At 71.8% G+C, this 96,806-nt stretch carries 70 protein-coding genes and 1 tRNA gene (1 of these 71 running past the window's edge); 49 read left to right on the plus strand and 22 right to left on the minus strand.

Translation table 11 applies throughout. From position 1 onward, the window contains the following. Positions 1-214, plus strand: the end of a protein-coding gene (locus IT347_10560) for a PP2C family protein-serine/threonine phosphatase (protein MCC6350016.1). It extends 2,060 nt beyond the left edge of the window; 214 of the gene's 2,274 nt are visible here — the last part of the coding sequence; its start codon lies off the left edge, out of view; its stop codon occupies positions 212-214. 7 nt (positions 215-221) lie between these two features. On the opposite strand, the gene IT347_10565 is transcribed toward IT347_10560, so the two are convergent. From IT347_10565 to IT347_10575, 3 genes are all read right to left on the minus strand, one after another. Beyond that, entirely contained in the window at positions 222-1,376 is a 1,155-nt protein-coding gene (locus IT347_10565; protein ID MCC6350017.1) for a PQQ-dependent sugar dehydrogenase, read from the minus strand. Between the two features lie 112 nt (positions 1,377-1,488). Continuing rightward, positions 1,489-2,769: an isocitrate lyase gene (gene aceA, locus IT347_10570; protein ID MCC6350018.1), complete on the minus strand. Its 1,281-nt coding sequence runs from the start codon at positions 2,767-2,769 to the stop codon at positions 1,489-1,491. A gap of 52 nt (positions 2,770-2,821) precedes the next feature. Continuing rightward, positions 2,822-4,393 (minus strand): malate synthase A, encoded by a 1,572-nt coding sequence (locus IT347_10575; protein MCC6350019.1) that lies wholly within the window; start codon positions 4,391-4,393, stop codon positions 2,822-2,824. A gap of 187 nt (positions 4,394-4,580) precedes the next feature. Between IT347_10575 and IT347_10580 the strand changes: the two genes are divergently transcribed. Both IT347_10580 and pip read left to right on the plus strand, forming a co-directional pair. Beyond that, positions 4,581-5,618 carry a DUF2891 domain-containing protein gene (locus IT347_10580; GenBank protein MCC6350020.1) on the plus strand — a complete coding sequence of 346 codons (1,038 nt, stop codon included), beginning with the start codon at positions 4,581-4,583 and terminating at the stop codon, positions 5,616-5,618. Between the two features lie 97 nt (positions 5,619-5,715). Beyond that, a complete protein-coding gene (gene pip / locus IT347_10585) occupies positions 5,716-6,687 on the plus strand; it encodes a prolyl aminopeptidase (protein MCC6350021.1) in 972 nt (323 codons plus the stop codon). 34 nt (positions 6,688-6,721) lie between these two features. Here pip and IT347_10590 read toward each other — a convergent pair whose 3' ends face one another. Then, positions 6,722-7,024, minus strand: a complete 303-nt coding sequence (locus IT347_10590; GenBank protein MCC6350022.1) for a 4a-hydroxytetrahydrobiopterin dehydratase — start codon at positions 7,022-7,024, stop codon at positions 6,722-6,724. Between the two features lie 450 nt (positions 7,025-7,474). Between IT347_10590 and IT347_10595 the strand changes: the two genes are divergently transcribed. Continuing rightward, on the plus strand, positions 7,475-8,083 hold the full coding sequence (locus tag IT347_10595; protein ID MCC6350023.1) for a porin family protein: 609 nt from the start codon (positions 7,475-7,477) through the stop codon (positions 8,081-8,083). Between the two features lie 69 nt (positions 8,084-8,152). Here the strand turns inward: IT347_10595 and IT347_10600 are convergent, their stop codons facing one another. After that, on the minus strand, positions 8,153-9,418 hold the full coding sequence (locus IT347_10600) for a M24 family metallopeptidase (protein MCC6350024.1): 1,266 nt from the start codon (positions 9,416-9,418) through the stop codon (positions 8,153-8,155). A 145-nt stretch (positions 9,419-9,563) separates the two neighbouring features. On the opposite strand from IT347_10600, the gene IT347_10605 reads away from it, so the two are divergent. Continuing rightward, positions 9,564-11,111, plus strand: a complete 1,548-nt coding sequence (locus IT347_10605) for an AbgT family transporter (protein MCC6350025.1) — start codon at positions 9,564-9,566, stop codon at positions 11,109-11,111. A gap of 54 nt (positions 11,112-11,165) precedes the next feature. Here IT347_10605 and IT347_10610 read toward each other — a convergent pair whose 3' ends face one another. Further along, a complete protein-coding gene (locus tag IT347_10610; GenBank protein ID MCC6350026.1) occupies positions 11,166-13,826 on the minus strand; it encodes an alpha-glucosidase C-terminal domain-containing protein in 2,661 nt (886 codons plus the stop codon). Positions 13,827-13,965: 139 nt separating this feature from the next. Between IT347_10610 and IT347_10615 the strand changes: the two genes are divergently transcribed. Next, entirely contained in the window at positions 13,966-16,269 is a 2,304-nt protein-coding gene (locus IT347_10615; GenBank protein MCC6350027.1) for an endonuclease, read from the plus strand. Positions 16,270-16,311: 42 nt separating this feature from the next. Here IT347_10615 and IT347_10620 read toward each other — a convergent pair whose 3' ends face one another. Genes IT347_10620 through IT347_10645 form a run of 6 tightly spaced genes read right to left on the minus strand, consistent with a single transcriptional unit; the run spans position 16,312 to position 22,140 of the window. Then, on the minus strand, positions 16,312-17,394 hold the full coding sequence (locus IT347_10620) for an ABC transporter permease (protein ID MCC6350028.1): 1,083 nt from the start codon (positions 17,392-17,394) through the stop codon (positions 16,312-16,314). Between the two features lie 29 nt (positions 17,395-17,423). After that, positions 17,424-18,602: an ABC transporter permease gene (locus tag IT347_10625; GenBank protein MCC6350029.1), complete on the minus strand. Its 1,179-nt coding sequence runs from the start codon at positions 18,600-18,602 to the stop codon at positions 17,424-17,426. Next, entirely contained in the window at positions 18,595-19,551 is a 957-nt protein-coding gene (locus IT347_10630; protein ID MCC6350030.1) for an ABC transporter ATP-binding protein, read from the minus strand. Before IT347_10630 ends, IT347_10625 begins: the two co-directional genes overlap by 8 nt. Then, positions 19,548-20,489: an ABC transporter ATP-binding protein gene (locus IT347_10635; GenBank protein ID MCC6350031.1), complete on the minus strand. Its 942-nt coding sequence runs from the start codon at positions 20,487-20,489 to the stop codon at positions 19,548-19,550. The genes IT347_10630 and IT347_10635 overlap by 4 nt, the downstream gene beginning before the upstream one ends. Beyond that, positions 20,486-21,484, minus strand: coding sequence for an HlyD family efflux transporter periplasmic adaptor subunit (locus IT347_10640; GenBank protein ID MCC6350032.1), 999 nt, complete (start codon positions 21,482-21,484; stop codon positions 20,486-20,488). Before IT347_10640 ends, IT347_10635 begins: the two co-directional genes overlap by 4 nt. After that, the gene (locus tag IT347_10645) at positions 21,481-22,140 is read right to left on the minus strand and encodes a TetR/AcrR family transcriptional regulator (protein ID MCC6350033.1); all 660 of its coding nucleotides are present in this window, start codon (positions 22,138-22,140) and stop codon (positions 21,481-21,483) included. Before IT347_10645 ends, IT347_10640 begins: the two co-directional genes overlap by 4 nt. A 358-nt stretch (positions 22,141-22,498) precedes the next feature. Here IT347_10645 and IT347_10650 point away from each other — a divergent pair, with 358 nt between their 5' ends. Further along, the gene (locus IT347_10650; GenBank protein ID MCC6350034.1) at positions 22,499-23,368 is read left to right on the plus strand and encodes an endonuclease/exonuclease/phosphatase family protein; all 870 of its coding nucleotides are present in this window, start codon (positions 22,499-22,501) and stop codon (positions 23,366-23,368) included. Between the two features lie 45 nt (positions 23,369-23,413). Next, complete coding sequence (locus tag IT347_10655; GenBank protein ID MCC6350035.1) at positions 23,414-24,250, plus strand: rhomboid family intramembrane serine protease; 837 nt, start codon at positions 23,414-23,416, stop codon at positions 24,248-24,250. Between the two features lie 63 nt (positions 24,251-24,313). Here the strand turns inward: IT347_10655 and IT347_10660 are convergent, their stop codons facing one another. Further along, complete coding sequence (locus IT347_10660; protein MCC6350036.1) at positions 24,314-25,141, minus strand: class I SAM-dependent methyltransferase; 828 nt, start codon at positions 25,139-25,141, stop codon at positions 24,314-24,316. 164 nt (positions 25,142-25,305) lie between these two features. Between IT347_10660 and IT347_10665 the strand changes: the two genes are divergently transcribed. Both IT347_10665 and IT347_10670 read left to right on the plus strand, forming a co-directional pair. Then, positions 25,306-26,313 carry an AraC family transcriptional regulator gene (locus tag IT347_10665; GenBank protein ID MCC6350037.1) on the plus strand — a complete coding sequence of 336 codons (1,008 nt, stop codon included), beginning with the start codon at positions 25,306-25,308 and terminating at the stop codon, positions 26,311-26,313. 320 nt (positions 26,314-26,633) lie between these two features. Beyond that, positions 26,634-27,215 (plus strand): hypothetical protein, encoded by a 582-nt coding sequence (locus IT347_10670; GenBank protein MCC6350038.1) that lies wholly within the window; start codon positions 26,634-26,636, stop codon positions 27,213-27,215. Between the two features lie 61 nt (positions 27,216-27,276). Here IT347_10670 and IT347_10675 read toward each other — a convergent pair whose 3' ends face one another. Next, positions 27,277-28,020, minus strand: coding sequence for a DUF480 domain-containing protein (locus IT347_10675; GenBank protein MCC6350039.1), 744 nt, complete (start codon positions 28,018-28,020; stop codon positions 27,277-27,279). 189 nt (positions 28,021-28,209) lie between these two features. Between IT347_10675 and IT347_10680 the strand changes: the two genes are divergently transcribed. From IT347_10680 to IT347_10690, 3 genes are read left to right on the plus strand one after another with little or no spacing between them, the layout of a single operon-like run. Continuing rightward, positions 28,210-29,487, plus strand: coding sequence for an efflux RND transporter periplasmic adaptor subunit (locus IT347_10680; protein ID MCC6350040.1), 1,278 nt, complete (start codon positions 28,210-28,212; stop codon positions 29,485-29,487). Between the two features lie 13 nt (positions 29,488-29,500). Further along, complete coding sequence (locus IT347_10685; GenBank protein MCC6350041.1) at positions 29,501-30,739, plus strand: ABC transporter permease; 1,239 nt, start codon at positions 29,501-29,503, stop codon at positions 30,737-30,739. 11 nt (positions 30,740-30,750) lie between these two features. Beyond that, on the plus strand, positions 30,751-31,998 hold the full coding sequence (locus tag IT347_10690) for an ABC transporter permease (protein ID MCC6350042.1): 1,248 nt from the start codon (positions 30,751-30,753) through the stop codon (positions 31,996-31,998). 230 nt (positions 31,999-32,228) lie between these two features. Here the strand turns inward: IT347_10690 and IT347_10695 are convergent, their stop codons facing one another. Both IT347_10695 and IT347_10700 read right to left on the minus strand, forming a co-directional pair. Continuing rightward, positions 32,229-32,705, minus strand: coding sequence for a peroxiredoxin (locus tag IT347_10695; GenBank protein ID MCC6350043.1), 477 nt, complete (start codon positions 32,703-32,705; stop codon positions 32,229-32,231). A 200-nt stretch (positions 32,706-32,905) separates the two neighbouring features. Further along, the gene (locus IT347_10700; protein ID MCC6350044.1) at positions 32,906-33,931 is read right to left on the minus strand and encodes an AraC family transcriptional regulator; all 1,026 of its coding nucleotides are present in this window, start codon (positions 33,929-33,931) and stop codon (positions 32,906-32,908) included. A gap of 167 nt (positions 33,932-34,098) precedes the next feature. Between IT347_10700 and IT347_10705 the strand changes: the two genes are divergently transcribed. From IT347_10705 to IT347_10720, 4 genes are all read left to right on the plus strand, one after another. Next, entirely contained in the window at positions 34,099-34,902 is an 804-nt protein-coding gene (locus IT347_10705; protein ID MCC6350045.1) for a hypothetical protein, read from the plus strand. Positions 34,903-35,167: 265 nt separating this feature from the next. Further along, a complete protein-coding gene (locus IT347_10710) occupies positions 35,168-36,730 on the plus strand; it encodes a hypothetical protein (GenBank protein ID MCC6350046.1) in 1,563 nt (520 codons plus the stop codon). A gap of 85 nt (positions 36,731-36,815) precedes the next feature. After that, positions 36,816-37,265 (plus strand): SET domain-containing protein, encoded by a 450-nt coding sequence (locus IT347_10715; protein ID MCC6350047.1) that lies wholly within the window; start codon positions 36,816-36,818, stop codon positions 37,263-37,265. 187 nt (positions 37,266-37,452) lie between these two features. Then, complete coding sequence (locus tag IT347_10720; protein ID MCC6350048.1) at positions 37,453-37,977, plus strand: SET domain-containing protein; 525 nt, start codon at positions 37,453-37,455, stop codon at positions 37,975-37,977. Positions 37,978-38,115: 138 nt separating this feature from the next. Here the strand turns inward: IT347_10720 and IT347_10725 are convergent, their stop codons facing one another. Beyond that, positions 38,116-38,460, minus strand: coding sequence for a cupin domain-containing protein (locus IT347_10725; protein MCC6350049.1), 345 nt, complete (start codon positions 38,458-38,460; stop codon positions 38,116-38,118). A gap of 292 nt (positions 38,461-38,752) precedes the next feature. On the opposite strand from IT347_10725, the gene IT347_10730 reads away from it, so the two are divergent. The 4 genes from IT347_10730 (at position 38,753) to IT347_10745 (ending at position 42,575) form a co-directional block, all read left to right on the plus strand. Then, positions 38,753-39,220, plus strand: a complete 468-nt coding sequence (locus IT347_10730; GenBank protein ID MCC6350050.1) for a hypothetical protein — start codon at positions 38,753-38,755, stop codon at positions 39,218-39,220. Between the two features lie 526 nt (positions 39,221-39,746). Beyond that, the gene (locus IT347_10735) at positions 39,747-40,523 is read left to right on the plus strand and encodes a hypothetical protein (protein MCC6350051.1); all 777 of its coding nucleotides are present in this window, start codon (positions 39,747-39,749) and stop codon (positions 40,521-40,523) included. Positions 40,524-40,789: 266 nt separating this feature from the next. After that, positions 40,790-41,620 (plus strand): hypothetical protein, encoded by an 831-nt coding sequence (locus IT347_10740; GenBank protein MCC6350052.1) that lies wholly within the window; start codon positions 40,790-40,792, stop codon positions 41,618-41,620. Further along, a complete protein-coding gene (locus IT347_10745; GenBank protein ID MCC6350053.1) occupies positions 41,604-42,575 on the plus strand; it encodes a nucleotidyl transferase AbiEii/AbiGii toxin family protein in 972 nt (323 codons plus the stop codon). The genes IT347_10740 and IT347_10745 overlap by 17 nt, the downstream gene beginning before the upstream one ends. A gap of 429 nt (positions 42,576-43,004) precedes the next feature. Here the strand turns inward: IT347_10745 and IT347_10750 are convergent, their stop codons facing one another. Next, positions 43,005-43,388: a hypothetical protein gene (locus IT347_10750; GenBank protein ID MCC6350054.1), complete on the minus strand. Its 384-nt coding sequence runs from the start codon at positions 43,386-43,388 to the stop codon at positions 43,005-43,007. 25 nt (positions 43,389-43,413) lie between these two features. On the opposite strand from IT347_10750, the gene IT347_10755 reads away from it, so the two are divergent. Beyond that, positions 43,414-43,800 carry a tyrosine-type recombinase/integrase gene (locus tag IT347_10755; GenBank protein ID MCC6350055.1) on the plus strand — a complete coding sequence of 129 codons (387 nt, stop codon included), beginning with the start codon at positions 43,414-43,416 and terminating at the stop codon, positions 43,798-43,800. A gap of 248 nt (positions 43,801-44,048) precedes the next feature. Here the strand turns inward: IT347_10755 and IT347_10760 are convergent. From IT347_10760 to pyrE, 3 genes are all read right to left on the minus strand, one after another. Continuing rightward, a tRNA-Glu gene (locus tag IT347_10760) sits at positions 44,049-44,124 on the minus strand. Between the two features lie 143 nt (positions 44,125-44,267). Further along, positions 44,268-46,340, minus strand: a complete 2,073-nt coding sequence (locus IT347_10765) for an AAA family ATPase (protein ID MCC6350056.1) — start codon at positions 46,338-46,340, stop codon at positions 44,268-44,270. A 160-nt stretch (positions 46,341-46,500) separates the two neighbouring features. Next, positions 46,501-47,055 (minus strand): orotate phosphoribosyltransferase, encoded by a 555-nt coding sequence (gene pyrE / locus IT347_10770; GenBank protein ID MCC6350057.1) that lies wholly within the window; start codon positions 47,053-47,055, stop codon positions 46,501-46,503. A gap of 203 nt (positions 47,056-47,258) precedes the next feature. Here pyrE and IT347_10775 point away from each other — a divergent pair, with 203 nt between their 5' ends. Continuing rightward, positions 47,259-50,927, plus strand: a complete 3,669-nt coding sequence (locus tag IT347_10775; GenBank protein ID MCC6350058.1) for a S8 family serine peptidase — start codon at positions 47,259-47,261, stop codon at positions 50,925-50,927. A gap of 29 nt (positions 50,928-50,956) precedes the next feature. Here IT347_10775 and IT347_10780 read toward each other — a convergent pair whose 3' ends face one another. Continuing rightward, on the minus strand, positions 50,957-51,418 hold the full coding sequence (locus IT347_10780) for a hypothetical protein (GenBank protein MCC6350059.1): 462 nt from the start codon (positions 51,416-51,418) through the stop codon (positions 50,957-50,959). A 220-nt stretch (positions 51,419-51,638) separates the two neighbouring features. Between IT347_10780 and IT347_10785 the strand changes: the two genes are divergently transcribed. The 26 genes from IT347_10785 to IT347_10910 all read left to right on the plus strand — a co-directional run. After that, a complete protein-coding gene (locus tag IT347_10785; GenBank protein MCC6350060.1) occupies positions 51,639-53,660 on the plus strand; it encodes a M23 family metallopeptidase in 2,022 nt (673 codons plus the stop codon). A gap of 3,384 nt (positions 53,661-57,044) precedes the next feature. Beyond that, positions 57,045-58,157 carry an acetyl-CoA carboxylase carboxyltransferase subunit alpha gene (locus IT347_10790; GenBank protein ID MCC6350061.1) on the plus strand — a complete coding sequence of 371 codons (1,113 nt, stop codon included), beginning with the start codon at positions 57,045-57,047 and terminating at the stop codon, positions 58,155-58,157. 157 nt (positions 58,158-58,314) lie between these two features. Then, positions 58,315-58,482 carry a Trm112 family protein gene (locus IT347_10795; GenBank protein MCC6350062.1) on the plus strand — a complete coding sequence of 56 codons (168 nt, stop codon included), beginning with the start codon at positions 58,315-58,317 and terminating at the stop codon, positions 58,480-58,482. 140 nt (positions 58,483-58,622) lie between these two features. Next, positions 58,623-62,840, plus strand: a complete 4,218-nt coding sequence (locus IT347_10800; protein ID MCC6350063.1) for a hypothetical protein — start codon at positions 58,623-58,625, stop codon at positions 62,838-62,840. A gap of 140 nt (positions 62,841-62,980) precedes the next feature. Then, entirely contained in the window at positions 62,981-63,931 is a 951-nt protein-coding gene (locus IT347_10805; protein MCC6350064.1) for a PorV/PorQ family protein, read from the plus strand. Between the two features lie 28 nt (positions 63,932-63,959). After that, positions 63,960-67,349 carry a hypothetical protein gene (locus IT347_10810; GenBank protein MCC6350065.1) on the plus strand — a complete coding sequence of 1,130 codons (3,390 nt, stop codon included), beginning with the start codon at positions 63,960-63,962 and terminating at the stop codon, positions 67,347-67,349. After that, positions 67,346-68,131, plus strand: a complete 786-nt coding sequence (locus IT347_10815) for a hypothetical protein (GenBank protein MCC6350066.1) — start codon at positions 67,346-67,348, stop codon at positions 68,129-68,131. Before IT347_10810 ends, IT347_10815 begins: the two co-directional genes overlap by 4 nt. Before the next feature lie 2 nt (positions 68,132-68,133). Then, complete coding sequence (locus IT347_10820) at positions 68,134-69,042, plus strand: hypothetical protein (GenBank protein ID MCC6350067.1); 909 nt, start codon at positions 68,134-68,136, stop codon at positions 69,040-69,042. A 17-nt stretch (positions 69,043-69,059) separates the two neighbouring features. Further along, entirely contained in the window at positions 69,060-70,145 is a 1,086-nt protein-coding gene (locus tag IT347_10825; protein ID MCC6350068.1) for an NHL repeat-containing protein, read from the plus strand. Between the two features lie 3 nt (positions 70,146-70,148). Further along, positions 70,149-73,487, plus strand: a complete 3,339-nt coding sequence (locus IT347_10830; protein ID MCC6350069.1) for a hypothetical protein — start codon at positions 70,149-70,151, stop codon at positions 73,485-73,487. After that, positions 73,488-75,191, plus strand: a complete 1,704-nt coding sequence (locus IT347_10835) for a BamA/TamA family outer membrane protein (protein ID MCC6350070.1) — start codon at positions 73,488-73,490, stop codon at positions 75,189-75,191. Positions 75,192-75,244: 53 nt separating this feature from the next. Continuing rightward, a complete protein-coding gene (locus tag IT347_10840) occupies positions 75,245-77,380 on the plus strand; it encodes an ATP-dependent DNA helicase (protein MCC6350071.1) in 2,136 nt (711 codons plus the stop codon). Then, on the plus strand, positions 77,299-78,894 hold the full coding sequence (gene hutH / locus IT347_10845; protein ID MCC6350072.1) for a histidine ammonia-lyase: 1,596 nt from the start codon (positions 77,299-77,301) through the stop codon (positions 78,892-78,894). Before IT347_10840 ends, hutH begins: the two co-directional genes overlap by 82 nt. After that, positions 78,891-80,564, plus strand: coding sequence for a urocanate hydratase (gene hutU, locus IT347_10850; protein MCC6350073.1), 1,674 nt, complete (start codon positions 78,891-78,893; stop codon positions 80,562-80,564). The genes hutH and hutU overlap by 4 nt, the downstream gene beginning before the upstream one ends. A gap of 4 nt (positions 80,565-80,568) precedes the next feature. Beyond that, positions 80,569-81,864, plus strand: a complete 1,296-nt coding sequence (locus IT347_10855; GenBank protein ID MCC6350074.1) for an imidazolonepropionase — start codon at positions 80,569-80,571, stop codon at positions 81,862-81,864. Between the two features lie 56 nt (positions 81,865-81,920). Then, the gene (gene ftcD, locus IT347_10860; protein ID MCC6350075.1) at positions 81,921-83,453 is read left to right on the plus strand and encodes a glutamate formimidoyltransferase; all 1,533 of its coding nucleotides are present in this window, start codon (positions 81,921-81,923) and stop codon (positions 83,451-83,453) included. A gap of 56 nt (positions 83,454-83,509) precedes the next feature. Continuing rightward, positions 83,510-85,891 carry a tetratricopeptide repeat protein gene (locus IT347_10865; GenBank protein MCC6350076.1) on the plus strand — a complete coding sequence of 794 codons (2,382 nt, stop codon included), beginning with the start codon at positions 83,510-83,512 and terminating at the stop codon, positions 85,889-85,891. Beyond that, positions 85,888-86,730, plus strand: a complete 843-nt coding sequence (locus IT347_10870; GenBank protein ID MCC6350077.1) for a PHP domain-containing protein — start codon at positions 85,888-85,890, stop codon at positions 86,728-86,730. Before IT347_10865 ends, IT347_10870 begins: the two co-directional genes overlap by 4 nt. Before the next feature lie 89 nt (positions 86,731-86,819). Continuing rightward, positions 86,820-88,568: a hypothetical protein gene (locus IT347_10875; GenBank protein MCC6350078.1), complete on the plus strand. Its 1,749-nt coding sequence runs from the start codon at positions 86,820-86,822 to the stop codon at positions 88,566-88,568. 69 nt (positions 88,569-88,637) lie between these two features. Continuing rightward, positions 88,638-89,051: a helix-hairpin-helix domain-containing protein gene (locus IT347_10880; GenBank protein ID MCC6350079.1), complete on the plus strand. Its 414-nt coding sequence runs from the start codon at positions 88,638-88,640 to the stop codon at positions 89,049-89,051. Positions 89,052-89,249: 198 nt separating this feature from the next. Continuing rightward, entirely contained in the window at positions 89,250-90,944 is a 1,695-nt protein-coding gene (gene pilB, locus IT347_10885) for a type IV-A pilus assembly ATPase PilB (GenBank protein ID MCC6350080.1), read from the plus strand. Between the two features lie 28 nt (positions 90,945-90,972). Next, entirely contained in the window at positions 90,973-92,055 is a 1,083-nt protein-coding gene (locus IT347_10890) for a type IV pilus twitching motility protein PilT (GenBank protein MCC6350081.1), read from the plus strand. A gap of 9 nt (positions 92,056-92,064) precedes the next feature. Next, positions 92,065-93,282, plus strand: coding sequence for a type II secretion system F family protein (locus IT347_10895; protein MCC6350082.1), 1,218 nt, complete (start codon positions 92,065-92,067; stop codon positions 93,280-93,282). A gap of 2 nt (positions 93,283-93,284) precedes the next feature. Further along, positions 93,285-94,967: a PAS domain S-box protein gene (locus IT347_10900; GenBank protein MCC6350083.1), complete on the plus strand. Its 1,683-nt coding sequence runs from the start codon at positions 93,285-93,287 to the stop codon at positions 94,965-94,967. 37 nt (positions 94,968-95,004) lie between these two features. Then, complete coding sequence (locus IT347_10905; protein ID MCC6350084.1) at positions 95,005-96,420, plus strand: sigma-54-dependent Fis family transcriptional regulator; 1,416 nt, start codon at positions 95,005-95,007, stop codon at positions 96,418-96,420. 249 nt (positions 96,421-96,669) lie between these two features. Continuing rightward, the coding region (locus tag IT347_10910; protein ID MCC6350085.1) for a prepilin-type N-terminal cleavage/methylation domain-containing protein at positions 96,670-96,806 on the plus strand (137 nt) is incomplete at its 3' end.

Here is a 96,806-nt window from a genome sequence, read left to right on the forward strand (position 1 = left end):
GTTCGGGGACGACCGCGTCGCCGAGCTGGCCGCCGGCGCGCCGCGCCACATGGCGGCTCGCGAGCTGGCGCAGCGCGTGCTCGCGGAGGTCGAGTCGTTCCTGGACGGCGTCGAGGCGCAGGACGACCGCACGCTGGTGGTGCTGCGCGTGCGCGAGCCGGCGGGCGAGGCGAAGCACGCCGGCTCGCCCGCCGAGGCGGTCGCCGCGGACTAGCGGGGCTTCAGCGCGCGGGGTCGAGCCGGTAAAGGCGCCCGTTCGAGCTGGTCAGGTAGAGCTCGCCGGCGGAGTCCTCGCCGAAGCTGGTCACGTTGCCGAGGTCGCCGACCCGCCATTGCCGCCGCTCCGTCGCGCGGGCGCCGTCCCAGCGGAACGAGCGCAGCCAGCCCGAGCAGTAGTCCGAGAAGAAGTACGTGCCCTGCAGGTGCCGGCCCAGCGCGCGGCCGCGATAGACGTAGCCGCCGGTCACGCTGCACCCCTCGCCGTGGCCGTACTCCACGACGGGATCGGTGAACCGGACGGCTTCGGCGCGAGACGATCCGTAGGGATGCAGGCCCTCGCGCAGGTTCCAGCCGTAGTCGAGACCGGGGGTGCGCGCGTCGGCCACGTCCACTTCCTCCCACTGGTTCTGGCCGACATCGGCGATGTACACGAGGTGGGAGCGGGGATCGAACGAGAACCGCCACGGATTGCGCACTCCCGAGGCCCAGATCTCGGGCCGGCCGTCGCGGCCGTCGGCGTACGGATTGTCGGGCGGGATCGCGTACGGGGCCGCGCGGTCCACGTCGAGGCGAAGCATCTTGCCGAGCAGCGCGCGCCGGTTCTGGCCGTTGCCGTGCGGGTCACCCCCGGAGCCGCCGTCGCCCATCCCGACCCACAGCATGCCGTCCGGCGCGAAGGCGATCATCCCGCCGTTGTGGTTCGCGAACGGCTGCTCGACCTGGAGCACCAGCCGCGCGCTGGCCGGATCGGCGCGGTCGGGATGGTCGCCCACGTGGAAGCGCTCGACGTGCGTGTCGCCATTGCGGTCGGTGAAGTTGACGAAGAAGAATCCGTTCTTCGCGTAGTCCGGATGAAAGGCGAGTCCGAGCAGCCCGCGTTCGCCGCCGGCCGAAATGCGGCCGGAAACATCGAGGAACGGGACGGGAAGCAGGCGTCCCGACTTCACGATCCGGATGCGGCCGGGTTGTTCGACCACGAACAGCCGCGGGTCGCCCGCGGGCGCGGTCAGGAACAGCGGCGCCTCGAGGCCCTGGGCGACGACGGTGGCGCGCAGGCCGTTCACGGCGGTCCAGGTCTCGGCCGAAGGCGGAGCGGCGCAGGCGCATGGAACGAGCGCGAAGGCGGTCAGGACGAGCAGCGTCGCAAGGCGGGGCATGGGCGGGAGCATAGCGGCGGTCCACACGGTCGCGCACCCCGCAAATGAACGCGTCGCGCGGGGTGTGGGCGTCGCGGCGGCGCGGGCGCGGACGCGCGGCGTCTGCGCGGCGCTAGAACTGCTGCTTCTCGGTGCTGCCGCCGAGCGCGGTGGTGGCGCTCCTGCCGCCGGAGATGACCTCCTGCAGCGCGTCGAACCAGCCGGTGCCGACGAACTTCTGGTGCGTCACGCCGCCGTAGCCCGCCTGCTTCTGGAGGTCGAACTCGCGGTTCTGCAGCTTCGCGTAGGCGGACATCGCCTCGTCGCGATAGCCGCTCGCCAGCTCGAACATGGACAGGTTGAGCGCGTGGAAGCCCGCGAGCGTGACGAACTGGAACGCGTAGCCCATCGCCCCCAGCTCGCGCTGGAACTTCGCGATCGTCGCCGCGTCGAGCTTTCCCGACCAGTTGAAGGACGGCGAGCAGTTGTAGGCGAGCAGCTTGCCGGGGTGCTCGCGGTGGATCCCCTCGGCGAACTCCCGCGCCTCGGCGAGGTCGGGCGTCGAGGTCTCGCACCACAGGACGTCGGCGACCTGCGCGTACGCGCGTCCGCGGGCGATGGCGGCGGGCAGGCCGCTGCGGAAGCGCCAGAAGCCCTCGACGGTGCGTTCGCGGATCAGGAACTCGTGATCGCGTTCGTCCACGTCCGACGTGATCAGCGTCGCGCTGTGCGCGTCGGTGCGCGCGACGAGCACCGTCGGAACGTCGAGCACGTCGGCCGCGAGCCGCGCGGCGCCCAGCTTCTGCACGAACTCGCGCGTCGGCACGAGCACCTTGCCGCCCAGGTGGCCGCACTTCTTGGCCGAGGCGAGCTGGTCCTCGAAATGGACGCCGGCCGCGCCGGCTTCGATCATCGCCTTCATCAGCTCGTAGGCGTTCAGGTCGCCGCCGAAACCGGCCTCGGCGTCGGCGACGATGGGCGCGAACCAGTGGGTGCCCGAGGGGTTGCCCTCGAGGTGCGCGATCTGGTCGGCGCGGCCGAGCGCCGCGTTGATCCGCCGCACGACGCTGGGCACCGAGTCCACCGGGTAAAGGCTCTGGTCCGGGTACATTTGCCCCGCGGTGTTCGCGTCGGCCGCGACCTGCCAGCCCGAGAGGTAAATGGCCTGCAGCCCGGCCGCGACCTGCTGGACGGCCATGTTGCCGGTGAGCGCGCCGAGCGCGCGCACGGGCGGCTGCCTGGACATCAGGCGCCAGAGACGCTCGGCGCCCGCGCGCGCCAGCGTGTGCTCGATGTGCAGCGAACCGCGCAGCCGGGCGACGTCGTCGGCGGTGTGGTTGCGGTGCACTCCCTGCCAGCGCGCCTCGCTGCTCCAGGAGGCGCGGATCTCGGCGGCGGCTCTCGGCTTGCTCATCGTCTTCTCCGTTGCGAAAAGGCGGCGACCGCCGGACGGGACGGACTCCGGCTCAGGCGGGGTCGAACCAGCCGTTGAGGATCATGGCTTCGCTGCGGCGGCGTGCTTCGCCCAGGGTTTCGGCCGTTCCGACGTCGCGCGCGAGGGGCAAGTCGGCGACCAGTTTCCCGAGCGCCTCGTCGAGGCAGCGCGCCAGCAGGGCTTCGTCGTGAACGACGGGCGCGCCGTCGGGGCCCGGAATCCGCACGACGTCCCGATGGCGCAGGCGCTGGGCGAGCATCAGCCGGTAAATGCGGTCGGTCGCGAGGTCCTCCATGTAGCCGTCCAGCAGGCTCGCGCCGTTGCCGTTCAGGACGCCGTTGCGATAGCGAATCACCGTGCGGGCAGCGGCCCGCGTGCCTTCCAGCGAGTGGCGCCCGACGCCCGCGGGGACGGGCCTCAGGTCCGGGTAGCGCTCCACGTCCGGCGGCCGGCGTTCGATCTGGTTCGGTCCCGGGAACTGCGCGACCGCGATGGCGTTCTGGTCGGGGTGGCCCGTCCATGCGCCGTCCATCAGGCACGCGGCCTCGTTCCGCTTGTCCTGCTCGAGCACCGCCAGCGCGCGCGCGTTGAGCTCCGCGTCCACGCGGCTCGGGTAGAGCGCGGTCATGCCGCCGATCGCGAGCGCCCCGCGACGGTGGCAGACGTCCACCAGCAGGTGCCGGAGCCGCTGGAAGAACGGCACGTCGTGCGGAATCGTGTTGCGGTCGGGCAGCACCCACGCCGGGTTCTCGAAGTTCCAGTGGATGAGGCTCGCCATGTAGTCCCAGCGCCCGAGGTTCAGCCCGACGATGTGCTCCCGCAGCTCGTGGAGGAACTCCTCCATCTGGTAGGCGAGCGGGTGGGACTCGACGAGCGCCATGCAGCGGAGGGTCGTACGCGGCCAGCCGCGCGCCTCGGCCACCATCTGGAACGCGTCGCGCCACCAGCCGGCCTCCTCGGCCGACTCGGATTTGGGGATGTAGATCGCGAGCGGATGGCGAAGCTTCTCGGGCGCCGCGTTCCAGGCGACGAGCGCGAGGTCGAACAGCGAGGCGCTCGCGACCGAACCGTCGGCGGTGACCCCGGCCTGCGAGAGGTGCAGGCCGCGGACGCGGTTCCAGATGGCGACGCCGCTCGGCTCGATGCCGACCGCCCGGCCGCGCCTGGCGTCGTCGTAGGTGAGCGTCCCTTCGAGGGCGGCGCGGATGTTGGCGATGCCGGTCATGAGATGGGACCAGTCGTTCGCCATGGAGTCCTCGAGATCGAGCATCACGCCCGGGGCTCCGGAGTTGAGCATCTTGACCACCAGCGCGGCGTCGTCGGCCGGTCCGGTCATCTGGTTGCGCTGGTCGGCGCACCAGGCGGGCAGCTCGATGCGCCACGGCCCGGTGGTCGCCTGCGAAGGCGGCAGGTGGTCGGGCAGAACGCCGCGGGTGTGCGCGGCGGCAAGGCGGTCGCGTCGCGCGGCGGCGAGCCGCTGCTGGCGCGGGCTGAGTTCGGCGTGCAGCCTGGCGAAGAACGCCGCGAAGCCCGCGGGCAGGTCCCGCTCGGCGCGGAATCCAGCGGGCGCGGTGTTCATGCGCGGGGCGCGCGAATCGGTCACGGGCGTCCTCGGGCGCACGCCGTGGGGCGAAGCCGGACGCCGCGCGCCGTGCGCACGCGCGGGCCGGTGGACAGGGGAGCGTCGTCCGCGCGCTGCCGATCGCGGACGCCGGCACCCTAGCGCACGGGCGCCGTCCGTCAACCGGGCCGGGATGCCGAATCGCGGGGATTCCACTAGCGTGGCCCGCATGACGCCCGATCTCGCGCGCCTGCCCGGCGCGACGCTCGCGCCTTTCGCGGGGATGATGCTCGAGGCCATCGTCCGCGAGTATCCCTATCATTCGCTCGTGCTGCTCGCCGGCGACGCGGATGTCGCGGCGCCGCGCGCGGCGACGCCCGCCTTCTCGACCTGCTTCGACTGGCATTCGGCCGTGCACACGCACTGGGGCCTCGCGCGCGCGCTGCGCGCCGCGCCCGCGGCGCCGTGGGCGACGCGCGCGCGAGCGGCGCTCGAGGCGAGCCTGACTCCGCGGCGCCTCGCGGTGGAGCATGCGTTCCTGACCGCCCCGGGGCGGGAGGGCTTCGAGCGGCCGTACGGACTCGCCTGGCTGCTGCAGTTGTGCGCCGAACTGCGCGCCTGGCCCGACGCCGACGCGCGCCGCTGGGCGGGCGCGCTCGCGGCGCTGGAGCATGTGGCCGCGTCCCGGCTGACGGCATGGGCGGAGAGGCTCCCCTGGCCGGTGCGTTCGGGCGAGCACTCGCAGAGCGCCTTCGCGCTCGGGCTCGCGCTGGACTGGTCGCGCGATGCGGGCGAACCGCGGGCACGCGCCCGTCTGGCGGAGCAGGTGGAGCGCCTCTACCTCGCGGATCACGACGCGCCGGTCGGCTGGGAGCCCTCGGGGCACGACTTTCTTTCGCCGCTGCTCGGCGAAGCGGATCTCCTGCGGCGGGTGCTCGCCCGCCAGGAGTTCGGCCGTTGGCTCGGCGCGTTCCTGCCCGCGAACGACCCGGCCGCGCTCGGGCGCTGGCTCGCTCCGGTGGCCTCGCCCGACCGCGCGGACGGCAAGTTCGCGCACCTGGACGGGCTCAACCTGACGCGCGCCTGGATGCTCGAGGGAATCGTCTCGGCACTGGACGGCGCGCATCCGCTCCACGGAGTGCTTCACGCGGCGGCCGGACGGCACCGCGAGGCCGGGCTCGCGGGCGCGCTCTCGCCGCACTGGGCGGGATCACACTGGCTCGGCAGTTTCGCGGTCTACCTGCTCACGCTGCGCGGGTTGGAGTGATGCGGGTCACGCCGGGGGCCGGACGCTTCGAGCGGGCTTCGAGTCCGCGGCCGGGGGTCCATGCGTGCCGGCGGCACACCACCGGTCGGGAGGAAGCATGAACGCACCGTTGAAGGATCCGGTCAGCTGGATGTATCCGCCTCTCGAGCCGCGCCTCACCGGACGGCTCAGGGTTTCGGACGTGCACGAGCTCTACTGGGAGGAAAGCGGGAACCCCGCGGGCAAACCGGTGGTGTTCCTGCACGGCGGTCCCGGCGGTGGTACGGACGCCCGGCAGCGGCGGTTCTTCCATCCGGGTCGCTACCGCATCGTGCTTTTCGATCAGCGCGGCTGCGGCCGGAGCACGCCGCACGCGAGCCTCGAAGGCAACACGACGTGGGATCTCGTCGCCGACATCGAACGACTGCGCGAACATCTCGGCATCCCGCGCTGGCAGGTCTTCGGCGGAAGCTGGGGATCGACGCTGGCGCTCGCGTACGCGCAGAAGCATCCCGATCGGGTCACCGAGCTGGTGCTGCGCGGGATCTTCCTGCTGCGCCGGAGGGAGATCGAGTGGTTCTACCAGCACGGCGCCTCGATCCTCTTTCCCGACGCGTGGGAACCGTACCGCGACCACATTCCCGAGGCCGAGCGGCACGATTTCCTGTCGGCCTATCATCGCCGGCTGCTCAGCGACGACCCGCCGACGCGGCTCGCGGCGGCGCGGCGCTGGAGCGTCTGGGAGGGGAGCACCTCGAAGCTGCTTCCGGATCCCGCGATGGCCGCGCACTACGACGAGGATGCGGTGGCGCTCGCCATGGCGCGCATCGAGTGCCACTACTTCGTGAACCGCGGCTTCCTCGACGCCGACGACCAGCTGCTGCGCGACGTCGGGCGGATCCGGCACGTTCCCGCGACGATCGTGCAGGGGCGCTACGACGTCGTCTGCCCGATCGACAGCGCCTGGGCGCTGCACCGCGCCTGGCCGGAAGCGGACTTCGTGATCTCGGCCGACAGCGGGCACAGCGCGTACGAGCCCGGCAACAGCCGGGCGCTGGTCGCCGCCACGGACCGTTACGCCGATCGGTGAAGTTCGCGAGCGGAACGGGCGGACCGTCCGCGGCTCAGGGCCTGGGCCAGCGGGACGCGAGCGCTTCCAGCTTGCGGGCCAGCTCGATGTCGCGCGCGCTGACGCCGCCGGCGTCGTGCGTCACGAGGCCGACCCGCACGGTGCCGTAGACGTTCGACCACTCGGGATGGTGATCCATCTCCTGGATGCGCAGCGCCGCCGCGGTCATGAACGCGAACGCCTCGACGAAGTCGCGGAAGCGATACTCACGCTCGATGCGCCCGGCTTCGAATCGCCACTGCGGCAGGCCGGCGAGTTCCTGTTCGATCTGCTCCGGCGTGAGCTTCGGGACCGGCATGGCACCTCCACGAGTGCTCGGGTTCGCGACCGCGGCGCGCGTTCGTGTGGCCAGCATAGCCGCGATGCCAACACGGCGCGGTTGCGGGCCTCGTTCGGCGTCGCGAATCGTCCGCGCCGCGGATCGCCGGGGCAGTCGGATCAGGAGGGAGTCCGACCGGACCGGGCGTTCGGAAGCGCCGCAAGCGAGGCGCACGGGAAGCTTCGCGCCCATGAAGGAAGTTCTCAGGCGAGACGGTCAGGCCGTTGCCGGAAGGCCGGTTGCTCGACGCCGCAACTTTCTTCGTGGCCACGGCTCGGATGCCCGTACTAGTTTCCCGCCGACGCGAAGGCGCGAAGGCGCACTCGCGCGCCCGCGGCGCACCGAGCGCCGTCGGGCCGAAAGCAGGGTTCAGGCCGCGAACCGGGGTGTGTCCCCCCGCCGCCGGCGGGCCCGTCACCAGGAGGCCGCATGCGATCCACGAAGTTCCCGCTCGTCGCCGCGCTGTCACTCGTCACGCTGCTGGCCGGCTCGTCGTATGCCGCCGGCTTCTCCGCCGGCATCGGCGCCGGCATCCACAAGTTCACGGGTGACGCCGGAGAAGGCATCAAGACGGGCATCGTCGTGCAGGCGTTCGGCGACTACATGATCAGCCCCATGTGGGCGGCCGGCGCCGACCTCGGCTACTCGACGAGCAAGCACGAGGACGACGGCAAGCTGGCCGAGGACGTCTACCCGGGCGGCGGGCTCACCGGCAAGATCTCGAGCAGCTTCAAGGTCACCTCCTTCGGCGCGCACGCGAAGTTCTTCCCGCCCATGACCGGCTCGCCCATCGCGCCGTATCTGGTCGCGGGCGTCGGGATGTACAACTGGAAGGGCGAATGGTCGGTCCCCGGCCAGTCCCAGGACGAGAGCGGCACCGACTTCGGCTTCCGCGGCGGCGCCGGCGCGAACTACTCGGTCAATCCGGTCTTCGGGATCAACGCCGAGGCCGATTTCCGCTCGATCATGACCGAGAACGAGTCCACGAACATGTTCTCGGTTCGCGCGGGGGTGGTCTTCAAGCTCGCGAGCAAGTGACCCGGCGGATGTGACGAAGCCCGGCGACGCCTCGCGCGCCGCCGGGCTTTCGCGTTTCGCGCGCCGGAGTCAGAGCGACTTGGGGACCGCCGAAGTGAGCACCTCCGGGGCGCCGTTCGTGACGTGAACGTTGTCCTCGATGCGGATGCCGCCAAAGTCGAGCAACCCGTCCACGCGCTCCCAGGCCACGCTGCGGGCGTGCTTCGCGCGGTGCGCCGGCGAGGTGAGCAGGGCGCGGATGAAGTAGACGCCGGGCTCGACCGTGATCACGTAGCCCGGCTGCAGCGGCAGGTCGGTGCGCAGCATCGACAGGCCGGGCCGCGTGCTGCGCGTGCGCCCGGGCAGGTAGCCGCTCGCGTCGCGCACCCCCAGACCGACCAGGTGCCCGAGGCCGTGCGGGTAAAAGAGCGCGTGCGCGTCCTGCTCGACCAGCCCTTCGGCGCTGCCGGTGAGGATTCCCAGCTTCGCGAGGCCTGCGGCGATGCCGAGCGCCGAGTTCAGGTGCAGCTCGCGCCACTCGACGCCGGCGCGGCAGGCGTCCACGAGCCGCACCTGGACCTCGAGCAGCATCTGGTAAAGGTCGCGCGCGAATCCGTCCCAGCCGCCGACGCGGTAGGTGCGCGTGATGTCGCACGCGTAGCGCTCCACTTCGGCGCCCGCGTCGATCAGCACGACATCGCCCTGCCGGGCGACGCGCGTGCCCGGTTCGAAGTGCAGCACCGCGGCGTTGGAACCGAAGCCGACGATGCTGCCGTACGCCGTACGGTCGCCGCCGGCGCGGAAGAACGCCGCCTCCATCTCGACCTGCACGGCCCGCTCGGTGACGCCTTCGCGGATCGTCGCGAGCGCGGCTTCGTAGCCGGCGGCCGTCGCCGTCGCCGCGCGCCGCAGGCGCGCCATCTCGACGTCGTCCTTGGGTCGGCGCGCGTGCGAGAGCGCGGCGCGCAGTTCGTCGCCGCGCGAGCCGCCCGCGCCGGCGCACGGCAGGGAAGCGCCGAGGTTCACGACCGGACGGCCGCGGCGCGCGGCCAGCCAGCCGGGAAGCTCGGAAAGCGGCGTTCCGGGCGTCTGCTCCTTGCCCTCCCACACGCGCTCGGCCTCGGTCACCGTGGGCACGAAGTCCACCCACCCGGAGCGCGGATCGAAGGCCGTCACGGCGCCGGCCGCCTCGTGGTCGGAAAGCCATACGAACTCCGCGTGGGCGAGGAAGGGATAGGTCTGGTCCTGGCCGCCGGGGATCGGCACGGGCTCGCCCGCGCCGACGAGGATCACTTCGTCCGTGAGCCCCCAGGCGGACGCCGCCCGTTCGCGTCGCTGCTCGAGATAGGTCGCCATGCCGGCAAGCTACACCCGCGGGAGCGGTGGGCGCACGCCGCCGGATACGGGCGTGGCCCGACTCGCGACGAACGCCACGCGAGGGGAGGGGGGCCGTGCGATTCCTGCTGAATCGCCGACGCCGCTGAAGTAGCTTCCGGCCTCCATGAACTCCGAGAGCGCCCCCGCCGCAGCGCCGCGCCGCCGGTTCTCGCCCCTCGACGCCATCGAGCGCATCGGGAACCGGCTGCCGCACCCCGCCACACTGTTCGTGCTGTTCGCGGTCGTGACGCTCCTCGCTTCGTGGCTTGCGGCGAAGCTCGGCGTGCAGGTGGCGAACCCCAAGGACGGCTCGGTCATCGCCGCGGTCAACCTGCTCGATCGCGAGGGCATCCGGCGCACGTTCGTGGACGCCGTGCGCAACTTCACCGGCTTCGCCCCGCTCGGAACGGTGCTCGTGGCGATGCTCGGGATCGGGATCGCCGAGGGCACGGGCCTCATCGGCGTCACGTTGCGCGCGCTGGTCCTGAGCGTGCCGCGCCGCTGGCTGACGCTGACCCTGATGTTCGCGGCGGTCAACGGGGCGATGGCGGCCGACGCCGGCATCATCGTCCTGCCGCCGATCGCGGCCATGCTGTTCGCGGCCTCGGGACGCCATCCGCTGGCGGGCATCGCCGCGGCCTTCGCCGGGGTGGCGGGCGGCTTCGGCGCCTGCGTGCTGCCGACGTCGCTGGACGTGCTGCTGTCGGGCTTCTCGCAGGCCGCCCTCGACGCCTCCCGGCTGCTGCCGGGCTACCACGTCCAGATTCTCGGCAACTGGTACTTCATGGCCGCGGCGTCGCCGCTGCTCGCGATCGTCGGCACCGTCATCACCGAAAAGCTGATCGAGCCGCGCCTGGGCCCGTGGCGCTCGGAGGCTCCGCAGGAACTGGCGGCGTTGTCCGGCGAGGAGCGGCGCGGCCTCGCCTTCGCGCTGGCGGCGCTCGCCGGCACCGCCGCGCTGGCGCTGGTGCTCACCCTGCCGGCGGGGGCGCCCCTGCGCGAAGCCGCCGGCGCCAGCACGATCGAGCGCATCCGGCCGTTCCTCGATTCGATGGTGGTCTGGGTGCTGCTGCTGTTCTTCGTTCCGGGGCTCGCCTACGGCATTGCGACGCGCCGGGTGCGCAACGACCACGACGTGGCGAAGATCACGACCGACACGATGGCCTCGATGGGCGCGTACATCGTGCTCGCCTTCGTCGCCGCGCAGTTCCTGAACTACTTCTCGCGTTCGAATCTCGGGGCGATCATCGCCGTGAACGGCGCGAACCTGCTCAAGGGGTTCGGACTCGAGGGCGCACCGCTCATCTTCGGGCTGGTCGCGCTGGCCGCGGGGATCAACCTGTTCCTCACGTCCTCGTCGGCGCTGTGGGGAATCATGGGACCGATCTTCGTGCCGATGTTCGTCCTGCTCGGCCTGACGCCCGAGGCGACGCAGGCGATCTATCGCATCGGCGAGTCGAGCACCAACATCGTCACCCCGCTGATGGTCTACATGCCGTTCATCCTGTCGTACATGAACCGCTACGACGAGAAGGCGGGCACGGGCACGGTCATCTCGCTGATGGTGCCGTACACGATCGCCTTCCTGATCGCCTGGACGCTGCTGATGCTGTGCTTCCACGCGTTCGGCTGGCCGATCGGGCCCGGCGTGGGAATCACGCTGCCCCGCTGACCCGTCGTGCGCGACGGGCCTGCGTGACCGGCCGTGGCGCGCGCAGGGGCGTCGTCAGCGCAGCCGGGCGATGCGCGCCACGGGACTCTCGCCGGGCAGCTGGATCCTCACGAAGAACAGCCCGGCGCCCGCGTCCCGGCCGGCGTCGTCTCGGCCATCCCAGCGGATCGCGTGCGCACCCGCATCGAGAAGGCGGGGTCCCAGCGCGCGCACGCGGCGGCCGCTCACGTCCAGCACGTCCACGCGCACCCGCGCGGAGTGCGGCAGCTCGAAGCGCAGCAGGGTCGAGTCGCGAAACGGGTTCGGCGCGGCGCTCACGCCGACGCGGGCGTCCGGCGGGCCGCCGGGAACGGAAAGCACCGTGCCGATCGTCGCGTATTGCGCTCCGGCGATCGCCTCGAGCGACAGCGGCGGCAGGCCGGGTGAGGCGGCGCCGGGTCCCAGCGGGGGCAGCACCTGGTTCGTGACGAAGCCGTTGGACCCGACGATGGCGGCCATCATCCGCAGCTCGGTGCCCGGACCGGCCAGCGCGAGGTCGGCCCACGGCACGATCGCTTCGAAGCCGAACGTCGCGCTCGCCGCCCCCTCGGCATCCGAGCCGCTGACGCCGGCCGTGTTGCTGTCGCAGAAGGCGGCCAGCATGCCGTTGGCGTTGTCGCCGCCCGCCAGTACCGGTGAGCCGCCGTTGACGAGGTTGTTGCCGACGTAACGGTGGCTCCCTCCGCCGCCGGCCTCGAGCGTGTAGCGGTCCACGTACTGCGTGCCCGAGTAGTGGTTGATCCACAGCATCACGTCCGGCTCGAAGCCGGCATCGAACCCCAGGCCGTCGAGATCGGAAGGCCCGTAGGGCGGTTTCGGGATCCACGCGCTCGCGAGCGGGTCCTGGCCGCCCGGGACGGTGTCGAAGAACAGCGCGAGCCCGGTGCCGGTGTGGTCAAGGTTGCCGGTGATTCCGACGGCGAGGCCGGTGGGCGTCGGCTTCGCGAACAGCTGGTCCAACTCGTTCTCGTTGTCGCCGGCTTCCGTCGCCGCCGTCTGCGTCGCCCGCAGGGCCGTGGCGCCGAAGTCCGCCGGAATCGCGCGCCCGTCCCACGGCGACGGCGGTGGCGGTGGGCCCGGCGTGAGGTTCGCGTTCAGGACCACCCAGCCGTACGCGGGGATCGTGAGCGGATAGGCGCCGAGGTTGGCGGAGGTGATCGGGGCCAGCCAGGCCCCGCTGGCGATGTCGCGCACGGGCGACGAGCCGCCGGGCAGCTCGAAGCCCGAGAGATCGAGCGTCATCGCCTGCGCCGAGCCGGCGAGGTTGATGGCGACGAGCAGCGTCTCGCCGCCGGTCTGGCGCACGAAGGACCACACGGCCTGGCTGGTGCTCGGGACCTCCGCGTAGCCCCCGCGCCGGAGGGCGACGTGATCCCGGCGCAGCGCGATCAGCCCCCGGTAGGTCTCGAGGAGTGAACCGGGGACGCCGGTCTGCTCCTGCACCGAGCGGCCGTCGTTGTCGCGCTCGGCGCGCGCGTTGTAGGCGCTCGAGTTGAGCACGAAGTAGTTCGACATCGGCGGGCCGGCGACGGCGTTCCATTTGAACGGTTCGCGGAACGGGATGTCCACGGCGTCCGTGCCCCAGTTGCCCTTGGACCCGCGCATGCCCAGCTCGTCGCCGTAGTAGATGCACGGCGGGAACGGCTGCGTCATGAGGATCGCGGCCGCCACCCGGTTGCGCCCCGCGACGTCGCCGGTGCTCGAGGCGAGCCGGTTCACGTCGTGGTTGCCGACCACGGCGACGTAGGTCCTGCCCGCCGGCAGCGAGGCGAGGGTGGCCCGCATCGAGGCGTAAAGGCCCGAGGCCGACTCGGACGAAAGCGCCGCGCGCGAGGCGAACATGAAGGGAATCGTGAACGCCGCGTCGTGCCCCGCCAGCAGTTCGCCGCCGTACGATCCCCAGTCGGCCTGCTCGATGACCGTGAAGGCCGACGGGTTCTTCGCCAGGAGCGAGTCCTTCCACTGCTGCCACCACGCGGTGGTGTAGCCCCAGCCCTCGTTCGCGAGCACGTGATCGAGTCGCCAGCCGTCGATGCCGTCGGCCGGATTGCCGTCGCCGTTCGGATCCATCCAGTGCTGGCACCAGCCGTCGATCAGCGCCGTGACCGCCGGGTTGTCGAGTCGCCACTTGATGAAGCCGACCGTCGAGCCGTTCCAGGTCGTGAACGAGCCCCCGTCGAAGGTCGAGTTGGAGCCGTTCGTGTAGGCGAGGTAGCCCGTGTACGGCGAGGCGGGGTTCAGGTGCGAGTCCTGGAAATACGTGCTGTTCTGCGACACGTGATAGGCGACGAAATCGAGCAGCACCTTGACGCTCTCGGCGTGCGCGGCCGAGACGAACGAGAGGAACTGCGGCTCGGTGCCGAACCACGGGTTGAGCAGGTTCGCCGGCATGTGCTGGTAGCCGTGGTAGGCGGGCGAAGCGAAGATCGGGTTCATCCACACCGCGGTCACGCCGAGCGACTTCAGGTACGGCAGGCTGGCGGTCATGCCGCCGAAGTCGCCGAAGCGCGAGGCGTCGTTGTCCGAATCGCGCCAGGCGATGGGCATGAACTGGTAGAAGACGTCGTCGCGGACGTCGCGCCCGGCGAGCGGCGCGGCGCCGGCCCTGTCGGGGCCGGCCGCGAGGGCCGGCAGCGCCGCGGCCAGCAGCAGGAACGCGAGGAATCGTGGTCGCATGGGGGAACCCGGGGAGCGGGTGGAGGCGGTGCCGCTCACGGCGGCGGAGCGCGACGATTGTACGTTGGGCGCCGGGCGGGAGCGAAGCCCGGCCGGTCGGGCCGCCGTGTCCGCGGACCGTCGCCGGCACGTTGCGGGCTTGTGCGATCGGGGCCGAGGGCCCACAATCTTCGGCCAACTCGAGAGTCCGCAGGCGGCGGACCCGTCCCCCGATTCGAGAAAGGAAGCCCCGGCCCTGCGTCCCACCCGTGCTCTTGCCCTCGCCGCGCTTTCCGCGCTCATTCTCGGCGCCGCGCCCGCGAAAGCGGACCTGATCCTTTCCGAACTGTGCGATCCCAAGGTCGGCTACCAGACCGACCGCTTCATCGAGATCTACAACACCGGCCCGGGGTCCATGGACCTGACCGGCTGGTCGGTCGTCGCCATCGCCAACGGCGTGGACGCCTGCACCTGGCCGCTCTCGGGAACGCTGCCCGCCGGGCAGGCCCGCGTCTGCGGGCACACTTCGACGTCCGTCCCGTTCGTCGTCAACTTCCAGAACCCGATCTGGAACACGTACACGTCGCAGGTCGGCGCCTACAACTGGAACGGCGGTTCGAACGACGGGGCGAAGCTGATTTCGCCGGGCAGCGTCGTCGTGGACCTGATCGGCAACCCCGGCGCGGTGTTCACCGACGGCCATCTCGTCCGCAACGCTTCGGTGACCACCGGTTCGCCGTCGTATGTCGCTTCGGAGTGGACCTACTCGGCCGTCAACCTGGCCACCGACGCGACACCGGGGACCCACAACGGATCCACGCCCCCGCCCGGCGGCCCGGTCATCTCGAACGTCGTGATCTTCCCCGCCTCGCCGGCCGCGAACGATCCCGTCAGCGTCAACGCCAGCGTCGTGGACACGAGCGGCGCGATCGCCTCGGTGACGCTCGACTGGGGACCTTCGGCCGGCTCGCTGACGAATCACATCGCGATGTCGCTGGTCGCGGACAGCACCTACGCGGGCGACTCGCCGATTCCCGGACAGGCGGCCGGCGCGACGGTCCACTACCGCGTCACGGCGGTCGGCGCGAGCGCGACCTCGCAGTCGCCGACCGCCAGCTACGCGATTCCCGGCGCCGGCGGCTCGCCGCCCGCGGTGCTGTCGGTGGGCGAGATGAGCGACTCGACCCTGCTCGTCATCTTCAGCGAGCCGGTCGAGGAGACGAGCGCCGAGGCCCCCGCGAACTACGTGGTGGACGGGCTCGTGGCCGTGAACGCCGCGCGCGACGGAGCGAACACCTCGTGGGTCACGATCACGGTGCGCAACCTGCCCGCCGGCTCGCGCACGCTGACCGTCAGCGGAGTCGCCGACCTCGGCGGCTCGACCGCCTTCGGCGCGACCTGCGCGTTCAACTACGTGGACGTGCGCATTCCGGCCGGCTACTACGACGGCATCGTCGGACTGAAGGGCTCGGCCCTGCGCTGGGCGCTGCACGAGCGGATCAAGAACCACACGGTGCGCAGCTACTCGTACGTGCTGACGGCGTTCGCGACGACCGACGTCAAGTGGAACGGCAAGATCTGGGACGTCTATTCCGACATTCCCGGCGGCACGCCCCCCTACGAATACGCCATCGGCCAGACGGGTCAGGGCGCGACCGAAGGGCTCGGGTACAACCGGGAGCACTCGTTCCCGCAGTCGTGGTTCGGCGGCGCCTCGCCCATGTACTCGGACATCTTCCACCTCTACCCGACGGACGCGAAGGTGAACGGCTATCGCGCCAACTACGCCTACGGCGCCGTCGCGGTGCCGACCACGACCTCGTGGAACGGCAGCAAGCTCGGACCGAGCGCCTCACCGGGCTTCACGGGAACCGTGTTCGAGCCGATCGACCCCTTCAAGGGCGACCTCGTCCGCAGCCAGTTCTACATGGCGACCCGCTACCTGGGCGAGGATGCCGGCTGGCCGGGCAGCGATTCGTTCGACGGCGCCGAGATGAAGCCGTGGGCGGTGGCCCAGTATCTCGACTGGGCCGCGAACGATCCGGTGAGCTGGAAGGAACGCATGCGCAACGGCGCGGTCTACGTCCTGCAGGGCAACCGCAATCCGTTCATCGATCATCCGGAGTTCGTCGCCGCGATCTGGGACTCGAACTCGGTGACCGGCGTGGAGCCGCCCGCCGGGCCGCTGGCCGTGCGTCTTTCACCCGCGTACCCGAATCCCGCACGGTCCGGAGCGAACCTGACGTTCGACCTGCCCGCGACGCAGGAAGCGAGCCTCGAGGTGTTCGACATTCAGGGACACCGCGTGACGACGCTCGCTTCGGGCCGTCTTGCCGCCGGTTCCCACGCGGTCGTCTGGTCGGGCCGCGACGACGCAGGGCGCACCGTGTCGAACGGCATTTACTTCGTACGCCTCAGCTCCGGCGGCCTCGCGCTGACGCGCCGGCTCACCTGGTTGAACTGACCGGGCGCCCGCGCGAAGTCCGCCGCCCCGCAGGGTCGCGGTTCAGGCGACCGTCTTGCGGAAGCGCGAGGCGGCGAGGGAGACGACGGCGCTTCCGAGCAGCGCCAGCGCCGCGAACGGCCGCCACAGCGCCTCGAAGCCGGCGGCTTTGAGGAACACCGCCCGCACGATTTCGAGGTAGTGGCGCAGCGGGTTCAGCCACGTCAGCCACTGAAAGCCCGCGGGCATGCTCGAGATCGGGAACATGAACCCCGACAGCAGCATCAGCGGCATGAAGAGCATGAAGGTCGAGAGGAAGGCCTCCTGCTGCGTGTTCGCGACGGTCGAGACCAGCAATCCGAGCCCGAGCGCCGACAGCAGGAACAGCATCGTCGCCAGCAGCAGGAGCAGGAAGTTCCCGGTGAAGGGCACGCGAAACCACAACAGCGCGATGCCCGTGATGAGCGCCATGTCGAGCAGGGCGACGCCGGCGAAAGGCAACGTCTTGCCGACGATCAGTTCCGCGGGCGTGATCGGGCTCACCATGAGCTGCTCGAGCGTGCCGATCTCCCGCTCGCGCACGACCGCCAGCGCGGTCAGCAGCAGGCACACCAGCAGCAGGATCGAGCCGAGGACGGCCGGAACGTTGAAGACCCGCGAGAGCAGCGCGGGGTTGTACCAGGCCCGCTCGCGAAGGTCCACCGGTGGCGGGCGCAGGGTCGGGGCCCGCGTGAGGCCATAGCGGCGCACGATCTGCTCGGCGTAGCCGAGCGCGACGGTGGCGATGTTCGAATTCGTTCCGTCCACCAGAAGCTGCACGGTCGCGCCGCCGGGGCGATTCAGGGCCGCGGCGAAGCCGGGCGAAACCTGGAGTCCGACCACCGCGCGGCCGTGGTCGAGCGCCGCCACCAGGTCTTCCGGACGGTCCGAGCGCCCGGCGACGCGGAAGTATCCGGACGAAGTCATGCTCTCGACCAGCGCGCGCGACGCTGCGGTGCGGTCGTGGTCCACCACGAACATGCGCGTGTCGCGCACGTCCGTCGAGACGGCGTAACCGAGGACCAGCACCTGCAGGATCGGCGCGACCAGCACCAGCCGCAGAAGCTTCGGATCGCCGCGCAGGGCGATCAGCTCCTTGCGCGCCAGCGCGAGCGCACGCTCGAACCCCGCGCGGTTCACCGCTGCAGTTCCTTGCGGAACGCGTGCACGGCGAGGCCGACGCCGGCGAGCGCGAACAGCAGCATGAACAGCGCCTGCGGCCACAGGACCGCGACGCCGACGCCCTTGAGGAACAGGCCCCGGGTGACGACCAGGAAGTAGCGGGCCGGAACGAGCAGGCTGACCGCCTGCAGAGGACGCGGCATGACGTCGATGGCGAACATGAACCCCGAGAGCAGGAACGCCGGCAGGAAGGTGACCGCCATGGCCGTCTGCGTCGCGAGCACCTGCGAGCGGGCCACCGCCGAGACGAACAGTCCCAGGCCGAGCGCCCCGATCAGGAACAGGAGCGAAAGCCCCAGCAGGAGCACGACGTCGCCACGAAACGGCACGCCGAACAGGGCCACGCCGAGGGTCGAGGTGACGACCAGGTCCACCATGCCGATGGCGACGTAGGGCAGGAGCTTGCCGCCCACGACCTCGAACCGCGAGACCGGCGTCGCCACCAACTGCTCCATCGTTCCCCGCTCCCATTCCCGGGCGATGGTCAGCGACGTCAGCATCGCGGCGATGATGGACATGATGACCGCGATCAGCCCGGGCACGATCATGTTCCGGCTCGCCAGCTCCTCGTTGTACCAGACGCGGCTGCGGACGCTGGCGGCGGGCGGCGTGGCCGCGCCGGGCAGCCCCTCGCGGCCGGCCCAGTTCTGCACGACGGCGCGCACGTAGCCGAGTGCGATGGTGGCGGTGTTGGCGTCGGAGCCGTCCACGATCACCTGCAGGGGGGAGGGCCGTGGGGCGCCGAGTCCGGCCGCGAAGCCGGGTGGCAGGACGACGGCGACGCGAGCGCGACCGCGCTCGAACTCGCCCGCGAGTTCGGTGGCGCTGGCGAGTCGGCCGACCTGTCGGAAGTATCCCGAGGACGTGAACGCGTCCACCAGCGCGCGGCTGCGGGCGGTCTGATCCTGGTCCACGACGACCATCGCGAGGTCGCGCACGTCCCACGTGATCGCGTAGCCGAACAGCACCAGCAGGGCCACCGGCATCGCGAACGCCAGCAGCAGGCTGCGCGGATCGCGGCGAAGCTGGAGCCACTCCTTGCGCGCGATCGCGCCGCATCGCGTGCGCGAGAAGCGGAAGGTCGCGCGGGCCGGCGCGGAAGCCGCGGCGGAAGCAGGAGCGCGCTCAGCCATCCACGACCCCGCCCGAGGCCTGGACGGCGGAGAGGAACACGTGCTCGAGCGTCGGTTCGATCCGGCGAAGCGAACCCCGCGGGACGCCGCGCGCCGCGAGGCGTTCCTGGATTCCGGGCAGGGCGTCCTCGCCGCTGAGCGTCAGGTGCACGGCGCGGCCGAACAGCCCGGCGGACCGCACCCCGGGCGCGCCCCGCAGGGCGGCGACGACCTCGGGGCCGTTCGTCACCCGCACCTCGACGACGGGTTCGCGCAGCCCGCGCCTGAGCTCCGCGGGCCGGCCGAGCGCGATGAGCCGGCCGCGATTCATGAGCGCGAGGCGGCCGCAATACTCGGCCTCCTGCATGTAGTGCGTGCTGACGAGCACCGTCGTTCCCGCGGCCGCGAGGTCCTGGATCAGATCCCAGAACGTGCGCCGGGAGATCGGATCCACGCCCGAGGTGGGCTCGTCGAGCAGCAGCATGAGCGGGCGATGGAGCACGGCGGTGCCGAGCGCGAGTCGCTGCTTCCAGCCCAGCGGAAGGTCCGACGTCCGCTGGTCGCGATGTCCGGCGAGGCCGGACATCGCCAGCACCCAGTCGCGACGCGCCGCGCGTTCCGCCCGGGGCACGCCGTTCAGGGCGGCGAAGAACTCGATGTTCTGGTCCACCGTCAGCTCGGCGTAGAGCGAGAACGACTGCGACATGTAGCCGACGTTGCGCTTGATCCGCTCGGTTCCGGTGAGCAGGTCGTGACCCGCGACGGTGCCGCGCCCGGCGCTGGGGCGAAGCAGCCCGCACAGCATGCGGATCGTCGTGGTCTTGCCGGCGCCGTTGGGTCCGAGGAAGCCGAAGATCTCGCCGCGATCCACCGACAGCGTGACGTCGTCCACGGCCCGGAACGCGCCGAAATCCCGGCGGAGGTGTTCGACCTCGACGAGAGGGGCGGCGGTGGCCGGGGCCGAACTCACGACGGTGTGCCCGAGACCTCGGCCCCGGCGACGCGGTCCAGGAAGACGTCCTCCAGCGTAGGCTCGATCGGACGGTGCTCGCTCACCTCGCAGCCGGCGGCGAGCAGCGCGGCCTGGACGCGCGCGGGCGCATCGCCGGCGGCCGTGACGTGCAGCCAGTCGCCGAACACCGCCGCCCGGCGCACGCCGGAAACGGCCTCGGCGGCCGCACGCGCGACCCGAAGGGGCTCGGCGCGGAAGCCGAACAGCCGTCCCGTCAGGGTCCTCTGCAGCGCTTCGGGGGCGTCCAGCGCCACGACGCGCCCGCGGTTCAGCAGCGCGAGGCGGTCGAAGCGCTCGGCCTCGTCCAGGTAGGCGGTGCTGACGACGGCGGTGACGCCGCGCGCGACCATTTCGTGGACGATCATCCACAGGTCGCGGCGCGAAACGGGATCCACGCCGAACGTGGGCTCGTCGAGCAGCAGCACGCGCGGTTCGTGCACCAGCGCGCAGGAAAGCCCCAGCTTCTGCTTCATGCCGCCGGAGAGCTGTCCCGCCAGGCGATTCGCGAACGGCTCCAGGTTGGAGAATCGCCACAGTCGTTCGAGCCGCGCGGCGCGCTCCGACGGCGGCACCTCGTAGAGGTCGGCGTAGAAGTCGAGGTTCTCGCGCACCGTGAGGTCGCCGTAGAGTCCGAAGCGCTGGGACATGTACGCGAGGTCGCGCTTCACGCGCTCGCTCTCGCGCGCGACGCTCGCCCCGAAGACGAGCGCGTCGCCGGCGCTCGGCGGCAGAACCCCCGCGAGCATGCGCAGCGTCGTCGTCTTGCCCGCGCCGTCGGGTCCGACGAGCCCGAACAACTCGCCCGGGCGGACGTCGAACGTCAGTTCGTCCACGGCGGTCAGTGCTCCGAACCGGCGCGCGAGGCCGCGGATCGAGATCGCGGCATCCCCCGTCACCGGGCCACTCCCTCGAGCGTCACGTCGGCCGGCATGCCGGGTTTGAGGTCGTGGGCGGGATCGCCGGTGATGCGGACCTTGACCGCGTACACCAGCTTCACGCGCTCCTCGCGTGTCTGGACCGTCCGGGGCGTGAACTCCGCTTCGGAAGCGATCGCGATCACGCGGCCCGCGTAGCGGCGGGCGCGGAACGAGTCGGAGGTGATGCGGGCCGGCTGCCCGAGGCGCACGGCGCCGATCCGGTCCTCGGGGACGTAGATGCGCACCCAGCGATCGTCGCGGTGCAGCAGCGTGACGACCGGAGCGCCGGCGGCCAGCACCTCGCCCGGCACGTGGTGACGGACGCTGATCGTGCCGGGAAACGGGGCGCGCACCTCCATCTGGGCGAGCGTCGCATCCAGCGCGCGCAGCGTCGCCCGAGCGGCCGCCAGCGAGGCGCGGGCGGCCGCGATCCTCTCGCGCCGTGGCCCGAGCTCCACGAGCCGGCGCTGCTCGTCGGCCTGCACCTTCGCGCTGCGCGCGAGTTCGAGCGCGGTCGTGGCACGGTCGAGGTCCTGCTGACTCACGACCAGCCGCTGGCGCAGCTCGCGCAGGCGACGCTCGTCCCGTTCGGCCTCCGCGAACCGGTCGGCCGCCGCCTGCGCGGCCGCGCGTGCGGTGGCGATCTCCTCGGGACGCGAGCCGCGCTCGAGCTCGCGCAACTGGGCGGTCGCGGCCGCCACCTGGGCCGCGGCCTGGTCGCGCCGCCCACGCGTCTCGGAGCGGTCCAGCCAGGCGATCGGCTCCTGCGCGGCGACCGTGTCTCCCTCGTTCACGCGCAGGCCCTCGAGCCGACCCGGCACGGTGAAGCCGAGCGCCGCGTCGGTCGCCTCGACGGTTCCCGTGGCGACCAGGGGCCCGGCGCCGCCGCGGCCACGCAGGATCGCGAACCCGATCGCCAGGAGGACGGCGAGCACGAGCAGCGCGGCCAGCCATGGTCCGCGGCGGGGGATCACGCGGATCGCCTTTGCGGCCGCGGGCGGCGCGCGGCGTGGCGGCGGGCGGCCGGCTTGCGCGGGGCCCGGATGCCGGCCAGATAGATGGACCACGCCCGGCGGACGGTGCCGGTGAGATCCGTGCGGCCGCCGGCCAGATGCCAGTGGACCCCGGCCGGCATGAACAGACCGAGGAAGACGAACGCCGCCGCCTCCGGATCGGCGTCCCGCCGCACGGCGCCCTGCCGCTGGCCCTCGCGCACGAGCCCGGTGATGGTGTCGCGAAAATGGTCGAGCGTCGCGAGCATCGTCGAGCGACGCCCGGCATGCTGCAGGACGAGATCGGAAAAGAGGAGCAGGGGGAAGCCGCGGTTCTCGAGCAGGAACGCGACGTGGCGCGTGAGCAGCGCTCCGAGCGCCGCGAGCGCGTCGGCCTTCGATTCGGCCGTCGCCCGCTCGAGATTGGCGCGCACGCCGGAGCCGAGGCGCGCGATCATGTGCTCGAGCATCGCGTCCTTGTCGGGGAAATGCCGGTACAGGGCCGAGGGCGCGACGCCGACGCGATGGGCCACCGAGGCGATGCTCAGCGCCCCCGTTCCCTGCTCGTGGACGATCCCGAGCGCCGCCCGGGCGATCTGGTCGCGTCGTTCCTCGCCGCTTCTGCGAACTCGCCTCATGTCTCCTCGCATGTGAACGATGGTTCACAATAGGGCGTGCGCGGGGTGGTGGGCAAGCTGCTTCCAGCGACGGTGGTCCGTCGAGCGTGGCGGCCCATCGGACCCGTCCGGAGGGAGGGGCTTGCGGTGAGGCCGATCCGCGAGCCGTGAAGCGTGGCATGTGAATCGCTCCTCACTTGCGGCGGCTTCGAGCGGGTCGGCCGCGGCCGCGGCCCGGCGGCGCGCCGGATGGATTCCGCGCGGACCGCCGGCCCGCCGCCGCCGGGGCGCACGCGTCGCGGGCGGGGAGCCATCCGGTAGGATGCGGCCTGCCGCGGCCGCGACCGGAGCCCCGGCCGGACCGGAGGAAAGGATGGCGATGAAACAACACCCGGCGGCGGGCCGCCTCGCGGCGCTGCTGTGCGCGGGCTGGACCGCCACATGGCCGGCTTCCCCGGCGGCCGCCCAGCCGCGCGCCTCGACCCCGCGGACGGACGACATCACCGTCGTGTCGCTCAACCTGTGGCACGACGCGCACGACTGGCCGGCGCGCCTGGCGCGCATCGTCGCAGGGCTGCGCGCGCTCGATCCGGACGTGATCTGCCTGCAGGAAGTCCTGCAGAACCCGGTCCTGCCCAATCAGGCCGCGACGATCGCCGACAGCCTGGGTTGCGCGTACCGGTTCGTTTCGGTGGACGGCGAGGAGCGGCCCAAGCGCTACGGGAACGCCATCCTCACGCGCCATCCGCTGCTCGCGGACGGAGGGAAGTTCCTGCTGCCGCTGAACGACTGGCGCGTCGTCGCGCACGTTCGCGTGGACGTGCGCGGGCGCGCGCTGGATGTGTACGACACGCACCTGCACCACACGCCTGAAGGCGGCGCAATCCGCGCCGAGCAGATCCGCGACCTGCTCGCCTACGTGGACTCGACGCGCGGCGACGGTCCCGCGGTGCTGGCGGGCGACTTCAACTGCGAGCTCGGCAGCCCCGAGATGCGGCCGCTCGAGCGCGACTGGCTCGACGCGTTCGCGGCGACCCACCCGCGGGTCCGGGGAGAGCAGGCCGCGACCATGAATCCGCGGTTCGATGGCGGCGCCGCGCGCGCCATAGACCACGTGTTCGTGCCGCGCCGTGGCCGGCTCGTGCCGCGCGAGGCCGAGATCCTGTTCCGCGACTGCGGCCCCGACAGTGTCTGGGCCTCGGACCATTATGGCGTGCTCGCGCGCCTCGGCTCCCCCGACTCGAGGTAGGGGCTCCGCTTGCGCCTCCGGGTGCCGGCCGCGCACCCTGCGTGAATGGAACACGACCCCTCCGAACCGGCGGACCTGCCGGCCGACGGCCGCGCCGACGACGACGAAGCGGCCGAGCTCGCCGCGCTCGGCTACGTCCCGCCGGACCCGAACGAAGAGCGCCCGGTGGACCTGTGGTCCGCCGTCGGCGGGGTCCGGCCGTGGGGCACGCTGCTGCTGCTCCTTTCGTGGGGCGTGATGTTCCTGCTGGTCGGTGCGCGCGGCGCACTGGCCGATCCGCGCGGCCTGCTCGCCTGGGGAGCGAACGCGACGATGCTGCCGTGGCGCGAGAACGCCTGGCGCCTGCTGGCCTCGACGTTCCTGCACGCGGGCGCGGCGCACGTGTTCTTCAACTCGATCAGCCTGCTCGTGGTCGGCCCGGCGGTCGAGCGAATCTTCACTCGCACCCGCTTCTGGAGCGTCTACGCCCTGGGAGGCGCCGTCGCCTCGTTCGCGAGCCTGCTGTGGCGGGACACGCGCGGAGGCGCGAGCCTCAGCGTCGGGGGCTCGGGCGCGATCTTCGCGCTCGGCGGCGCACTGCTGGTCGCGACGGTGAGGCTGCGCGCGCGCCTCGCGCCCACGCGTGCGCGGGCGCTGACGGCGGCGCTGCTCTTCCTGCTCGCGCCCGGTTTCGCCGCCGGCTACGCGAAGCCGGGAACCGACAACGTCGCGCACGCGGCGGGACTCGCCTGCGGGGCGCTGCTCGGGGTGCTGCTGCCGCTCGACCCGAGGCTGGGCGGCAGGCCGCCGGGAACGACCACGCGCGTCGCGGCGGTGGTTTCCCTGCTCGCGCTCCTGACTTCGCTCGCCCTGGGACTGGCCGGTGGCCTCACGGCGCGCTGAGGCCGGACGGACCTGCCGAGACGGGCGCGCCCCGCGAAGGGGCGCGCCCGTCGTTCCCTCCGGTCAGGCCCGCGTGATCACGACCTCGAGGTACTCGCCCGGCACGATCAGCGAAGCCGCGCCGCCGCGGTTGCGCCGCTGGAGCAGCTCGATGAGCGCGGCGTGAAGCGCCTTCTGCCCGGCCTCGTCCAGCGCGGCGAAAGCCTTGTGCACCGGTCCGTAGTAGCGGCGGAACTCGTCCACCCAGTGTTCGGCCGAGCGGTAGCGGAACACGTGGTGCCGGCGGTGCGCCCGCAGACCGGCCGCCTGCGGACCGAACAGCTCGACCAGGCGCGGTTCCGTGCCCCACGCGGCCGCCGGACGCAGGCCGGCCGGCGGCGGAACGAAACCGCCGACCAGCCGGAACAGCTCGCCGACGAACCCTTCCGGCGTCCAGTTCGCGAGCCCGATGCGCCCGCCGGGGCGCGTCACCCGCAGCATCCCGGCCGCGGCACGCTCCTGGTCCGGCGCGAACATGACCCCGAAGGTCGAGAGCACCACGTCGAACTCACCGTCGGCGAACGGCAGGTTCTCGACGTCGGCGACGCGCGTGCGCAGGGCCAGCCCGTCGGCCTCCGCGCGCTTCGCGCCCTGCGCGAGCAGTTCGGGCACGTAGTCGGTCGAGGTGACGTCGGCGTAGCGGCGCGCGGCCGCGAGGGAGGCGTTTCCGTTGCCGGCGGCGACGTCGAGCACGCGGTCGTTGGCGCTCAGGTCCACCGCCTCGCACAGCGACTCGCCGACGAGCGTGAGCTGGACGCCGATCCGGCCGTAGTCACCGGACGACCAGGTGATCTGCTGGCGGGACTTGATGGCTTCCAGCGGGGAAGCCGCGGATGAGACGTTCGCTGACATGGTGTGCTCCTCGTGGTTTGGAAGTGGGGTCATTCCCACGCGGAGCAGGATGCCGGTCGCAGGACCTTGACGCATTGCCCGGCGTCGGGAAGATATTGCCGACCGTCCGGGTGCGAGCGGGAGCGGGTCCGCGCGACGCCGGCCGGAGGCGCGGGGGAACGTCCATGAGCGGTGACACGCTGTCCGACCTGCTCCGCGCCGTGCGACTGCGGGGCGCGGTCTTCTACCACATCGAAGCGGACGAGCGCTGGGTCGCCGAGGCCCCGCCCGCGCGCGAGATCATCGCGGCGATCATGCCCGGCGCCGGGCACATGATCGAGTTCCACGGCATCGTGCGCGGCTCATGCTGGGCCGCGGTGCTCGGCGAGCCACCGGTGCGGCTGGAGGCCGGCGACGTGGTGCTCTTCCCGCAGGGCGAAGCGCACACGCTGTCGAGCGCGCCCGGCATGCGCGCCGGACAGATGGACCGCAGCCTGTTCTTTACGCCGCGGCCGCTGCAGCTGCCGTTCGGTCTGCGGGTGGACGACGCCGGCGTCGTGACGCCGAGGCGCGAGGAGGCCGCCTCGGGCGGCACCACGGTCGTGTGCGGCTTCCTCGGCTTCGACGCCCGGCCGTTCAATCCGCTACTCGCCTCGCTGCCGCGGGTGCTGCACGTGCCCGGCGCCGCCCTGGGGGACGCCTCGTGGATCGCGGGCTTCCTGCGCACGGCCGCCGACGAGTCGGGCCGGCGCCGCCCCGGGGGCGAGGCGGTGCTCGAGCGGATGAGCGAGATGATGTTCGTCGAGGTCCTGAGGCGCCACCTCGATGCGCTCCCATCGGAGCAGACCGGCTGGCTTGCCGGCCTGCGCGACCCCGCGGTCGGCCGGGCGCTGTCGTTGCTGCACTCGCGTCCCGCCGAGGCCTGGACGCTCGAGTCCCTCGGGGAGCAGGCCGGGCTCTCGCGCTCGAGCCTGCACGAACGATTCGTCCACTTCATCGGCCAGCCGCCGATGCAGTATCTGGCTCAGTGGCGCATGCAACTCGCCGCGGCACTTCTGCGGGACACCGATTCCAAGCTGATCGAGATCGCCCTCGAGGTCGGCTACGAGAACGAGGCGGCCTTCTCGCGCGCGTTCAAGCGCATGGCGGGGAGTTCGCCGGGCAGCTGGCGGCGCGCCCTGCGCTCGGGCTGAGGGTTCCGTCGCGGCGCGGCGACGACGCGGCCGCGCCGCCAACAGGGCGCGGGACGGCACGCGCCCGAAGCCCGGGGCGCGGAAATCAGCCGGAACAGGAACCCGCCGCCGGGCATTCCGCCGGCCGGGAAAAAGCCCTCCGTGGGGGTGCCGGCAAGCTCCCTGACGCGATCGGGAGGCGATTTTCGCCGAACCCGCATGTGCCCGCGCGGGATATCTGGCGTTCAAGGTGGTGTACGGCTAGTCTGCCGGCCAATTCCCCCGCTCGAACCCCCCGGCCGCGCTCCAGCGCCGGCCCGGTCCGTCCCCGGAGGTGCCGCATGAAACAAATCGCGACTCTCTTCCTCGTGTTGTGCGCTTCCGCGCTCCTTCCTGCCATGGCTTCCGCGGGGCAGAAGAACATCGGGCTCACGCGAATCTTCGGGACCGCGCACGTGGCTGCTTCCATCACCATTCCGCCCGAGTGGGGCGGGATCTGGGATGTGACGGATTCGACCTACGACTGCCTCGGCAACTTTCAGAGCGTGGACACCGAACCCGACACGCTCTGCCCGGGCACACAAGTGATTGGCGACGACGAGAATCCGGTGGTCTGGGACTGCTCGGGAACCGCGGACGCCAATTCCGTGAACGTGACCTGCACCGGAAGCAGCGAGCTGATGCCGGACTGCGTGGCGAACTACACGTACACGATCTCCGGCACGCGCTCGAGCGACTCCTACTTCGTGGTGACCACGATCTCGATCACCTATTCCGGCACCGCGAAGGGCTGCGACATGATTCCTCCCTATTGCTCACAGAACAATAGCCACGGCATTCGCACCGCGCCGACACCGGTCTCGTACTGCCAGACGCCGGTGCGTCCCGGGACGTGGGGAGAACTCAAGGTCCGCTACCGCTGACGGGGCGACGGGGCGGCCTGGCGCTCGATCGGCGCACCCGACGGCCGGCCGCCGGAGCCGCTCAGCGGGTGAACGAGCGGACCGCCGCCTCGATCTCGGCGACTTTCGCCCGCAGGCCGGTGACTTCGGCCCGCAGGGCGGCGACCTCGGCCGCGAGCGTGTCGGCCGACGTGACCGGCCCGCCGTCGGGCGTGGTTGCGGCGGCCGCGTGCGCGACGGGGTGGGCGGGCGCCGGGGCCGTGGAATCCGCGGCTCCTCCCGCGTAGCGCCCCCGCAGCTCCGCCAGTTCGTCCGGCGGGTAGAGGTTGTGGCTCACGATCTGCCCGCGCCCGGGCGGCGTGAGCTCGATCATGAGCCCGCGATCCAGCAGCGCCTGCGCGATGGGGCGCAGGGCCGCGAGATCCTCGATGGGTTCCATGCGCGCGGCCCGGCCCCGCAGCTCGCCCATGGCCTGCGCGCCGCGCAGCAGCAGTTCCGCCAGGACCGCCGCCTCGGCCCGGTCCACGCCCAGCCACTCGTAGGCGTGGTGCCGGTACTTGGACACCCGCCCCAGCCAGTCCATCTCGCTCACGGCCTTCAGCGTCCGCAGCCGGTCGAGTGCCTGTTCGACGGCCAGCTCGTCGTAGTCGGTCACGGGATCACGATTGTTCTTCTGGTTGCATCCGGCGACGATCGCGTTCACCGACATGGGGTAGCCGGCGGGCGTGGTCTTGGCCTTCTCGATCAGCACGCCGAGGACGCGGCGCTCGCGCGGGGCGAGCGGTGTCCATGCGGGCGCGGGCGGATTCGCTTCGGATGGCGGCATGGCGCCGCGAAGGTACCCGCGAAGCGGCCGGCGCGGAAGGGCGCGAGTGCGGCGCGCGGGCGCCCGGCGCCGGCGGAGCCCCCGAGCACACGGCCCGCGTAACTTTTGTGTCTCCGGCCACGTACTGCGGGCCGGCGCCGGCCGGCGCCGGCCATTGCGGTTCCACCCCGAGCCCGGAGCACGTGTCGAATGAAGAGGAAGAGCAGGCTTCTCTGGGGGGCCGCCGCCTTTGTCGCGGTGACGATCCTGGTCCTCGGCGTCGCGGCGAAGAGCCGCGGCCCGAAGGGACTCGAGGTCCAGACCGCGAAGGTGGAGCGGCGCGAGATCGTCCAGCGGGTCACCGCCACCGGCCGCATCCAGCCGAAGACCCAGGTCAAGATCAGCGCCGACGTGAGCGCGAAGATCAAGCGCCTGGGGGTCGTCGAGGGCCAGTGGGTGGACAAGGGCGCGTTTCTCGTCGAGCTCGACCGCGAGCGCTACCTGGCCGCCGTCGAGAGCGCCGAGGCGACGGTGCGCTCGGCGCAGGCGAACGCCACGCTGGTGCGCGAGAACCGGGACCGCGCGCAAAAGGAATTCGAGCGCTCGAAGGAACTCATGGCGCGTCAGCTCGAGTCCGAGTCCGACCACGACGCGCGGCGCACGGCGGCCCAGGTCGAGGAGGCGCGCTGGAAGTCGGCGCTCGAGCAGGTCGCCCAGGCCCGGGCCGCGCTCAAGCAGGCCCGCGACGATCTGTCCAAGACGACGATCTACGCGCCCATGGCCGGCACCGTGAGCGTCCTCAACAAGGAGGCCGGCGAGATCGCGCTCGGGTCGCAGTTCCAGGCGGACGTGATCCTCGTCATCGCCGATCTCTCGGAGATGGAAGCGCAGGTGGACGTGGACGAGAACGACATCGTCGCGATCCGCAAGGGGCAGGCGGCCGGGATCGAGGCCGACGCGCTGCTCTCGCAACCGCTGAAGGGCGCCGTCTCGGAGATCAGCAGCAGCGCCAACGCGACGGCCGAGGGCACGTCGGAGCAGAAGACGGATTTCGAGATCAAGATCGCGATCCAGGATCCGCCGCGGACGCTGCGCCCGGGGATGACCGCGACCGCCGAGATCGTGACGAACACGAACCCGAAGGCCCTGAGCGTGCCGATCCAGTGCGTCGCGTTGCGGACGGTGGACCAGCTGATGAAGAAGGGCGAGCGGCGCAAGGACGTCGAGTCGCGCTACAAGCCCGACAAGGACGGCTTCGTCCAGGTCGTCTTCTGCCTCGAGAACGGCAGGGCGGCGGCCCGGCAGGTGAGGACCGGAATCCAGAGCGAGGACCGCATCGAAGTCCTGGACGGCCTCAAGGAAGGCGAGGAGGTCGTGACCGGCAGCTATCGGGCGATCTCGAAGGATCTCGAAAACGGCGCCGTGGTGCGCGTCAACAACCAGAAGTCGCCCGACAAGTCCGACGCCGGCGACCCGGCGCGCGGCTAGCAACGACGCCGGAATGCCCTTCCCCGTCCTGCTTCGCGAGTCCTTCCGCATCGCGCTCGCCGCCCTCGCGGCCAACAAGGCGCGCGGAGCGCTCACGACGCTCGGGATCGTCATCGGGATCGTCGCGGTCGTCACGACGATGACCGCGGTCAACGGACTGCAGAACCGGTTCCGCGAGAGCTTCTCGGCGGTCGGCAGCGACGTCCTCTACGTGTCGCGCATGCCGTGGGTCGTGATGAACGACTTCTTCCTCTACCGCAACCGTCGGCCGATCGACCTGCGCGAGGCGCGCGCGCTCGAGACACGGCTGCGCGGGCGGGCCGCGGTGAGTTCCTCGATCTCCCGTCGCGCCGATGTCCGCTACGGCTCGCGCGCGCTCGAGGACGTGCTCGTGATCGGCACCACCGAGCGCCGGCAGCTGGTGTCCACGACCCGGCCGGAGAGCGGCCGGTTCCTGATGCCCTTCGACGTCGAGTACAAGCGGAACGTGTGCGTGATCGGCCGGGACGTGAGCGACGCGTTGTTCGCGGGGCTCGACCCGGTGAACCGCAAGCTGCGCATCGGCGCCCACGAGTTTCGCGTCATCGGGGTCATGGAGAAGCAGGGTGGCGGTTTCCTCGGCGGGCCCAACTTCGACCGGCAGGTCTACATCCCGATCACCTCCCACGTGCGCGTGTTCGGGGCGCGCCGCGGGCTGGTGGACGTCAACATCGCGGTCAAGGCGCCCCGCCAGGAGGAGATGGCCGACTTCGAGTACGAACTGATCGGCGAGATGCGGAAGGTTCGCGGGCTGCGGCCCGCCGAAGGGGACAACTTCTCGGTCAACAAGCTGGACAGCCTCGTCGGCACCTTCAACAACGTCATGGGCATCGTGCTGCTCGTCGGGCTGCTGGTCACGAGCCTGTCGCTGTTCGTGGGCGCGGTCGGGGTCATGAACATCATGCTCGTGTCGGTGACCGAGCGGACGCGCGAAATCGGCATCCGGCAGGCGATCGGCGCGACCCGGCTCAGCATCCTCACCCAGTTCCTGCTCGAGTCCGCCGCGATCTGCCTGCTCGGTGGCGCGGTCGGCATCGCGCTGGCCGCGGCGATCACCGCGGTGCTGAACGCCACGCTCATGCCGGCGAGCCTGTCGCTGCCGATCGTCGGCGTCGCGGTGCTCGTCTCGGTGCTGGTCGGAGTGGCCGCGGGCGTCGCTCCGGCCTGGCGCGGTGCGCGGCTCGATCCGGTCGAAGCGCTCCGCTACGAATAGGGGACGGCGCGATGAATCCGCGGGATCTGCTGGCCATGTCGCTCGGCGCGCTGTTCGCGAACAAGCTGCGCAGCCTGCTGACGCTTATCGGCATCGTCGTCGGCGTCGCTTCGATCATCGCCGTCATGACCGCGATCTCGCTGGTCCAGTCCGCGATGGAGCGCGAGATGAGCGTGCTCGGTGCGCAGACCTTCCAGGTCCAGAAGTGGCCCGCGGGAGGCTTCGTGACGGACGCCGAGCAGCGCCGCGCGATGCGCCGGCCACCGCTCACGCTCGCCGACGCCGACGCCATCCGCGGCAACGTGGCGGCGGTGGACCTGGTCGGCGCCGAACTCTGGGACTTCGGGTTCGCCGCCGAGTACCACGGCGAGCGGACCCACCCGAACCTGTCGTTGTGCGGCGGCACGCCCGAGTACTCGGCCAACAACAGTCACTTCGTCGGACAGGGCAGGAACCTGTCGCCGCTGGACGTGCGGAGCGGCGCCCGGGTCGTGGTGATCGGACCGGCGATCGCCCGGAAGCTGTTTCCGTTCGTGGACCCGATCGGGCGCGATCTGTTCGTGGACCGCCGGCCGTACCGCGTGATCGGCGTGTTCGACGAGAAGAAGTCGGCCTTCGGCGGCGGTTTCGACAGCTACCTGCTGATTCCGGTCAGCACGTTCCTGAACGTGTACGGGCTCGTGGACCGGCAGGGCACGGCGCGTTCGGTCAACATCACGGTGCGGGCGAAGAGCCCCGAACAGATGGACGACGCCATCGACCAGACGCGGCAGATCCTGCGCGCCCGCCGCGGCGTCCGGCCGGGCGAGCCCGACAACTTCGACTTCTACAACAGCGCCAGCCTGATCACCGAGTTCAACAAGATGAGCCTCGGGGTGAAGCTCGCGGGCTTCGTCATCGGCATCATCGCCCTGATCGTGGCGGGCATCGGCATCATGAACATCATGCTCGTGGCGGTCACCGAGCGGACGCGCGAGATCGGGCTGCGCAAGGCGCTCGGCGCGCGGCCCGCGGGCATCCGCGCGCAGTTCCTGCTCGAGGCGGTGCTGCTGTGCAATGCGGGCGGTGTCGTCGGGGTGCTCGCCGGGTTCGCTCTGGGCAACCTGGTCGCGCTGTTTGCCCGCTTCGACCCGCGCGTGCCGCTCGAGTGGGCGGTGATCGGCCTGCTGTTCTGCACCGCGGTCGGCGTGGTCTTCGGGCTCCTGCCGGCGGTGCGCGCTTCCCGTCTGGACCCGATCGAGGCGCTGCGGTACGAGTAGTTCATGCTGCGTCTCTCGCCCGACCTGCGGTCCGCGATCGGCGCGAGCGTCGTACCGCGGCCCTGCGCGTGCAGGAGCGCCACGGCCCGAAGGCCCCGCTCGCGACGAACGCCGCGGACCCGGGCCCGCGCCGCCTCTCGACGCGGCGGTTCCGCGAGCACCGATTCGCCCGCCTTGCAGCCGACGTCGTCGCGTCCGGGGAGGGCCGGCGTCTCCCGGGCCCGGCCGGCTCAGGAGCCGCGCACGAACGCGAGCACGTCCTCCACGTGGCCGCTGACGCTCACCCTGGGCCAGACGCGGGCGATGTGCCCGGTCTTGTCGATCACGAACGTGGTGCGCTCGATGTAGGTGAAGGACTTGCCGTCGCGTTCGCGCTGGCGCAGGACGCCGTAGGCGCGCGAGACCCGCCCGTCGGTGTCGGCGAGGAGCGGAAACGTCAGCTTCTCTTTGGCGCGGAAGCGGCGGTGCGAGGCGAGGTCGTCCATCGAGACGCCGAGCACGACGACCCCGGCGCGCTTGAGGTCGTCCCGGTGGTCGCGAAAATCACACGCCTCCTTGGTGCAGCCCGGCGTCTCGTCCTTCGGGTAGAAGTAGAGCACCACCGTCCGGCCCTTGAGCTTGTCCAGCTTCTGCGTGCCGCCCGCGGTCGAAGCGAGCGAGAAGTCGGGTGCGGCCTGTCCGACCTGCGGAAGCGCCGTGGAATCCATGGGCGCGGCGGCCGGCGCGGAGGACTGCGCGCGTGCCGGAGCAGGCGCGGCGGCGGCGGCGAGCGCGAACGTTGCGGCGAAGAGCAGGGTGGTGAGACGGGACATCGGATCCTCCCGGTCGTGGGACGACGGCGCGCGGCGACGGTGGGTGAGGGGACGGCCTTCGGATGCGGCGGTGGCGGGCGAGGCGCGCGCGGATTTCACGCTCCCGACCGCCGCGACTTTTCCCGGGCCCGGGAAGGGGTCTCGCCCGTCCAGCGTTTGAAAGCCCGATGAAACGTGCTCGGGTCCGCGAAGCCCAGCAGGTAGGCGATCTCGGCGATCGCGATGTCGGGCTGCTCGAGGTAGAGCTGTGCGGTGGCCCTTCTCACCTGGTCGGCGAGGGTGATGTACGAGCAGCCGAGCTCGCCCAGCCGCCGCTGCAGGCTTCGCGGGCTCATTCCCAGCTCCCGTGCGACGGCCTCGAGCGAGGCCCGGTCGCCGCGAAGGCGGGCGCCGATGGCCTGCCTCGTGCGCTCCACCAGCGCCGGGCCCCTCGGCAGGTCGCGCAGCAACCGGTCGGCGTGCTCGCTCAGCACCTGCAGCACGCCGGGATGGGCGTGGGCCGTCGGGGTGTCCCAGGCTGCGCGGCCGATCTCGATCCGGCAGCGCCGCGCCTCGAACTCGACCGTGCAGCCGAAGATTCGCCGGTGCTCGCGGGGGTCGGCGGGCGCCGGGTGGACGAACGTCACGCGGAGGAGCGGAACCGGCGCCTCGGTGGCCGCGCGCACGTGCAGGACGAAGGCGGCGAAGCAGTACTCGGCGAACGCGCGCGCGACCGGGCCGGCGCCGCCCTCCTCGACGATGTCGAGCGTGACCGGGTCGCCCGACTCGTCGATCGGCAGCCGGATGGCCGTGTTGATGAGGTGGAAATAACGCGCGGCGAAGCGGAACGCCTCGCCGACGGTGGCGGCGTTCGCGGCCATGAAGTCGATGACCTTGTAGGCGCCGAGCGGGCACGCCTCGGCGGCGTGCAGCGAGAGCACCGGATCGCGGGAGAGCTCGTAGGCCTTCTCCCACAGCCGGCCCACGACGGCCGCGTCGAGCCGGGCGTCCGGATCGTCCAGCTGCTCGCGGGGGACACCGGCGGCGCGCAGCAGTTCGGCCGCATCGAGGCCCAGCCCCTCGCAGGCGCCGACCATCGCGCGGCTCGAAACCGTGAGCACCGTTCCGGTTCGCGTCCACATGCGGGTGCAGGCTACCGCAGGCGAAGGCGATCTGGCGTGCAAAGCACGAACTCTGGCGTCCGCGGCCCGTCCCCGCCCCCGTGCCGCTCCGTAATCCGGCCAGGCACACGCGCGACGGGCGCGGGCCGCCGGGGCGCCGTCCCGGCCGCTGCGGAAGGAGGGACGTCATGAAGCGAGCGACGCTGTATCTGGCCGCCCTGCTGGGGCTCGTTCCCACGCTGGCACTGGCGCATGGCGAGAACGGTCATGCCGCGGATCCCAACCTGCACGTGGATCCGGGTCTGAAGGATTGCTCCGTGGACTTCGCGCCCGGGTTGACGCAGGTCGCGTTCCGGCGCTTCGCCCGGGAGTTCGGTTCGGCGTCGGCGTTCACGCTCATGGCGCCGCCGACGACGCTCGGCCGCGGGCACGTCGCGTTCGCCCTCGACGTCACCTCGTTCTCGGTCGAGGAAAAGGCGGACGCGTGGAACGACACGTTCTCGCACCCGGACGACCGTCACGAGCTCGGCTCGCGCAGGCAGTTTCCCAAGCTCCGCCTGCGCGCAGGGCTGTCCGACCGGGCGGACCTCGGCGTCTTCTACACGGCGAACCCCAACGCCAACTATGGCTGGTTCGGCATCGAAGGCCGCTACGCGCTGTGGCGGCAGGATGGGACGACGCCGGTGAGCGTGGTGGCGCGCGGCGCATGGACGAAGACGCTTTATGTGGACGACATAGACCTGCAGGCCGCCACCGGAGACCTCGAGGCGGGTCGGACGTTCTGGAACGTGTTCACGCCCTACGCCGGCGTCGGCACCACCGTCGTCGTGGTGCGCGAGACGACCGATTCGGTGGACCTGCATTCCGAGACGCTGCAGATCCCGCACGTCCTCGGGGGCGCCGAGCTGCGGTGGTGGCGCTTCTCGCTCGGCGGCGAAGTGCGCGCTTCGGCGCTCACGACCTTCGAAGTGCAGCTGGCGACGATCTTCTGATCGGATCCCGGCGGGGTCCGAAGCCCGTGGACACCGGCCCGCCCCGTCGCCCGCCTCGCGGCGGCGACCGGCGCGGGCCGCAGGTCGTGCGAAATGCCATGTGCGAGCGCGATGCGGTGCGAAATCCCGGACGCGACCGTGAAGTGTTTGTCACCCGGGCGGGATTGACACCGCACACGCGCCGGCGCTTGATACGCTTCGATGCGCGCCTCAGCCCGAGTTCCGGCGCCATCCTCCCATCCGACCGTCACCCGAAAGGTCGAGCTTGAAACCGTCCGGTCCGCTTCGCCCGCTCGCCGCGCTGGTCCTGATGTTCGTCGCTCTCGCCCCCGGACCCGCCTTCGCCCAGACGGATCCGCGGCCGAGCCCGCGCGACAACCACACGGCGATCTACGACCCGGTGCGCGACCGGATGATCGTGTTCGGCGGCTGGAACGGCGTCACGAACTTCGGCGACGCGTGGGCGCTGTCGCTCTCGGGCACGCCCACCTGGACGCCGCTCTCGCCGGCGGGCACGCCACCCGCGGGCCGCCGGTGGCACAGCGCCGTGTACGATTCGCTGCGCGACCGCATGCTGGTCTTTGGCGGCTTCACCGGCGATCTGTACGTCAACGACGTCTGGGCCCTGTCGCTCGCCGGCACTCCCGAGTGGACCGAACTGACCCCCACCGGAACGCCGCCGAGCCCGCGCTATCGCCAGAGCGCCATCTACGACCCGGTGCGCGATCGGCTGGTGATCTTCGGCGGCTGGTTCTCGGGCGACGGCTACAACGACGTCTGGGCCCTGTCGCTCGCGGGCACCCCGCAGTGGCAGGAACTCACGCCCGCCGGACCGCTGCCGAGCCCGCGCATCTCGCACAGCGCCATCTTCGATCCGATCCGCGACCGCATGCTCGTCTTTGGCGGCGTGGACGACAGCCTGCTGAACGAAACCTGGGCGCTGTCCATGGACAACCCGGCCTGGACGGAACTCTCGCCCGCGGGGGAGCGGCCCCTGCCGCGCTACATCCACAGCGCGGTCTACGACCCGGTGCGCGACCGCATGGTGATCTACGGCGGGTACGACGTCGCCCTTTACGGCGAGGACGCGTGGGCGCTCTCGCTCGCGGACTCCGGCTCCTGGAGCGAACTCGCGCCGGCCGGGTCGCTGCCTCCCGGCCGCCAGGGACACGGCGCGATTTACGATCCGCTTCGGGACCGCATGGTCGTCTTCGGCGGCTTCGGCGCCCCCGGCTTTCTCGACGACACCTGGTCGCTGTCGCTCGGCGACCCCACGGCGTGGACGCCGATGTTCCCCTCCGCGCTGCTGACGCTGACCGTGAACGCCGAGCACGGCACCGTGACGGAGGATCCGCTGCCGGCCGGGGGCGGGTTCGCCTACGGCACGGCCGTCCACCTGACCGCGGTCCCCGACGCCGGATACCACTTCGTGGACTTCAGCGGCGCGATCGCCGCGACGACCGACACCGCCACCGTGGTCCTGGTCAGCGACGAGACGGTGACCGCCAGCTTCGCGCCCACGCTCGCGGTGGACGGAAACGCGCTGCCGGCCGCGACGCTCCTGCAGCCGGCGCGACCGAATCCGTTCCACGGCACCGCGACGCTGGACTTCAGCCTCGTGCGTGGCGGGCCCGTGGACCTTTCGGTGTTCGCGGTGGATGGCCGGCACGTGCGCACGCTGGACCACGAGGCGCTGGCCGCCGGCGAGTACCGGGAGCGCTGGGACGGTCGCGACGACGACGGGAACCCGCTGGCTTCCGGCGTCTACTACGCGCGGCTCGAGACCGAGGACGGCCCGCTCACGCGGATCATCACCTACCTGCGGTGAGGCGGTCAGGGCCCGGAACGTGGTAGTGGTTGGCACCTCCCACGTCCCATTCGTTCCGGTCCCTTCGCCCGACCCGAGGTCGCCCGTGAAGAAGCGCCCGCCGCACGACGGCGTCTACGCCCGCATCGGCCCCTCGCGCGTTCACGGCGTCGGCGTCATCGCCATTCGCGATATTCCGGCCGGGACGCTCGTTTTTCGGGGTGAGAACGAGCGCGTCGCATGGGTCTCACGCGCGGCCGTGCGGCGCCTGCCGCCCGCGACGCGCGCCCTGTACGAGGACTTCGGCATGATCTGGGGCGGGCGCATCGGCGTGCCCCCGAGCCTCAACAACCTGTCCGTGGGCTGGTACGTGAACCATTCCACGCGGCCGAACGTCGAGGCCGGTGAGGACGCCCGCTTCCGCGCGCTTCGCCGGATTCGCAGGGGCGAGGAACTGACCGCCGACTACCGGACGTTCGTGGACGAGCCGCTGGCGTTTCGCGCCCGAGGAGCGCGGAGGAAGAAGCGCGCGCCAGCCGGCAGGCGCGAGACGTAGCCTTCGCCGCCTCGTCCGCCCGAAGCGGCGGCATTCGGTTCATGCTTCGAGTGGTCTCGCGCGCATTCTTTGCTTGATGTCGGGGCGCGTTGCCACGAAAGTGCGCGTGGTCGGCATCGTCCCGCGCGAGTCGACCCTCGGACGCGGGACTTCACGCAGGATGGATCCGCACGCACGGAGGCGTCCCTTGGCCGAGGCCTATCCGAAGCTGCTGTCGCTGCCGCGTCACGCCCACCCTTCCGCAACGCTGCTGCGCACCGGCGCCGATCTCGTCGGCATCCAGGTGCAGGATCGTCACCGCCGCCTCGTCGCCGTCGGCGACATCGCCCGCGGAACGCTCGTCTTCCGGCTCGAGGGCCGTGAAAGCCCGAAGCCGACGCGGTACTCCGTGCAGGTGGGCCCGGGGCTTCATCTCGACCCCGACTTCGGCAGGGACGAGTTCGAGATGGTGCAGAAGTACTTCTGGCGCTACCTGGACCACGCCTGCGAGCCGACCGTGCGGATCATCGGCCGCGACGTGATCGCGCTGCGCGACATCGCCGAGGACGAGGGCGTGACCTTTCACTACTGCACCACCGAGTACGACATGGCGACACCCTTCGACTGCCGGTGCGGGAGCGATCACTGCATGGGCAGGATCCGCGGCGCGTGTCACCTGACGCCGGTCCAGCGCCGCCGGCTGGCGAAGTGGATGGCCGACTACCTGAAGTAGTGGAGAAGGGCCGCGGCGACCCGCCGGGGTGAACCTCGGAGGGTCGCCGCGCGCTCGAGAGAGGGCGATCGTGAATGCGGCCGGAGTCCGTGCCCGGCGTGTGCCCGGCCCTGCTGCCCGAGGTTTGCGCCCCGCCGCTCAGGACTTCCGGACGATATCCACCGAAACCTCCACCGCCGTCTGCGTTCCCCGGTTCTCGAGCCAGTGCAGGGTGTTCCGGTCCTCGGGCCATCCTAGGCCCGGCCCATACTCGGTCGCGACGCCATTGCGGTGATCGGTGATCGTGCCCTGCAGGATGTAGACTGTGCCCGGCCTGCCCCTGTGGTCGTGAAGCGGGCCGAAGACCGCACCCGGCTCCATCGTGACCAGTCGCATTCGCAGCTCGCGGCCCTCCATGCCCTCGATCTCGGGGCCGAGGTCAATCGCCGCCAACAGCTTCACCGTGACGCCGCGGGAATCCGGCACCTTCCGCTCTTCGCTCATCGAGTTTCTCCCGTCGCAGGGCTGCCGCCCGCTGAAGTGCGCAGGTCGCGCGCGGCCGATCCGCGTGCTCACGACCTCGGCGTGCACGCTTCATGGACGCGGCGGCCGCGCGTTACGCGCCGCACGATAACCGGTGGCTGACGCGCTGTCAGGGCATCCACCGTTGCCCCCGGTGTCGGTTGCCCGCCCACCGCTGCCGTCCCCTTGCGTGCGCGCTCAAGCGCGGTCACGACGCGTTCGATAACCACCCCGCGAAGCCGGGCCCAGCCTGCCCGGTTCCCCAGGGGGTTTCATGCTCCGGTTCCTGCGGTTCCGCGTCCTGCTGGCCGTCGCCCTGATCCTGTTCGCGATGGCCGCCGTGCATCAGGCCATGCACACCACGCAAGGCGTGAAGGGTGCGCTCGAGGACGGGCCCCTCGCGTCGGCGGACTTCCGCGCCCCGATCGTGGACGTCGAGACCCTCCTGTTTTCGCCGGCTCCGCTCTCGATGGAAGATCGAACGCGGCTCGCCGGGGCGATCGACGCGATGCGCCGCGAGCTCGAGGCGCGCGGTGGGACGAATCTGGCGAAGTACAGCGCGCGCGAGCTCGGGACGCTGGCGGGCATGAGCCGCGGACTCGGCAGGCTCGAGGGCGACCCCCTCGATCGCGTCCGGCAGAACTGGATGCGCATCCGCTCGAACACCTTCGACGACGCGTGGTGGTACCGCTTCAGCGAATCCGACCCGCCCGTGCCGCGCGAGGAGCCTCCGACGAAGTAGCAGGCGAGGTGGAGCGAGCGCACGCGCAGGCCGAATCGCGAGGGGTGGAGCTGCGGGTGCGCGTTGATGCGACCGGGTGTGGCGTCCCCCACCGTACCTACTTGGAACCATCTGCGGGATTGGCTGCGCGAGATGGACGGCGTGCGGGCCGTATTGACGGGCGAAGCGGCCTGACGCGCGATCTGCGGGCGCGAGGGCGCGACGTGGACACTCCCACGCAAGCTTCGCACCAGCGCGAGCCGGGGTGGCGGGGGCGTCGAGCCGCCGCAGGCGGCTCCAGCGGGGCGGGGGGGCGCAGGCGCGTCGTCGCCCCTCGGACGCGGCTGTGCAGTGCCGCGGACCTCGTCTCCGCGTGGTTCGGCGGCTCTTGCGGTTATCCTGCGCGCGGACCCCGCCGATGCAGCTGGCTTGCGCGCCAGCATAGCTCCGCTGCAAGCGGCGGCGATTGTCGGAGGAACCGGCTGCCATGGCTCGACGTGTTGCGCACGAACGAGAAGACAGGGTGCTCTCGGAGTTATGCGACTGCTTGGCGCTCCGTGAGGGCGTCGCGGTGACCGTAACTGACCGGCCGGACAGGGCGCCTGGCGCGAATGGCGGCTGCGACGCCATCATCCAGCGTGGGGTGAGTTCGGAGGCGGTAGAGATCACGCGGCTCTATGCCGCTCCTCAGCACCCGCGCACCGTGAGGCTGCTGGAGCAGATCAGGCCCGTGATTGCCGCGAGGGTGGTCGCTGCGTATCCGAGTTCGATCGTCATGATCGGCGTCCCGGCCGAGGACTTCAAACCGGGATTGGACTGGCAGGCGCTCGCTCAGTCTGTTGCCGATGCCGCGATCGCTGCGCTGCGGGACCTCTCGCCGCGTGAGCAACTGCCCGTGACGGTTGCGGGCTTGCCGACTCAATCGCTTGTTCGGGTGCTCTTGCAGGGCGCGCCCGAGGGATTCTGCGCCGTGAATCCGGTTGTTTGGGGCCGGGACCCGGAAGACCTGACCGTCGACGACCTCTGCAGGGCATTGGCCGACAAGCGAGCGTCGATGCGTTGTTACCAGCAGGCGGGGCTGCGGACCATCCTGCTCTTGGATTGCGAGCACTTCCCTTGGCCGCCCCACGTGTCTGGGCTCTTCGGTCGCGCCATCGAGCTCGAGGATCCGAGCGCATTCGACGAGGTCTACGCTGTTCTCTCGGCCCACAGTCCATCGTTCGTTATCCCGCTCAAGTTGGGCTCGGTCGCCCCGGTCGGCCAGCCAGAACTTGGCGATTTCATCGGGCTCCGAGCTGCGGTCGCGCGGCTGCACCAGTACTAGCCACCCTCTGCGAGGGCACTCGGGCCGCTTGCACCTGTTCGCTTGAACTGGCCGTTCTCTGCCAGTTCAGGAGTTTGAGTGCGAGTCTGTCTATCGCATGGCCTCGCTACGACTCCATGCGTAAGGCAGCGAATCGCATGGCTTGCCCCGCCCCCGTCGGCCCCCGGCCAGCGTGTTGCTCGATCTGGGCGGCGATGTCGGTCCGGCCACCGAAACCCCCTTTTCAGTTGACGACAAACCGTCATCCGGGGCAAAGTTGGCCCCGTATGGCGACGAAACGTCAACAGGCACTCGGGGCCTACCTGGCCTTTCTGACTGCGAACCCGGTCTTCTCGCTCGACGATCTGGCGAAGGTCGCGGGTGGTCGGGACCCGCGCGCCAGGGCGCGCGAGCGCGTGAAGTACTACGCCGAGACGGGGCGCGTGCGCCGGCTTGCGCGGGAGCTGTATGCGGCGGTGCCGGCGGGGGCGCAGGCGGACAACTACGCACCTGACGCGTTTCTCGTGGCGGCAGCGCTGCGCGCGGACGCCGTCTTCAGCCACCACAGCGCGCTCGAGCTGCTGGGAGCCGCGCATAGCGACTGGAGCGTGTGCACGGCGTACACGGCGGGGACGCCCACGAGCGTGCGCTGGGGTTTGCACACCGCCCGCCTGCTGGCAGCGCCGGCGTCAGCCTTGGGTACGAAGTGGAGCACCCTCGGCGTGCGCAGCGTGCAGCGCGCGGGGCGGACGCTCCGTGTCACTGGCCCGGAGCGCACCCTCGTCGAAGGCTTCCGCCAGCTGCGGTGGGTCGGTGGGCTGGAGGAGCTCGCGGAGTCGGCGGGTGGTTTCGCTTCGCTGGATCTCAAGGTCCTGCGTGAGGTCCTCGCGGCCTACGACAAGCGCTCGCTCTGGGCCGCTGTCGGGTGGTTCCTCGAGCGCCACGCGAAGGCGTTCTACGTCACGCCGGGCGTGCTGGAGGAGTTCGAGAAGCACCGCCCCAAGGCCCGGCACTACCTGCCGCGCGGGAAGAGAGGCGGCGTATTCGTGCCGCGATGGAACCTCATGTTGCCGCCATCGCTGGTGGCCGAGGGCGGAGCCGGTGAACCTCTCGCGTGACGTGATCGTCGCCCTGGAGGCGGAGACCGGCTTCCGCGCGACGACCCTGGAGAAGGTGCTGCGCTTGGGCGAGGTGGCTGCAGGGATCGCCGAGCACCCCTTCCTCGGCCCGCGGCTCGTGCTCAAGGGCGGCACGGCAATCCAGCTCGCCCTCGGCTCGCCGCTGCGGCTCTCGGTGGATCTCGACTTCAACTACGTCGGCGAGCTGGACCGAGAGGCGATGCTGCGCGAGCGGCCGGACGTGGAGGCTGCGCTCGACCGCATCGCGCGCGCGCTCCGGTACGACGTATCCCACTCGGCCGACGAGCATGCCGGCAGGAAGTTCTATCTCGGTTACCGCTCTCACGCGGGGTCGCAAGACCGAATCGAGCTGGACGTCAACTACCAGATGCGGCTGCCCATCGTCACACCCGTCGAGCGCGAGCTTTGGCAACCGGGCAGCACGTCTCGACCGCCGATCCGCTGCGTGGGCGACGAGGAGCTCTGGGCGGGCAAGATCGCGGCGCTCCTGGACCGCACCATGCCGCGGGATCTGTTCGACGTCGCGCACCTCGCCGAGCGGTCGCCCCGGCTGATCGGCGACGAGCGATTCGGGAAGATCGTGGTGGCATGGTGCGGGATCCTGCCGCACCCGCTCCACAGCTACGGGTTGAATCGCGTGGACCGCGTGGACGACGCGACTATCAGCGAGCAGCTTGTGCCGATGCTCGCCGGAGGCTCTCAGCCATCGCGGCCAGATCTCGCGCAGCGGTGCCGCGAGGTGCTTGGGACGCTGCTCGCGCTGACCGGGTCTGAAACCGAGTACTGCGATCGCCTGCAGCGGGGAGAACTGAAGCCGGAGCTCGTGTTTGGAGACGGTGATCCACTGGCGGAGCGATTTCGCGGACACCCGGCACTGAAGTGGAAGGCAATCAATGCGGGTGAACACGCCCGCCGTCAACCCGGAGGCAACTGAGTCCATGCGATCCAAGTTGCCATGGTTGGAATGCTCCCGAGAAGTGCCAAACGCTGAGGTTTCCGACTGACTGGCGCAGGGCTACACGAGAACCCTCAACTGGAGGTGCCTTTTCATGAAGATCGCGTGTTTAAGCTGAAGGCGATTCGAATTCGAAGTCGAACTCAACGAGATGGATTTTCGACGAGCGCCCGTAATCGCCCTTACTTGCCCCGCCTGCGGGAAGTCGACAGCAGTTCAGCAGCGGTCAGGCGGTGGGATCGAGATCGCCCTCGACAAGCACCTTGAAAAGGAACGGGGCTGAGCGCTTCCCTGACCGCCGAGCCAAACAGTTGGTAGGAGGCCCTGCGAATGCCCTTCCTGGACGCTCATGATCCCCGACCGCTGAGCGGAACCTGCCAACGACTTTGAGACACTCGCTTCTTGAGTTTACTGAGCAGCGGCCATGCGTACGGCCGCGGACGTGGGATTCGGGCTCGCGAGGCGCTCGAGCTCCGGATCGGCCTTCACAGTTGGCCCAGGATCGCCGATCGTGACCTCGTTCGACTCCGGGGTCGGGATGATTTCGACGCCGAGGGCCGTCGCGCGCGCTGCCGGCGGGTTGATCCACACCGCGCGTGTCGTGAAGGGGTACATCCATGCCCGCCTCACGAAGGGTGCAGCGCCGGCAACCGTCAAGAACGAGGTGGGAGTGCTTGGCCGCGCCTTCACGTTGGCCTGCCGTTCGGGGCACATGCCGCACCGGCCGTACTTGCCGAGCCCGCGCGTCAGCAACGCCCGCACGGGCTTCTTCACCGACGCTGAGGTGCGCACGCTACCGTAGCACCTGCCCGAGTACATGCGGCCATTCGTCGAGGCGGCGTTCATCACCGGGTGGCGTCGCGGTGAGCTGCGCGGCTTACGCTGGACGCAAGTGGACTGGGAGGGCGGCACGATTCGTCTCGAGCGAGTGACCACGAAGTCTGGTGAGCCGCGGTCGTTTCCGTTTGCCGCGCACCCGCGACTGGCAGAGCTGCTGATCGAGCAGCGCGCAATGACATTGTCGTTCGAGCGAAAACACGAAACGGTCTGCCCGTTGGTCCTCCACCGCCCCGGTCATCAGGTCGCGTGGTACTACGAAGGCTGGCGCACCGGGTGCGAGAAGGCCGGCGTCCCAGGTCGACTGTTCCACGATCTGCGGCGTTCCGCTGTGCGCAAGCTCGTTCGAGCCGGCGCCTCCGAGTAGGTAGCCATGTCCATCACCGGCCACAAGACGCGCTCGGTGTTCGACCGCTACCACATCGTTTCGTCGAACGATCAGATCGAGGCGGTGAAGAAACTCGCGATCCTGCACGGTGCCGTTGTTGCAGAGCAGCGCAAAGTCGTCGCGATCAACGAAGTGCGCGCCACGAGAAGAGGGACAATACAGGGGACAATCGAGGGACAGTGGCCCTCGGAATCGTTCGCAAGTCCCTGCGACGCAATGGAGGCAGCTGGCGTCCCCAACGGGATTCGAACCCGTGTTACCGCCGTGAAAGGGCGGTGTCCTAGGCCTCTAGACGATGGGGACGCAGGCAGGGCTTGCGCGCGCGAAGGGCGCGGCTCCGTTGTCCGGCAGCGGCCGCGCAACATAGCCTCGCGCCGCGCGAACGGCAAGCTCACCGCGCGTCGCGCCTCCCGCGCCCGCCGCGCTCGCGCCGATCCGGCGCAGAGTCAGTTCGCGCGCGTCTTCGCGATCACCACGACGCGCGCTTCGCGCACGCCGGGCTGGCCGAGCACGCGATCGGCGGCGCGCTCGGCGCTGGGGGAGTCGCCGAAGTTGCCGAGCACGACGCGGAACATCGTCGCGCCGTCCGAGGTGTTGCGCACCACGCGACCGGACAGGCCGGTGAGGTCGGCGAGCCGGGCGCTCTCCTCGCCGGCGCGGCTCTCGTCGAGATAGTTGCCCACCGCGATGCCGTAGATGTTGGCCGCCTCGTGACGGGCCGCAGCCTCGGGCGTGACCGTTCGTGCGGACGCGGCGGTTGGTGACGCAGCGGCCGCCGGCGTTGGCGTCCGGGTCGTGCGTCCGGCGGGCGCGGCGCTCCTGGGGGCGGCGCCGATCGCGGCGGCACCGCTCGACGAGGCGGGCGTTTCCGTCGCGACGCGCGCCGAGCTGTCGGCGATCGCGGGGTCGGTGGCGGATGCCGCGTTTCCGGGCGCCTGCCCTCCGGTCGGCCCGCTCGCCAGTTGCGCGGCGTCGGACGCCGCGTGCGGTCGCGGCGAACCGCCCGGCAGCGGAAGGTTTATGAGCCCGAAGCGCTGCGTGAGGACCACGGCCATCAGCACGACGGCGATCGCGGCGATTCCGATCATCCACGGAACGGCGCCGCGGTAGCGCGATTCCTCGGCAAGTCCGGCGTCGAGTCCCGAGCGCAGGCTCGGCGGCGGCGCGGGAAAGCCGGGCCGTGGGGCCGGAGACTCGGCCGCCGCTGCCGGGTACGGCGGCACGGGAAGCCGAAGCGGCGGGGGTGGCGCTGCGGCGGAAGGGGATTGCAACGCCGATGCGGCGGCGGGCGGCGGAGCGGGCACGGGCGGCTCGAGGCCGCCTTCGCGTGCGCGCAGGCGGGCCTTCATCAGCTCGCTCGCGGGGGTGTTCCAGACCTGAAGGTCCTCGCGCAGCACCGGCTCGACCCGGTCCTCGGGCTTTTCGTGCGGCCCGGGCGACCAGGCGGGCGGCGCTTCCGCGTGCGGTGAAGGCGAGTGCGATTGCGGCGGTTTCGGCAAGGGGAAGGGTGCCGAAGGCGCTGCAGGCGGGGTTGCCGCCGCGCGCGAAACGGTCACGTTCGAAGGCGGCGCGTCCGCAACGTCGAAAGGTCCGACTTCGGCCTGCGGCGCGGTCGCGACGGGCGCTTCGGCCGCCGTGCCCGACGGCGCGCCGAGCGCGGCGGCCATCTCGGCGGCCGTGGGCAGTTTGGGCGCCTGCGGCGCGAGCACGCTGCTGAACTCGGCCTCCTGCCGGGCGGCGTTCACGTGCTCGCTCGTCACGCTCGAGGCGTTCTCGCTGAACGCGGTGATCATCGCCTGCGCGGCGATGGTGTTGATCTCGCGCGGAATGCCGTGCGTGACGCGGTAGACCTCGCGACAGGTCTCGGGGGGGAAGGTCGTCCAGGCGTTTCCGCCGGCGACCGAGATGCGGTGGTGGATGTAGCCGGCCGTCTCCTCGGGCGAGAGCGGGTTCAACCGGTAGTGCACGGTGATCCGCTGCCGGAGCTGGCGCAGCTCGGGGCGGCCGAGGCGCGCTTCGAGTTCGGGCTGGGCGACGAGGAAGATCTGCAGCAGCTTCTCGCCCTGCACCTCGAGGTTCGAGAGCAGGCGGATTTCCTCGAGCAGGTCGGTGGCCAGGTTCTGCGCCTCGTCGAGCAGCAGCACGGCGTGCTCGCCGCGCGCGCGCAGCGACAGCAGGTGACGTTCGAGCAGCGCGAGCATCTTGGGTTTGCTGACGTCGGCGGGCAGGGCGACGCCGAAGCGCAGGCAGATCTCCTCGAGCAGCTCCGAGCGGGTCAGCGCCGAGTTGGTGATGAGCGCGACGCTGACCTGCGCGCCCCATTCGGCGAGCGCGTCGTAAAGCGCCGTGGTCTTGCCGGTTCCGACCTCGCCGGTGATGAGCACGAACGGCTCGCGGTTCTCGATCCCGTAGCGCAGGTGCGCGCGCGCCTCCTGATGCTCCCGGCTGGGATACAGGAAGCGCATCTGGTGTCCCGCGGGGAACGGGTTTTCGCGCAGTCCGAAGTGCTTTTCGAACATCCGTCGCTCTCGTGAGTTGTCGGCCGGCCGGGTCGAGTCTGCCGCACGGGTTATCGGCGGCCCGTGCCGCGCGCTTGCGCAACCATTGGCGGCCCGCTGGGGACGGGCCGAACCGCAGGCTCCGGCGGGCCGGGGGCGACCGGCGCCGGAGCCCGAAAGATCATTTCTCGGCGGGCAGCAGCTCGCCGATCGTGAACAACGGCGTGAACGGGTAGCCGCGCTGCTGGAAGATCTGCGACGCTCCCTGCCCGCGGTCCACCACCGCGAGCACGCGGACGACCTCGGCCTTGTACGACTCGGCGGCTTCGGCGGCGATCAGCGCGCTCTCGCCGCTGGTGATGACGTCGTCGAGGATCGCGACGCGCTTGTGGCCCGCGAGGTTGCCCTCGACCTGCCCGCGCATGCCGTGGTCCTTGGACATCTTGCGCACCAGGAAGCCCTCGAGCGGACGGCCCATCTCGTGGCTCCACCACATGACGCCGGCGACCAGCGGGTCGGCCCCGAGCGTGAGCCCGCCGACGGCGGTCACCTCGTCGTTCTCGAGCTGCTCCCAGAAGAGTTTGGCGACGAGCTTGAGGCCCTCCGGGTGCAGGCTCGTCTTGCGGACGTCAATGTAGTAGTTCGACGTGGCCCCTGAGCTGAGGACGAACTCGCCGAAGCGCATCGAGCGTTCGAGCAGCATGCGGCGGAGCCGTTCGCGAATGTTCTCGGACATGATTTCCGTGGGTCAGGAGGTGGGGTTTCCGGTCGCGCCGGCCGCGCGGTGGCTCGAAGTCGGCGCGAGTGTGCGTGCGTCGCCGCGCGCCCGTCAAGCGGCCGGCCCCCGAATCGGCGCTCGCGCCCGATCGCCCGCGACCGGTACACTTTTCGGTGCCCGCGCCCGGCGGGGAAGCGCCCCGCGGGCGGAGCCCACCGACGATGCGCAAGACACCCGCCCTCCTTTATATGTGCCTGCTGGCGCTGCCGGCCGCGCCGGCGGCCGCCAGGCTCGGGCTGCCGGTCGTGAGCGCCGGCGCCGCCTCGCCGGGCGTGCCCAGCTACGCGGGCGACGTCGTCGAGCTGCGGCTCACGGCGGACGCGGCGCGCGCGGCGCACGCGCGCGCCGCGGGCCCGACGCGCGCGATCCAGTCCTTGCGCCTCGGCCTGGCGTCGGTGGACGCCGCGGCCGCCTCGCTCGGCGGCTGTATCTTCGAGCCGGAGTTCGCGGGCGAGACTCCGCCGGAGGATCCGGGCGAGACCGACTTCACCGCCTTCTGGCTCGTGCACCTGCCGGCGGGCGCTGGGCTCGAGGACGCGCTGGAGCGCTTCCGCGTCGCTTCGGGTGTCGCGCTCGCGCTGCCGGTCGCGACGGTGCCGGCGACCGCGCTGCCCGACGACTCCCTGTTCACGAGTCAGGCGTGGCTCTATCAGTCCGACGGACGCGGACACGACATCGGCGCGCCCGAGGCCTGGGACGTCGAGAGCGGCGACACGTCCATCGTGGTCGCGATCATTGACACGGGAGTGCTGCCCTACCATCCCGACCTCGGCGGCTCCGGGCCGGGCTACGGTCAGATGTGGATCAACTGGGCCGAGGCCGCGGGGCTTCCCGGCGTGGACGACGACGGCAACGGCTTCGTGGACGACTGGCGGGGCTGGGACTTCGTCTCGAAGGCGTTCACGGCCGCCGCCGCCGGCGAGGACCGGCAGGACGCCGACAACGACCCCAACGATTTCGCCGGCCACGGCACCGCGGTCGCGGGCATCGTCGGCGCGGCGGTGGACAACGCGCTCGGCATCGCGGGCGTCGCTCCGAAGGTGCGGCTCATGCCGCTGCGCATCGCCTGGCAGCCGGCGGGCTTCCCGCAGCCGGTGGCCGACGTGAGCATGACCTACGCGGCGCAGGCGATCCGCTACGCGACGCGCATGGGGGCAAGCGTCATCAACGCCTCGTGGGCGTCGGTGGACTCGGCGGGCAGCGGCTTCGGGGCGGCGGTCACGGCGGCGACGCGCGCCGGCATCGCGATCGCCAACGCCTCGGGCAACAACTTCTCGCCCGCCTACCTCGGACAGCGCGACGACGTCGTCTCGGTCGCGGCCACGGACTCGAACGACGTGGTGCAGACCTTCTCGGTCTTCGGCACGTGGGTGGACCTGTGCGCGCAGGGCACGGGGGTGATCTCGACGTTCGTGAACCGCGCCGCGGGCACCGACAGCGTGCTGTCGTACCGCCAGCCGGGCTATCGCGCGGCGCTGGGTGGCACGTCGTTCTCGGCGCCCCAGGTCGCGGGCACGATGGCGCTGCTGCAGGCGCAACGCCGGGCGCAGGGGTTCGATCCCTACACGCCGCAGGGGCTGCTCGCGCGCCTGCGCGAGACGGCGGACGACATCCGCGCGATCAATCCCGCGCGCGTCAACTACGGTGTCGGGCGGTTGAACGCCTACCGCGCGCTGACCGACCGGCCCATGACCTCCGCGGTGCGGACGCTGGCCCAGGCGGTCGGCGCCCCGGTCGTTCTGCGAGCCAACACCGGCGTCACGCGCGTCGTGTACGCCTTCACGAACCAGCAACTCGTCGCGTTCGACGGCGCGAGCGCAGACACGGCGTGGAGCGTCTCGCTCCCGGCCGCGCCGGTCGGGCAGATCGCGGCCGCGGATTTCCTCGATGGCGCGGGCCCGCGCGTCCTGGTCGGCACCACGGCCGGAACGGTGCTCGCCTACGACGAGAACGGACTGCCGATCCCGGGCGCGCCCGTCGGAACGCCGGGCGGAAGCCTCACGGCCGGTCTCGCCGCCGGCGACCTCGACGGCGACGGACGGCCGGAGGTGGTGGCGGGAACTCTCGGCGGGCGGATCGGTGCGTGGAATTCACTCGGCGGGATGCTGGACAACTTTCCGCTCGATCTCGGCGTGATCGGCTCGACGGCGATGGCGCTGGCGGATCTCGACGGTCAGCCGGGCAGGGAGATCGTCGTCTGGAGCGGTGACGGCGGCTTGCACGCGCTGCGCTTCGACGGCAACGAGGCCGCGGGCTGGCCCTGGGCGGGGCCCCTGCCCGGTCGCGCTCCGGTGGTCGCGCGCTTCGCCGGACCGGGGGCGGCGCCGACGGTGATCGCGGCTTCGGGCTCGTCCGTCACCGCGCTCGCCGCCGACGGCTCGGTGCGCTGGAGCCTGACGCTGCCCGCGAGCGTCACGGCCGATCCGGCCCTCGGCGATCTGGATGGCGATGGCCTCGACGAAATCGTCCTGCTCACCGGCGCGACGATCACGGTCCTCGACTCGAGCGGCGTCGCACTGCCCGCACGCGCGCCGCAGTCGGTGCCCGGCGCGCCGGCGGGCGTTCCGCTCGTGGGTCCGTTCCGCGCCGGACGCGGGGCCGGGATCGGCGCGCGGCTGCCGGGCGGCTACTACTGCTGGGACGACAGCGGCGCGGTCGTCGCCGGCTTCCCCAAGCCCGGTCTCGCCGGCGCGTTCGCCGCCCTGGCCGACCTGCGGGGCGACGGCGCCACGCGCATCGCCGCGGGCACCGGGCTCGGCGACTCGATTGTCTATGCCTTCGACGCGGGAGCTTCGAGCTGGACGGATTCGCTCGCCTACTGGCCGGCCGTTCGCGGCGACGACGCCCGCAGCGGCGCGCGCACGTTTCCGGTGGGCCCGCCGCTCTACGACCGCATCCGTCCTGCGCCCGCGACCGGCGTGGTCGCGGGCGCCGCCTCGTCCAGCAGCGCCTGGGTGCGCTGGATCTCGAGCGGCGACGACAGCCTCGCGGGCCGGGCGAGCGCGGTGCTGGTGCGCTGCGAGGACCAGTCCGGCGGTTTCGGCGTGGACGTGCCGCGATCCTCGGCGGCGCCGCCGGGGCAGCCCGACAGCCTGCTGGTGCCGCTGCTCGTCGAGGGCCACCTGTACGCCGCGAGCGTGTGGATCCTGGATGAGGCCGGCAACCGGAGCGCCGGCTCGCTCACCGACACGCTGCTCGTGCCGGGCGCCGCGCCGCAGGCGATCGCCGACCTGCGCATCGCCGGCTCGCGCGACAGCACCGTGAGGCTCGCCTGGACCGCGCCCGCCGACGACGGCCCCGCCGGCCGGCCCGATCACTACGACATCGCCGGCTCACCCGGGACGCTCGACGCGGCCTCCTTCGGCTCGGCGCCGGTGCAGGCGCAGCTCACGGCGACCGCGAACGCGGGCCAGCCGGAATCCCTGACGGTGACGGGGCTCACGCGCGGGCGGCGCTGGACGTTCGCGGTGCGCGGCGTGGACGCCACCGGCTCGAGCGGCCCGCTGTCCAACCTCGCGTCCGTCGTGCTGCGCGTGGGAGGGGCGATCGAGGGCCGCGGCGGCATCGCGATCGCGGCGCGGCCGGTGCCGGGGGCGCCGCCCATCACGCTCGACTGGCAGGGCGACGGCGCGGGCGGGGCGCAGCGGCTCGAACTGGTGGACCTCGGCGGACGCAGCGTGCGCCGCGTGCCGCTTGGCGGAGACCCCGGTGGCAGCTGGCAATGGAACGGCCGGGACGACGAGAATCGCGCCGTCCCGGCCGGTCTTTACTTCGCGCGCCTGACCTGCGGCTCGGGCCGGGCGCAGGCGCGCGTCGTGCTCGTCCGGTAGCGGTTCCCTCCGCCGCCGCGACGGCACCCTTACATGCCGCCCCGCTGGGTGCCGCGACCCGACGTGTTGCCGTCCCAGGCGTGCAGGTCGTAGGAGGAGCCGTTCGAGAACGCGCTCTGGTTGCCGGCTTCGTCAATCGCACGGACCCGGAACCACGCGACGCGCGCCTGGCGCGTCAGGGGAAGCGCGTAGCTGCCGGCCGCCGCGTCGGTCGAACCGAGCAGGACGCCGGTGCCGCCGAGCGAGGGGTCGGTCTCGTACTGCCAGATTTCGTAGCTCGCGACATCGGCCGACGAGCTGCCGTCCCAGTTCAGGTAGTCTCGCTCGCTGGCGGCGTCGTAGCTGCCCGCGACGTTGGACGGCGCGGCCGGCGGCGTCGTGTCGAGCGGGGTCGTGGGGGCGACGGATTCGGTGGACTTGCCGCAGCCCGCGAGGGCGAGGACGATGGCGCCCAGGAAGAGCGCGCTGGAAACGAGGCGAAGCGACTTCACGGAAACCTCCTGTAACCGGTGCGGCGGTGATGCAGGGGGATCGGGCCTCCGAGCGAAGACCCGGGATCAATTCCGAGCCGGGGAGACAGCAACGCCGGTGCCAGATGCAGGGAGGCGGAGCACCATGTTCAGGACTGACGTTCCCGCAATCGCTTCGCGCCCGGCGCCGGCTTGCGGCCCGCACGCGCGGCCGCGCGCGGCGTGCGCGATGCAATGGCGGATGCCCCGCGCTGTTGCGGCCTGCGCGCTGGCGCTGGCCTTCGCGGGCGCTCCGGCGCGGGCCGCTGCCTTCGCGTGGCCGGCGGCCCCGCCGGTCTTCGGGCCGGCGTTCGCGGTGCCGCCGCTCGACACGCTGGTCGTGACGGGTGGCTTCGGAGAAGTGCGCGCCAACCACTTCCATGCCGGGTGGGATTTCTCGACCGGCGGCCGCGTCGGCCGGCCGGTGCGGGCGCCCATCGCCGGCACGCTCGAGCGCGTGCGCTCGTCGGGAGTCGGCTACGGCCGGTCGCTGTACCTGCGCGCGAACGACGGACGGCTGCTCGTGTTCGGACACCTCGACGCGTTCCACCCGCCGCTCGGCGCGTACATGGACTCGGCGCAGCGCGCGGCCGGACGGTACGAGCAGGACTTGTGGCCGCCGCGCGACGGGTTCCGCTTCGCCGCCGGCGACACGCTGGCGTGGACGGGCGAGAGCGGCGCGGGGCCGCCGCACCTGCACGTCGAGATCCGCCACGACGATTTCGCCGTGCATCCGCTGCGCGGCGGGCTCGTGCCTCCGCGCGTGGGCGCGCCGCGCCTGGCCTGGCTCACGCTCGAGCCGCTCGATGGCGCCTCGCGCGTCGCGGGCGGCCTGATGCCGCGGACGATCGCGCTCGCGGGGGCGGCGGCGGAGACGCTGCAGGCCGAGGGCCGGCTGCGAGCCGTGGTGCGCTCGGTGAGCGGCGTGCCCGGAGCGCAGGACGCGCCCGCGTGGAGCACCGCGCTCGAGTGGAACGGCGAGACGGTCGAGGCGCGGCTCGACAGCATCTCGTGGGCGGGCGAGATGAGCGAGATCGACTTCCTGGTGGACCGCGGGCGCATCGCCGGCCGCCGCGGGCTGGTGCTGTGGGCGCCGCCCGGCTTTCGCCCGCGCTTCCTGCGCGCGAGCGTGCCCGATTCGCTCGCGGCCGGCGTGATCGAGGTTCATCGGGGCGACCCGCCGCGCCTGCTGCGGCTGCTCGCGCGCGAGCCGGACGGAGCGGCGGTCGAGCGCGCGGTGGTGCTGCGCGCTCCGGCGGCGCCGGGCGCGCCCGGGGTGCGGCGCCGGCCGCGGCCGGCGAAGATGGCCCCGGAGCGCTCGCTCTCGTGGTCGTACGAGGTCCTGCCCGGTCGCCGCGTGCGCGTGCGCGTGACCGGCGCGCCGGGTGAGGTGCGCGCGGCGAGCTTCGCGCGCGCGAACGGCGCCGACGTGCCCGCGGACTGGGACGGCGCGGCGTGGGTGGCGTTGCTCGACGCCGGATCGAGCCCCGAGCCGGACGGTCTTCGCATCCACGGACTCCGCGCGGGCGGGCGGGAGTGGAGTGCGAACGCGGGCGAGGCGATGTGGCCCGCGGGCGAGGGCGAGATCCGGCCCGCGCCGGGCATCTCGCTCGCGCTCGGGCCCTCGCAACTCTTCGAGCCGGGCGTGGTGTTCACGCGCGTGCGTCCCGGTACAGGCTCGCGCGCGCAGGGACTCGTCGCGGCGGGCGAGCGCGTGCACGTCCGTCCCGAGGACCTGCCGCTGCGCCGCCCGCTGCTCGTGACGCTTCCGGTCGCGACCGGCGAGACCTCGAAGCTGGGCGTCTATCGCCGCCGCGCCGGGGGCGCGTGGGAATGGATGGGGGCCCGCCGGGACGCCGCCGCCCGGCTCATTTCGGCGGAGTCGGGTCTGCCGGGCGAGTTCGCGGCGCTGCGCGACACGCTCGCGCCGTTCGTGCGCGTCGCACCGCCGTCGCGCTCCGCGCCGCGCGGGGCGTACTCGCGCTGGCAGCTCGTCGCGCGCGTCGTCGAGCGCGGCAGCGGGCTCGATGCGGCGGAGTCGGCGTTCGTCGTGGACGGCGCGCGCGTGCCGACCGAGTGGGATCCGGAGAAACGCGAGCTGCGCTGGCGTCCGCTGACGCCGCCCGCGGCCGGCACGCATCGCTGGCAGGTGCGGGCGGTGGACCGCGCCGGAAACGTAGCGTCGCGCCGCGGAACCTTTGTGCTAGATTCGCCGCGTCACTGATGCGCCGCCGCGCGAACGCATTCGCTCCGCTCCATTCGCCGGGTGCGGCGCGGCGTCCGGGCGTCCCCGACCTGCGAACCGCCTCCCCGCCGGACGTGCCATGAAGCATTCGGACTTCGTTCATCTCCACAACCACAGCGACTTCTCGCTGCTCGACGGCGCCTCCTCGATCCCGGCGATGGTGAAGAAGGCCGCCGAGCTCCGGATGCCGGCGCTCGCGCTGACCGATCACGGCTCGCTCTTCGGCGCGGTCCAGTTCTACCATGAGGCGCGCAAGGCGGGGGTCAAGCCGATCCTCGGCATGGAGGCGTACGTCACCCGCGGCGCCCGCTCGGAGCGGAACCCGAAGGAGACGGCGCACCACCTGGTGCTGCTGGCGCGCGACGAGGCGGGCTTCCGGAACCTGATGCGGCTGTCCTCGATCGCGTTCCTCGAGGGCTTCTACTACAAGCCGCGCGTGGACCACGACGACCTGGCGCGCCACGCCGGCGGGCTGCTGGCGCTGTCGGCGTGCCCCAAGGGCGAGGTCGCCACCGACCTGCTCGAGGACCGCGACGACGCCGCGCTGGAGACGGCGATGATGTACCGCGACCTGTTCGGCGCGGACAACTTCTTCCTCGAGATCCAGAACCACGGGCTCGACATCGAGGCGCGCATCCGCGAGAAGATGCGCGCGCTCGCCTCGCGCAGCGGGCTGCCGATCGTCGCCACCAACGACTGCCACTACCTCGCGAAGGACCACACCGAGGCGCAGGACGTCCTCATCTGCATCCAGACGGGCAAGACGGTGAGCGAGGCGCAGCGCATGCGCGCCGTCTCGGAGCTGCACTTCCGGACGCCCGACGAGATGAAGCACGCGTTCGAGGACTTCCCGGGGGCGATCGGGAACACGCTGGCGGTGACCGAGCGCTGCAACCTGCAGATGAACACCGGCCGGCCGCTGCTGCCCGAGTTCCCCCTGCCCGAGGGAGTGCACGACGCGGCCGCGTACTTCCGCGAGCTCGCCTGGGCGGAACTCCGGTCGCGCTTCCCGGCCGGCGTGGGCGAGGCGATGAAATCGCGCTTCGCCCACGAGCTCGACGTCATCTGCAAGATGGGTTTCGCATCGTATTTCCTGATCGTGCGCGACTTCATCCGGTTCGCGAAGTCGAACGGCATCGGCGTCGGGCCCGGCCGCGGCTCGGTCGCGGGCTCGCTGGTCGCGTACGCGCTGCGCATCACCGAGGTGGACCCGCTCAAGCACGACCTGATCTTCGAGCGGTTCCTGAACCCCGAGCGCGTGACCATGCCGGACATTGACATCGACTTCGACGACCTGCGCCGCGGCGAGGTCATCGAGTACGTGCGCGACAAGTACGGCGAGGACAGCGTCACCCAGATCATCACGTTCGGCACGATGGGCGCGAAGGGGGTCGTGCGCGACGTCGGCCGGGCGCTCGGCTTTCCGGTCTCCGAGGTGGACCGGATGGCGAAGCTCGTGCCCGAAGGGCTGGGCATGACGCTCGAGAAGGCCGTCGGACTTTCGCCCGATCTCAAGGCGCTGCCCGAAAGGAGTCCGCAGCACGCGAAGCTGCTTCGCACCGCGCGCGTGCTCGAAGGCCTCGCGCGCCACGCCTCGACGCACGCCGCGGGCGTGCTCATCACGCCGGGGCCGCTCGTGGACTACGTGCCGCTCTATCGCCAGAAGGACGGCACGACCACGACGCAGTGGGACATGAAGTCGGTCGAGAAGGCCGGGCTCCTGAAGATGGATTTCCTCGGCCTGCGGACGCTTTCGGTGCTCGACGAGTGCGTGCGCCTCGTGAAGTTGGGCCACGGCGTCGAGCTGGACGTCAACGCGCTGCCCGACGACGACCCCGGCGCCTACCGCCTGTTCCAGGACGCCGAGACGGTCGCCATCTTCCAGTTCGAGTCGAGCGGCATGCGCGACTACCTGCGCAAGCTGAAGCCCACCGTCTTCCAGGACCTCGTGGCGATGAACGCGCTGTATCGTCCGGGGCCGATGGAGAACATCCCGTACTTCATCGACTGCAAGCACGGCAGGCAGGTGGCGAAGTACGACCACCCGAAGCTCGAGCCCATCCTCAAGGGCACCTACGGCGTGTTCGTGTACCAGGAGCAGGTCATGTCCTCGGCGCACGACCTGGCGGGCTTCTCGATGTCGCAGGCCGACGAGCTGCGGCGCGCCATGGGCAAGAAGAACGTCGAGGAGATGGCGAAGAAGCGCGCCCAGTTCGTCGAGGGCTGCGCGGTGACCTCGAAGATTTCCCCGCGGATCGCGGACAAGATCTTCACCACCATGGAGAAGTTCGCGGGCTACGGCTTCAACGCCAGCCACAGTTGCGCCTACGCGCTCGTCGCCTACCAGTGCGCCTACCTCAAGGCCCGCTACCCGGCCGAGTTCATGGCGGCGACGCTGTCCTCCGAAATGCACGACAGCGCGCGGTTGCAGGTGCTGCTCGAGGAGGTGCGGCGAATGAAGATCGGGGTGCTGCCGCCCGACGTGAACCGCTCGGAGTGGAAGTTCACGATCGAGGACGGAAGCGTCCGCCTCGGCCTCGGCGCGGTGCGCAACGTCGGTCAGGGCGCGATCGGCGCGCTGCTCGCGGCGCGCGCGCACGGCGGAGCGTTCGCGGGCCTGCACGACCTCGCCACCCGGCTGCCGGCGGGCGCCTTCAACCGCCGCCAGCTCGAGAGCCTGATCGGGGCGGGCGCGTGCGATTCGCTCTCCGCGCCGCGGGAGGCGATGTTCGCGGGCGCGGAGCTGGCGCTCGATCACGCGGCGTCGCTGCACCGCGAGCGGGCGAGCGGGCAATCGTCGCTGTTCGGCGGCGGCGAGGACGCCTCCATCGCCGTGAGCGCGCCGCCCCTGCCGATCGTGCCGGCGTGGAGCTCGCGCGAGCGCAGCGCGAAGGAGAAGGCATCGCTCGGCTTCTACCTGAGCGAGCACCCGCTCGCCGAACTGCGCGCCGAGATCGAGCGCATCGCCACGCACCCGATCGCCCAGGCGCTCGAGGCCGGCGACGGCGCCGACGTGCGGGTGGTCGGCATCGTCAGCGAGTCGAAGCAGCTGACGACCCGGGCCGGAAAGCTGATGGCGCGCGTCACGATCGAGGACCTCTCGGGCCGGGTCGAGTGCACCGTGTTTCCGGAGGCGTACGAACAGTCGCGGACCACGCTCGAGACGGACGCGATCGTGATCGCCTCCGGCCGCGTCGAGGTTCGCGAGGACCGCGGCGCCAGCCTGCTGCTGTCCGACGTCCGGCCGTGGGCGCAGGCGCGCGGCCAGTACCGGCCGGTGCTGCAGATCGAGGTGCGCGCCGAGGAGTTGACCGAGGCGCGCGTGGACGCGGTGGACGAGGTTCTCGCCGCGCATCCCGGGGAATGCGAGGTTTTCCTGTACATCGTCCGGCCCGATCACTCGCGGCTCGCCATGCGCGCGCGCAGCCGGCTCGTCGCGCAGTCCGACGGGCTCGTCGCCGGCCTCAAGGAACGCATGCCCGGCTGCCGCGTGCGCTGGGGAAAGGGGGGGGCGTGACCGTCTGGCTGGAGTTCGAGAAGCCGGTGCTCGAGCTGGAGGAGAAGATCCAGGAGCTGCGCGCGAGCGCCGCCGAACGCGGGCTCGACGCCGGCGAGGAACTCGGCGAGCTCGAGCGCAAGGCCGAGGCGATGCGGCGCGAGATCTACGCCAACCTGACGCGCTACCAGCGCGTGCAGATCGCCCGGCACCCGAAGCGGCCGTACTTCCTCGACTACGTCGAGCGCTGCTTCACGGGCTTCCGCGAGCTGCACGGCGACCGGCATTTCGCCGACGACCCCGCGATCGTCGGCGGGCCCGCGTGGTTCGAGGACCGGCCCGTCATGCTGATCGGCCAGCAGAAGGGCCGCGACACGAAGGAGAACCTGTACCGGCGCTTCGGCATGCCGAGTCCGGAGGGCTATCGCAAGGCGCTCCGGCTGATGCAGCTCGCCGACCGGTTCCATGTGCCGATCGTCACGCTGGTGGACACCTCGGGCGCCTACCCGGGGCTCGGCGCCGAGGAGCGCGGGCAGGCGGAGGCGATCGCCGTCAACCTGCGCGAGATGGCGACGTTCGCGGTGCCGATCGTGACCGTGGTGATCGGCGAGGGCGGCTCGGGCGGCGCGCTGGCGATCGCGGTGGCCAACCGGGTGCTCATGTTCGAGAACTCGGTCTACTCGGTGATCTCGCCCGAGGGCTGCGCGGCGATCCTGTGGCGCGACGGCAAGCAGGGAGCCAGGGCCGCCGAGGCCCTGCGCCTGGCGGCGCCCGACCTGGCGGCGCTCGGGATCGTGGACGCGGTCCTGCCCGAGCCCCTCGGCGGAGCGCACCGCGACTGGGACGCCGCGGCGGCGACGCTGAAGGCGGCGCTGCGCGAGAACCTCGGAGCGCTCTCCGGTGTAAGCGGGGAGGAACTGGTGCGGCGGCGCGCCGAGCGCTTCCGCCGCATCGGCGTGTTCACCGGCGGCGAGGCTTGACCCTCGGAATTTCGGGTTGCTAGACTCGCCGCGTCGCGCGCCGCACCGGACGCCCGAGGAGGGGATTTCACGAGACGCTGGTCACCCGTTTCGCGGCATCGGCATCCCCGGGCCGCGCGTTCCCGCCGCGCAGTCCCACCAGCTTCCGAGGAGTCCCATGGCACTCAGTGCCGATCTGCTCGCCATCCTCGTCTGCCCCGCCTGCAAGGGCGATCTCGTGTACGACGAAGCCGGCCAGACGCTGACCTGCGGGGCCTGCCGGCTGCGCTTCAAGGTCGTGGACGACATTCCGGTGATGCTCGTCGACGAAGCCGTGAAGTTCTGATTTCCCGGCGCGCGGCGACCCTGCAGGGTCCGATCTGCCGGCGTGCCGCCCAGGCGGCGCTGCTGGCGGCCCTGTTCCACGCGGCCCCCGCCACCGCGGCCCTCGGCGGCCTTCGCCTGGCGCCGGCGAGCCCGGGCGCGGTGCGCTTCACGATCGAGGTTCCCGAGGCGCGCCTGACCGAGCTCGACCAGGGCGACCACCGCCAGCTGCTCGAACTAGACGGTTTCCTGGTCCACGGCGAACCCGGCGCGCCGGGACTGCCGGTGCGGGTGGTGACGGTCGCGGTGCCGCCGCTCGGAGAAGTGCGGGTGAACGCGGTCGCGAGCGGGACCCGTACGTACGACGGCGTGCTGCTCGCGCCAGGTGCGACCGGACCCGACGCGACCGGTCCGGGCGTGACGCGCAGGGCCGATGCGTACGGCGCCGCCGGCTCGGCCGTGCCGGTCGCGGCGAGGCTGCTGCGCCTGGACTGGCTGCGCAATCAGCGGGTCGCGCGCATCGCGATCGAGCCGGCGGCCTACGAGCCCGCCGCCCGTCGCCTGACCGTCGCCGGCCGCATTGACGTGGACGTGCAGGTGCAGCCGATGGGCTCGCTCGGCGCGCCGGCGGAGCCCGACGATCCGTTCGAGGACACCTACCGTTCGGTGCTCGCCAACTACGAGCAGGGCCGCGCCTGGCGCCGGCCCGCGACCCGCGTGCTGGCCGACGCGGCGCGCCGCTTCGGGATCGCGCCGCTGCGCGCCGGCGCGGCGCTGGTCGAGACGACCAGCGTGTTCGCCCAGCACGCGTGGGTGAAGATCGCGGTCCAGCAGTCCGGGTTCTACGCGGTGGATTTCTCGAGCCTGCGGCAGTTGTCCCTGTTCGGCAACGCCGGCGCGCCGTTCGACAGCCTGCGGCTCTTCACGCTGCCCGGTTACGCGCTGCTGCCCGAGAGCACCTACTGCGACAGCTGCGACCTCGAGGAGGTCGCGATGGGGGTGTTCGACGTCAGCGAGGCGCAGAGCCCGCAGGCGGGCGGGCCGGACGGGCAGTTCTCGGTCAACGCGGACTACTTCTACTTCTTCGCGCAGGGGGCGAGCGGCTGGGGCAGCGACTTCGATCCCTCGCTGCCCGAGACGCTGTACCTGAACCACCCCTACGAGGTGAACAACTACTATTTCCTGACGGTGGCGACGGCCGGCGAACCGGTGCCGGGCCCGCCCGCCCGGATCCGCCCGCAGCCGCGCGGCGCGCTGCCTTCGCCGGCGCCGGTGGCGACCGTGCCGGCCCGCGCGCACTTCGAGCAGGACATCGAGTACTGGCCCAACGCGACGCCGTCGGGGAGCACGCTGTTCTGGGAGAAGTGGTTCTGGCGAAGCCTGACGGCGAACAACAACTTCGTGCTCGACTTCGACCTCCCGGGCGCGGACAGCCTGCAGGCGGCGCGTCTGCGGCTGCGGCAGTGGGGCCTGACGGACCGGCTGTACGACGACGGCTGCAGCCCGCTGATTCCGGACCACAACCTCGACATCACCATCAACGGCCTGGCGTTTCCGCGCCTGCGCTGGAGCGGCTTCAGCGCCTTCCGCGGCGGAGCGGTGACCGCCGACACGACCGCCAACTTCGTCCGTTCGGTCGGCAACCGGCTGCAGCTGTTCGTGCCGCTGGTTCCGACCAACGACTGCTCGAGCGACCTGGACCGCAACGCGCTCGCCTGGTTCGACGTCTTCTACCAGCGCCGGCTGCAGCCGGTGGGGGACGCGCTCGATTTCCGCGCACCGCCGGCCGCGGGCGCCTACCGCTACGACCTCGGGCCGTTCCGTTCGCCCCGGCTGCCGCGGCTGTTCGACGTGACGAACCCGCTCGCCCCGGCCGAGGTGAGCGTGGACGCCTCGATGTACACGAGCCTGCCGGGCGACACCACGTTCCATCTCGTGTTCGACGACGACCAGACGACGCAGCGCCGCTGGGTGGTGGTGCCCGATTCGCTCGTGTCCATCGTGCGCGTGCCCGGCACGAACCTCGCCGACGCGGCCCAGGCCAACCCGCGGAACCTGCGCGGGGCCGGCAACGCCGCCGACTATCTCGTGCTCTACTACGACGGCTTCGCGTCGGCGGCCCGCGCGCTCGCCGACGCGCGTCGCACGCGCCTGCCCATCACCGGACGGGCCAGCTTCCAGACCATGGCGGTGCCGATCTCGGCGATCTACGACAATTTCTCGGGCGGACGCACCGACCCGGCCGCGATCCGCAACTTCCTGCGCGGCGCGTTCTACAACTGGAGCGTCAAGCCGACGTTCGTCACGTTCCTGGGCGACGCCTCCTACGACTACAAGAACATCACCGGCCGCGCGCCCGCCGGGCAGCCCGGCTGCCTGCTGCCCACCTACGAGAACGGCTTCGACGCCGCCGTGATGCGCCAGTACGCGACCGACGACTGGCTGCTCAACGTGGACGACCCGACGTCGGTGGTTCCGGACTTCTACGGCGGCCGCCTGCCGGTGGACGACGCGGCCACCGCGCTCTCGGTGGTGAAGGACAAGATCCTCGCCTACGAGACGGGCGCGCCGGTCGCCGAGTACCGCAACCAGATCCTGCTGGTGGCCGACGACGACGTGCAGGGCGACATCCGCTGCGACCGGCTCAACTGGACGCATGTCTTCCAGACCGACGATCTCGCCAAGCGGGTTCCCCTGCACATGGACCGCGAGTACGTCTACCTGCACACCTACCCGAGCGCGGTCGGGGGAACCAAGCCCGCCGCGCGCGCGGACCTCAAGCAGAAGCTCAACGACGGCGTCGCGATGTTCAACTTCGTCGGTCACGGCAGCCCGTTCAAGATGACCGACGAAAGCGTGTTCATTGACAGCGATGCCGGCACGCTCACGAACGGACTTCGCATGCCGCTGGTGTGCGCCGCCTCGTGCGACGTCGGCAAGTTCAACGATCCGACGGTCCAGAGCCTGGGCGAGCGGCTGGTGGTGACGCCGGTGAACGGCGCGATCTCGGTCGTCTCGGCCACCGAGGAGGCGTTCAGCGGCCAGAACGCGCAGCTCAACCGCTACTTCTACATGCGGCTGTTCCAGCGTGACTCGCTGGACATCGGGCAGGCGGGCGGCGACGTCCTGCCCGGCGTCGGCCAGTATCACGTGCCGATCGCGGCCGCGCTGCTCGCCGCCAAGCTCGACGCGGCCTTCAGCGAAACGAACAACTCCAAGTACCAGGTGATGGGCGACGCCGCGACGCGCCTCAACCTGCCGCGGTTGTGGGCCGACGTTTCCCTGTTCGACGCGAACAACCAGCCGCTCACGCAGATCGCCCGCGGCCAGACGGTGACGTTCCGCGGACAGGTGCGGACCGGACCCGCAGGCAGCGCGCAGCCCTACGAGGGCGTCGCGAGCCTGCTGATCGAGGATTCGGCGCCGATCGCCCAGACGCCGGTCGCGTGCAGCGGTTTCGCGACCACGACCTACCAGTACAAGGCGGGGCCGATGTACCACGGCGACGTCTCGGCCGCCGACGGCGCGTTCGAGGGGCGGTTCGTGGTGCCGATGGACGCGGCGATCGGACCGCGCGGCCGGGTGCGCGCCTACCTGCAGGGCCGCGCCGGCGCCGACCCGTTCGCGACCGACGGCGCGGGAGCGATTCCGGTCGAACTCGTGCCCGGCACGGCGCCGGCCTCCGACACGCAGGGGCCGCGCGTCACGCTGTCGTTCGTCGGCGGCTCGACCGCGGTGAAGCCCGACGCGACGCTGCGCATTGACCTGTTCGACGAGAGCGGCATCATGACGACCGGGCACGCGCCGCAGAACTCGATCATCGTGACGCTCGACGACAACACCACCTCGCGCACCGATGTCACCGAGAGCTTCCGCTACGCGGCCGACTCCTACCAGGGGGGCATGGCGACCTTCCGCCTGCCGAACCTGCCCACGGGGCACCACCGGGTGCAGGTCTCCGCGGCCGACAACCTCGCCACCGGCTTTTCCGCCGCCCAGCACCGCTCGAACGCCACGCTCGAGTTCGACGTCGTGCAGTCGGCCGATCTCAAGATCCGGCTCGCCTACCTGTTCCCCGATCCCATTCGCTCCCGCGGCGGCGGAGCCGGGGGGACCTTCGTGGTGGACGCGCCCGGCGACTCGGTCAACACCCTCCTGCGCGTCTACACGCTGAGTGGCCGGCTGGTGCGGCAGTTCCGGGTGTTCGGCGGGCTGGGACAGGTGCAGATTCCCTGGGACGGCCGCGACGCCGAGGGGGATCCGCTCGCCAACGGCACCTATCTCTTCAAGGTCTTCGCCTGGAGCCGCGAAAGCGACGGCGGCAGCGATCCCGACGAGCGGGCCGTCTCCCAGGGCCGCTTCGTGGTCCTGAACCGCTGAACGACCGCGGGTCTTTTCGCCCCCGGCGCCGCCCGGCGGGGGGGCCGCCCGACTGGAACTGCCCCCCCCGGTTCGGTGTAGTATCCCGTGCCTTCTCGCCCGCCCTGCGCGGGCCTCGCGTTCTTCCCGAGGAGCCCTTCATGCGTCGGATTGCAACCCCCGTCCTGGTCGCCGTGTTCACCTTCGCCCTTGCCGGCGCCGCCCTGGCCCAGGGCACCGGCCGGTCGCTCGACATCCAGCCCGGCGCCCGCCAGAACGGCATGGGCGCGGCCGGGGTCGCCCTGTCCGAGGACGCTTCGGGCGTGACCTGGTGGAACCCGGCCGGCCTCGGCTTCGTCAACAAGTCGGCGGTCGAGATCACCTACGCCCAGCTCGTTCCCGGCCTGGCCGACGACGTCAGCTACAACTACGCCACGTTCGTCCGCCCGCTGCAGGGCTGGGGCGCGTTCGGCGTCGGGCTGGTGTTCCTGACCTACGGCACCAGCGACGAGACGGACCAGAACGGCAACGTGATCGGCCAGTTCACCTCGAACGAGGTCTCGCCGGCCGTCTACTACGGCACCCAGCTGCTGCCGGACTTCTCGGTGGGCGCCTCGCTCAAGTACATCCGCATCCAGCTCGCGCCCGAGCGCAACAACGGCGTCGGCCAGACGTTCGGCCTCGATGTGGCCGGCCTGTACCGCATCCCGGCGGCGCGCCTCAACCTCGGGATCAACGTGCAGAACATCGGGCCCAGCGTGACGTTCCTCAACGAGGACGAGAAGAGCCCGCTGTCCCGCAACGTGCGTGCCGGCCTGGCCTGGGAGGCGACCTCGAGCAAGGAGTTCCGCGTCCTGTTCGTCGGCGACTTCAACCAGTCGCTGGTGACGAACCGGTTCCGCACCTACAACGTCGGCGCCGAGCTCAAGTACACGGACAAGATCGCCGGCCGTCTCGGCTACTACAGCGACCCGCTGGGCGACATCCAGGACCTGACCTACGGGCTGGGCATCGAGTGGAAGGGGCTGACGCTCGACTACGCGAGCATCCCGCAGGCGAAGGACTCCGGGCTTCCCAACGTCAACAAGATCACGCTGGGCTACCGCTTCTAATACGCGCGTGCGCGCTTACGCTCCGAGCTTGCGAATCCTTCGTCGCATCTGCTTCACGGCCGCACTGGGCATCGTGTCCGGTGCGGCCGTCGTGCACTCGGCCGAGCTGCTCGCCCGGCCGGTCACCACCCCGCAGGCGGCCGCGCTCGCGGCGCGGCGCGGCCTGCCGCCGCGCGGCGAGATCCTGACCCCGGCGGAGATGCGCCAGCTCGACCTGCTGCAGGCGCGCCACCGCGAGGGGCTGGCGATCCAGCGCGCGGCGATGCCGGAGGGACGCGGCATCGACTACACCGCCCGGGCGTCGCGAAGCGGCCGCTGGCGCGCCGCCCGCGGCGGCCGCGGCGCGGGACCCGCGGCGGCGCTCGGCGTCCTCCCGGCCGAGCCCGACACGATCCGCATGGCGTTCCTGCGGATCGACTTCCTCGCCGACCGGGGCGGCAGCGCCTCGAGCGGCGACGGGCGCTTCGACCTCAGCGGACCCGACACGCTGCTGCCGCCGATCGATCGTCCGCCGCACAACGGCGACTTCTACCGGGCGCACGCGCGCGCGCTCGAACGCTACGTGGCGGCGCAGTCGTACGGCCGCACCGTCCTGCAGGTGGACGTGTGGCCCTCCGAACGCGACAGCGCCTACCACTGCACGGACCTCGCCGACTTCGGGCCGTGGAAGTTCGGCCCCGAGGTCTACCGGGCGGCGGTGGACATGTTCCGCAAGATGTTCTTCGCCGCCGACACGCAGTCCGCCGCGCGCGGCCAGCGGATCCCGTGGGATCGCTACGACCGCTTCACGGTCATCCACGCGGGAGGCGACCTGCAGAGCGACGTGCGGCAGGACTCGAAGGAGGACATCCCCTCCTTCACGGTGTTCCTCGCCGACACCGACCGCGTCGTGTTCGCGGACTCGGCCCAGTGGAACCTCGACCGGCCGATCGACCGCGCCTCGTTCGTGCCCGAGACGATCAACCAGGACGGCTACTACGGGGCGTTGAACGGCGTCATCACCCACGAGAACGGCCACAACCTGTTCGGCTTCCTCGACGTCTACGACATCAGCAGCGGCTATCCGGTGTGCGGCTACTGGTCGCTCATGGACAGCGGCAACCTGCTCGGCTCGCGCCTGAGGCTCAACGACGGCAGCGAGATCTTCGCCATCGGCCTGCTGCCGCCGAGCGTGGACCCGTTCCACCGGCCGTTCATGGGCGACGGCATGGAGGTGCGCGTGCCCGCGTGGGGCGACACGATCGCCCTGCGGGACAACGAGCGGCACAACGTCTTCTGGAAGCTGCCGCTGTCGTCCGACGAGTACGTCGTGCTCGAGAACCGCTACCTGCCGCCCGAGGACCTGGCCGGGGTCGCGCTCGACGCGGATTCGGCGACCCGGGTGATCCTCGGCTCGAAGGCCCTCGGCGGCTACGACTACGACGCGCTGCTGCCGGGCGGAGGCCTGCTCGCCTGGCACGTGGACGAGAGCGTGATCCCGTTCGACCGTTCGCTGCGGGTCAATCCCGACTACGGCATGAACTCGAACTGGGCGCGGCGCGGGCTGTCGGTGATCGAGGCCGACGGGCTCGCCGACCTCGGCGACGTCGGTTCGCCCTACCTGCTCGGCAGTCCGCTCGATCCCTTCCAGAAGCGCATCAACCCGTCGCTCTCCGACACGACGATGCCGAACCTGCTGCCCAACACCGGTTCGCGCCCGCACCTGCGGGTCGAGTTCCTGGACGACGCCGACAGCACCATGCGATTCCGGCCGCTGCGCACGTGGAACCTGCCGGCGTTCCCCGTCGTGGCGCACTTTCCGCCCGGTGGCCCGGCCCTGCTGGCGATTGACGCCGACGGGGATCGCCAACTCGACATCTGCTGGGCGGGCGGCGACACGCTCGCCGCGCACGGCGACAGCACCTGCCTGTTCGCGGTGCGGCCGAACGGAGCCGGCCTCGCCGGACCGTCGCACGTCTTCGCGACGCTCGACCGCAGGCCGCTGCCGGTCCTGGCCGCGGTCGTGACCGGAGACGCCGACCTGGGCTACGGGCCCGCGGTGTTCGCGGTCACGACCGTCACCGAAGGCGCGGGCGACACGCTCGGCGGCCGCGTCTGGCTGGTGGACCACCAGGGCGCGCCGCTGCCCGGCTGGCCGGTGCGCCTGCCGTCGGCGGCCACGACGCCGCCGGTCATCGCCGGCGTCTGGCCGACGGTGGCGATCTTCGTCGGCGCCGCGAACGGGCGCGTCTACGCGCTGGGCACGGACGGCGCCGTGGTGGATTCGAGCGCGGTCGTGCTCGGCGGTCCCGCCGCCGGACGGCTCGCGTTCTGGAAGGGCCCGGCGGTGCTGCAGGTCGCTCGCGCGGGCGCGGTCTCGGACACTTCGTGGCTGGCCGTCGGCAGCGCCTCGGGGCAGGTGGCGGTGCTGCGCTACGACGGCGCGCTCGCGCTTCAATCCGGCTGGCCGCTTTCGCTGCCGGTCACGGCCGCCCCCGAGTTCCTGTGGCTGCGCATGGGCGGCGAAGGCGCGTACGCCGAGGGCAACTGCGCGCGGAACGAGCCCACGCTCGTGGTGGGAGCGCTCGACCGCCTGTGGGCCTTCTGCCCGGCCGGAGGGGCGCTGCCGGGCTGGGGCACCTCGCTCGGCGATTCGATCGTGCCCGGGCTCGCGGCGGGCGACGCCGATGGCGACGGCTTTCCCGAGGTGCTGGTCCAGACGGTGCGCTCGGGCGTCGCGTTCGTGAACCGCGACGGCCGCCCCTCGCCGGGCTGGCCGCGCCCGAGCACCGACGAGAACCTTCGCAGCGCGACGCCCGCGCTGGCGGTGGACGTGCAGGGCGACGGCCGGCCCGAGATCGTGGTCATGAACGGCAGCGGGCTGCTGGCCGCGATTCGCGCCGACGGCCACGTGCCCGAGGGCTGGCCGCTCGCGACCGGAGCCGGGGCCGCGGGCACGCTGGTCGCCGCCGACCTCGAGCGCAACGGTTCGCTCGACCTGGTCGCGCCCGATCGCGACACGCTGCTCTACGCCTACAGCCTGCCGGTGCTGGCGGGCGGGGCGACCGCGATGCCATGGACCATGCTCGGGCACGACGCGGGCCGGACGAACGCGCTGCCCGAGGCTTCCACGCCCGCGCCGGGGGCGCCGGTGGCGGGGCCGCTGGTGCGCGGCAGCCTGAAGGCGTTCCCCAATCCCGCGCGCCGCTCGCCGGTGACCTTCGCCTACACGCTGAGCGAGGCGGCCCGGGTCGAGTTCCGCATCCTCGACTCCTCGGGCCACGAGGTGGCGTCCTTCACCCGGGACGGCGGGCGTTCCGAGAACACGGTCGTGTGGGATCCCGGCGCGCTGCCCTCCGGACTGTACGTCGCGCGCGTCAGGTTCGCGGGTGCCGGCGGCTCGGCGGTCGGCATGGTGCCGGTGGGAGTGCTGCGGTGAAGCTCGCGGCGGGGTGCGCCGTGGCGTGCGTGTGCGCGCTGCTGGGCGCGCCGGGCGCGGCACGGGGCGACACGCTGGCGGGTTCGCGCCTGGCGCTGCGGGCGGCGACCACCGACGCCGACGGGTGGCTCGCGCAACGCGTGATCGACCGCGAGTGGGGGCTGTCGGAAGACTCGACCTACCACAGCGTGGACGTGCCGGGCTGGAAGTCCGAGGGCGGCGCGCTGGCGATGTCGGCGATCCTGCCGGGCGCGGGTCATTTCTACGTCGGCGAACGCAGCGGCTGGGCCTACCTGCTCATCGAAACCGCCGGCTGGGTCGAACGCAGCCTGGCGAAGCGCGACGCCGGACGGCGTGACGACGAGGCGCAGGCGTTCGTCGGCAATCCCTACGATTCGACCGCGGGCTGGTCGCTGCAACGCTTCGAGCAGGCCGGCGGCGGCGACGTCACCTACCTCGAGCGGCTGTGGGCCGGCGACCGCGAGTCCTACTACCGGCTGCTGGCGACCGATCCCGGCTTCGTCGGCGGCTTCTCGGGTTCCAACCCGAGCAATGAACAGGTTCGATTCAACGGGCTGCGCGCCGATCGCGACTCGAAACTTCGGTTCTCGCGACACATGGAGATGCTGCTGTGGCTCAATCACGTCGTCTCGGCGATCGACGCGCTGCGCGCGGCGCGCATCCACAACCTCCCGCTGCGGCAGCAGTACCAGCTGCGCGTCTCGCAGAAGCTGCGGCACGGCCGGCCGGAGTTCCGGGCCGCGCTGGTGCGGAGGTTCTGAGCGTGCGGGCCGTCGGCCGGATCGCCGCGCTCGCGGTGAGCGCGCTGGCCGTGCTCGCCGCGCCGGCACGGGCGGCCTCCGCGCCGCCCGCGGGGCCGCTGCGCGCCGGCGCGGAGCAGTTCCTGCTGTCGGCGTACGTGCCGGGCCCGATGATTTCTCCGCTGGCGCTCGAGGGCGCGACGCTCGGCGGCTTCGGCGAACGCGATTCGACGAAGCTGAGCCGGCACAAGAAGGGCCGCAAGGAGCGCCGCGCGAAACCGCCGCGCCCCGAGGGCATGGCGCTCGGGCCCGACCGCGCGCGCATCCTGCTCCGCTCGCTCGCGGTTCCCGGCTGGGGACAGGCGACGCTCGGGCGCCGCGGGTCCGCGAAGGTGTTCGCGGTCGCGGACCTCGGCATCTGGGGCTCGTTCGCCGCGTTCCGCATCCAGGAGCAGATGCGGCGCGAGTCGTACCGGCAGACGGCGCTCCTCGACGCGGGCATCGATCTGAAGGGACGCGACGAGGAGTTCCGCCGCATCGTCGGCTCGTTCAGGAGCAGCGACGAGTACAACCAGTACGTGGTCGCGCGCGACGCCGCGAACCTGTACCTGCAGGACGTCTACAACCCGGACATGACGGGTTACCGGGAATACATCGCGAAGCACTCGCTGCAGGGCCGCGACACCTGGAGATGGTCGAGTCTCGACGCTCTCCTGCGCTACGGCGCGCAGCGCAAGGACGCGCATCGGGCGGCGATCCGCGCCAACAACATGCTCGGGCTGGCGATCGCGAACCGGCTCGTGAGCGCGCTGCACGCCGCACGCGCCGCCGGGCAGGTGCGCGCGCCCGCGCAGTCGTGGCGCTTCGAGTTCGAGCCGGCCCCGGGCGACGACGCGACCGCGTTCCGGGCGGCCCTGACCACGAGCTTCTGAAGGGCGCGGCGGGCGCCATGCGACCGGCTTCGCTGCTCGTGGTCTGGCTCGCGGCTTTCGTCCTCGCGCCGTGCGGGCGCGCGGCGGCCGCTGCACCGGCGGCGGACCCGACGGGCACGGCGGAGAGCGCTCCGGCCTCGCCGTCCGCGGTCGCGGGCGACACCGCCGCACGTGCGCTCCGACCGCAACCGGCCGCCACCGACACCACGCGGCTGCCGCTGAGCTTCGAGCCGGGCGAAGCTTTCGGAGTCGGGGAAACCGGGCCCGGCCGACTCGTGCTGCCGGGCGGCGTCGCGACCGACGCGTTCGGACGCGTGTACGTGAGCGACGCGGCGACCCACCGGCTGCTGCGCTGGAACGCGGACGGAACGCGGCGCCAGGAGGCGGGCTCGCTCGGGAGCGCGCCGAACCAGTTCCGGCGCCCGGGCGCCGTGGCGCGGCTCGGATCGCTCGGCGTCGCGGTGCTCGACGTCGAGAACCGCCGGGTCGTCACCTACGATCTCGAGTTGCGGCTGCTCGGCGTGCTCGCCGGGTTCGAGGACCCGGACCTCGAGGCCTCGATCGGTCCCGTCACCCCGATCGGGCTCGCGGCCGACCGGGGCGGCGCGGTGTACGTCGCCGATGCCGACGGCGACCGAGTGCTGGCGTTCGATTTCTCCGGGCGCTTCCTGCGCGCGATCGGCGGGCACGGCCCGGGCGAGGGCTGGCTGCGCGGACTGTCCGCGATCACCGTCGCGCCGCAGGGCGTGCTGATGACGGCCGACCGCCCGCACGAGCGCGGCCCGGCGCGGTTGCAGTGGATGGACGCCGGCGGCCGCGTGGTGCGACTGGCCTGGGTCCCGGATCCGGCCGCCTCGTCGTCCGCGACGAAATCGGGCGCGCTTGCCCTCGCGGTGGACGACGCGGGCCGCGTGGCGATCGCCGACGAGGGCGCCGGCACGCTGGCGCTGCTCTCGCCGGGCGGCGCGCTGCTCGCGCGCACGTCCGGCCTCGCCCGGCCGGGCGCGCTCGCCTTCGCCCCCGACGGCACGCTGCTGGTGGCGGAGCGGGGCGCCGCGCGCGTCCGCCGGTTCGCGATCGTCACGACCGCGACGGGGAAGTAGGCCGTGCGCACCGGCGCGCCGGTGCTGGCGCTTCTCGCCGTCCTCGCGGCCGCGGCCCACGGAGCGGAACTGAGCGATCCCTCGTGCGGCGTCACGCCGTTCGCCGGCAGCCTCACGCAGGCGCGCTTCCGCCTGCCGCGCACGTTCCTGCGCGCCGGCAGCGACTCGGCCTGGACGCGTACGCGCGGCTGGGTGCGGGGGCGCGACTACGCCGTGGACCTGCTGCGCGGCGAGGTGCGGCTGCTTTCCCCGCTCGCCCCGGGCGAGACGCTCTGGGTCGCGGCCTGCGGACTGCTTGCGCCGCCGCCGCTCGAATACGCGCCGCTCGCGCTGCGGGCGGTGCCGGCCGAGGCGCCGCCGGAAAGCTCGGAAACCGACACCGCGGCGGCGCCCGTGGCGCGACCCTCGACCGCACGCGAGGTGGCGCTTGCGCCGCTCGGCGCATCGCTGGCCGTGACCGGCAACAAGACGGTCGCGGTGGACTTCGGATCGTCGCAGGACGCGGCCCTGCGCCAGTCGCTCGACCTTGCGGTCAGCGGCCGGGTCGCGCCGGGCGTCGAGCTGACCGGCGTGCTGTCGGACCGCAACACGCCGCTCACCTCGGGCGGTGCGACGCAGGACCTGCAGTCGCTCGACCGCGTGCTCGTGGAGCTCAAGTCGAAGCAGGCTCGCGCGGCGCTCGGCGACATCCCGCTCGCCTTCGCCCTCGGCTCGTTCGCACGCCTCGACCGGCGCGTGCAGGGCGTGCGCGGCGACTGGCTCGGGCCCGGTTTCGAAGCCTCGGCGGCGGCGGCGAGCGCGCAGGGCGAGTACCGGCGTCTGCAGTTCGCCGGCGTGGACGGCCTGCAGGGGCCCTACCTGCTCACGAACTCGGCGGGCGAGACGGGCGCGGGCGTCGTCGCCGGCAGCGAGATCGTGACCGTGGACGGCCAGCGAATGTCGCGCGGCGAGAGCGCGGACTACTCGATGGACTACGAACGCGGGCGCGTCACCTTCACCAACCGCCGTCCGATCTCGTCGGCGTCGCGGATCACGGTCGAGTACCAGGCCGCCGCCACGCGTTACCGGCGCAACGTCGCGGCGGCCTCGACCGCCTGGGGACGCGGGCCGGTGAAGCTGTTCGCGGCCGCGTTCAGCGAGGGCGACGATCGGGGTCGCCCGCTCGACGTGGCGTTCGACGCGGCCGACCGGCAGGCGCTCGCGGCCGCCGGCGATTCGGCCGCGCGCGCTGTGGGCGTGGCGGTCGTCGCGGGCGTCGGCGAATACGACAGCGTGCGGGTGGCGCCCGACACGCTGGTCTACGCCTGGGCCGGACCGGATTCGGGACAGTTCTCGGTGCGCTTCACGCGCACGGACGCGGGACGCGGCGATTACGCGGACTCGGCGATCGTCGCCGGACGGACCGCGTACCGCTGGGTGGGGCCCGGGCGCGGCGACTTCGTGGTCGGACGTTCGCTGCCGCTGCCCGAGACTCACCAGCTCCTCAGCGTGGGTGGCTCGGCGAAGCTCGGCGCCGTGACGCTCGAGGCGGAGGCGGCCGGATCGAAGCTCGATCGCAACGCCTTCTCGTCGCTGGACGACGGCGACAACACCGGCGGGGCGGCGCGGCTCGCGCTCGGGCTCGAAGGCGAGGCGCCGGGGTTGCCCGGGCGCGCCGGGCTGTCGCTTGGCGCACGCTCGGTCGAGAAGCGCTTCGCGGCCTTCTCGCGCCTCGAGCGGCCCTACGCCGAGGAGGACTGGGGGCTGCCGGCCGGGGCGGACCTCGACCACCAGCGGCGCGCCGACGCGGCCGGCTGGTGGCAGCCGCGTGCCGGCGACCAGTTGCGCGCCGACTGGAGCCGGCTGACGACGCCGGATGGCTACTCCGGCGTGCGTCGTTCGGCCGAGTGGACCGGCGGCGGCGTGCTCACGACGCGCGCCCTGCTGCTCGACGCCCGGGGCGGGCAGTCGGGCCGGCGCTTCGGCGATGCGGGCCGCCGGCGGCTGCTGGCCGAGGTCCGCCGTGCCGGCGCGCTGGTCGCGCCGTCGCTGCGTTTCGAGCGCGACGACCGGCGCACGCCCGGCGACAGCGCGTCGGTCCGGTATCGCACCGACGAGCTGACGGCCGACCTCGCCTCGGGTTCGCGGCCGCCGTTTCGGCTCGCGGCCGGCTTCACGCGCCGCCGCGACCGGACCGACACGGGCGCCTCCCGCGCCGACAGCCGCGCGACCACGCTGCGGCTCGCGGGCGAAAGCCCCGCGGGGGCGCCACTCGGCATCGCGCTCAGCGCGCAACGCCGGGACGTTCGCGAATCGTCGAGCGGCCGGCGCACGCGCGCCGACCTCGCCAGCGTGCGGCTGCACGGCGAGCACCGGCCCACGGGGCTCTCGGGACACTTCGACGTCGAGGTCACGGGCGAGGCCGAGAACAAGCGCACCCGCGTGCTGACCTACGCCGGGCCCGGGCTCGGCAGCTACGACGCGCTCGGCAACTTCACCGGCACGGGCGACTACGAGCTGGTCCTGGCCGTGAGCCCCGAGCTCGACCGCTTCACGCGGGTCGCCTCGAGCGCGCGGGCGCGCTGGGACTTCGGCGGCTCGGCCGCCTGGCGGGGATCGCGCGTCGAGTTCTCGCTCGAGGACGAGGCGCGCCGGCGCGGGGCGCTGCGGATGGCCGACGCGGTGCTCTCCACGGGCCTCGCGCTCGTGGACCCGGGACTTGCGCGCGGCACGATCGTGCAGCGCCTGGAGGGCGACTTCGCTCCCGGCTCGCGCGCGGCGGCCGTGCGCCTGCGCGCCGAGCGCCGGGTCACCGCGGACCGCACCTACGAGAACTTCGCGCAGCTCTCGGACCTGCGCAGCGGCTCGCTGCGCTGGCGCGCGCGGCCGGGCGCGACGGCCACGCTCGAAGCGGAACTGCGCGCGCAGTGGCAGCGCGCCTCGCAGGTGGCGCCGGCCTCGCGCTACGACCGCACGCTGGTGGACGACGCCGTCTCGGCGCGCTGCGAATGGCAGCCGAGGACGGGCGTCCGCGCGGCGGCCGCCGCCGATCTGACGTTCTCCGGGCCGCTGGGCCAGCGGGAGGCGACACGCACGATTCGGCTCGGGCCGGACGTCGGCGTGCCGGTGGGTGCGCGCGGGCGGGCCGAGCTGACGGTGCGCCGGGCGTTCGTCTCGGGGCCCCCGGCCCTGACGCTGCTCCCCGGCGTGGACCCGGCCGGCGCGCCGCGCTGGGACGGCACCGCGCGCTTCGATCTGCGCCTGCACGAGACGACGACCCTCGGGCTGACCGCCGCCGTCCGGGATTTCCCCGGACGGCCAACCACGACGACCGGCAGGGCCGAGGTGAGGGCCTTCTTCTAAATGAGCGCGCGAATCGTGGCGGGCGCCGTGCTGGCGCTGCTGCTCGCCGGTGCGATGGCCGGCGGGGCGCGGGCCGCCGCGCGCCTCGAACTGGCCGGCTGGCCGGGCGGCGAACGCGAGGCCGGTGCGCTGTTCGCGCCGGCGCTGCGCGCCCCGGGCGACTCGATCGCGCTCGCCTCGGCGCTGCGCGGCGCCGAGGCCGCGCTCCAGTCCGGAGGCTGGCTCTCCGCCCGCGTCCATGCCGGCTGGGCGCAGGGCAACGCGGCGCTGCGGGTGCGCGCCGAAGCGGGTCCGCGCGCACGCTGGGGAACGCTCGCGCTCGAGGTGCCGCCCGAGGACTCGGCGGCCTTCGCCGCGCAGCTCGCCTGGCGGCCTGGAACGGTGGCCGGGCCCGCGGCGCTCACCGAAGCGGTGACGCGCGCGGTGGACGCCGCGGTCGCGGGCGGCCACGCCTGGGCGCGTCTGGGCGTGAGCGGCTGGAGCGAGGACTCGGGCCGCGTGAACGTGCGGCTCTCCGGCTCGCGCGGGCCGGTCGTCACGATTTCGCAGCTTCGCTTCGAGGGCCTTCGCTCGACGCGCGCCGACGTGGTCGCGCGCGCCGCGGGCCGGCTCGAAGGCCGGCCGTACGATCCGGCGGCGGTGCGCGCCGCCGGGCAGCGGCTCGCCCAGCTGGGAGTGTTCCGGCGCGTCGAGTACCTTGACCTCGCGAGCACGGGCGACTGGCGCCGCGGCATCCTGCGCTGGAAGGTCGAGGAACCGCGCTACAACACCTTCGAGGGCGCGGTCGGACTTCAGGGTGGAGGGACGGCGGTCGGTCTGGCGAAGCTCGACCTGGGCAACGTGCTGGGCACGGCACGCGCGGTGTCGCTGGCGTGGCAGTCGCGCGGACGCGGACTCACGGATTTCGGCGCCCGCTACGCCGAGCCGCTCGTGCTGGGCTCGCCGCTGCGGCTCGAGCTGGCCCTCCAGCAGCAGGTGCAGGACACGGTGTACACACGCTTCCGCTGGGGCGCGAAGGCGCGCACGGCGCTCGGAACCCGCGAGACGATCGAAGGTGGCTTCGAAAAGGAGAGGGTCGTGCAGACGACGGGTGAAGTGCGCAGCGCGGACCTCTCGAGCGTGACGTTCGGGATCGAGCGCGACGCGCGCGACGACGCCGGCGCCCCGCGGCGCGGAACCTGGTCGCGCCTGGCGGCGACGCAGACGGACAAGCGCGAGGTGCTGCGTTCCCCGTCGGCGACGCGCGACGCGCGCACCAGCGCGGTCGAACTGCGGGGCGAATGGCACCGCCCGCTGCGCGGCGCGCAGGGCGTGACGCTCGAGCTGCGCGCCGCGGGGCGGTTCGTCTCGCAGGGCCTGCTCGCGGACTGGGAACGCTGGCCGCTGGGCGGCGCGGCGTCCCTGCGTGGTCACGACGAGGAGGCCTATCGGGTGGATCGCTTCGCGCTGAGCCGCGCCGAATGGCGCTACTTCCTCGGAACCCACGGCGAGCGCCTGGAGGTCTTCTGGGATCACGCCGAGATGCAGACGCGCCGTCCGCTGCCGGCCGGCGGCGACCGGATGTCCCGCCAGTCGGCGGACGGCATCGGCTTCGGGATGCGGCTGCCGGCCGCGGGCGGGATGGTGGATCTCGACTACGGGCTCGAGCCCGGTCGCGGATTTCTCGACGGCAAGATCCACCTGCGCCTGGTGACGGCGTTCTGATGGCGCGCGCCGATCGCGAACCGGCGGTGGCCCGGACACGGGAGGCTCGTTAGATGTCGCTCGAATCCCGTGTCGTCTCGGCACTGCGGCCCGGAGGAGCGCTTTCGCGCGTGTGGGCCGGCTACGAGGAGCGGCACGCGCAGGTGGAAATGGCGCGCGACGTGGCGCGGACGATGGAACGGGGTGGCGTGCTGGTGGCCGAGGCGCCGACGGGCGTCGGCAAATCGGTCGCCTACCTGCTTCCGGCGGTGCTGCACGCCCTCGAATCGGGCGAGCGCGTGGTGGTGGCCACCTGCACGAAGTCGCTCCAGGACCAGCTCTACGAACGCGACCTCCCGGCGCTGCTTCGGGCGCTCGACGTGCGACTGCCGGTCGCGCGGCTCAAGGGCAAGCAGAACTACCTGTGCCCGCGGGCCCTGGATCTGGCCGACGGCGCGCCCGCGGAGGAACTCGAGGCGATCGAGGCGCTGCGCGCGTGGGCGGCGGGCGAGACGGACGGCGATCTCGACCGCTTCGAGGCGCCCGACGCCGAGACGTTCCGGCGCGTGCGCGCCCGTTTCGCCACCGACCCCGCCGCATGCACCGCGGCCGTCTGCCGCCGCGGACGGGAGTGCTGGTGGTCGCGGGCCCGCCGCGCTGCGGGCGAGGCGCGGCTCACGATCGTCAACCACGCGCTGCTCGCCCGCGCGGCCGAATCCGAAGGACTGCTGCCGGAGTTCGAGGTACTGATCGTGGACGAGGCGCACCGGCTCGAGGGCGTGCTCTCGGGCGCGCTCGAGCGCGGCGTGTCGCGCCATCGCTTCGAGGAGCTGTTGCGCCTGACCGGCACGGGCCGGCCCGCGAGGCGCGCCCGCGGCGGCGGCGCGCGGGCCGCGGAGGCGGGCGGCGTGCTCGCGCGGGTGCGCGCGTTCACGCTCCCGCTGCTGGGCGGCGACGCGGCCGGTGAGCGGCTGCTCGCCGATCTCGAGTCGCTGCGCGCGCGCGCCGAGGAGACCCGCGAGGCGTCCGCGTCACTGTTCACATCGCTCGCCCCCGATTCGCCGGGCCACGGGCTTTACGGGACGCGCCGCCGCTACCGCTCGCAGCTCGAACTGCTCGGTCGCGACCTCGCGCCGCTCGAAACCGTGCTCGAACATTGCCGCGCGTTCGCGGGCATCCTGCGGCGGGCCTCGTCCGCCTGTCTCGGCCGGGAAGCTGGGGCGGCCGGCGAGGAACTGTCGGCCGAGCTCGAGAATCTGGCGATGCGCTGGGACGTGCTGCACACCGACCTCGCCGAACTCAGCGAGGCGTCCGATCCGGACTGGGTCTTCTGGCGAAGCCTCGCGCCGGGAGCGAAGACCGCCGAGCTGCGCGGCGCGCCCGTTTCGGTGGGCGGCTTCGCGCGCGGCGCGCTGCTGTCGAAGGCGCGCGCGGCGGTCCTGACCTCGGCGACGATGTCGAGCGGCGGCGACTTCGGATGGGCGGCGGGCCGGCTGGGACTCGGCGAGGACGGCGGCCTGCCCTTCGAGCGCGCGAGCTACCCTTCGCCGTTCCCGCTCGAGCGGCAGATGCGCGTCGCGGTGTTCGACGGCGGCCCCGACGAAGCGGCCGCCGTCGCCGGGGTGGTCGCGGCGCTCAGCGCCGCGACCGGGCGCAACGCGCTGGTGCTGTTCACCGCGCACGAGCGTCTGCGGCGCGCGCGCGCGCGCCTGGAATCGCTGCTGCCCCGCGGCCGGCTGCTGCTGGCGCAGGACGTGGACGCGCCGGCGGGCCTGCTCGCGGATCGCTTCCGCGCCGCGCGGGGCGCCGTCTTGCTCGGGGTGCAAAGCCTGTGGGAAGGTGTCGACTTTCCGGGTGAAGCGCTCGAGCTGCTGGTGGTCGCGAAGCTGCCGTTCTCGGTGCCGGACGATCCGCTCGTCGAGGCGAGGGGCGAGCGGCTTCGCGAACACGGGCAGGATCCCTTCCGCGCGGACTCACTGCCCGAGGCGGTCATGCGTTTCCGGCAGGGGGTCGGACGCCTCATCCGGCGGTCGGACGACCGGGGCGTGCTGGTGATCTGCGATCCGCGGCTGGCGAAGGCCTCCTACCGCGGCCCGTTTCGCGCCGCGCTCCCCGTCGAACCGCGGCTATGGAGCGACGCGAACGAACTGGCGGCCGAGGCCGCGCGGTTCCTGTCGGAAGTGGGCATCGGAGCGGGGGAGGATGCGTGATCCGGCTGGGTGAGACCAAGCTCGGGCTCGACGACGTGGTGGCGGTGGCGCGGGACGGGGCGAAGGTCGAGCTGGCCGCCGAGGCGCGCGCGCGCATGCGCGCGAGCCGGGCCGTCGTCGAGCGCGCGCTGGCCGAGGGGCGCGTCGTCTACGGCGTGACGACCGGATTCGGGGAGCTCAAGGACCGTCATATCCCGCTCGAGGACGTGCGCCAGCTGCAGGTGAACCTGGTGCGCTCGCACAGCGCGGGCGTCGGGCGCTTCGCGCCGCCGGAGGTCGTGCGCGCGATGCTGCTGTTGCGCGCCGCGTCGCTCGCCCAGGGCCGCTCGGGCGTGCGGCCCGAAGTGGTCGAGATGCTGCTCGACATGCTCGAGCGGCAGGTGACGCCGGTCGTGCCCGAGCAGGGATCGGTCGGCGCCTCGGGCGACCTCGCGCCGCTGGCGCACCTGGCGGCGGTGATGCTGGGCGAGGGCGAGGCGTGGCTCGGCGAGCAGCGCATGCCCGCGGGGCTGGCGCTGCGCGGGGCGCACCTGCAGCCGCTGACGCTCGAAGCGAAGGAAGGCCTGGCGCTCGTCAACGGCACGCAGTTCTCGACGGCCTTCGCCGCCCTGGCGTGCGCCGACGCCCAGCGCGTCTGGGAGGCGGCGGTCGCCGCCGCGGCACTCAGCACCGAAGTCCTCATGGGCAGTTTCCAGCCCGCGCGCGCGGACGTCATGGCCCTGCGCCCCTACCCGGGCGCGCTGGAGGCGGCGGCGCGGCTGCGCGGCTACGCGGCCGGCAGCCGGATCGTCGAGTCGCATCGCGACTGCGGCCGGGTGCAGGACGCCTACAGCCTGCGCTGCGCTCCGGGCGTGATGGGCGCCTCGTGGGACGCGATCGTGCACGTCGAGCGGCAGCTCGAAATCGAGCTCAATTGCGTCAACGACAATCCGCTCGTCCTGCCCGAGGGTGGAGAGACCGTCTCGGCCGGCCTGTTCCACGCACAACCGGTCGCGCTCGCGGCCGACTACCTCAAGATCGCCGTGGCCGAAATCGCCTCGATGTCGGAGCGGCGCATCGACCGGCTGCTGGACGCGCGCGTCTCCGAGCTGCCGGCGGTGCTGGCGGCGCAGCCGGGCCTCGAGTCCGGTTACATGATGGCCCAGTACACGGCGGCGGCGCTCGTCTCCGAGAACAAGTCGCTCGCTCATCCCGCGAGCGTGGATTCGATCCCGACGGGCGCGGGCATCGAGGACCACGTGAGCATGGCGCCGATCGCCGGCCGCCACGCGCGCCGCGTCGTGGACAACGCGGCGCGGGTCGTGGCGCTGGAGTTGCTCTGCGCCTGCCGCGGCCTCGAGTTCCGCAGACCGCTGACCGCGGGCGAAGGCTGCGAGCGGCTCTACGGCGCGATCCGCCGGGTGAGCCCCGCGCCCGAAGGCGACCGGCCGCTGGCGGGGCCGGCCGAGGAGGTCGCGAAGTGGGTGCTGTCCGCGGCGCCGCTCAAGCTGGCCGAGGAGGTGCTGGACTCATGAACCCCGTCGCCGTCGCACGCGTCGTGCGCGCCCCGCGCGGCACCGCGCTCTCGTGCAAGGGCTGGGTGCAGGAAGCCGCGCTGCGCATGCTGATGAACAACCTCGATCCCGAGGTGGCCGAGAAGCCCGACGAGCTGGTCGTCTACGGCGGCACCGGCAAGGCGGCGCGCGACTGGCAGGCGTTCGACCGCATCGTCACCTCGCTGCGCTCGCTCGAGAACGACGAGACGCTGCTCGTGCAGTCGGGCAAGCCGGTCGGCGTCTTCCGCACGCATCCGCACGCGCCGCGGGTGCTGATCGCGAACTCGAACCTCGTCCCCCGCTGGGGCACCTGGGAGCATTTCTGGGAGCTCGAGAAGAAGGGGCTGATCATGTACGGGCAGATGACCGCCGGCTCGTGGATCTACATCGGCTCGCAGGGCATCGTGCAGGGCACGTTCGAGACCTTCGCGGAGTGCGCCGACCGGCATTTCGGCGGGTCGCTGGCGGGGAAACTGGTGCTGACCGCCGGCCTCGGCGGCATGGGCGGCGCGCAGCCGCTCGCCGCGACCATGAACGGCGCCGTGTGCCTGGCCGTGGAGGTGGACGAGTCGCGCGCCCGCCGGCGGGTCGAGACGCGCTACTGCGACCGCCTGACCCGCTCGACCGAGGAGGCGCTCGCCTGGTGCCGCGAGGCGCAGGCGGCCCGGCGGCCGCTGAGCGTCGGCCTCGTCGGCAACGCCGCCGAGGTGATCCCCGATCTGCTCGCGCGCGGGGTGGTCCCCGACGTGGCCACCGACCAGACGAGCGCCCACGATCCGCTCAACGGTTACGTGCCCGCCGGCCTATCGCTCGAGCAGGCCGCCGAGGCGCGCCGCTCGCGGCCCGAGGAACTGGTGAAGCGCGCCCGCGAGTCCATGGCCGTTCATGTGCGCGCGCTGCTCGGCATGAAGGCGCGCGGCACGGTGCTGTTCGACTACGGCAACAACCTGCGCGGCGAGGCCGCGAAGGGCGGGCTGTCCGAGGCGGAGGCCTTTTCGTACCCCGGGTTCGTGCCCGAGTACATCCGCCCGCTGTTCTGCGTCGGCAAGGGCCCGTTCCGCTGGGCCGCGCTCTCGGGCGAACCGTCGGACATCCTCGCCACCGACGCGGCCGCGCTCGCCGAGTTCCCGGACGACGCGCGGCTGCATCGCTGGATTCCGCTCGCGCAGGAGCGCGTCGCGTTCCAGGGACTCCCGGCCCGCATCTGCTGGCTGGGTTACGGCGAACGCCACCGCCTCGGCCTGCGCTTCAACCGCATGGTGCGCGAAGGCGCGCTCAAGGCGCCGGTCGTCATCGGCCGCGACCATCTCGATACCGGTTCGGTCGCCTCGCCGTGGCGCGAGACGGAGGCGATGCGCGACGGCAGCGACGCGATCGCCGACTGGCCGATCCTGAACGCCCTGCTCAACACCGCGAGCGGCGCTTCGTGGGTGAGCGTCCACCACGGTGGCGGAGTCGGAATCGGCAACTCGATCCACGCCGGGCAGGTGATCGTCTGCGACGGCACGCCCGAGGCCGACGAACGGCTGTCGCGCGTGCTGCTCAACGATCCGGGCACCGGTGTCATGCGGCACGCCGACGCCGGCTACCCGGAAGCGATCGCGCATGCGCGGGCGACCGGCATGAAGCTGCCGGGCGTGACGACGTGACGCGATGACGTACTGGTCCGCGCACGATCCGTCCAGCAAGCCGGTTGCAGGCCGTTCGGCCTACCTGATCCTGCACAACACCTCCGAGGTCGTGACGCCCGACGCGGAGGGCCGCGAGGTGCTGCGCTTCCCGAAGGGCGCGATCGTGTTCCGCGACGGCCGCGTGCTCGAGGTGGGGCCGGCCGCGGAGCTTTTCCGCCACCACCCGGACGCCCGGCCGATGAACGCGAACGGCAAGCTCGTGACGCCCGGCCTCGTGGACTGCCACACGCACATGATCTTCGGGGGGCACCGCGCGGGCGAGTTCCAGATGAAGCTGGCCGGCCGGCCCTATGCCGAGATCGCGGCGGCCGGGGGCGGAATCCGCTCGACCGTGCAGGCGACCGCGGCGGTCAAGGAGGACGTGCTCGAGAAGGGGCTGGCCATCCGCCTCGAACGCTGGCGGGCAAACGGCTGCACGACCGTGGAGGTCAAGAGCGGCTACGGGCTGGCGCCGCGCCGCGAGATCCGCCTGCTCGAGCTGATGGGAGGGGCGGCGATCCGCGTGCCGGTCCGCGTCCATCGGACCGCGCTGGTGCTGCACGCGCTGCCGGCGGAGTACGAGGGCAGGCGCGAGCAGTACGTCGAGGAGGTGCGGGGGGAGCTGCTGACCGAGATCCACCGCCGCGGCATGGCCGGGGCGATCGATGTCTTCTGCGACCCGATCGCCTTCACGGTCGAGGAGTGCCGCGCCGTGCTCTCCCGCGCGGTCGAGCTGGGATTTCCGGTCAAGCTGCACGCCGAGCAGATGGCGCGCTTCGGCGGTGCGAAGCTCGCGGCGGAGCTCAAGGCGCGCAGCGCCGATCATCTCGAGTCGGCCAACGACGAGGACTGGCGCGCGCTCGCCGAGGCCGGAACGGTCGGCGTACTGCTGCCCGCCGCGGCGCTCACGCTGCGGCAGCGCCTGCCCGAGGCGGCGATGATCCGCGCGAGCGGCGCGCGCTTCGCCGTCGCCACCGACTTCAACCCCGGCACCGCACCGGCCCAGTCGCTGATGGAGTGCGCCGCGCTCGCCGCGCGCCTGTGCGGCTTCGACGCCAGCGAGACGCTGCTGGCGATCACCTGGAACGCGGCCCGGGCGCTCGGCGCCGAGGCCGAGGTGGGGCACCTCACGCCCGGCGCCTGGGGCGACGCCGTGATGTGGGAGTGCGAAACGCTCGAGGAGCTGCCGTACTGGATGCCCGCCGTCCGCCCCGACACCGTCTTCATGCGCGGCGCCGACCTCGCCCTGCCCGCCGTCGAGCGGCGGGTCTGGCCGTAAGTCCGAAGTCCGCGCGAGCACCGGACCCGAAACTCACGATCCGCCGGAGAGCCGAAATGTCCCGCCTCGTCGAATGCGTTCCCAACTTTTCCGAAGGCCGCCGCCGCGAGGTGGTGGACCAGCTGCTCGCCGCCGTCTCGTCGGTGCCGGGAGTCACCCTGCTCGACTCCGAGATGGACCCCGACCACAACCGCTCGGTGCTCACGTTCGCGGGCGAGCCGGAGCCGGTGATGGAGGCGGCGGTCCGCGTCGTCAAACGCGCGGCGGAACTGATCGATCTGAACCATCACAAGGGCCAGCACCCGCGCATGGGTGCGACCGACGTGCTGCCGTTCGTGCCGGTCGAGAACGTCACGCTCGACGACTGCGCCGAAATGGCGAGGCAGGTGGGCCGGCGCATCGGCGATGAGGCCGGGATCCCGGTGTTCCTTTACGAAGCGGCCGCCACCAGCCCGGCGCGCACGAGCCTGGCGGACGTGCGCCGCGGCGAGTTCGAGGGCCTGCGCGAGCTGATCGGCAAGGACCCGGCGAAGCAGCCGGACTTCGGGCCCGGGAGGATTCATCCCACCGCCGGAGCAACCGCCGTCGGCGCAAGGCGTTTCCTGGTCGCCTTCAACGCGAACCTCAATACCCCGGACGTGCGCGTCGCGAAGGCGATCGCGGCCGCGATCCGCGAGCAGAGCGGCGGGCTCCGGAACGTGCGGGCGCTCGGCTTCTCGATCGAGGGCGGGCGCAGGGCGCAGGTCAGCATGAACCTGGTCAACGTCGAGGCGACCCCGATTCATCGTGTGCTCGCGCTGGTGCGCGACGAGGCGGCGCGGCACGGCGCGGCCATCTCGGGCTGCGAGGTGGTGGGGCTGGTGCCCGAGGCGGCGCTGATCGCGGCCGCCGAGCACGGGCTGCAGCTCGAGGGCTTCAGCCGCGACCAGGTGCTCGAGCTGCGTCTGCGCACCCCGCCGCTCACCGAAGCGGTTCCGATCGCCACCTTCTTCGAGCAGGTGGCCGGTCCCACCCCGACGCCGGGCGGAGGGACGGTGGCGGCCTTCGCGGGCGCGCTCGCGACCTGTCTGGCGACGATGATGGCGAACCTGACCCTCGGCAAGAAGAAGTACGCCGCCAGCGAGGCGGTCATGACCACGGTCAAGCGCGAGGCCGGGGCCCTGCGCTCCGAGCTCCTGGGGCTGGCCCGGCGGGACGCGGAATCCTTCGACGCGGTGCTCAAGGCGCGCCGGCTTCCGCAGGCCACCCCCGCCGAGCAGGAGGCACGCGCGGCGGCCATCGCCGTCGCCGACCTGCAGGCCTGCCGCGTCCCGCTCGAGACGCTGCGCGTCTGCACGCGGCTCGTGGAGGTCGTCACCGAGGCGGTCCGCCACGGCAACCCCAATGCCGCCACCGACGCTGGGGTGGCGGGGCTTCTCGCCCAGGCCGCCGGCGAGGGCGCAGGCCTCAACGTGGAAATCAACCTGAAGTCCCTGCCCGACGGCGCCGATAAGACAGCCGTGGCAGCGGACCTCGAGTCGGCGCGTGCCGCGTTGCTCGCCGCGGGCGGGCAGTGCCGGGACGCCGTGAGGTCCGGCATGAGCGCTTGATTCGGACAGTCCTGTAACCGCGCGACGAGGGGGTCGCCCGGGGAGAATCAGCCAACTTGGAAAAGGCGATCGAGATCAAGCGTCGAGCTCAGCGCTGCATCCAGAATGGCGATCTGGACGGCGCGCTGGCCGAGTACGAGAAGCTCGTCGGCTTCGAGGACTCCGACCCCTACAACTTCGTCCTGCTGGCGGACCTGCTCTACAAGAAGGGCGAGCAGACCGACGCGGCGGACCGTTACCTGTCGGCCGTCGCGGCCTACGAGAAGGCCTCGCTCTACAAGAACGCGATCGCCGTGTGCAAGAAGATGACGCGGCTTTCGCTGTCGCCGGCCAAGGTGTTGAACGCGCTGGCGAACCTGCACGCGCTCGACGGCCTGGCGGGTGAAGCGGCCCTGTACTACGTGCAGTACGCCGAGCACATGGTGCGCTCCAGCGCGCCCGCGGAAGCCGCGCACGCGCTCCGCAAGGCCTTCGACGTCTGCCAGGACAACATCAAGGTGCTCGAGCAGCTTTCCGAGGCCTGGGTCCTCGCCGGCGACCAGCACCAGGCGGCGGAAGCCCTCGTCGAGGCGGCGGACCAGTACCGCCAGCGCGGCCAGGAACGCGACGCGACCCGCGTGCTGACCCGCGCGGCGAAGCTCGACGCGAGCGTGGACGGCCTGCCGGCCGAGGCGCTGGCGGTGGCGGGCGAACCCGGGCCGGAGACGCACGAGCTGGGCGCGAACGAGATCGAGCTGGAGTCCGCTCCCGACATCTCCACGCCCGAACCGCAGCGCATCGAGCGGGTCGAGTCCGCGCAGGAACTCACGGCTCCGGCCGCCAGGGACGGGCTCGACCTCGAGCCGACCGCGCGGGGCAGCGTCATGATGGCGCGTCCCGACTTTTCGGCGCGCGGAGCGGTCGAGGGCTTCGACTCGGGCCGCCATGATTCGGCCCCGCCCGCGGCCGGAAATGGCTCCGGCGCGGCCTCGCCCGCGGACTTCGCGGTTTCCGAGGAGGAACTCGCGCCGCACCACGGAGCCGCAGGCGACGAGGAAGATTCCGAAGCGGGCGACACGGTGCGCTTCGTGATCGACGAGGCGAGCCTGTCCGAGCCGGCGCCGGCCCCCACGTCCGGGAGGGCTGCAGCCCCGGCCGATGCGGGCGACGAGGTGCACGTCTACGAGATCGGCAACGATGAAGAACCCGGGACGACCTTCGCGTATGCCGACGAGCCCTCACCGGTCGCTGCGGAGCCGGAACCGGAGCCGGAGCGCGCGCCCGAGGAGGACGAAGACGTCGTCGTGATCCTCGAGGAGGAGGAGGACGAGCCCGAAACGACGGCCCCGGCTCCCGCCGCGAGCGCCGAGCCCGCCACGACCGCGGCGCCGGGCCTTCGCTTCGAGCCGCCGGTGGCCGCGCAGCCGGCCGCAGCGACGCCGCCGGTCGCGGCGCCGGTGCCGCAGCCGCCCGCACCCGCGCCGCAGCCGGCGCCTCCCGCGCCGCAGGCGATGCCGGCGCAGGGCCCGACGACGCAGGAAATCGGCCTCCAGCAGGTCGAGGCGCTGCTCACCTCGGCCCAGGAGCAGTTCCGTGCCGGCGACCGCGAGAAGGCGTCGGGCACGCTCGCCCGCGCGGCGCAGGCGTACGAGGTCCTCGGCCGCTTCGACAGCGCGGCGACGATCTACCGCAGCCTCGGCCGCAGCGCGACCGTGGCGCCGTCGGTGCTCGAGCTGTGGCTCATCAACTGCGAGCGGCGCGGCGACAAGAAGGAAGCGGCCACGGTCGCCTGCGAGATGGGCGATCGCGCGCTGAACGCAGGGGACGAGTCGGAAGCGCGCCGCTGGTTCGAGCGCGCGATGGTCTTCGACGCCCAGAACGACACGGCACGCCGGCGGCTTCAGCGGCTGGCCGGCGGCGCGGCCGCGGGCCCGGTCGCGGTCGCTTCGCCCGCCCCGCCCGCGGGGGCGCCGCCGATGGAGGCGGGCCGCGTCGAGGTGGCGGTCGGGCGGGGCGAGGCTGTGACGTTCGACCTCTCGGGCCTGCTCGCGGAGTTTCAGCGTGGCGTCGAGGCGCAACTGGCCGGCGATGCCCAGAGCCATTACGATCTCGGCATGGCGTACCGGGAGATGGGCCTGCTCGAACAGGCGGTGGATTCCTTCCGCGTCGCGGTGGGCGAGCCCAGGCTCGCGCCGCGGGCGCTCGAGATGATCGGCCGCTGCCACATCGAGCAGGGGCGCTGGGCCGAGGCCGTCGGCGAGTTCCGCCGCGCGCTCCAGCACCCGATCGAGGACGGCGGTGACGGCGAGCTGCGGTTCCATTACGCGCACGCGCTCGTCGAGCTCGGCGAGTCCGAGGCGGCGCTCGCCGAGTACGAGCGCGTCTCGGCGCAGATGCCCGGGTTCGAGGACGTGAACGACCGGATCGCGGCGTTGCGCCGCGTGCTGGGCCGCGCATGACGCCTGCGCGGACTGCCCGGACGGGCGGCCGCCGGGTCGATCTGCACTCGCACACGTTCTTCAGCGACGGCCAGCTCTCGCCCGAGGAGCTGATCGAGCACGCCCTGGCGCACGAGGTCGTCGCCCTCGGGGTCACGGACCACGACACCGTCGAGGCGATGCCGCGCGCGCTCGCGGCGGCCGAAGGCCGGCTGCGGCTCGTGCCGGGCATCGAGATCTCCTCGACCTTCGGCGAGTGGGACCTGCACGTGCTCGGCTATTTCATCGACTATCGGAGCGAGTCGCTGCTCGAGCGGCTGCAGGCGTTCCGCGGAGAGCGCCGGCAGCGCGCGCTCGCCATCATGCAGCGGCTGCGCGAGCAGGGCGTTCCCGTGGACGAGAAGGCCGTGTTCGCGTCCGCCGAACCCGGCGTCGTGGGCCGGCCCCACGTCGCGCAGGCGCTGCTGCGCGCCGGACACGTGCCGAGCGTCGAGGCCGCGTTCCAGAAGTACCTCGGAACCCGCGGCAGCGCGTTCGTGCCACGCCCCGCGTTCCACTCCGAGGAGGCCATCGCCTGCATTCGCGACGCCGGCGGCGCGGCGGTGCTCGCGCATCCGGGTCCGGCGCTGCCGGAGCTGGTCGTGGAACGGCTCAGGGAAGCCGGGCTCGACGGCATCGAAGTCTGGCACCCCATGCACGGCGCACCCGCCATTCGCCGCTGGCGGCTGGTGGCGAAACGCCTGCAGCTCATCGAGAGCGGCGGTTCGGATTTCCACGGCACGCACCGCGGCGCCGGCCTCGGCGAAATGCCGGTGCCGGCGCGCACCGTGGACCTGCTCGCGGACGCCGCGCGCCGTTGACGCCCGCGCGCGCGCGCGACTAACCTTCGCGGCCGCAGATCCCCGACGCCCACCCCGACGGAGTCGCCGCCATTCGCCGTTCTTCCGCAGTGCCCGCACTGGTCCTCGGCCTGCTCGCCGCCGCGCCCACCGTCGCGCCGGCCGCCGACGTGCCCGCGGGGCATTCGGTCTCGACGTTCGCCGCCTGGTGGGCGCGCCCGGGTTCGCCGGGTTGGACTCCGGACGCTTCGCTGTCGTTCGGCATTCCTCCGGTCTTCGCGGGGCTGTCCGCCGGCGGCTTCGAGCTTCGCGACCCGCTGGCGCCGGCGGCGCTTCCCGCGCCCGGCGTGGCCGAGGCCCAGGCGCCGCTCGCGTGGTACGACAGCGCCACGGTGGTCGTCGGCGAGGGCGCCGCCTGGCGCGGCTTCGGCACCGCCATCGCCAGCGCGACGCCGGTGCTCGCCCCGCCGACGAGCCGCAAGCCGCGCTCGGTCTGGACCGTCGTGAGCGGCGACGCGGGCCTCGACCGCAACGGCATCTACGTCTCGCGCGGCGACGAGCGCTCGTGGGTGCGGGGCGGAGCCGTGGCGGACCAGCGCGAGGTGGCGGGGGACCTCGAGCGCGCCGGCGACCACCTGTGGCTGGTGAACGGCGGAGCGCGCCGCGGCCGTCACGTCCTCGACGGTTCGTTCGCGCAGCGGGGATCGGCCGAGCGGCAGCGCGTCGGCGCCGCCGACGCCGCGAAGGGCGAGTCCGGTTCGTTCGGCTGGAGCTGGAGCGACTCGATCCGCGCGCTCTCGGCGCGCCTTTCGCGCGGGCGCGACGCGCGCGAATCGTTCGCGGCCGGCGACGTGATCTATCCGTGGGTGCGTCGCGAGGCGCAGTCCAACGTCGCCGAGCTCGCGGGCTCGCTGCGGCGCGGACGCGGCGAACTGGGAGCCAGAATCGAGGTGCGCCAGGGCCGGGTGAGCCGGGAGTACGCCGGAAGCGCGACGCGCGACACGTGGGAGGAGCATGCGGTGTGGGCGGCGGCGCGCGTGATCGCGCCGGTCGGATCCGGCCGGCTCGAGCTGGAACTCGGCGGTGGCCGGCACGACGCGCCCAGCCGCAGGCGCGAGCGCTGGCAGATGTCGCCCGCGCTGGTCTGGCGGGCCGGCGGCGCCGCGCGCTCGCTGCGCGTGTTCGCCGAGCGCGTCGTGGACCCGGTGTGGAGCGACCTCTCCGCGGGCGTGCGGCCGTTCGTCCAGGACAGCTGGGTTTCGGGTGCGGAGGTGCGCGCCGCACGGCGCAACGCGCACGCCGGCGCGCTGGCGCTCACGGGCAGCACGGGCGGGCGGGCCGTGCTGGTGCGCTTTCCGGTGCGCGACGTCGCGCTGCTGCAGGGCTGGGAGGCGGAGGACGAGCGCTACCGCTTCGCGTTCGCGAGCGCCGAAGCGGGGGTGAGCTGGCGGGTGCTGAGCCTAGAAGGCTCGGGCTACCTGCTCGCGCGCGAGGGCGACCGGCTCGCCCGCCGCGTGGACCCGGCCGTTGGCGCGACCGCCGCCGTCGGCGCGGCGTTCCGGCTCTTCACCGGCGACCTCGGCGTGCGGCTGCGCGCCGAGGCGTCGTGGATCGGCGAGCGGGAGACGGATACCCGCGATGCGTTGTTCGGCGACGTCACGCTTCCCGGGTACGCGACGCTCGCCGCGCGCGGCGAGTTCACGCTCGGCGATGCGACGTTCGTGCTGAGGGCCGACGGGCTCGAGAACGTCCGGCACGAGGAAACCTGGCTCGACCTGGCGAGCGCTCCGGACCTGCGGCTGGCGCGCGACAGCGGTCGCACGTTCCGCTTCGAGATGATCTGGCCGCTCTTCAACTGATTCGCCGGCGGCCCGCGGGCGTTCGCCCGGCCGCCGGTCGCCTCCGCCACCGCCCCCGCGGAACGCGACGTGTTCGACCTCACTCCCGCCGAGCGCCGGGGCGCGCTCGTGCTGCTGGCCCTGGTGGCGATCGGAACGCTGTCCGACCTGCTGTGGCGCGAGCCGCGGCCCGCGCCGGCGCCGCTGCCGCCCGCCGCGGAGTCCGGCCCGTCCGCGCAGCCTCCGGCGGGCGTCGGCGCGCTCGACCTCAACCGGGCCGGCGAGGCCGAGTTGGATCGGCTGCCGGGCATCGGTCCGGTGCTCGCGTCACGAATCGTCGCGCACCGGAAGCTGCACGGGCCGTTCCGGTCGCCCGACGACCTGCTGGCGGTGCCGGGCATCGGGCCGAAGCTGCTGGAGCGGCTGGGCGCGAGCGTCATCGTGTCCGTTCCCCGGGCCGCCGCGGGCGACAGCGTGCGATTCGCACGATCCCCACGCCGATGAGCTTGCGGATTTCCCTTCAGCCACCGGCCCGACCCTCCCGATAACCCGGACGGATCGTGCCCGGCCGTGACTTGCGCGCCTCGTGGCGTGCAGGCCGCAGGGGCACGTCGCTTGCGGACGGGCCCGCGGCTCGCGCGCAAAGCGCACTCAGGCAACGGCTCCAGGCTCGCCGTTCGGCTCACCTCCGGGGAAGCGCTCGTGGTCGAAGACATCGGTCAGAAACTTCTCGAAGCCCGTCTCATCGACGAGAACGCCCTGCAGAAGGCCGCCCTTCAGCAGAAGACCGGCGGCGGATCGGTCACGGCCAATCTCGTCAAGATCGGAGCGATCAGCGAGGAAGGTCTGCTCGACTTCCTCTCGAAGCTCTACAACTGCCCCGCGATCGACCTCAAGGGCTACGAGCCCGACCCGGCGCTGATCCGGCTGATCCCGGGCGACGTCGCGACCAAGTTCATGGCGCTGCCCGTCTCCAAGGGCGGCCGCAAGCTGGTCGTCGCGATGGCGAATCCGTCCAACATCTTCGCGATCGACGACATCAAGTTCATCACCGGCTACGAGGTCGAGCCGCACGTCGCCTCGGAAGCCGCGGTCAAGAAGGCGCTCGACCGCGCCTACGATTCCGCCGGCACGATGGCCGACGTGATGAAGGGCATGGAGGAGGACCTCGACGTCGTCGAGGAGGACACGCAGGCCGAGGCCGAGACCGGGATCGGCCAGGTCAACGACGCGCCCATCGTCAAGCTGGTCAACTCGCTGATCGCCGACGCCGTGCGCAAGGGCGCCTCCGACATCCACATCGAACCGTACGAAAAGACACTGCGCGTGCGCTTCCGCATCGACGGCGCGCTGCAGGAGATGATGGCGCCGCCCTACAAGTTCAAGGCCGCGATCACCTCGCGCCTGAAGATCATGGCCGACCTCGACATCGCCGAGCGCCGTGTGCCGCAGGACGGACGCATCAAGATCAAGGTGCTCAACCGCACGATCGACCTGCGCGTCAACTCCCTGCCGACGATCTTCGGCGAGAAGATCGTCATGCGAATCCTCGACAAGGCGAACCTCAACATCGACCTGGAGAAGCTCGGTTTCGAGCCCGTCTCCATGAAGGAGTTCCTCGCCGCGATCCTGAACCCTTACGGCATGGTCCTCGTAACCGGACCGACGGGCTCAGGAAAGACGACCACGCTCTACTCGGCGCTCTCGCGCGTGAACACCCCCGAGGTCAACGTCATGACCGCCGAGGATCCCGTCGAGTACAACCTCGACGGCATCAACCAGGTGCTGGTGAACGAGGGCGTGGGCCTGACCTTCTCGGCCGCGCTCAAGGCCTTCCTGCGCCAGGACCCCAACATCGTCATGGTCGGCGAGATCCGCGACATCGACACCGCCAGCATCGCCACCAAGGCGGCGCTCACCGGCCACCTCGTGCTCTCGACGCTGCACACGAACGACGCGCCCGCGACGATCGGACGACTGATCGACATGGGCATCGAACCGTTTCTCGTCGCGTCGTCGGTCAACCTGATCCTCGCGCAGCGCCTGCTGCGCAAGGTGTGCGCGCATTGCAAGCGGCCCGCCAAGCTGACCGACGAGATCCTCCACGAGCTGCAGATGGATCCGGAGGAGGCCCGGTCGGCCACCATCATGCAGGGCGAGGGCTGCGTCGAGTGCAACAACACCGGCCACAGGGGCCGGCAGGGCGCCTACGAGGTCATGACCATCTCGCCGGCGCTGCGGGACCTGATCCTGCAGCGGGCCTCGGCGATCGAGATCAAGCGCGCGGCGATCGCGGGAGGAATGCTGACCCTGCGCATGGACGCGCTGCAGAAACTCAAGCGGGGCATCGTCTCCGTCGAGGAAGTGCTCAAGGAAACCGCGGCGGACAAGCTGTGATCCGGCGCACGAACCCCACGAGGAACCCATGGCGGACCTGACCCTCCGGCAACTGCTGGAAGACATGGTGCAGCGCAAGGCCTCCGACCTGCACATCACGGCGGGCGTGCCGCCGGAACTGCGCATTGACGGTGCCATCACCGCGACCGAGTACGAGGTGCTGTCGCCCGAGAAGTGCGCGGCGCTGGCCTACAGCGTGCTGTCGGACGAGCAGCGCAAGCGCTTCGAAACCACCAAGGAGCTGGACTTCTCCTTCGGCGTCAAGGGGCTGTCGCGCTTCCGCGCGAACACCTTCCTTCAGCGCGGCGTCGTGTCCATGGCGATCCGGCAGATTCCGTACGAGATCCTGGCGATGGACAAGCTCGGCCTGCCGCCGGTCGTCCGCGAGTTCACGAACCGTCAGAAGGGCATGATCCTGGTGACCGGTCCGACCGGGAGCGGCAAGTCCACGACTCTGGCGGCGATGCTCGACAAGATCAACGCCACGCGCCAGAGCCACATCATGACGATCGAGGACCCGATCGAGTACATCCACCACCACAAGAAGTGCATCGTCAACCAGCGCGAGATCGGCGCCGACACGGCGTCGTTCCCGACCGCGCTCAAGTACGTGCTGCGCCAGGACCCCGACATCATCCTGATCGGTGAAATGCGCGACCTCGAGACCATCGAGGCGGCGCTGACCATCGCCGAGACCGGCCACCTGGTGTTCGCGACCTTGCACACGAACTCCACCTACGAGGCGGTCAACCGCATCGTGGACGTGTTCCCGGCCGACCAGCAGAAGCAGATCCTCACGCAGCTCGCGTTCACGCTCGAAGGCGTGATGACGCAGCAGCTCGTGCCGCGCAGCCGCGGCGCCGGCCGGATCATGTGCGCCGAGGTGCTGGTGTGCACGCCGGCGATCAAGGCCGTCATTCGCGAGGGCAAGATCCACCAGATCTACAGCCTCATGCAGGCGGGACAAAAGTTCGGAATGCAGACCATGAATCAGGCGCTGCTTCAGGCCGTGCTGGACAAGCACCTCACGGCCGAGGACGCCATTGATCGCAGCACGGACCGCGTGGAGCTGGAGGGCATGCTCCAGAAGGTCCTTCGGGCGGCAGCCTAGGAGGAGACGATGGCGACCTACGTTTGGAAGGGCCGCAGCATGGCCGGCGAGGCCCAGAGCGGCGAGATCGAAGTCGGGCGTCAGGAAGAGGCGCTCGAGATCCTGCGCAAGAAGCGGATCCTGGTGACGTCGCTGCGCCCTAAGGGCGGCGGCCTGTCCATGCCCAAGCTGGGCGGCGGCGTCAGCGTGTCCACGAAGGACCTCGCCATCTTCACGCGCCAGTTCGCGACGATGATCTCCGCCGGCCTGCCGCTCGTGCAGTGCCTCGACATCCTCGCGAAACAGTCGAGCAAGCCGTCCTTCGGCCGGGTCATCAACGAGGTGACGCGCGAGGTCGAGGCGGGCGCGACTCTGTCCGACGCGCTCGGCAAGCACAAGAGCGTGTTCGACGACCTGTTCCGCAACATGGTCGCCGCCGGCGAGGCCGGCGGCGTGCTGGACGAGATCCTGCTGCGCCTGGCGACCTACATCGAGAAGGCCGACGCGCTCAAGCGCAAGGTCCAGAGCGCGATGGTCTATCCGGCCGTCGTGCTGACCGTGGCCCTGGGCGCCACCGCGTTCATGCTCATCTTCATCATCCCGACGTTCGCGAAGATGTTCACGGACTTCGGCGGCGAGCTGCCGCTGCCGACCAAGATCGTGCTCATGCTCTCGGACTTCCTGCTGCACTACTGGTGGGTCATGATCCTCGCCGTGGTCGCGCTGGTGATCGGAACGCAGCGCTACTACACGACCGAGAACGGACATCGCCAGATCGACGGCTTCCTGATCAAGGCTCCGGTGCTCGGGGACGTGCTCCTCAAGGGCGCGGTCGCGCGCTTCACCCGGACGCTGGGCACGCTGATCTCCTCGGGCGTGCCGATTCTCGCCGGCCTCGAGATCACCGCTCGCACGGCCGGCAACAAGGTCATCGCCGAGGCGATCATGAGCGCGCGCGCCTCGATTCGCGAAGGAGAAACGGTGTCGGCCCCGCTCAAGACCTCGGGGGTGTTTCCGCCGATGGTCACGCAGATGATCGCGGTCGGCGAGCAGACGGGCGCCCTCGACGAGATGCTCACGAAGATCGCGGTCTTCTACGAGGCCGAAGTGGACACGGCGGTGGACACGCTGACCTCGATCATCGAGCCCATCATGATCGTCGTCATGGGCGGCATCGTCGGCGGCATGGTCGTCGCGATGTACCTGCCGATGTTCAAGCTCATCAGCGTCGTGGCGGGCGGCAACTGACGATGACCGCGACCGCGGGCACGAGTCTGCGACTGGCGCCGGGCCTCGAAGGCCCGGCCGCCGGGGCCCAGGGCTGGAACGCGCTCCAGCACCTGATCCTCGGCCGCCTGCTCGTGGCCTCGCTCGCGCTGCCGTGCGGGCTGCTGCTGCGCCCCGAAGTCACCGCTCATCCGGTCGTGCTCCTGTGGACGACCCTGGTCGCCCTGGGCGTGCTGTCGGCGGTCTTCGCCCTGACGGCGCGCACGCTGGGCGGTCACGCCGTCCAGGCGTACGTGCAGATGGCGGTGGACCTCGTCTTCATCTGCTGGCTCGCGGCCGCGACCGGCGGCCGGGACAGCCAGTTCGTGCTGTTCTTCGCCCTCGTCGTCATCACCGGCGGGGTGCTGCAGCGCATCGCCGGCGGGTTGTTCGCCGCGGCCGGGGCGTGCGCCGGCTATCTCGCGCTGCCGTGGCTGGCGGCCCGCGTGACCGGCGTCCCCGCGCAGCCGGCGGCGGACCTGCCCAAACCCGAGCTGCTGGTGGCGTTCCTGACCATGGTCGGCGTGCTCTCGGGCGTGCTCGGCGAGCGCGTGCACCGCACCCGCGGCGACCTCGAACGCACCGCGCGCGAGCTCGATCGCGTGCGGATCGACAACGACGTGGTGCTGCGCCACCTGACGACCGGGGTGTTCACCGTGGACCACAACGGCATCGTGGGCTACCTGAACCCCGCGGCGGAGCAGGTGCTCGGCACGCGCGCGATCGAGACCCGCGGCCGGCACGTCAGCTACGCGATGCCCGAGCGTCTCGGGGGGCTGCGCGACCTCGTGCTGGACACGCTCCAGCGCCAGCGCGGACGCGCCCGCGCGGAACTGCACCTGCAGGGCGCCGCCGGGCGCCATCTGCCGGTGGGCGTTTCCACGAACGTGCTCATGCACGAAGGCCGGATGACCGGAGTGGTGGCCGTCTTCCAGGACCTGACCGAGGTGCGCGAGATGGAGCGCCGCGCCCGCCGCAACGAAACGCTCGCCGAACTGGGCGCGCTCGCGGCTGGCATCGCGCACGAGCTTCGCAACGGCCTCAAGCCGATCTCCGGTTCGGTCGAGTACCTGCAGCGCGAGCTGAAGCTGGACGGCGAGGAGTCGCAGCTGATGGACCTGATCGCCCGCGAATCCGGCCGGCTCAACAAGTTCGTCACCGAACTGCTGTCCTACGCGCGCGAGCGCGACCTGGCGCTCGAGCCGGTCCGCCTCGGTGACCACCTGGACGATTTCGCCGTCGCGCTCCGGCACGACCCGCGCCGCTCGCCCGGCGTGGACGTGCGGTTCGAGCCCGGCGATGCGGACGTGCGCGTGGCGCTCGACCGCGAGCAGATGCGGCAGGTGTGGCTGAACCTCGCCGCGAACGCGTTCGAGGCGATGGGTGAACGGGGGACGCTGGTGATTCGCTGGCGACCCGCCGAGGGTGGCGGTGTGGCGGTGGAGTTCAGCGACGACGGATCCGGCATCGCGGCCGACGACCTGGCGCGTGTCGGTGAACCTTTTTTCACGACGAAGCGGGGAGGCACGGGGCTGGGGCTCGCGATCGCACAACGCATCGTCGAGCGCCATGGCGGCGTGCTGACCCTCGAGAGCGAAGCCGGACACGGCACGACCGCGCGGGTGAACCTGCCCGAGGCGGCCGGGGCCGAGGTCCAGGCGGCGTGATCGGGCCCGTGCGCATTCCGAAGACGAGGTGAACCAGATGGCTGCGGAGAAGATCCTGGTCGTCGACGACGAGCAGAGCATGACCCAGTTCCTCGGCATCGTGCTGAGGAAGGAGGGCTACCAGGTCACGACGGTCAACAGCGGCCGGGAGGCGCTCGAAAAGGTCCGGACCGAGAACTTCGACGTCGTGATCAGCGACATCAAGATGCCCGGCATGGACGGCATCCAGGTCCTGCAGAGCATCAAGAAACACGATCCCAACATCCCGGTCGTGCTGATGACCGCGTACGCGTCGCAGCAGTCGGCGATCGATGCGGTCAACCTGGGTGCGCTCCAGTACCTGCTGAAGAACGCCAAGAACGACGAGATCAAACTCGCGGTCCGCAACGCCCTCGAGCTTCGCAAGGTCCGGACCGAGAACCAGTTCCTCAAGCGCGAACTGAAGAAGGGCCACGAGGAGAAGACCATCGTCGGCTCCTCGGAGGAGATGACGCGCGTGTTCCGCATGGTGGACAAGGTCGCCGACAGCGAGGCGACCATCCTCGTGCAGGGCGACAGCGGCACGGGCAAGGAGCTCATCGCCCGCGAGATCCACTACCGCAGCCGCCGCGGGAGCGGGCCATTCGTGAGCATCAACTGCGGCGCCATTCCGCGCGACCTGCTCGAGAGCAATCTGTTCGGCCACGTGAAGGGCTCGTTCACGGGCGCGGTGAAGGACTCGCCGGGACTCTTCCAGGTCGCCGAAGGCGGGACGTTCTTCCTCGACGAGGTCGGGGAGATGCCGCTCGCGACGCAGGTCAAGCTGCTGCGCGCGCTGCAGGAGCGGGAGATCATCCCGGTCGGAGGCACGCAGCCGGTCAAGATCGACTGCCGGCTGGTGGCGGCCACGAACGTGGACCTCGAAAAGGAGGTCGCCGAGGGACGCTTCCGCGCCGACCTGTTCTTCCGCCTCAACGTCATTCCGCTGCGCATGCCCTCGCTGCGGCAGCGCCGCGACGACATTCCGCTGCTGGTGGACCACTTCCTGCGGCGCCAGCTTCGCGACGGCACGCCCAAGACGGTCACCAAGGAAGCCATGGAGCTGCTCATGAAGTACGACTGGCCCGGCAACGTGCGCGAGCTCGAGAACGTGATGGAGCGCGCGCTGGTGCTGGACGAGGGCGGGGTCATCGGGCCCGAGGACCTGCCCGACAAGATCCGCTTCGGCCACAGCCAGAAGGGCAGCCTGGTCATTGATTCGCCCAACATGACGCTCGACGAGCTCGAGAAGGAATACATCCTCAAGGTCCTGAACTACACGCGCTGGCAGAAGAAGCGCTCCAGCGAGCTGCTGGGCATCAACGCCTCGACCCTGTACCGCAAGCTCATCGCCTACGGCATCGAGAAGCCGGGCGCGGGGCGGGACGGCGGCGTGGACGAACTGGCGGCGGAAGGGGACGAGCGGGCTGCGTGATTTCGCGACCGTGCGTGCGAATCGCCCGCCGACGGTCCGGGGTGATTGAAAATCGCACGATGAGCAGTGCGGGGCCGGCGGTCGGGGCGGCGTAGGAAGCGGAGCAAGCCGCTGGCGGGCCGCAGGTTCGGCGGACGGCGGACGACGGAAGCGCGGATGGTACGTCGGTTGCTTTATCGAGTGGGCAAGTTGAGCGCGTCACAGCGGCGCGATCAGCGCCGGCAACACCCCAACGGGAGGAGCACTCCAATGGTCAAGTCGCAGAAGGGCTTCACGCTGATCGAGCTGATGATCGTGGTCGTGATCATCGGCATTCTGGCCGCGATCGCGATTCCGAACTTCATCGCGATGCAGAACCGCGCGAAGGAAGGTTCGACCAAGGCCAA

This window comes from Candidatus Eisenbacteria bacterium, from assembly GCA_020847735.1.
Taxonomy (GTDB): domain Bacteria; phylum Eisenbacteria; class RBG-16-71-46; order RBG-16-71-46; family RBG-16-71-46; genus CAIXRL01.

Coding starts and splice junctions, on each gene's coding strand:
- IT347_10790 (MCC6350061.1), top strand. CDS start 57,045: ATGCGAGGTTTTCCTGTACATCGTCCGGCCCGATCACTCGCGGCTCGC.
- IT347_10680 (MCC6350040.1), top strand. CDS start 28,210: ATGAAGAGGAAGAGCAGGCTTCTCTGGGGGGCCGCCGCCTTTGTCGCG.
- aceA (MCC6350018.1), bottom strand. CDS start 2,769: ATGAGCAAGCCGAGAGCCGCCGCCGAGATCCGCGCCTCCTGGAGCAGC.
- IT347_10805 (MCC6350064.1), top strand. CDS start 62,981: ATGCGTCGGATTGCAACCCCCGTCCTGGTCGCCGTGTTCACCTTCGCC.
- IT347_10660 (MCC6350036.1), bottom strand. CDS start 25,141: ATGTCAGCGAACGTCTCATCCGCGGCTTCCCCGCTGGAAGCCATCAAG.
- IT347_10730 (MCC6350050.1), top strand. CDS start 38,753: ATGCTCCGGTTCCTGCGGTTCCGCGTCCTGCTGGCCGTCGCCCTGATC.
- pip (MCC6350021.1), top strand. CDS start 5,716: ATGAACGCACCGTTGAAGGATCCGGTCAGCTGGATGTATCCGCCTCTC.
- IT347_10670 (MCC6350038.1), top strand. CDS start 26,634: ATGAAACAAATCGCGACTCTCTTCCTCGTGTTGTGCGCTTCCGCGCTC.
- IT347_10665 (MCC6350037.1), top strand. CDS start 25,306: ATGAGCGGTGACACGCTGTCCGACCTGCTCCGCGCCGTGCGACTGCGG.
- IT347_10840 (MCC6350071.1), top strand. CDS start 75,245: ATGTCGCTCGAATCCCGTGTCGTCTCGGCACTGCGGCCCGGAGGAGCG.
- IT347_10905 (MCC6350084.1), top strand. CDS start 95,005: ATGGCTGCGGAGAAGATCCTGGTCGTCGACGACGAGCAGAGCATGACC.
- IT347_10795 (MCC6350062.1), top strand. CDS start 58,315: ATGGCACTCAGTGCCGATCTGCTCGCCATCCTCGTCTGCCCCGCCTGC.
- IT347_10755 (MCC6350055.1), top strand. CDS start 43,414: ATGCGGCCATTCGTCGAGGCGGCGTTCATCACCGGGTGGCGTCGCGGT.
- IT347_10700 (MCC6350044.1), bottom strand. CDS start 33,931: ATGTGGACGCGAACCGGAACGGTGCTCACGGTTTCGAGCCGCGCGATG.
- IT347_10895 (MCC6350082.1), top strand. CDS start 92,065: ATGGCGACCTACGTTTGGAAGGGCCGCAGCATGGCCGGCGAGGCCCAG.
- IT347_10610 (MCC6350026.1), bottom strand. CDS start 13,826: ATGCGACCACGATTCCTCGCGTTCCTGCTGCTGGCCGCGGCGCTGCCG.
- IT347_10580 (MCC6350020.1), top strand. CDS start 4,581: ATGACGCCCGATCTCGCGCGCCTGCCCGGCGCGACGCTCGCGCCTTTC.
- IT347_10705 (MCC6350045.1), top strand. CDS start 34,099: ATGAAGCGAGCGACGCTGTATCTGGCCGCCCTGCTGGGGCTCGTTCCC.
- IT347_10690 (MCC6350042.1), top strand. CDS start 30,751: ATGAATCCGCGGGATCTGCTGGCCATGTCGCTCGGCGCGCTGTTCGCG.
- IT347_10855 (MCC6350074.1), top strand. CDS start 80,569: ATGACGTACTGGTCCGCGCACGATCCGTCCAGCAAGCCGGTTGCAGGC.
- IT347_10625 (MCC6350029.1), bottom strand. CDS start 18,602: ATGGCTGAGCGCGCTCCTGCTTCCGCCGCGGCTTCCGCGCCGGCCCGC.
- IT347_10565 (MCC6350017.1), bottom strand. CDS start 1,376: ATGCCCCGCCTTGCGACGCTGCTCGTCCTGACCGCCTTCGCGCTCGTT.
- pyrE (MCC6350057.1), bottom strand. CDS start 47,055: ATGTCCGAGAACATTCGCGAACGGCTCCGCCGCATGCTGCTCGAACGC.
- ftcD (MCC6350075.1), top strand. CDS start 81,921: ATGTCCCGCCTCGTCGAATGCGTTCCCAACTTTTCCGAAGGCCGCCGC.
- IT347_10675 (MCC6350039.1), bottom strand. CDS start 28,020: ATGCCGCCATCCGAAGCGAATCCGCCCGCGCCCGCATGGACACCGCTC.
- IT347_10645 (MCC6350033.1), bottom strand. CDS start 22,140: ATGAGGCGAGTTCGCAGAAGCGGCGAGGAACGACGCGACCAGATCGCC.
- IT347_10825 (MCC6350068.1), top strand. CDS start 69,060: ATGCGACCGGCTTCGCTGCTCGTGGTCTGGCTCGCGGCTTTCGTCCTC.
- IT347_10600 (MCC6350024.1), bottom strand. CDS start 9,418: ATGGCGACCTATCTCGAGCAGCGACGCGAACGGGCGGCGTCCGCCTGG.
- IT347_10740 (MCC6350052.1), top strand. CDS start 40,790: ATGGCGACGAAACGTCAACAGGCACTCGGGGCCTACCTGGCCTTTCTG.
- IT347_10685 (MCC6350041.1), top strand. CDS start 29,501: ATGCCCTTCCCCGTCCTGCTTCGCGAGTCCTTCCGCATCGCGCTCGCC.
- IT347_10590 (MCC6350022.1), bottom strand. CDS start 7,024: ATGCCGGTCCCGAAGCTCACGCCGGAGCAGATCGAACAGGAACTCGCC.
- IT347_10605 (MCC6350025.1), top strand. CDS start 9,564: ATGAACTCCGAGAGCGCCCCCGCCGCAGCGCCGCGCCGCCGGTTCTCG.
- IT347_10695 (MCC6350043.1), bottom strand. CDS start 32,705: ATGGATTCCACGGCGCTTCCGCAGGTCGGACAGGCCGCACCCGACTTC.
- IT347_10725 (MCC6350049.1), bottom strand. CDS start 38,460: ATGAGCGAAGAGCGGAAGGTGCCGGATTCCCGCGGCGTCACGGTGAAG.
- IT347_10655 (MCC6350035.1), top strand. CDS start 23,414: ATGGAACACGACCCCTCCGAACCGGCGGACCTGCCGGCCGACGGCCGC.
- IT347_10650 (MCC6350034.1), top strand. CDS start 22,499: ATGAAACAACACCCGGCGGCGGGCCGCCTCGCGGCGCTGCTGTGCGCG.
- IT347_10890 (MCC6350081.1), top strand. CDS start 90,973: ATGGCGGACCTGACCCTCCGGCAACTGCTGGAAGACATGGTGCAGCGC.
- IT347_10870 (MCC6350077.1), top strand. CDS start 85,888: ATGACGCCTGCGCGGACTGCCCGGACGGGCGGCCGCCGGGTCGATCTG.
- IT347_10775 (MCC6350058.1), top strand. CDS start 47,259: ATGCGCAAGACACCCGCCCTCCTTTATATGTGCCTGCTGGCGCTGCCG.
- IT347_10900 (MCC6350083.1), top strand. CDS start 93,285: ATGACCGCGACCGCGGGCACGAGTCTGCGACTGGCGCCGGGCCTCGAA.
- IT347_10595 (MCC6350023.1), top strand. CDS start 7,475: ATGCGATCCACGAAGTTCCCGCTCGTCGCCGCGCTGTCACTCGTCACG.
- hutH (MCC6350072.1), top strand. CDS start 77,299: ATGGAGCGACGCGAACGAACTGGCGGCCGAGGCCGCGCGGTTCCTGTC.
- hutU (MCC6350073.1), top strand. CDS start 78,891: ATGAACCCCGTCGCCGTCGCACGCGTCGTGCGCGCCCCGCGCGGCACC.
- IT347_10835 (MCC6350070.1), top strand. CDS start 73,488: ATGAGCGCGCGAATCGTGGCGGGCGCCGTGCTGGCGCTGCTGCTCGCC.
- IT347_10765 (MCC6350056.1), bottom strand. CDS start 46,340: ATGTTCGAAAAGCACTTCGGACTGCGCGAAAACCCGTTCCCCGCGGGA.
- IT347_10785 (MCC6350060.1), top strand. CDS start 51,639: ATGCCCCGCGCTGTTGCGGCCTGCGCGCTGGCGCTGGCCTTCGCGGGC.